Consider the following 90,690-nt stretch of genomic DNA (forward strand, 5'->3'; position numbering starts at 1 on the left):
CGGAGCAATCCCGGAGCAATCCCGGAGCAATCCCGGAGCAATCCCGGAGCAATCCCGGAGCAATCCCGGAGCAATCCCGGAGCAATCCTGGAGAAGACCTGGAGTAATTCTGGATTTGATATGAATCTTTTCACCGATTTTTATTTTATTATTTTATGTTGGCTTTATTTAATTTTGTATATTACTCATTTTACTATAAAATAAATTTGAAATCTCTTGACTTTTTAAATGGACTATGATAATATTATTAATTGTCGATAACTTTATATATATATCGTATAATATTGAATAATTATAATTTTTGAATGTGATGATAAGGATGATATATCAACTCTTTATAATTACATTCTTTTTGTTATCTAAAATATATTTTCAAATATCTTGGTAATTAGACTTTAATTTAATCCGGGGGTGCGAAAATGGCGTTACCGAGAAACAAACATAGTTTTTCGAAGATAGGCAATGCGAAAGAATTGCCAAATTTAATTTACACGCAGTTGAACTCTTACCAGTGGTTTTTAGAGGAAGGATTGGAGCAGGTTTTTTCTGAAATCTCTCCAATTGAAGATTTTTCAGAGAACCTTGTATTGGAGTTTGTTGATTATCGCTTAGAAGATCCAAAGTATACTGTTCAGGAGTGCAGGGATAGGGATGATACTTATTCTGCGCCTTTACAGGTGAAAGTTCGTTTGATTAATAAGGAAACAGGTGAGGTTAAGGAACAGGAAGTGTTTATGGGAGACTTCCCATTGATGACAGATAAAGCTACTTTTATTATTAATGGGGCAGAAAGAGTTGTGGTTAATCAGCTGGTAAGGTCTTCTGGAGTTTATTTTGATGATGAGAGAGTAAAAGATGGTAGAAGACTGATCAATGGTAGTATTATACCTAATAGAGGGGCCTGGATAGAGTTTGAATATGATAAAAAGAGAATAATTTCTGTCAGGGTTGATCGAGCAAGAAAGATGCCATCTACTGTATTATTTAGAGCCCTCGGTTATTCTACTGATTCAGAATTGATTGATTTATTAGGAGATCATAAAGTTATTCATGATACTCTAGAAAGAGATAGTACTGAAAGTAAAGAAGAGGCTTTGATTGAATTATATAAGAAATTACGTCCAGGAGAGCCTCCTACAGTTGAAAGTGCCAGTAATTTGATTAATTCAATGTTTTTTGATCCGAAAAGATATGACCTGGCTTATGTAGGTAGATATAAGATAAATAAGAAATTAGAGCTTGATATTGATCCGAAAATGCGGCAGCTTGATGAGAAAGATATCATTGAAACTGCCAGATATATTGTTAAATTAATAGATAATGATCCTGATGCTTATATTGATGATATCGATCATTTAGGGAATAGACGTTTAAAGACTGTTGGGGAATTACTCCAAAATCAGTTTAGAATTGGTCTTTCTAGAATGGAACGTGTTGTTAGAGAGCGGATGACCATTCAAGATATTGATGTAGTTACTCCCCAGGCTCTGATTAATACCAGGCCTGTTGTTGCTTCTGTTCAGGAGTTTTTTGGTAGCAGTCAGTTATCACAGTTTATGGATCAAACTAATCCATTATCTGAATTAACTCATAAGAGAAGAATTAGTGCACTTGGCCCTGGTGGTTTAAGTAGAGAAAGGGCTGGTTTTGATGTACGTGATGTTCATCACTCTCATTATGGAAGAATTTGTCCTATAGAAACACCGGAGGGCCCTAATATCGGTCTTATAGGTTCTATGGGGACATATTCAAAGACTAATGAGTTTGGATTTTTAATGACACCTTATCGGAAAGTTGAAGATGGTAAGGTTACGGATCAGATTGATTACCTGACTGCTGATGAAGAGGATAAGGTTACTGTTGCTCAGGCTAATGCACCTTTAAAAGATAATGGTGAATTTAAAAATGATTTAGTTGTATCAAGGAGAAGGGGAGATATAGTTGAAATTTCTCCTGAAAAAGTGGATTATATGGATGTTTCTCCTAAACAGCTTGTTGGTGTATCTGCCGCTTTAATTCCTTTCTTAGAAAATGATGATGCTAACCGTGCATTAATGGGAGCAAATATGCAGAGGCAGGCTGTTCCTTTAATGAATACTGATGCTCCTGTAGTTGCTACAGGAATTGAGGAAAAGGCTGCTAAAGATTGTGGTGCTGTCCAGTTAGCTGAAAAATCAGGTGAAGTTACAAGGGTAACTGGAAGTAAGGTTATAATTAAAAATGATGATGGGTCTACTAGCTCTTATAAATTAATGAAATTCGAAAGGTCCAATCAGGGTAGTTGTATGAATCAGAAGCCTATCGTTTCTAGAGGAGATAGGGTTGAAAAAGGAGATATCATTGCAGATGGACCCTCTATTGATCAGGGTGAATTAGCATTAGGCAGGAATTCTTTAATTGCTTTTATGCCCTGGGAAGGATATAATTATGAGGATGCTATCTTAATTAGTGAAAAACTTGTAAAGGAAGATGCTTTTACTTCTATTCATATTGAAGAACATGAAGCTGAATCTAGAGATACAAAGCTTGGACCTGAGGAAATCACAAGAGATATTCCTAATGTTGGCGATGATGCTCTTAAAGACCTCGATGAAAGAGGAATTATAAGAGTTGGCGCTGAAGTAAAAGAAGGGGATATTCTAGTTGGTAAAGTCACTCCAAAGGGTGAGACTGAGCTATCAGCTGAAGAAAGACTATTAAGAGCTATTTTTGGCGAAAAAGCTAGAGAGGTTAGAGATACTTCTTTAAAAGTGCCACATGGTGAAAAGGGTATTGTGGTTGATGTTAAGGTCTTTTCTAGAGAAGCTGGAGATGAACTTAAACCAGGTGTTAATAAATTAGTTAGAGTTTATGTAGCTGCTAAACGTAAGATTGATGTTGGCGATAAGATGGCCGGACGTCATGGTAACAAGGGTGTTATTTCCAGGATTTTACCTGAAGAAGATATGCCATTTTTACCTTCTGGTGAACCTGTAGAAATAGTATTAAATCCACTTGGGGTTCCATCCAGAATGAATATAGGACAGGTTCTAGAGACTCACTTAGGTATGGCTGCTAAGGCTTTAGGGCTTCATACAGAAACTCCTGTTTTTGATGGTGCTACTGAATCCGAAGTTGAAGACATGCTTGAAAAAGCCGGGTTTAATAGAGATGGTAAAACGGTTCTTTATGATGGTAGAACAGGAGAACCATTTGATAATAGAGTTACAGTTGGATATATGTATATTTTAAAACTTCATCATTTAGTTGATGATAAGATTCATGCCAGATCAACAGGACCATACTCATTGGTTACACAGCAGCCTCTCGGTGGAAAAGCGCAATTTGGAGGTCAGAGATTTGGTGAGATGGAGGTCTGGGCTCTTGAAGCTTATGGTGCAGCATATACCTTGCAGGAAATGCTGACAGTCAAATCTGATGATGTTGTTGGCCGTGTTAAGACTTATGAATCTATTGTTAAGGGAGATAATATACCTGAACCAGGGATTCCAGAGTCATTTAAGGTATTAATAAAAGAGATGCAGAGTTTAGGACTTGATGCAAAAATATTTACAGAAAATGAAGAGGAATTAAAGATTGCTGAAGATAAAGAATTAAGTGAAACAAGTAAACACTTAGGACTTGATGATGGACTTGCAGATAAAGAGGAAAGAGAAAATCATGACGATGAGTAATAATTCTGGTCAAGAAAGGGGAGAGGCCCTTGCTTAACGTCAATAATTTTGATTCGATGAAAATTGGGATTGCTTCTACAAAGGAAATTAGGGACTGGTCTCGAGGTGAGGTAACAAAACCTGAGACTATTAATTATAGGACTTTAAAGCCTGAGAAAGACGGGCTTTTCTGTGAGAAGATTTTTGGTCCTACAAAGGATTTTGAATGTCACTGTGGCAAATACAAACGAGCTCGTTATAAAGGAGTCGTTTGTGATAGATGTGGGGTCGAAGTAACTAGAGCTAAGGTTAGAAGAGAGAGAATGGGGCACATTGAGCTTGCAGCCCCTTGCACACATATATGGTTCTTCAAAGGGATTCCGAGCCGTTTAGGGCTAATAACTGATATGTCACCAAGAGCTCTAGAGAAGGTTATCTATTTTGTTTCATATATAGTAACCGATCCTAAAGATACTAATTTAAGTTATAAACAGCTGTTATCTGAGTCAGAATATAGAGAAGCCAGGAATAAGTTTGGTAAAGGCTTTGATGCTGGCATGGGTGCTCAGGCTGTTAGAGAGATATTAACTAAAATAGATGTTGACAAAGAAGTTCAGGAACTCAAAAAAGAGGTTCAAGATAACTCAGGACAAAGAAGGAAAAGGGCTGTAAGAAGACTCGAAGTTATGAGTGGTTTGCAGGATTCTGGAATGGATCCTGGTTGGCTTGTGATGGAAGCTATACCTGTTATACCACCTGACCTAAGACCAATGGTTCAGCTCGATGGTGGTAGATTTGCAACATCAGACTTAAATGATCTATATAGAAGAGTTATTAATAGAAATAATAGGTTGAAAAGGCTTCTTGAATTAGGTGCTCCTGAAATTATAATAAGAAATGAGAAAAGAATGCTTCAGGAAGCAGTTGATGCATTAATTGATAATGGTAGAAGGGGAAGACCTGTTACAGGTGCTGGTAATCGCCCACTTAAATCTTTAAGTGATATGCTTAAAGGTAAGCAGGGCCGTTTCAGGCAGAATCTGCTTGGGAAAAGGGTTGATTATTCTGGTAGATCTGTAATTGTAGTTGGACCTGAATTAAAGATGCATCAATGTGGATTGCCTAAAAAGATGGCTTTAGAATTGTTTAAGCCATTTGTTATGAAGGAATTAGTAGAACATGGATTAGCCCATAATATTAAAAATGCCAAAAAGATGGTTGAAGATGTACATGATGAAGTCTGGGGAGTTTTAGAGGATGTCATAGAAGATCATCCTGTATTACTAAATAGAGCTCCGACTTTACACAGACTTGGTATTCAGGCATTTGAGCCAGTACTTGTAGAGGGTAAAGCGATAAAACTTCATCCCCTTGTCTGTCCGGCATATAATGCTGACTTTGATGGAGATCAGATGGCTGTACACTTACCACTTTCTGCTGAAGCTCAAGCTGAGGCAAGGTTGTTAATGCTATCTACTACAAATATTTTAACACCTTCAGATGGTAGTCCTATAACTATTCCAACGCAAGATATGGTATTAGGTATTTTCTATTTAACAACTATGAAAGAAGGACTGAAAGGCGAAGGCAAAGCCTTTGCAACAACAAATGAAGCTATTCGTGCTCATGAAAATGATAAAATTAAGTTACAGTCAAAAATAAAAGTTCGTTTTAATGGCGAGATAGTTACAACTACAGTTGGTAGAATTATCTTTAATGAAGCTTTACCAGATGAAATGCCTTTTGTAAATGAGAGACTAGGTAAAAGTGAAGTTGAAGAAGTAATAGCTGACATGCATGAAGATTATGGGAATGATATAACTGCTACTGTTCTTGATAAGATTAAAGAATTAGGTTTTTATTATTCCACTATATCAGGCATTTCAATAGCTGTACATGATGCTGCTGTTCCAGAAGCTAAAACTAAAATAATTGAAGATGCTGAAGATAAAGTTTATCAGATTGAAGACCATTATCGTCGTGGTGCTATTACTGAAGATGAAAGGTATCAGAAGGTCGTTAATATCTGGGAGAATGCAAAGGACGATGTTACAGGAGCATTACTTGAACATCTAACAGAAGAGAATAATATTTATATAATGGCTATCTCAGGTGCGAGAGGTAGTACATCTCAGATATCTCAGCTTGCAGGTATGAGAGGTCTGATGGCTGATCCTTCTGGTAGAATTATTGATATACCTATAAGATCTTCCTTTAGAGAAGGTCTTGATGTACTTGAATATTTCTTATCTTCTCATGGTGCAAGAAAAGGTCTTGCAGATACTGCATTAAGAACTGCAGATTCAGGATACCTAACAAGAAGGCTAGTTGATGTTTCCCAGGATGTAATAGTTCGGGAAGAAGATTGTGGCACTGACAAAGGAATAGAAGTTAGCGCAATTGGCGGAAATGATGAGACAGCTATTGAAACATTAGCTGAGAGATGTATTGGCAGAATTGCAGCTGAAAATGTCAAGGATCCAGATACTGATGAAATTATTGTTGATAAAAATCAGTATATTGATAAAAAATTAATGAAGAAAATTACTGAAGCTGGAATTGAAAAAGTTAGGATTAGAACTGTCTTGACCTGCGAAACCAAACATGGGGTTTGCCAGAAATGTTATGGCCGCAACCTAACAGATGGTAACATTGTTGAAGTTGGTGAAGCAATAGGAATAATAGCTGCTCAGTCAATTGGTGAACCTGGCACTCAGCTGACTATGAGGACTTTTCACACTGGTGGAGTTGCTGGTGATGATATAACACAGGGTCTTCCAAGAGTTGAAGAGTTGTTTGAAGGTCGTTCACCTAAAGGCCAGGCAATAATTACAGAAAAAACTGGTGAAACAAAGGTAATAGAAAAGAAAAATTCAACTAAGGTAGTAGTTCAAAATAAGGATACTAAGAAGACTTATCAAATACCTTATGGATCTAAATTAAAAATTAATGAGGGAGACCATGTGACTGCTGGTGATAAATTGACTGATGGACCTGTTGACCCTAATATTATTTTAAAAATAAAAGGAGAGAGAAGGGCACAACAGTATCTATTAGAGGAAGTTCAGAATGTTTATCGTTCACAGGGTGTAGAGATTAATGATAAGCATATTGAGGTTATCATTAGACAGATGCTTAAAAAGGTTAAGGTAGTTTCATCTGGCGACACAGATCTATTGCCTGGAAGTATGATCAATAGATTTGAGTTTAAAGAAGCTAATGACAAAGTGATAGAGAAAGGGTTGGAGCCTGCAGAGGCTAAGCCTACTCTGTTAGGTATTACCAAGGCTTCTTTAGCTACAGATAGCTTTTTATCTGCTGCTTCATTTCAGGAAACGACCAGGGTATTAACTGAGGCCTCTTTAGAAGGAAAGGTTGATCCTCTAATTGGTCTTAAGGAAAATGTGATTATTGGACAGCTGATTCCAGCAGGTACAGGTATGAAGTATTATAGAGATATAGAGATATTAGATGATAATGATCAACCATTAACTGGTTTTACTGAAGATAGTTCAGATTATGAAAATTAATCTTGATAACAGTTGACAACTACTCGCTAAGATGTTATTATATTTTAGTGTATGCGAATTATCCTTGTTGTTAAGGTTAAGATAGATTTATTGTAAAAATTAATTACAGTAGGGTAGGCGGCAAGAAAAGCCGCTGCTTCTGCTGTATTATTAAACCTGGGAAGGAGGTGGAGCTGAATGCCAACAATTAACCAGCTTATACGTAAAGGAAGAGATAGTGTCAGCAAGAAAAAATCAGCCCCTGCATTAGAAGGTTGCCCACAGAAGAGGGGTGTTTGTACAAGAGTATATACTGCAACACCAAAGAAGCCTAACTCTGCTTTACGTAAGATTGCCCGGGTTAGATTGACCAATGGTAAAGAAGTTACAGCTTATATTCCTGGAATCGGTCATAATTTACAGGAGCACTCCGTAGTTTTAGTTAGGGGTGGTAGAGTTAAAGACTTACCGGGTGTTAGATATCATATTGTTAGAGGAACTTTAGATACTGCAGGTGTAGAAGATAGAAAACAGGGAAGATCAAAATATGGTGTAAAAAAACCTAATTAATATATAATATATGAGTTGAAAGTTTTAAATTATTATGTAAAGGGGGGTTGAAGATGAGAAAAAATCGTGCTGAAAGAAGAACTGTTAAACCAGATCCAGTATATAATGATGTAATTATAAATAGAATCATAAATAAAATTATGCTAGATGGAAAGAAGAGTTTAGCTGAAAAAGTTGTTTATGAAGCTTTAGATATAGTTTCTGAAGAAACTGGTGAGGAGCCATTAGAGGTTGTAAAAGAAGCATTAGATAATATTATGCCTGTTCTTGAGGTTAGATCAAGAAGAGTAGGTGGTTCTAATTATCAGGTTCCAGTGGAAGTTGATGAAAATCGTAAGTTGAGTTTAGGTTTGCGCTGGTTTGTTCAGTCAACAAGAAAACGTGGAGAGCGGACAATTGTAGAAAGAGTAGCAGGAGAATTAATGGATGCATATAATAATACAGGTGGAGCAGTAAGAAAGAAAGAAGAAGTACACCGCATGGCAGAAGCTAACCGGGCTTTTGCTCACTACAGGTGGTAAACAAAGTTGCGCCTGAAAGTTTTTGTAAGGAGGGAGTATAATGGCCCGACAATTCCCGTTGAAAAAAACGAGAAACATTGGGATAATGGCACATATAGATGCTGGTAAAACAACAACAACAGAGAGAATGTTATATTATACAGGTAGAGTTCATAAGATGGGTGAAACCCATGATGGTGCTTCAGTTATGGATTGGATGGAGCAAGAGCAGGAGAGAGGAATTACTATAACCTCTGCTGCAACAACTTGTCAATGGCAAAATCATAGAATAAACATTATAGATACGCCCGGACATGTTGACTTTACTGTTGAGGTTGAGAGATCTCTTAGAGTTTTAGATGGAGCTATTGCTTTATTTTGTTCAGTTGGCGGTGTTGAGCCCCAATCTGAAACAGTCTGGAGACAGGCAGATAAATATAAGGTTCCAAGAATTGCTTTTGTAAATAAAATGGATAGAATGGGTGCTGATTTCTTTAGAGTCGTTGAAATGATGCGAGAGAGATTAGGCGCTAATGCAATTCCTATTCAGATTCCTATGGGCTCCGAAGATGAATTTGAAGGAGTTATAGATTTAATTACAATGGAAAGTATTGTCTATGAAGACGAATTAGGGATTGAGTATAATCGTCAGGAAATACCTGATGAATATAAAGAAATTGCTGAGGAAAAAAGAGAGCAATTATTAGAAGCATTATCAGATGAAAATGATGAGTTAATGATGATGTATTTAGAGGGTGAAAAGATTCCGGAAGAAGAAATTAATGAGACTTTAAGAAAAGCCGTTTTGAATGTTTCAGTTATTCCGGTCTTGTGTGGTTCAGCCTTTAAAAATAAAGGTGTGCAGCTTTTGTTAGATGCAGTAATTGATTTTATGCCTTCTCCAGTGGATGTTCCTCCGGTACAGGGTATTAACCCTGAGACGGAAGAGGAAGACACAAGAATGGCAGACGATGATGCTCCTTTTTCAGCTCTTGCATTCAAGATCATGTCAGACCCCTATGTAGGTAAACTAGCCTTCTTTAGGGCTTATTCAGGCAAGCTTGAAGCAGGATCTTATATATATAACTCGTCTACAGGCAAAAAGGAAAGAATAGGTAGGATACTTCAGATGCATGCTAATCGCCGTGAAGAAAGAGACATGGTTTATGCAGGTGATTTAGCCGCTGCTGTAGGATTGAAAAATACCAGCACAGGAGATACACTTTGTGATGAAGATAATCCTATAGTATTGGAATCAATGGAGTTTCCAGAACCAGTTATTTCAGTTGCAATAGAACCTAAAAGTCAAGCAGACCAGGATAAATTAGGAGAAGCTCTTCAAAAGCTTGCAGAAGAGGATCCTACTTTTCAGGTTAAGACTGACGAAGAGACTGGCCAGACCTTGATAAAAGGAATGGGAGAACTTCATTTAGAGGTTATAATAGACAGGTTATTAAGAGAGTTTAAAGTTGATGCCAACATTGGTAAACCAAGAGTTTCTTATAGAGAGACTATTTCCAAAAAGGTTGAAGATGTTCATGGTAAGTTCATTCGCCAGAGTGGTGGACGTGGTCAATATGGTCATGTTGTTATTGATCTTGAACCTATGCCTGAAGGTGGAGGCTTTGAATTTGAAGATAAGATAGTAGGAGGAGCAATTCCAAAAGATTATATATCATCTGTTGAAGATGGTATAAAAGAAGCTATGGAAAATGGTATAATTGCTGGTTATCCAGTTGTAGATGTTAAAGTCACTTTAAAAGATGGTAGTTATCATGATGTTGATTCATCTGAAATGGCATTTAAAATTGCAGGTTCAATTGGTTTTAGAGAAGCAAGCCAAAAAGCTTCACCAATTATTTTAGAGCCCGTCATGGAAGTTGAAGTTGTAACTCCTGAAGAGTATATGGGTGATGTTATGGGAGACCTTAATGGTCGTAGAGGCCAAATTGAAGGTATGGAGCCAAGAAATACTGCGCAAGTAATAAAGGCAATGGTTCCTTTAGCCGAAATGTTTGGTTATGCTACAGATCTTCGCTCTAAGACTCAGGGAAGAGCAACTTATACAATGCAATTCTCACATTATGAGAAGACGCCGAAAAATATTGCTAAAGAAATTATTGGAGACTAATCAAAGGGAGGATGAGAAAGAATGGCAAAGGAAAAGTTTGAGAGAACGAAGCCCCATATTAACATAGGAACAATAGGGCATGTTGATCATGGGAAGACAACATTAACAGCAGCAATCACATCTGTACTGGCAAATTATGGTGGTGCAGAGGTTAGAGCATTTGATACAATAGATAATGCTCCAGAGGAAAAAGAACGTGGGATAACAATAGCGACATCCCATGTTGAGTATGAGACAGAGGAAAGACATTATGCCCATGTTGATTGTCCAGGACATGCTGACTATGTAAAGAATATGATTACAGGTGCAGCACAGATGGATGGAGCTATTTTGGTAGTATCAGCAGCAGACGGTCCAATGCCTCAGACAAGAGAGCATATTTTATTAGCCCGTCAGGTAGGTGTGCCAAGTATAGTAGTATTTTTAAACAAAGCAGACATGGTAGAAGATGAAGAGTTAATAGAGTTAGTTGAGATGGAAGTAAGAGATTTATTAAATGAGTATGACTTCCCAGGAGACGATATACCTGTGGTAGTAGGATCAGCTTTAAAAGCAATGGAGAGTAGCGATCCTGATGGTGAATGGGGTAAGAAGATTATAGAATTGATGGAGCATGTTGATTCTTATATACCAGAGCCAAAAAGAGATAAAGACAAAGCATTTATAATGCCTATAGAAGATGTCTTTAGTATAACTGGTAGAGGAACAGTAGCTACCGGTCGTGTAGAGAGAGGAACACTGCATCCAGGAGATGAAGTGGAGATTATAGGTATAAAAGAGACAACAGAGACAGTAGTAACAGGGGTAGAGATGTTCCGTAAGCTACTTGATGAGGCAGTAGCAGGAGACAATATAGGAGCATTATTAAGAGGTGTAAAAAGAGATGAGATTGAAAGAGGCCAGGTATTAGCTGAGCCAGGAAGTATAACACCTCACACAAGATTTAAGGCTGAAGTTTATGTATTATCAAAAGATGAGGGTGGAAGACATACACCATTTTTTGATGGATATAGACCACAGTTTTTCTTCCGGACAACAGATGTGACAGGAAATATTAGGTTACCAGAAGGAGTAGAGATGGTAATGCCAGGAGATAACATTGAGATGGAAGGCGAACTGATTACTCCGATAGCGATGGAAGAAGGACTAAGATTTGCTATCCGTGAGGGTGGCCATACTGTTGGTGCTGGTGTTGTAACAGATATTGTTGAGTAAGTTATTTTTAAAATAGAAAAAGTGGGAGGTTAGCTCCTCTGCTTTTTCTATCTTTATTTAATTTTCATCAGCCTCTATAGGAATAAAGGAGGGAAGAGAATGCCCAAACATGAAAAAATTAGAATTAAATTAAAAGCATATGAGCATGAACTTTTAGATAAATCTGCAGAAAAGATTGTATCGACTGCGGAAAGAACTGGAGCAAATATTTCAGGTCCAGTTCCTTTACCGACAGAAAGAGAGATATTTACAGTTTTGAGATCACCTCATGTTCATAAGGATGCTAGAGAACAGTTTGAAATGAGAACACATAAAAGGCTAATAGATATATTAAAGCCAAACTCTAAGACTGTTGATGCATTAATGAGGTTAGATCTACCTGCAGGGGTTAATATAGAAATTAAATTATAAGATTTTTTGTATGATTGGAGGTGTATTATAAATGTCCAAAAGTTTAATAGGGAAAAAATTAGGGATGACTCAAGTTTTTAGTGAAAGTGGAGAGTCGGTTCCTGTTACTGTTATAGAAGCTGGTCCATGTGTTGTAACACAGGTTAAAACTGAAGAAAAAGATGGTTACTCAGCTGTACAGCTTGCTTATGGTGAAGTTAAGCCTAATAAAATCAATAAACCTCAGAAAGGTATATTTGAAAAATTAGGTGTTAAACCAAAAAAGCATATTAAAGAATTTAGGAATCTTAATTTTGAAAATGTTGAGCCTGGAGATAAATTAACAGTTGATCAATTTGAAGCTGGAGATCTAGTAAATGTATCTGGTGTTTCTAAAGGTAAGGGCTTTGCTGGTAATGTCAAAAGACATAATCATGCAACTGGTCCTAAAACCCATGGTTCAAGAGCTTATAGGATTCCAGGATCTATCGGAGCTACTGATGCTTCAAGGGTCTTTAAAGGTCAAAAATTACCAGGAAGAATGGGCCATGACCAAGTTCAAATGGAAAATCTTCAGATTGTAAAAGTAATGAAAGAAGATAATGTTTTACTTGTTAAGGGTTCTATTCCTGGCCCTAAAAAAGGCATTATAACTATTGAAAGCATAGACTAATACTCTGGCTAGGAAGGAGGAGATTTTGAATGCCCGAATTAAGTATATATAATAGTAGCGGCAATGAAGTTGAAAAAGTAAGTTTAAATAAAGAGATTTTTGAAGAAAATGTTAATGAGCATGTTGTTCATGAAGCAGTAACTGCTCAATTAGCTGCAAAAAGACAAGGTAATGCTTCCACTAAAGGTCGTAGTGAAGTTCGTGGCGGTGGAAGAAAGCCCTGGAGACAGAAGGGGACTGGGCGAGCAAGACATGGTAGTATTCGATCACCATTATGGGTTGGTGGTGGAATAACTTTTGGCCCTAAACCAAGAAGTTATAAGAAAAAGATTAATAGGAAAACTAAAAAGCTTGCTATAAGATCAGTTTTAACTGCAAAAGCAAATGCAGAAGAACTATTAATTATAGATGAGTTATCATTTGATAGACCAAGAACTAAAGATGCTACAGAAATTTTAAGTAATTTAAATCTAAGTGATAAAAAGGTCTTATTTGTATTACCTGAGAAAGATAAAAATGCTTATTTATCAATTAGAAATATAGCTAATGCAAAGACTATGGTATTAGATGGATTAAATGTTTATGATCTATTAAATAATGATATGGTTGTAATTCCTCAAGCGGCTTTAGATAAATTAGAGGAGGTGCTCTTAAATGGATAATGCACGTGATATTATAATTTCACCTCTGATTTCAGAAAAGACCATGAAATTAATGGAAGAAAATAATGCATATACTTTTAAAGTGGCCAAAAAAGCAAACAAGATTCAAATTAGACAGGCCATAGAAGAGATCTTTAATGTGAAAGTAGTTAAAGTGAATACTATGAACATGAAGGGTAAAAGAAAGAGATTAGGTTTTACTGAAGGAAAAAGACCTGATTGGAAGAAAGCAATTATCAGACTTGATGATGGAGATAGTATTGAAATATTTGAAGGTGTTTAATAAATAATAAAGGAGGGTGAAGTTATGGCTATCAAAAAATTTAAGCCGACCACTCCTTCCCGGAGATATATGACTGTTTCTGATTTTAAAGAGCTGACTACTAAAGAACCTGAAAAGAGCTTGTTGGCTCCACTAAAAAAATCAGGAGGTAGAAACTCAAACGGTAGAATTACATCTCGTAGACGGGGTGGAGGACACAAGAGAAAATATAGAATTATTGATTTTAAAAGAGACAAAGATGGCATTCCTGCAAAGGTTAAGACCATAGAATATGATCCTAATAGATCTGCCAGAATTGCATTATTAACTTATCATGATGGCGAAAAGAGATATATTTTGGCTCCTAATAAAGTTGAAGTTGGTGATACATTAGAAACTGGATCTGGTGCTGATATTAAGCCAGGTAATGCACTTCAACTTCAAGATATGCCTGTTGGTACAATTGTTCATAATATCGAGATGCAGCCAGGTAAAGGTGGACAAATTGCAAGATCTGCTGGAGCTATGGCACAGATACTCGCCAAAGAAGGAAATTACTGTCATATTAAAATGCCATCAGGAGAAGTTCGCTTAATAAGAAAAGAATGTAAAGCAACTGTTGGTCAGGTAGGAAATATTGAGCATGAAAATATTGTTATTGGTAAAGCAGGACGTTCACGCTGGTTAGGAAGAAGGCCAAAGGTAAGAGGTGTAGTTATGAATCCTCACGATCATCCACATGGTGGTGGTGAAGGTAAATCACCTGCTGGTAGACATCCGGTAACTCCTTGGGGACAGAAAACCATGGGTAAGAAAACAAGAAAAACTAAAAAATCTGATGAATATATTATTAAATCCCGCAAGGCTAAAAAACGCTAAAGCGGAAAGGGGGATTTAAACTTGGGTAGATCACTTAAAAAAGGACCATTTGTAGAAGAAAAATTAATGGCAAAGATTGATGAAATGAATGAAAGCGGTCAGAAGAAAGTTGTTAAAACCTGGTCGAGGAGTTCAACAATCTTTCCAGAAATGGTCGGTCATACAATTGCTGTTCATGATGGTAGAAAACATGTACCAATTTATATTACAGAAGAAATGGTTGGTCATAAACTAGGAGAATTTGCTCCTACTAGAATTTTTAGATCACACAGTAGACACTCAGAGAGATCAACAGCTCTTAAATAAATAATTATAGTTTTGTTTTAAATAAGGGGTGATAAAATGGAAGCTAAAGCAATTGCAAAGCATGTTAGAATGTCCCCACGCAAAGCCAGGCAGGTTATTGATCTGGTTAGAGGAAAAGATGTGGGAGACGCTATCGCAATTTTAAAGAATACTCCAAAGAGAGCATCAAAAACAATAGAAAAAGTTGTTAATTCAGCAATTGCAAATGCTGAAAACAATCATGATATGATTGTTGAAGATTTGTATGTATCAGAAGCATATGTTGATGAAGGTCCAACAATGAAAAGATTTAGACCAAGAGCTATGGGCCAGGCATCAATGATTAGGAAAAGAACAAGTCATATTACTATTAAATTAAAAGAGAAAAAGGAGGGATAATTTTGGGTCAGAAAGTAAATCCCCACGGACTTCGTGTTGGTGTAATAAAAGATTGGGATGCTAAATGGTATGCAGATAAAAATGATTATTCAGAGTTACTTCATGAAGATATTGAAGTAAGAAAACATATTAAAGAGAAAATGTTTGACTCTGGAATATCAAGAATTGTTATTGAAAGAGCTGCAAAAAGACTTAAAATAGATATTCATACTGCTAGACCAGGAATGGTAATTGGTCGTGGTGGTTCTGAAGTAGATGCTTTAAGACAGGATATTGAAAGCATGACTGGGAAAAATGTTCAAATCAATGTGGTTGAAGTGGATAACCCTGATATGGATGCTCAGTTAGTTGCTGAGAATATTGCTTCACAGTTATTAAAGCGTGTTTCATTTAGAAGAGCTATGAAACAGGCTATGAATAGAGCCATGAGATTAGGTGCTGAAGGATTTAGAGTGCAAAGTAGCGGTAGATTAGGCGGTGCCGAAATGGCAAGAAGAGAAGGATATAGTGAAGGAAGTGTTCCTCTTCATACTTTAAGAGCGGATATAGATTATGGTTTTGCAGAATCTAAAACAACCTATGGTACAATAGGTGTTAAAGTATGGATTAACAAAGGTGAAATACTTCCAGAAGTTGAAGAAGACTAAAAGTATTAATCATAGGAAGGAGGCAACAGTATGCTTGTCCCAAAGAGAGTAAAACATCGTAAGCAACACAGAGGGCGGATGAAGGGAAAAGCCCAAAGAGGTACAAAAGTAACTTTTGGAGAATATGGACTTCAGGCTTTAGAACCAGCCTGGATAACTAATAGACAAATTGAGGCTGCCCGGATTGCCTTAACAAGATATATAAAAAGAGGCGGAAAAGTATGGGTGAAGATTTTTCCAGATAAGCCTATAACAGCTAAGCCTGCTGAAACAAGAATGGGTAGTGGTAAAGGTGCAGTTGAAAAATGGGTTGCAGTCGTAAAACCTGGTAGAATAATGTTTGAATTAGCTGGTATTGATGAAGAGATTGCACGTGAAGCTATGAGGTTAGCAGCACATAAACTACCAATCAAAACTAAATTTGTTGCCAGAGATGGTGGTGAATCCAATGAGAGTTAATGAATTAAGAGATTTAACTGATATGGAATTAGAGCAGAAATTAGATGAATTTAAAGAAGAACTTTTTAATCTTCGTTTTCAGCATGCAACTGCTCAATTGGATAATCCGATGAGAATCAGAGAGGTCAAAAGGATTATTGCAAGAATTAAAACAATTTTAAGAGAAAGAGAACTAGGTATACGACAGGAAGCTTAGTTTAAGCTGGAAGGAGGTTTATTATGGAAGCTCAAAGAAATGAGAGAAAAGAAAGAATCGGTTTTGTTGTTAGCAACAAAATGGATAAAACTGTTACCGTTGCTATTGAACGGAGAAAACAGCATCCAATGTATAAAAGAGTTATTAAACGTTCTAAAAAATATAAAGCCCATGATGAAAATAATGAATGTAATGAAGGCGATAAAGTAAGAATTGTTGAAACACGGCCTTTAAGCAAAACAAAAAGATGGCGTGTTACTGAAATATTAGAAAAAGCCAAGTAAATAAACGGAATAGAGGGGTGATTTAAATGATTCAAGCAGAATCTCGCCTAAAAGTTGCAGATAACTCTGGCGCCCGTGAGTTGCTTTGCATTAAAGTTCCAGGTGGTAGCAAGAAGAAATATGCTGGTGTAGGCGAAAAGATTATATGTAGTGTAAAAGAAGCAATTCCTGAAGGGATGGTAAAAAAAGGTGAAGTAGTAACAGCACTGGTTGTGAGGACAAAAAAAGCAACTAAAAGGCCTGATGGCTCATATATTAAATTTGATGAAAATGCTGCTGTTATTATCGATGATCTAGATAACCCTAAAGGAACAAGAATTTTCGGTCCAGTTACTAGGGAATTAAGAGATCAGAACCATATGAAGATTGTATCCCTAGCACCGGAAGTATTATAGTTAAAGGAGGGGTACTAGGTGAAAATCAAAAAAGGTGACCAGGTTGAAGTTATTACTGGCAAAGATAAAGGAAAACGTGGCGAAGTTTTAACTGTTGATAGAAAGAAAAATCGGGTTGTTGTAGAAGGCGTTAATATAGTGCATAGACACATGCGCCCAAGCCAAGATAATCCACAGGGTGGAATAATTGAAAACGAAGCCCCTATACATGCATCAAATGTAATGGTTGTTTGTGCGGCCTGTGATGAGAAAAGCCGTTTAGGTTATAAAAATTTAGATAGTGGTGAAAAAGTTCGTTATTGCAAAAAATGTGATGAAACGATAGAATAACTGCTGGATGAAAGGAGGTCAGTGATATGACAGTTTTAGCAAATCAATATCGTGAAGAAATAAGGCCAGCTTTAAAAGAAGCTTTTGGTTATGATAATATAATGGAAGTTCCAGAATTAAAGAAGATTACTGTAAATGTTGGTTTAGGAGATGCTAAAGAAGATCCTAAACTCTTAGATACAGTTGTTGATGAGATTGCAAGGATTACTGGTCAACAGCCAACTGTTACTAGAGCTAAGAAAGCTATAGCTAACTTTAAAATTCGTGAAGGCATGCCTGTTGGTTTAAAAGTTACTTTAAGGGATAAGTTGATGTATGAATTTCTATATAAATTAATTAATGTAACTATGCCCCGTATTCGAGATTTTAGAGGTGTATCTGCGAATTCGTTTGATGGAAGAGGCAATTACAGCCTTGGAATAGATAATCATACAGTCTTTCCTGAAATTAAAGTTGATGATGTAGATGTAGTTCATGGTTTACAGATTACAATTGTTACATCAGCTGAAACAGATGAAGAGGCATTTGAATTATTAAGTAGAATGGGGATGCCTTTTAAGAAGTAAATTTTATGAGTTAATATTTAAAAGGAGGGATATTTAGTGGCCCGTAAAGCTTTAATTGAAAAAGCAAACAAAGAACCGAAGTATTCTACAAGGAAAAATAATAGATGTAGCCGATGTGGTAGATCTAGAGCTTATATGAGAAAGTTTGATTTATGCAGAATATGTTTTAGAGAATTAGCACATAAGGGAGAAATACCAGGAGTTAAAAAAGCTAGCTGGTAAATGAAAGGAGGTTTTCTTTATGAACACAGATCCTATTGCTGATATGTTAACCAGAGTTAGAAATGCAAATAATGCAGGTAAGAGTACTGTTAATATTCCTGCTTCTAATATAAAATTAGGTTTAGCTGAAATCTTAAAAGAAGAAGGCTTTGTTAATGATGTGAAAATGATTGAACGTTATCCTCAGAATGATATTAGAGTTTACTTGAAATATGGTGAGGATGACGAAAAAGTAATTACTGGTATCAAAAGAATTAGTAAGCCAGGATTAAGAGTTTATGTTAAAAAAGATGAAATTCCACAGGTCCTTGGTGGATTAGGATTAGCAATTTTGTCTACTTCTCATGGAGTTCTTTCAGATAAAGAAGCTCGTGAAAAGGGAGTAGGCGGAGAAGTTCTCTGTTACGTTTGGTAATATAATGCTAGGAGGTGAATAATATGTCCCGTATAGGTAAATTACCTGTTGAAATACCTGAAAAAGTTAAAGTTGATTTTGATGGTACAACCTTGAAAATTAATGGCCCTAAAGGTGAGTTGAGTAGGGATATTCATGAATTAATAGATTTGGAAATTAATGATGAAGAAATTATCATAAAAAGAAATGGAGAGTCAAAAGATGATCGTTCTCTTCATGGAATGACTAGAAGCCTTATTGAAGGAATGGTAACTGGAGTTGTTGAAGGGTACTCAAAGCAACTAGAGATGGTTGGAGTAGGTTATAATGCTTCAATGCAGGGTAAATCATTGAAAATTGAAGCTGGTTATTCCCATCCAGTAGTCATTGAGCCTTCAGAAAATATAGAGTTTGAAGTTGAAAAGAATAAAATTACAGTTAAAGGTATTGACAAGCAACAAGTAGGTAATGTTGCTGCTCAAGTAAGAGCTGTAAGAGAGCCAGAACCGTATAAGGGTAAGGGCATTAAATATATTGACGAAAGAATCAGAAGAAAAGAAGGAAAAACTGGTTAATATTATTAACTGGCTATGCTCAAAGTTGTTGAAGAAAGGAGTGAAATGTTATGAGTAAGTTGGATAAAAGATCTGCTAGGAAAAGAAGGCATAAAAGAATTAGAAATAAAATTACTGGGACACCTTCTAAACCAAGATTAGCAGTTAAACGCAGTCTTAAAAATATGCATGTTCAATTAATAGATGACTTAAGAGAGATCACTCTTGTTTCAGCGTCGAGTTTAGAACCAGCTATAAAAGATGAGGTTGCTTATGGTGGTAATAAAGAAGCAGCTAAACTGGTTGGGGAACTAGTTGCTGAAAGAGCACTTGAAGAAGGAATTGAGGAAGTTGTATTTGATAGAGCAGGATATAAATATCATGGTAGGGTGAAAGCCCTTGCAGATGCTGCAAGAGAAAATGGATTAAAGTTTTAAGGTGAAGGAGGCGAATTAATGAATAATATTGATCCAAATAAACTAAACCTGGAAGAAAGAGTTGTTGATATTAATAGAGTTTCTAAAGTTGTAAAGGGTGGACGGAGATTTAGCTTTACTGCTTTAGTTGTTGTAGGGAATCAGGATGGTTATGTTGGCGTTGGTTATGGAAAAGCTAATGAAGTTCCTGAAGCAATTAGAAAAGGAATTGACGATGCCAAAAAGAACCTTATTGAAGTTCCTTTAGTTGATAGGACAATACCGCATCAAATTAATGGTATTTTTGGTGCTGGAAATGTCTTATTAAAACCTGCAGCTCCTGGTACAGGAGTAATAGCTGGTGGACCAGTTAGAGCTGTTGTTGAACTAGCTGGAATTAATGATATTTTAACAAAATCACTTGGGACATCTAATCCAATCAATATGGTTAAAGCAGCAATTAATGGATTAGATAGACTAAAGAAGGTTGAAGATGTTGCAAAACTTAGAGGTAAAACTCCAGAAGAAATTACTGGCTAAATATACAGATATGTTAATAAGGAGGTGCTGGTAAATGAAATTGCATAATATTAAGCCGAAAGAAGGTTCAAAAAAGAAGAGACAGAGATGCGGTAGAGGTATTGGCTCTGGTAGAGGTTATACCAGTGGACGAGGAGCTAATGGCCAAAACAGTAGATCTGGAGGAGGAGTTAGGCTTACTTTTGAAGGTGGACAGACTCCTTTATTTAGAAAACTTCCTAAAAGAGGTTTTAATAATAAAAATAAAAAAGATTATACTATTTTAAATGTCTATCAATTAAATGCTTTTAAAGAAGGTACAGAGATTACTCCTGAATTATTAAAAGAAAGTGGATTTGTTAATAATATTGCTTCCAATGGTGTAAAGATTTTAGGAGATGGTGAATTAGATGTAAGTCTTACTGTTAAGGCCAATGCATTTACAGATTCAGCTATCGATAAAATTGAAGCCGCTGGTGGGAAGGCTGAGGTGATATAATTTGCTGAAGGCTCTCAGTAATGTCTTTAAAGTTGAAGAATTGAGAAATAAAGTTTTATTTGTTTTAGGTGTAATGGTTGTATATAGAATTGGTGCTCATATTCCAGTTCCTGGTGTAGATATTGCCAGAGTTCAAGAAATGTTATTTGGTGGAGGAGCTGGAGGTGCCGGGGGAGTTTTTGATTTCCTTGACTTATTTGCTGGTGGTGCTTTAAGTAACTTTTCAATATTTGCTATGAGTATAACACCATACATTACAGCATCAATTATATTACAATTATTGCAGGTTGTAATTCCGCGTTTAGAAGAATTAGCCCGTGAGGGTAGAGAAGGCAAGAAAAAGATTGCTCAATATACTAGATACTTGACTGTTGCACTTGCTTTGGTTCAAGGTTTTGGTATTACCACATATATAAGACAGTTTGGGGCAATTCCTAATCCTTCTATTTTTGATATAATAGTTATTGTTATAAGTCTTACTGCAGGTACTACGTTCTTAATGTGGTTAGGAGAGCAGGTAAATGAATATGGTATCGGTAACGGTATTTCAATATTAATTTTCACTTCCATTATTGCAAGATTCCCATCAGATATAATGGAAACCTGGTCATTGTTTAGAGCTGGTACAGTAACTGCATTCAATTTATTGATATTCCTTATTTTAGCTATAATTATTGTAGCTGGAATAATTTTTGTACAACAGGGCGAGAGAAGAATTCCTGTTCAATATTCAAAAAGAATAGTTGGTAGAAAAGTATATGGTGGGAGAAGCACTCATATTCCAATGAAAGTAAATCAGGCTGGAGTTATGCCAGTAATTTTCGCTTCTTCAGTGCTTTTATTTCCAGGAGTTATAGCTCAAATTCTTCCTTTCGGCTGGGCCGAAGGAATGGCTAATGTTATAAGACCTGGCTCTACATTATATATTGTTTTATATGGTTTACTAACTATGTTTTTCACTTATTTTTATACTGCTATTACATTTAATCCAGAAGAAGTGGCGGATAATATGAAAAAACATGGTGGTTTCATACCAGGTATAAGACCAGGAAGGTCGACTATTAAGTATTTAGATAAAATTTTAGTTAGAGTTACTTTAGTAGGAGCGCTTTTCCTGACTGCTGTTGCACTATTACCATTTGCCATGGAACCATTAACTGGAGTAAATATTGCTTTTGGAGGAACATCATTGCTGATTATGATTGGTGTAGCCTTACAGACTATGCAGCAAATAGAATCACATCTACTAATGCGTCATTATGATGGTTTTATGGAATAGGAGGTAAGCATAAATGAATTTAGTTTTTTTAGGGCTTCCAGGTGCAGGAAAAGGAACCCAGGCCAAAATACTAGCTAATAAATATGACATACCTCATATATCAACTGGAGATATATTTCGTAATGCGATAAAAAATGAGACTCCTTTAGGAGTAAAAGCTAAGGAATATATTGACTCTGGTGAACTGGTTCCAGATGAAGTTACTAATGGTATTGTAAAGGAAAGATTGCAAGATAAAGATTGTAATAAGGGTTTTATATTAGATGGTTATCCAAGAACCCTTGATCAAGTTGAAGCGTTAGATAGTAATCTGGATGACTTTAATAAAAAAATTGATCTAGTTATATATACCAAAGTTAGTGAGAGTGAACTAATTAAAAGACTGACTGGCAGAAGAATTTGTGAAGATTGTGGAGCAACTTATCATGTTGATTTCAAACCTCCTAAAGAAGAATCTATATGTGATGAATGTGGTGGTAAATTAATTCAACGAGATGATGATAAAGAAGAAACAGTTAAGAAAAGAATTAATGTAAATAAAAATAAGACTGAAAAGCTAATTAAATATTATGATGAAAAAAATATATTAATTGAGATTGATGCTGAAAAAGATATCGATGAAGTAACTAATGATATAGTTGACGTTATCGAGGAGAAAATTAGATGATAATAAGGAAATCTAAAAGAGAAATCGATATAATGTCAAAAGCTAATTCTATTGTTGCAGAAACCCATGAGTTTTTATCGGAAAAAATTGAGCCTGGTATCAGCACTTATGATTTAGATAAATTGGCGGAAGAGTTTATAGAAAATAAAGGTGGGAAACCTTCATTTAAAGGTTATAGAGGATATCCGGCGTCTGTTTGCTTATCCATTAACGATGAAGTTGTTCATGGAATACCATCTAAAACTAGAGTTTTAGAAAAAGGTATGATTTTAAGTGTTGATATAGGTGTATATTATAAAGGATTTCATGGAGATGCAGCTCGAACTTTTCCTGTTGGTAAGATTTCTCAGGAAGCTAAGTCTTTAATTGAAGTAACAAGAAAGGCTTTAGATAAGGGAATTGAAAATGCGATAATTGGCAATAGGCTTACAGATATATCTAATGCAGTTCAAATTCACGTAGAGAATGCAGGCTGTTCAGTTGTTAGAGATTACGTTGGGCACGGAATTGGGACTGATATGCATGAAGATCCGCAGATTCCTAATTTCGGACCTGCAGGCAGAGGCCCCCGATTAAAAGAAGGTATGACATTAGCAATTGAACCAATGGTTAATATAGGTCATTACAATGTTAAAACTAAAGATGATGGTTGGACAGTTGTTACTGAGGATGGAAGTCTGTCGGCTCACTGGGAAGATAGTATTGCTATAACTAAAGAAGGCCCGAAAATACTAAGTAGGCTATAAATTTGCTTTTACTTGCATTGATAATATGGTATAATATAGGGTAGCTTAAAAATGGAGAAATAATAAATTGAACTAGTTTAGTGATATTGTTGTGATCAATTAGGAATGATAGATATAGACTTATATGCTAATGGAATTTAATTGAAGATGAATTTAAATACCTTTAATTATAAAGGGGGGTAAAATATATATGTCTAAAGAAGATCCTATTGAAGTTGAAGGTACAGTAGTGGAACCTTTGCCAAATGCGATGTTTAGAGTTGAACTTGATAATGGGCATAAAGTTTTGGCACATGTTTCAGGTAAAATGAGAATGAATTATATTAGAATTTTACCTGGAGACAAAGTGACAGTAGAATTATCACCGTATGATCTATCACGTGGAAGAATAACTTATAGACATAAAGCATAATTCTATGTAATAAATGTTTTATGGAGGTGTTTTATAAATGAAAGTTAGACCATCTGTTAAACCGATTTGTGATAAATGTAAAGTTATTAGAAGAAACAAAAAAGTAATGGTAATTTGTGAAAATCCAAAGCACAAGCAGCGCCAGGGTTAATTCTTTAAATGGAGGTGTAAAAAAATGGCTAGAATAGAAGGTGTAGATTTACCTAAAAATAAAAGAGTAGAAATTGGCTTGACATATATTTTTGGTATAGGCCGCTCTAGATCTAATGATATTCTTGAAGCAGCAGGTGTTGATCCTGATACAAGGGTAAAAGACCTTACTGAAGCTGAAATAGCTAAATTAAGAAGCGAAATAGATGAATATGCTGTTGAAGGTGAGCTTAGAAGAGAAAGAAGAGCTGATATTAAAAGATTAAAAGATATAGGTTCTTATAGAGGCTTAAGGCATAGAAGAGGGCTTCCAGTTAGAGGTCAAAGAACAAGAACTAATGCTAGAACAAGGAAAGGTCCTGTAAAACCTATTAGAAAATAATTAAATTTTAGTACGAGGAGGGAATTATTTTAGATGGCTAAAGGTAAGAAAAAAACCAAAAGAAGAAAAAAGAAAAATAAAAAGTTTATAGAAAAAGGTCAGGCTTATATAAGATCGACATTTAATAATACTATTGTAAGTATAACTGACATGGACGGTAATGTTGTAGCCTGGTCCAGTGCCGGGAAAGCAGGATATAAAGGATCAAGGAAGAGTACTCCTTTTGCTGCACAAATAGCAGCAGAAAATGTTGCTGAAGAAGCTCAAGAAATGGGTTTAAAAGAATTACAGATTTTTGTTAAAGGACCTGGCTCAGGCAGAGAGTCTGCAATAAGAGCTATACAGTCTGCTGGAATAGAAGTAACTTTAATTAAAGATATTACACCTATTCCTCATAATGGCTGCAGGCCGCCGAAAAGAAGAAGAGTTTAATAATTCAATAAATAGGAGGTGCTAATATAAATGGCAAAATATACTGAAGCAAAATGTAAACATTGTCGTCGTGAAGGAGAAAAGCTATATTTAAAAGGAGAAAGGTGTTACTCTGAAAAATGTGCTTTTGAAAGAAGACCATATGCTCCTGGAGAACAGGGACAGGGTCGCAGAAAGCAATCAGAATATGGTAATCAGCTCAGAGAAAAACAAAAAGTTAGAAGAATGTATGGAATGATGGAAGATCAATTTAGAAGTACATTCTCAACAGCTGCCAGGCAAAAAGGTGTAACTGGCGAAAATTTCTTGCAGCTCTTAGAAACAAGGCTGGATAACACTGTATTTAGAATGGGTTTTGCTACATCCAGATCCCAGGCCAGACAATTAGTTCTACATGGTCATATATATGTGAATGGTAGTAGAGTTAATATAGCTTCATATCAGGTTGAAGAGGGAGATACTATTAGTGTAAAAGATGCTAGTAGAAAGAAAAATTTCATCAAAGATGTTTTAGAAACTAATGATGAATACAATGCTCCTGAATGGCTAAGTGTTAACATGGAAAAAGCAGAAGGTACTGTTGTTAGAATGCCTGAACGCGAGGATATTGAACATCCAATTAATGAGCAACTTATAGTTGAGTATTATTCACTTTAAGCTGAAGCTACCCTCAGCTGACAAGAATTGAGAGGAGGGTGTGATAATTAAATGATAGAGATTGAGAAACCTAAAATAAATAAATTAGAGGCAGATAGAAATTTCGGGAGCTTTGAAATCAGTCCTCTAGAAAGAGGATATGGAACAACATTAGGAAATTCTATTAGAAGAATATTGTTATCATCGCTTCCAGGAGCAGCGATCACCTCAGTGAAGATTGAGGGGGCCAAGCATGAATACACTGCTATACCTGGAGTAGTTGAAGATGTCACTGATATTATATTGAATTTAAAAGGTGTCGTTTTAAAATATAATGGTGAAGAGCAAGCTAGCATAAGATTGGATGTCAGTGATAAAACAGATGTTGTTGCAGGTGATTTTCAGGTTTCTGGAGATATTGAGATAGTTAATAAAGACCATAAAATTGCTACTTTAGCTCCAGAAGGCAGCATGCAACTTGAAGCAACAGTTGAAAAAGGTCGAGGATATGTTACTGCTGAAGAAAACAAAGAAAAATTTGATAATGTTATAGGTTTAATACCTATAGATTCTTCATTTAGTCCAATCGAGCGAGCAAATTTTAAAGTAGAAGATATTAGAGTTGGTCAGGTCACTGATTATGATAGACTCTTACTGGATGTTCATACTAATGGAAGTATTAGTCCTGAAGAAGCTATTAGTTTATCTGCTAGAATAATGATAGAACATTTAGAACTTTTTCTTGACTTAGATTCTGACCTGGAAAATGTTGAGATTATGGTTGAAAAAGAAGAGGAAGAGAAAAATCAGATCTATGATACGACAGTAGAAGAATTAGAACTATCAGTTAGATCTTCTAATTGTTTAAAAAGAGCAGGTATTAATACTGTTGGAGAATTAGTAAGTAAAACTGAAGATGACTTAATGAAAGTAAGGAATTTAGGTAAAAAATCATTACAGGAAATTAAAGATAAATTACATGATATTGATTTATCATTAAAACAACCTAATGAGTAAAGGTGGTGTTTACTAATGCCTAGAAGAAAACTTGGAAAGACAAGTTCACATAGGAAAGCAATGTTTCGTAATATGTTAACTGACTTTTTTAGAAATGAAAGGATTGAAACAAGTCTTGCAAAAGCCAAAGAACTACGTCCTTTAGCTGAAAAGTTAATTACAATTTCAAAAGATAATAGTGTTCAGTCAAGAAGAAAAGTTGCTAAAAAAATTAATGATAAAGAAGTTATAACTAAATTATTTGATGAGATTGGCCCTCGATTTGCTGATAGACCAGGAGGATATACCAGAATTATAAAAATGTATCCTCGTAGAGGAGATGCATCTGATAGAGCCCTAATAGAATTAGTTGAATAAATTTAGTGGCATAATGAAGTGGGTGTAAAAATGAGCCTGATCGAAATTAAAGATGTAGATTTTTTATATAGAGAGCAGGAAGATAAAGCTCTATCAGGTGTGAACTTATCAATTGAAAAAGGTGAATTTATCTCAATTATTGGTTCCAATGGTTCTGGGAAATCAACATTAGCTAAATTGCTTAATGTCTTATTAGTTCCAACTGAAGGTCAGGTGTTCGTAGATGGATTTAATTCATCTGATCCAGAAAATGTCTGGAAGATAAGACAAAAAGTTGGTATGGTTTTTCAAAATCCAGATAATCAGTTGGTTGCAACAACTGTTGAAGATGATGTTGCTTTTGGGCCAGAAAACCTGGCTTTACCCTCAGACCAGATAAGGGAACGAGTGGATAAATCCCTTGAAATGGTTGGTATGGGTGGTTATCAAAGCCATCCTCCCCATGAACTTTCAGGTGGACAAAAGCAACGAATAGCAATTGCTGGAATAATAGCAATGCTACCTGATTGTATAGTTCTTGATGAGCCAACAGCTATGCTTGATCCCATGGGACGCAAAGAGGTTTTAAAAACAATTAAATATCTTAATGAAGAAGAAGGTATTACAGTAATATTGATCACTCATTTTATGGAAGAAACAATATTCTCTGATAGAATAGTTGTTATGAATGGTGGAGAAATCAAAGATATTGATAAACCTTCGAAAATATTTCAGAATATAGATCTTATTAAGAGTGCTGGTTTAGATGTTCCTGTGGCAGTTCAGCTGGCTAATGAATTGAGAAGCTCAGGATTGCAAATACCTGAAGTAATGGATATAGAGGAATTGGTGACTGCATTATGTTAGTTGAATTAAAAGACATTACCCATGTGTATAACCAATATAATCCGACAGTAGCACTTAAAGATATAAATTTATCTATTTCGGAGCAGGAATTCATTGGTCTGATAGGTCATACTGGCTCAGGAAAATCAACATTAGTTCAACTATTAAATGGTTTAATAGAACCCACTTCAGGAACTGTTTTATATAACAATGAAGATATCTTTTCTGATAAGAAGAGGCTTAAATTTATCAGGCAAAAAGTTGGTTTAGTTTTTCAATATCCAGAACATCAACTATTTGAGGAAAGTATATATGAGGATGTTGCTTTTGGTCCTAAAAATTTAGGGTTAAAAAAAGAAGAAATAAAAAACAGGGTTAAAGAATCTCTAGAATTGGTTGGACTTGATTATGAAAAATTCAAGGATAGATCTCCATTTAATCTCAGTGGTGGTCAGCAAAGAAGAGTTGCAATAGCAGGTGTTCTGGCTTTGAAACCAGAAATTTTAATTCTGGATGAACCATCTGCAGGCTTAGATCCTAATGGGAGAAATAATTTATTAGAACTACTTAAATATCTGCACCAGGATATTAATATTACAATTATTTTAATTTCTCACAGGATGGAAGAAATTGCAAAGCTTGCCACCAGGGTAATCGTTATGGATGAAGGTAGAATTGTTTTAGATGGAAGTCCAGCGGAAGTATTCAGTGAAGAAAAAAGATTGCGGGAATTAGATTTAGATTTACCTGCTGTTACCTCTATACTTCATAAGCTAAATTCTAAGGGAGTATCAGTCAGGACAGATATATTTGATGTAATCGAAGCTAAAGATGAAATAATCAGTAAATTGCAGGAGAAGAATATCCCTGAGGAGAAAAGATCATGTTAAAAGATATTACTATAGGTCAATATATTCCTGGTGATTCTTTTATTCATAAACTGGATGCAAGAATTAAGATAATAATAACCATAATTATGATAACAGTACTCTTTTTAATTGATTCATTTATTGGATTTGGTTTGTTTCTTCTTTTTGTAATAGCTATCATGATGATTTCTAAACTGCCAGTTAAAAGGGTATTAAATGGTTTAAAGCCTGTCTTCTTTTTAATTATAATTACGTTATTTCTTCATATGTTTTTAACAAGAGGTGGAGAAGTTTTATGGGAATGGGGATTTTTAAGGATTGAAGAAGAAGGATTATTTACCGGTTTATTTATGGTCGGTAGAATTCTTTTATTAATAATGTTCACCTCATTGCTTACTTTAACAACATCCCCTTTACAATTAACAGATGGAATAGAATATCTTTTAAAACCCCTGGCAAGATTTGGGGTACCAGCTGGTGAATTAGCCATGATGATGACAATTGCTTTAAGGTTTATTCCAACTTTAATGGAAGAAGCTGAAAAGATAATGAAAGCCCAGAAAGCAAGGGGAGCAGATTTTGAAAGTGGAAATATTATTGAAAGAGCTAAAAGTTTAGTCCCTTTATTAGTTCCATTGTTTATAAGTGCCTTTAGAAGAGCTGATGAACTTGCATTAGCAATGGAATCAAGGTGTTATCAGGGGGGAACAAATAGAACTCGCTTAAATGAGTTAGAGTTAAGAAGATCAGATATCTATGCATTAATTGGTGTTTTAATCATTGCTGTTTTATTAAGTTTTAGATGATTTTTTGGAGGATCCTTAATGAGGAATGTTAAAATTATAGTTTCTTATGATGGCTCAAATTACAGTGGCTGGCAGAGACAAAAAAATACTAGAGAAACTATTCAGGAAAAATTAGAAGATGTATTAAGTAAATTTCATAAAGAACCAGGTAAAATTTATGGTGCTAGCAGAACAGATGCTGGAGTCCATGCGAAGGGTCAGGTTTTTAATTTTGATTTAAAGGTTGATATCCCACTAAATAGATTGCCCCAGGCCTTTAATAGTGAATTGCCTAATGATATAGTATGTTTGGATGCAGAATATATAAGTGATGAATTTCATTCTCGCTATGATGCTGAAGCTAAAAAGTATATTTACCGGATAGACAATAATTTATATAGAGATGTCTTTATGCGTAAATATGCTTATCATATATATATGGATTTAGATCTTACAGCTATGTCTAGATCGATAGAATGTTTAATAGGGAAACATGATTTTTCTGCTTTTCGAGCAAAGGGTTGTAGGAGCAAAGAACCGGTTAAAAATATTTATAAGGCAGAGTTTTATGAAGAATCTCATAATATTTATGCTTTAGAAATTATTGGTTCAGGATTTTTATATAATATGATGCGGATAATTGCTGGAACTGTTATAGAAATTGGAAAAAAGAAGAGACGTTATGACGATATGAAGAAAGTTCTTAAATCAAAATGCAGGAATAACGCTGGGTTTACTGCTCCAGCCAAAGGTTTAACTTTAAAAGAAATTTATTATCCAATTAACGGGTAATAATGATACAAGGAGGGAAATTATATAATGAAAACTTATAGTGCTAAAGAATCTGAGATAAATAGAAACTGGTATATAGTTGACGCTACTGATCAAACATTAGGCCGATTGGCCTCAGAAGTTGCTCAGTTATTAAGGGGAAAACATAAACCAGAATTTACTCCCCATATTGATACTGGTGATTATGTAATTGTAGTTAATGCTGAAAATATTAATTTGACTGGTGATAAATGGGATCAGAAAATTCATTACAGTCACTCTAATTACCCAGGTGGAATTAAAGAGGTAACCTATAGAGAATTAAAAAAGAAAGATCCTGAATTCATAATAGAGAAAGCTGTTAAAGGTATGCTCCCAAGTAATAAGCTTGGAAAAAGAATTGGCAAGAAGTTAAAGGTTTATAAAGGAACTGAGCATCCACATAAAGCTCAAAATCCAGAAAAATTAGATTTAAGTGAAAGGAGGTAGTTATTAGATGGCTGATGTACAATATCGTGGTACAGGTAGAAGAAAGACAGCAACAGCTAGAGTAAGATTAATGCCAGGTAATGGCGATATGATTGTTAATGGAACTGATATAGAAGATTACTTTCATAGAAAGTCTTTGATTCAAGATATTCAATCACCTCTTGAAGTTACAAAGCAGCTTGGAAGTTTAGATTTAGTTGCTAGTGTAAATGGAGGTGGTCTTTCTGGACAGGCAGGGGCTGTTAGACATGGGATTGCAAGAGCATTGCTTGAAGTTGATCAAGAGTTTAGAAAGCCTTTAAAGAAAGCTGGTTATTTAACAAGAGATTCAAGAATGAAGGAGAGAAAGAAGCCTGGACTCAAAAAGGCAAGAAAAGCTCCTCAGTTCTCAAAAAGATAAAATTTTCGTCAATTTATTTATTTACCCTTCTCAATACGAGGAGGGTTTTTTGTTTATAAAAAAAATGCCTGGATAAATGATATCATTTAGATATCAAATACCCAGACATTTTATTTTATGGATTTAGATTTTTTATTATCTAGTCAGTTTTGGATCAAGGGCATCACGGAGACCATCACCCATAAAGTTGATTGAAAGCACTGTAATTATTATCATGAAACCAGGTGGCATCCAGAACCATGGCCTGGATTCTAATATAACCAGGTTACGGGCTTCATTAAGCATATTACCCCAGCTAGGCATAGGAGGCTGAATTCCCAGTCCTAAATAGCTCAATCCAGCTTCTGATAAGATTGCTGCAGCAACTGCTAGAGTAGCATTAACAATGATTGGAGCAAAAGTATTTGGTAAGAGGTGTTTAAACATTATTCTAGAATCATCTGCTCCTGAAGCTCTGGAAGCATGAATAAACTCTCTTTCCCTTAGAGCCAGGACTTCACCTCGAACAAGTCGAGCAACTCCTGTCCAGCTTAAAATACCGATAATAGCCATTAATCTATATAGACCTGGACCCCAGATTGAAGCTATAACGATTGCCAGGATTAAGAATGGCACACTTCTGACAATATCAATTAATCTTGAAATTAAAGTATCAACTAAACCTCCAAAATATCCTGCCATTAAACCTAAAGTTGTTCCAATAAAAACAGAAATACTCATAGAAACAAGACCAACAGTAATACTTACCCTGGCACCATATAACATTCTAGACATAATACAGCGGCCAACACGGTCAGTTCCTAAAGGAAAGTCGCCGCCAGGTGCCTGATTTGCCTGAAGTATATTTGTTGAATATGGGCTATTTGGGGCTAATTGAGGTGCAAAGATAGCGACTAAAGCAATAATAATTAATATAAATAAGCCCATCATTCCTAATTTATTTTTTTTGAACTGCCTCCAGGCAACCTGCCAGGGAGACTCAATCTTTTTATCTATAACCTTATGTTTTTCTTTGTTTTTAGTTTTTGCCAATTAGATAACCTCCTTTTAGTCATATTTAATTCTTGGGTCAACTATTACATAAAACATATCAGCTATTAAATTTCCAAAGAATACAAGGATGGCGAAAATAACTGTTGTAGCCATCATGACAGTATAATTTCTCTGCCAGACAGCTCGAATAGATAATCGCCCAATTCCTGGCCATGAAAATACTTCTTCAATGATTACAGCTCCTGAGAATAGCAATGGAACCTGTAAACCTAAAATAGTAATAACTGGAATAAGTGCATTTCTAAGGGCATGCTTATAAACAACGACTCTCTCTTTTACACCTTTTGCTCTGGCTGTTCTTACATAGTCCTCTTTGATAACCTCTAACATACTGGAACGCATATAACGGGTCAAACTAGCTGCTCTGGCATAACCAAGTGCTATGACAGGTAGAATTGCATGATGCAAATGGGTCCAGACAGTTGTTGTGGCAGCTGTTGGGTCCTGAAAACCTCCGGTTGGCATTAAATCTAATTGTAATGCAAAAACATATAGGAGTATTAAACCAAAAAAGAAACTTGGTATTGAAACTCCGAAAAATGCAAATAAGGTGGCTGCGTAGTCGAAAACTGAATACTGTTTTGTAGCTGACAGTATCCCAATTGGTATAGATATTATAAAACTAAGAATCATTGCACCTAAGGTTAAGTAAATTGTAGGCATTATTCTAACTCTAATTAAGTTTGCGACTGGTTGTCGAGATGAGTCCATTGAATAACCAAAATCACCTCTAACAAAATCACCTAACCAGCTGGCATATCTAACCATTAATGGATCGTCTAATCCCATTGCTGCGTAACGTTGTTCTAAATCTTCCCTTGAAATTGAAGGATCTTCAAGTCTGGCAATTGGGTCACCAGGAGCCATATTGATTATTATAAATACTACCAGGGACACAATTAAAATAACTGGCACCCCCTGGAGTAATCTTCGAAATAAATATTGGTGCATGGTCTTCCTCCTTTAAAGTATTATTGAGATAAACTGTTCTTTAACATTAGAGTAGATGGGGCATATGCCCCATCTACTATTTGAATTTGCATTTATTCAATTTTAATAGTTAATTACTGGATTATCTATAATGTTTAGGAATCCAGATATTTTGAATCTCACTATGGCCTCTACCAAATGGACTGACAACACCAGGATCTGGTAAATAGCCACGGACTCTATCATTCATTGTATGGAGATAGATATCTGCATACATTGGGATATAAGGCATATCTTCATTCCAGATCTGCTGGAATTCAATATAATATTCACGGCGCTCTACCTGGTCTAGAGTTTGACGTGCGTTTTCAATTAACTCGTCTGCTCTTTCGTTTGACCAGTTAGTTCTATTCCAATCGCCTTCACTGTGCCATACTGAGTAAGGATCAGGATCAGCACCGAAACTCCAACCCATGAACCAGGTACTTAATTCACCATCATCAATCTGATCAGTCATAGTATTGAATTCTAATCTTTCAATACTGACATCAAAACCGATTTCATTTAAATTGTCCTGGGCAAGGGCCATTAACTGGTCGATAAATTCTGAACCAGATGAAGCTGTCATAGTAAACTCTAATAATTCTCCATCTCTTTCATAAACACCATCGTTGTTCATTTCCCAGCCATCTTCTTCTAGAATTTCTTGAGCTCTATCAGGATCATATTCATATGGGTTTAGATCGTCTGTGTAGGCCCAGCTAGCCTGAGATATAGGTGAGTTAGAGACAATACCTAATCCATTCATAACGACATCAATAAAGCCCTGTCTATTAATACCATGGGCCATAGCCTGACGGACTGCCTGATCAGCAACTGGAGTGTCAGCTTCAACATTAATACCGATATAACCAAAACCATCTCTTGTTGACTGGTGAATAGTTATATTATCCATCTCAGTAAATCTGTCAAAGTTTTCTCCTGGAGGGTTGGCATAGTCAACTTCGCCACGTTCGATCATCATAACTAGAGCTTGATCGTCAACATAGCGGATAACTATTTCATCAAGGTATGGACGGCCAGTTCTGAAATCTTCAAAATAGCTCATTCTAGTGAACTCATCATCACTATATTCATCAAACTTGAATGGACCAGAACCGATAGGATTCTGATTAAATTCTGCACCTCTTAATTCAGAAACTTCATACTCTCCTAAAATATGCTCAGGAACGATTCCGAAAATAGTAGTCTGAACTAAGAAAGGAGCATAAAGACTGCGGAGCTCGATTTCAATGGTATGGTCATCGATTACACGGATACCTGGGACTTCATCGGTTTCGCCAGCGCGGAACTCTTCAGCGCCGTCGATTTCCATGAAGTTAGATGCTCTTACACCATCATAATCTGGATGCATAAAGGTTTTGAAAGTAAATTCTACATCATGGGCAGTTACAGGTTCTCCATCATGGAATTTAGCTCTTTCATCTAGATAAAATGTATAAGTCAGGTCGTCTCTTTCCCAGTCCATTGCAAGAGCTGGAATTGGATTACCCTGGGGATCGATTTTGTTTAATGGTTCAAAAACCATATCGTTAACCTGGGCATCATAGGTTGTTTCAGAAAATAGTGGGTTGAACATACCTTCTGGTGACTGGGTTTCAGCCATTACTAAAGTTCCGCCATAAGTGTATTCATGGATTATCTCTTCTGGAGTTCTTTCCTCTGCAGCTGCTGTAAATGAAAATGCTAGGACTAATGCTAATGTTATAACTAAAATTTTTCTCATCTAAATTTTCTCCTCCTCATTTAGTTAAGTTAATATTATTGCTTTTTGTGCCTGTGACCAATAAATCACTGCTTAACCAATAAAACAGAAGTTTTTTCACCTCCTTATTATAATAATGAAAATTGTGCGACAATAAAAGTGCTGAGAAAATTACACCCAGCTCCTGTATAATATATTCTATTTTAAAAAGCAAAATCCTTTAAAATAGCTAAAATTATTTTGTGTAAGTAAAAAAAATCACTATATTATTAAAATATTAACTGAAAGTATGCAGGAAGTGTTGCACTTTCATAGAATTAAATAAATAGCAAGATGGTTTACTGTTAATACTATTATACCTTATATTTGTTCCGCTGGCAAATATTATTAGAGAAATATTAATAATAATTAATTAAAAAGGAGGGTTTTAAATGCCTGAAGGTTTATTATTGCCCCATCCGCCAATTATAGTTCCTGAAGTTGGTGGTAAAAGGAGAGAAGAGGCTGCAAAAACAATTTCAGCTTTTGAAGAGGCCGTTGAAGAATTATTAAAAGAGGAGATTGATTTAATAATTTCTGTTGGACCCCATGGCGAAATTGATTGGAATCAGGTAACAGTAGATCAGGCAGAGACTTTAAAGGGAGATTTAAGCAGATTTAATGCCAGAGATGTTAGTTTAGAGCTAGAATCTGCTAATGAATTTGCAGAAAAACTTATTAAAGCTTTTGAAGTCAGGGCTGAATATGATGTAAAGGGGATTAAAAGTGGAAATATTGATCATGGTATAATGGTTCCAGCATATTTTCTAAATAAGGCTGGACTGGCAAAGGATATTCCCTGGTTGAAAATAAATATTGCATTCTGGCAGGCTGATAAGTTATATGAGTTCGGTAAAATTGTTATGGAAGAGGCCAGCAAGAATTATGAAAATCCTAAAGTGATTATTAGTGGAGATCTGTCCCATAAAATCAATCATGATTCTCCAGCCGGGTATTCACCGGCAGGAAGTAAGTTTGATCAAAGGTTAGTGAATGATTTAAAGACAGCCAATTTAAGCAGCTTATTAAATTATGACGAGAGTTTTTTAGAGGAAGCAGGAGAATGTGGATACAGGCCATTAATGGTTGGACTTGGCTTGCTGGATGGACGCTGGAATAAGATAGAAGTTAAATCATATGAAGCTCCTTATGGAGTTGGGTATGCAGTCGCTGGATTTTATAGGTAAAGTCTGACATAATAATATAGTAGAGGTGATGGTCAGGTTATGGCTGAAGATAAGATGAAAACTAAAGATAAATTGAAATTAGGGTTTGATCCTGTTAAGTTGGCCAGGGAAAGTTTAAGAAACTCTCTATCAGGCGATGAGATATCTATTGAAAAGCCTGAGGATTTGGAGTTAAGAGCAGGATGTTTTGTTTCACTAAAAACTAAAGCAGGTAATTCATTGAGAGGCTGTATTGGCACTATAGAACCTACCAGAGAGGATATCTATGAAGAGATAATCTGTAATGCATATAATGCTGCTTTCTGTGATCCCCGTTTTCCTGAGTTGAAAGAAGAGGAATTAAATAATATAATTATTTCTGTTGATATTATGATGCCAGCAGAGATTGTTGATGGTATGGAAGAGCTTGATCATGAAAAATTTGGTGTGATTCTTGAGCGAGGCAATAAAAGAGGCCTGTTATTACCGGATCTGGAAGGTGTTGATACAGTCAAAGATCAGATTTCAATAGCGGCCAGAAAAGCAGGGATAAGTTATAATAAAATATTTGCTGATGGGACAAATATATATCGATTTGAAGTAATCCGTTATAAGGAGTAAAAAATATGGATAAAAAAGTTCAGTGTAATATCTGTCCTCATAATTGCAATTTGAGAGAAGGTCAGAAAGGTATCTGTATGGCCAGGGAGAATAGAGATGGCGAGATTGAACCTTTAAATTATGGTGAGGTTGCCTCTATGTCAGTTGATCCGATCGAAAAGAAACCATTATTTCATTTTAAGCCTGGAACTAAAATACTTTCGATTGGCACCTGGGGCTGTAATATGAAATGTGGGTTCTGTCAGAACTGGCAGTTAAGCCAGCAGAAAGTTCCGACCAGATATTATGAACCTGAGGAGATTCTTGATGAGATTGCTAAAAGAGGCTTATCAAGCCTGGCTTTTACCTATTCAGAACCGATAATCTGGTATGAATATGTATATGATACGGCTCGCTTAATGAAAGATAATAAGATTGATACGGTAATGGTCAGTAATGGCTTTATTAATCAAGGGCCTTTACTGGAACTGCTGCCCTATATTGATGGTTTTAATATTGACCTTAAGGCAATTGATGATGATTTTTATAGAGATGAATGTAATGGCCGGCTGGAGCCGGTAAAAAATACAATCATAAAGATTGCTGAATCAGATGCCCATCTTGAAATAACCAATTTAGTAATCAGGGATAAGAATGATAGTATTGATGCCCTGGAAGATTTAATAGATTTTATCAGTTCAGTTGATAGAGAGATTCCATTACATCTTTCAAGATATTACCCGGCCTATAAATATGAAATAGAGGCAACAGATATCAAGTTATTAAAGACTGCCTATGATTTAGCCAGTAAGAAGTTAGATTATGTTTATTTAGGCAATATCAGAGAGATGGATTACCGGAAGACGATCTGTCCAGGTTGTGGCAGGGTAATTATTGATAGAGATTACAGGATTAAATCAAATATTGAAAATGGTAAATGTGGATACTGTGATCATAAAATTAAAGGATACTTTTAAGTTATAGAAGTATAGATAATCAAAGTATAAATAATAAATATATATAAATCATAAGATATAAGATATAAGATATAAGATATAAGATATAAGATATAAGATAAATGATAATGATTGGAATATTTAAATACAAGAACAGGAGTTGATTATTTTTGGGAAAGTTATTTGGAACTGATGGAGTTAGAGGAGTTGCTAATCTGGAGTTGACACCTGAGCTGGCCTTTAAGATTGGTGAGGCGGCTGCAGATATTTTATTAGAGGAGTATGATAATAGCGAAAATAAAATTATATTAGGCAGGGATACAAGGGTCTCTGGGGATATGCTGGCTGCAGCAGTAATTGCCGGTGTGAATTCAGCAGGTGTGGATATAATTGATCTGGATATTGTCCCGACCCCGGCTGTATCTTATTTGACCGGCAAAAATGAAGTGATTGGAGGAATAATGATTTCAGCCTCCCATAATCCTATTGAAGATAATGGAATTAAAGTTTTTGGTGGAGATGGCTGTAAAATTTCTGAAGATGTAGAAATAAAGATTGAGGAGTCAATGGCAGCCCCAACAGAACCAGATAGCAGGCCAACCCACGATAAAGTTGGCCAGGTTATTGATGACAGGGAGTTGGTCAATGATTATATTAATAATGTAATTTCTTCAGTTAGAGATGATTTATCTGGATTGGAAGTGGTTTTAGATTGTGGTCATGGAGCTGGGTATAAGATTGGGCCGGAAATTTTAAACAAGCTAGGAGTAACTGATTTAATAGCTATTAATGACAGTGGGAAAGGGAGTATGATCAATGTTAACTGTGGTTCAACAGATACCTCAGGTCTTATTGAAAAGGTAAAGGAGACTGGCGCTGATCTTGGGATTGCTTTAGATGGCGATGCTGATCGAGCTATTTTAGTCGATGAAAAGGGGAATATAGCTGATGGAGATAAAATTATGTATCTTTCAGCTCTATCGATGCAGGAGAATGGCAGTCTAAAGAAGAATAAGATTGTGACGACTAAATATAGTAATTTAGGTCTTGATGAATCATTATCAAAATATGGAATTGAGGTTTTAAAGGTTAAGAATGGAGATAAATATGTTCTAGAGGGCTTAAAAGCCAATAACCTTAATTTGGGAGGTGAGAAATCTGGGCATATAATTTATTTAGATTATAATACAAGTGGAGATGGAATATTGACAGCAGTGCAGATCATGGATTTTGTCAGTCAGAAAGGTAAGAACTTAGATGAATTGTTAGAAGGATATCAGGAATGGCCTCAATTACTGGAAAATGTAAGGGTTCAAAATAAGGACTGGGAAGATAACCAGGCTATAAATGAGGTGATAGCAGAAGCTGATAAAGATGTTGATCCAGGCAGGATTTTTGTTAGGGCATCAGGAACAGAACCTGTAATTAGGGTTATGCTAGAAGGAAAAGAACTTGAGTTGTTGGAAAAATGGAGAGACAAACTGGCGGCTGTAATTGGAGAAGAATTGAATTAAAGCGCCTGATCCTGTTATTTATTAGGACGACGAGGTTGGGGATTATCGAATTATTCGGCGGATGTCCCCAGGTCAACCTGTCTGGCCTTAAGTCTGGCAATAAAAACTAAAGGTAACTTTAGGTACAAATTGTTAGACAGACACTTGAAAAAATACTGATAATGAGTGGAGGATATAGATATATATGTGTGGAATTGTTGGTTATACAGGTAATAATAATGCAGCAGAGATTTTAGTTAATGGACTTAAGAATCTGGAATATAGAGGTTATGATTCAGCAGGAATTGCAGTGTTAAATGAGCATAAATTAGATCTATACAAAAGCAAAGGTTCTTTAAATAAACTTGAAGAAAAGCTAGATAATAATGGCAAGATACTTGCTGGTACCGGGATAGGTCATACCCGCTGGGCTACTCACGGGGTGCCTTCTGATTATAATTCTCACCCCCATTCAGATTGTAATGGGAAGATAACTATTGTTCATAATGGGATAATAGAGAATTATCAGGATTTAAAAGAAGATTTATTTGCTAAAGGCCATAAATTTGATTCAAGAACTGACAGTGAAGTTGTTGCCCATCTGTTAGAAGATTTTTATGACGGTGATATGGTCCAGGCACTGATAGAAGTTGATAAATTACTTGAAGGTTCTTATGCGATTGTAGCTATCTCAGATGATGAGCCAGAAACAATTTATGGACTAAAAAAAGATAGTCCACTGGTGGCTGGAATTGGCAATCAGGAGAATTATCTGGCTTCAGATATTCCAGCACTTTTATCGAAGACTAAAGATTTTTATATCTTTGAAGATGATGAGATTGCAAAGGTAAATAGAGATAGAATAGAGTTCTATAATCTTCAAGGCGAACTTCTTGAAAAAGATTTATTTGAAGCTGACTGGGATGCTGATATGGTGGATAAACAGGGTTACGATCATTTTATGCTTAAAGAGATAAATGAACAGCCTGATGTTGCTCGAAGAATAATGGCTGATAGGTTTACTGAATCTGATATAGATCTCGGTGATATTGAAGAGATTCTTGCTGGTGATTATAAGAAGGTAATGATTACAGCCTGTGGTACAGCCTATCATTCAGGTTTAATCGGGAGATTTTTAATAGAGGAATTTGCTGATATTCCTGTTGAAGTCGAGGTCGCCAGTGAGCTTAGATATAAGAAAAATTTTATCGATAAGAATACTTTGATGATAGTGGTTAGTCAATCTGGTGAGACAGCTGATACGCTGGCAGCTTTAAGGCTTGCTAAAGAAAAGGGAGCCAGGGTTGTGGCTCTAACTAATTCGATTGGAAGTAGTGTTGACAGGGAGTCTGATGCAAGTTTTCAGCTGATGGCCGGACCGGAGATATCTGTGGCTTCGACTAAGGCTTATGTTGCAATGGTTTTAGTATTTTATCTCTTATCATTAAAACTTGGCAAATTAAATGATAATATTTCAGAGGCCAGGTTAAAAGAGTTGATAGATGATTTAAAGAGGCTGCCCTATAGAATTCAGGAGACAATTTCAGAATTTGCTGAGATTTCAAAAGAAATTGCAGAAGCAATTAAAGAGTACAGGAGTGTATTCTTTATTGGAAGGAATATCGATTATGCCCTGGCCCTTGAAGGTGCATTAAAATTAAAGGAGATCTCTTATATACATGCTGAAGCCCATCCGGCAGGAGAGCTCAAACATGGATCTCTGGCATTGATTGAAGATGGAGTGCCAGTATTTGCCATTACAACCAGGGAGAAAGTTGCAAAGAAAACTCTGTCTAATATTGAAGAGGTGATGGCCAGAGGAGGACAGGTAAATCTGATTACAGCTAAAAATATTGAGTATGATAAAATAGAAGTAGACAATAAGCTGGTTTTACCTGAAATAGATAATATCTGGTCTTCTGTGCTGGCAGCTATTCCTCTCCAGCTTATCTCTTATTATACTGCTTTAGAATTAGGCAGGAATATTGATAAACCAAGGAATTTAGCTAAAAGCGTTACTGTAGAGTAGGGGGCTCTTTAATGATTAAGGGACATGGTGTCGATATCATTAAGGTAAATAGAGTTGAAAGAATGTTAAATAGATTTGGCCAGCGTTTTAAAGTCAGAATCTATACAGAAGAAGAGATTAATTATTGTATGACTGCCTCAAATAAAATTGAATCCTTTGCAGCCAGACTGGCTGCAAAGGAGGCAGTCTATAAAGTTTTAAGCAGTGAACTTGAAACTTTATGCTGGCAGGAAATTTCAGTCATGATGGAGAACAGGATTCCGACTGTCTTTTTGAAGGGGTATGCTAAAGAGGCGGCTGAAGAGATTGGAATTGAAACCTGGTATTTAAGTTTGAGCCACGAGAGGGATTATGCAGTGGCTTCAGTTATAGCTGAGGGAGGTTGATAAGTTGTTAGTATTAAGGTCAACTGAGATGGCTGCTGTAGATAAAGAAGCGATAGAATTAGGATATCCAGAAATTATTTTGATGGAAACAGCTGGCAGGTCTGTTGCCAGAGAGATTGATACTTTAGATGAGCTTGATAATCAGTCAGATATATATTTTTTAATAGGTGGCGGAAATAATGGAGGAGATGGCCTTGTTGCTGCCCGTTATTTAAAGGAATGGGGTTACAAAAATTTAAAAGTTTTTTTATTAAAGCCTGGAGAAAACCTGTCAGGGATTAATAGGGATAACTATAATATCTGCAGGTTGCAGGATGTTGAGATGGAAGTTATTGACTCGGAGAAGTTAAATGAGTTTAGAAAAATTTTAAATAATGCTGATATTATAATAGATGGACTCCTGGGTACTGGAATTACCGGAGATGCTAGAGGATTAGCAGCTGATTTGATAGGGATAGTTAATGATATTTCTGTAAATGTACTGGCGATAGATATACCCTCTGGTTTATCTCTTGATTTTAAGAGCGAGACAGTAATTAGAGCTGATCTGACTGTCACACTGGCCGATTTAAAAATTGCCCAGGCAGTTTATCCAGGCAGGTATTACTGTGGAGAGATTATCATAGCAGATATTGGTATGCCGGCAAAGGCATATCGTAAGATCAGGCCAGATTACTTTATGCTTTCCAACCAGGAAGCAGCAAGGTTTTTGCCCTATAGAACTGAGACCGGTCATAAAGGAACCTTTGGCAAAGTCTTGATAATTGGGGGATCTGCTGGGATGGCAGGTTCTGTTAGCCTGGCTGGAGAGGCTGCCCTGAAGATGGGTGCGGGAATGGTAACAATAGCTCTTCCTGCTGCGATTGAGCATGATGTTAATAGCCATTCCAGAGAAATAATTACAGAAGCACTGCCAGATGAAAATGGTAAAATATCTCTTAAAGCACTGGATAAAATTATTAATATTAGCAATAAAATGGATTTAGTGATCTTAGGTCCTGGTTTAGGACAGGGAAAAGAAATAGCTGAATTAGTTGAAAATTTATTGAAAAAGCTTAAACCACCAATTATACTAGATGCAGATGGAATTAATACAGTCAGGGATTTAGAACAGTTAGATAAGAGTCAGAAGAAAATTTTATTAACTCCCCATCCTGGTGAAATGGCCAGATTATATGATACGACTATTCCGGAGATTCTGGAAAATAGATTTGATTATATTAAAGATTTTGTTGAAAAAACCGGTCAGGCTATAATCTTAAAGGGGGCAGATAGTTTGATTGGTCTGTCTGAAGGAGAGATTTTTATTAATCCAACAGGTAATGATGGTATGGCTACAGCAGGAAGTGGAGATGTGCTGGCTGGAATTGCTGGTGGTTTGGTTGCCCAGGGTTTAGATCTTGAAAAGGCCGGGATTGTAGCTTCTTTTATTCATGGCCGTGCAGGTGATTTAGCTGCTGAAGATAAGAATAGATATTCACTAGTTGCTGGAGATTTAATTGTGTATCTGGCCGAGGCTATTAATTCTATTATAAAATGAATGGAGTGATATTAATGAAAACTGCTAAAGATATTATGACTGAGGAAGTTATAACTATTGAACCAGAAACCAGTGTGGAAGAGGCAGCAGAATTGATGAGTCAGTATAATGTAAGTGGTCTGCCTGTATTAGAAAATGGTAAATTAACCGGGATAGTTACAGAAAAAGATCTGATTGTTAAAGATAAAAAGCTCCATTTTCCTGAATATATTAATCTGATCGGTGGAATTATTTATCTTGAGAGTTATAAGAAATTTCAGGAAGAGTTCAAGAAATATATCGCCGTTAAAGTTAAAGATTTAATGACTAAACAGGTCGAGACTATTAGTCCAGATACCCCTGTTAGTGAAATAGCTGATTTAATGAGCAAGGAAGAGGTTAATAGATTACCGGTACTAGATGGTGATGAATTAGTTGGAATTGTAACCAGGGGAGATTTAATCAAAAATATGTCGAAGAAGTAATTTGGAGGTATTGTTATGATCAAAATAGTTATAACAGGATTTGATAATAAAATCGGACCTGGTGATATAGTAGGTGCTTTTATCAATGAATGTGGAGTTGATAGCAACGATATTGGCAAAATTGATATAAATTCAAAACAGGCTGAGGTTGAGTTAGAAGAAAAGATAGCTGCAAAAGTTGTTAAAGTAATGAATGATAATAAAATAGGTGGTAATAGAGTTAAAGTCAGGGCTAAAAATACTGAAAATTTATTGCCAGAAGACCTATATAGATACATGGAGAATTCAAAGAGAAAAATTGAAATGGAAAAGAGTCATTTTGAAAAAGAGTATAATTATTTAAATAAAGAAATTGATACAATTAAAAGATTAAGATCTGGAGTGGCAATAAATGGATTGAAGGCTCAGGTGGAGAACTGGCTTGATTATGAAAATCTTATTTTGACTTTATATCATCAGATGCCTGGTCAGCTTTTACCGGCAGGTCGGTTTAAACCTGGTGATTATATTGAGATTTCATCAGCTACTGTTGATAAAACTGTTCCAGGGCAGATTTTTGAAATAAATAAGGGCTCTATTCTGGTGGTTATAAATGAAATCTTTCCTGAAGTCTTGGAGGATAAAAATTTAATCTTAAATAAATCTTATAATAAGAAATATTATAATAGACTACTGGATTCTGTAGAAAATATTGAGGAGATCTCTGGTGTTTCTAAGAGTTTGAGAGATGCTTTTTTATTAGATAGAAGTCAGGTTTCAAGCTCAGATAAAGAAAAAATTAGTAGAGAATTTGAAATTGATATTTTATCAGATGAACAGAAAGATGCTGTGCTTGGGGCAGAGGCAGCAGAGGAATTTTATTTAATTGGCGGCCCTGCCGGTAGTGGCAAGACGACTGTTATTTCTGAGATTCTCTTAAATTCTTTAAAATCCAGAAAGAGGGTCCTGGTATTATCTAAATTAAATTCAACCCTGGATAGGCTATATAATTTTATTAATAGGCAGTTGTCAGATATAAAGATTGGGCGAACTGGTCTCTATAATAAAGAGAGCTGGTTTGCTTATGATAATGAGAGTTTAGATATATTGCTGGCCAATCCTTTAGATCTGGATGAGGTTAAAGATTATGGAAGCTTTGATTTGGTTATTTTTGAAGATAGTTATCTCTATTCAGAGGCTGAATTTATCGATCCTATTTCGATTAGTGAAAAGGCTATAATAGCCGGTGACCTTTACGGGGTTAAGGCAGAATCCCTGGCTATAGATAATTATAAAGGTGGCGGTGGTCAGTTAAGCTTTTTTGCAAAGAAATTTAAAAGTACTCCAGACAGTTTGAAATCCTGGCTTTCTGAAGAATATCGCTATTCTTCAGAAATTAGAGATTTTGTTAGTAACTATATTTATTCAGATAAAAATATTGAAATAAAAAAGACTGAAACTAACGGGAAGTTTGATCTTAATAAGTATAGTTTTACTGAAGCCCATCCCCTGATTAACCTCTTTGATTCAGAGATGGACTGCATCTTTCTTGATACCAGTAATTATCAGTATGAGGAGAGAAAGGTAGAGGGGTTAAAGGATTATTATAATAGATTTGAAGCCGATATTATTGAAGAAGCCGTTGAGCTCCTTATTAATGCAGGCTATCAAGCTGATGAGATAGGGGTTATTTCTCCCTTTAATTATCAGGTAATAGAGATTAAAAAGCGGCTTGTTAATTATGATCTTAAAGTTGACAGTTCTTATAATTTTCAGGGGGAAGAAAGAGATGTTATTCTAATTTCTACTGTCAGGAGTAATCAGCATGAATATCTTGGCAGATTAGAGGATTTAGAGGAGCTTTATATAGGTTTAACCCGTTCCAGAGAAAGAACAATTATAGTTGGCAATGCCCCTACTTTAAAAAGCAATCGAATTTACAGGAGATTATTGGATAATATTGATGTAAAGCAGGTCTAAGCTATTGACAGGTTGCCATTGCTGTTATATACTTGAAGTGTGTATGTAATAGCTTTGAGATGGGGGTGAGGGTCGTTGGTCAATAATAACCAGAAGAGATTTAATATGTCGAGGAATATGATTAGAACGCTGAATAATAAGATCCTTCAAAATAAGACTAATAATCATAGCGATTTCTTCCAAAAATCTGTTAGATTGTATATCTGTCAAAAGAAAAGGGAAGAGATTAAAGAAAAATTAAAGAGTGGTTATCAGGAGATGGGTAAATTAAATCGTGAAATGGCCGACGAAGGTCTGATAAATTTGTGTGAAACTTTCAATTGCTATGAGGATAGTCTGGCGGAGTGTGATTGAGATGGATGTTTTTAGAGGAGATGTATTTTATGCTAAGCTGGATCCGGCCATTGGTTCCGAGCAAAAGGGTACCAGGCCGGTCGTTATTATCCAGAATGACATCGGTAACAGGTATAGCCCGACAGTAATTGTTTCTGCAATTACATCAAAAATCAGGAAGGCTAAATTACCGACCCATGTTGAGATTGAGGCAGGAGACAGTGAACTTGATAAGGATTCAGTAATATTGCTGGAACAGATTAGGACGCTGGATAAGAGGAGGCTGGAGAGGAAGATTACCAGGTTGGCCCCGGAGATTATTGAAGAGGTAAATAAAGCTATAGAAATTAGCCTGGGTCTGGTAGATCTTTAGATTTACATATTACATAATTTGCCCTTGTAAAAAAGGGCTTTTTTCTTGTTGAAAATGTTTTGAAAAATAAAATAGCTTATAGGAGGAGAAAATTTTGTACTCAGAACTGGTTAATGTTTTTCGTGGAAAGCTGGTTGAATCTGTTCATAATGGAGCTATAGCAGTTGTTGCTCCAGATGGTGGAGTTATTGCTTCGGTCGGGCAGCCGGAGCAGAAGACTTACTGGAGATCGGCAGCCAAGCCGATTCAGGTTATTCCAATTGTTGCTGATGGAGTTGCTGAGTATTATGGTTTTACTGCTCAGGAGATTGCAGTAATGTCGGCATCCCATAGTGGCGAGGAGTTACATATTGAGCTGGTTAGAAGTATTCTGGATAAGATCGGGCTGGATGAGTCTGCTTTAAAATGTGGTACCCATTATCCATACAATAAGCAGGCTAAAGAGAAGCTGGTCTCTGCTGGCAGGGAGCCGACTGAGATCTATAATAATTGTTCTGGTAAGCATTCAGGCCTACTGGCATTATGTCAGTATAACGGCTGGGATATTGATAATTATTTTGCTCTGGAGCATCCTCTGCAGCAGACATTATTAAAGTATATTGCTTTATTAACTGGTGTCAAAAAGGAAGAGATTATAACTGGTGAAGATGGCTGCGGGGTAGTAGTTTATGGTCTGCCGATTACTAGAATGGCCAGGGCTTATGCCAGGCTGGCCAACCCTGCGTATCTGCCAGCTGATTTAGAACCGGCTGTTGCCAGAATCAGGGATGCAATGATTGAGAACCCTGAGGCTGTTGGAGGTACCGGTCGCTTTAATACTGATTTGATGAAGGAAGCCGGTAAATATTTGGTGGCAAAGGGCGGTGCTGAAGGTGTCTTTTCTCTAGGGATTAAAGGTGGTCCAGGTATTACTGTTAAAATAGGTGATGGTAATTCAAGGGCTATTTCGCCAGTTGTTATGGAATTACTGGATGAGTTTATTGATTTAGATGAAAGGAAGAGAGAGGCTTTAAGTGAATATTTTGAGCCTGAAGTTACCAATCATAGAAAACATAAAGTTGGAAAGATTGTGCCGACTTTTGAATTAAATAATAAATCAATAGGAGGAGAAGTTATTGCTAGCAATTAAAGCAGGAAAGATTGAAACGATGACTGAGGCAGGAACTTTAAAAGATGCTGTAATACTGATTGAGGATGGCAGGATTAAAGCCATTGGTGAAGATGTTGAAATTCCAGAGGGTGCTGAAGTTTTTGATTATGGTGATAAGACGATTTTACCAGGTTTAATTGATGCCCATACCCATTTAGGTATTGGCGAGGAAGGGATTGGCTGGGAAGGTAGAGATTATAATGAAACAACAAATCCGGTCACTCCTGAACTCAGGGCGATTGATGCTATTAATCCAGCTGATTTAGGTTTAGAGGATGCCAGAAAGAGCGGGATAACATCTGTGATGGTTGCCCCAGGTAGCGCCAATGTAATTGGTGGAGAATGCCTGGCTATGAAGACTAATGGTGATTATGTAGATGATATGATCCTGAAAAATCCTGTTGGAATAAAGGCTGCCTTTGGTGAGAATCCAAAACGGGTATACGGTGAGCAGAAGAAATCGCCAAGTACCAGGATGGCTGTTGCAGCTGAGATGCGCAGGGTTTTTATGGAGACTGAGGATTATATTAAGAATAAAGATAATGATGAGAATGATTCCTTTAAAAGGGATATAAAATTTGAAAGTTTAGCAAGGGTTATTAATGGTGAGATGCCACTGAAGACCCATGCCCATAGAGCTGATGATATTATGACTGCGTTGAGGATTGCTGATGAGTTTTCAATTGATCTGACAATTGAGCACTGTACAGAGGGCCATAAAATTGCTGAAAGGCTGGCTGAAGCCGGCGTGCCGGCTATTGTTGGGCCAAGTCTGACAACTAGATCCAAGGTAGAGGTTAAAGATAGAGATTTTAAGACTGCTGCTGTCCTTGCCGAGGCAGGCGTTAAGGTTGCTCTGATGAGTGACCATCCAGTTATTCCAGTCGATAATCTGATGGTTTATGCTGCCCTGGCTGTTAAAGCTGGCCTGGAGAGAAATGAGGCTTATAAATCTGTCACTATTAATCCAGCAGAGATTTTAGGTATTGATGACAGGGTTGGCAGCCTTGATTCAGGGAAAGATGCTGATCTGGTTGTTTATTCTGGAGATCCACTGGATATCGCTGCAAATGTTGAGGCTGTTTATATATCAGGTGAGAAGATATAATATTTATTGGTGGGAGGTTGATTCCTCCCACTTTTTTAAAATTAATTTTAAAAAAATTCTTCGATGCACCAGCCGGTTATTTACTTTCAGCTGGCAGAGCTGATATAATAAAGGTAGCTCAGATTATTTCTATGATTAATTTTTATTCTGGATGAAAATTGGGGCAAACCCGGAGCAGACCTGGAGCAATCCTAGAAGAAAGCTGGAGCATTTCTGGAATTGAATTTAAATTGTGGATACAGCGAATGAATAGCGAATTAATACCGAATCTAAAGCGAATTAATACCGTATCTATACCGAATCAATAGCGAGGCTGAACCGAAGCCAGACCGAAGAATCAGCGTATTTATCTTAGCTTCGAGTTTGGACAGGTTTATAATAAATAACTATCTCGACTTGATAATGAAACCAGTCGGGATTTTTTAATTTTATGGTATAATAAGATTTGAATAAAGTTAAAAAACTATTTGTTTTTTTAGCCGGTTATGTTATAATAAGAACAAGGAATTTTGTTATTAATTTCTCAATATTAGCACATTAAGGGGGTAAAGGGGATGTTGATTGATGAAATAAAAGAGATTCTGGCTGCTGAGCATTTATATCAGCCTGAATTTAACTATAATGATAGAGATATTACGACTGCCTGTGGGGCTGATTTGATGAGTGATGTACTGGCCTTTTCTCAGGAGAAGACTCTTTTATTAACAGGGCTTGTAAACCCGCAGGTTGTGAGAACTGCTGAAATGACTGATATTGACCTGATTGTTTTTGTAAGGGGCAAACAGCCACCTGAGGAGACAATTAAGCTTGCTAAAGAGAAAGAGATTATGCTTTTAAAATGCAATTACTCTTTATTTCATAGTTGTGGTCTTTTATATCAGCAGGGGATTAAACCTGAGAATATTATAGGGACAGGATAGCCATGCAGCAGGAAATGTTGATTAACTCAAAGGTTAGAGAAGGTGACTTTAAGCGAGGAGGAGAGGTTTCCAGTAAATTAAAGGAGACTCTAAAGCAGCTTGATTTAGATTCAAAGACAATTAGAAAAGCTTCAATAGTTGCCTATGAGCTGGAGATGAATATTATTATCCATTCCCAGGGCGGCAGGTTAAAGGTTAAAATATCACCAGAGGAAGTCCTGATTATTGCTGAGGATTCGGGCCCAGGTATTGAAGATATCGAAAAGGCTTTAACTCCAGGCTTTTCTACTGCTGGCAATGAGATTAGAGAACTGGGATTTGGAGCTGGAATGGGGCTCTGTAATGTTAATAAATTTTCTGATAAAATGGATATTGAGAGTGATTCTGAGGGTACAGTAGTTAGAGCAGGGATTAATTTCTAAGGAGGCAATTATGGATAAGACCCATTCTGTATTTTTAATAGAGGAGGAATGTGAGGGCTGTACTAATTGTGTAAAAAACTGCCCGACTAAGGCTATCAGGGTTCATCAGGGCCAGGCATCGATTAAAGAGGAGTACTGTATTGACTGTGCTGCCTGTATCAGAAACTGTGAGTATCATGCGAAGGAGGCCCTGACAACTGATTTAGCTGAGGCTCTTTCAGGGGAGAATAATATTGCTTTAATACCACCGAGCTTTTATGCCCAACTCCCTCCTGAATATAATTTGAAGAAGATCAAGCAGAAATTATTGAGTTTAGGTTTTGCCGGGGCTGTTAATGTTTCGATGGGGGCAACGATTTATTCGGCCTGGCTGAAGAATATTTTAAGTAAGAAGGAGTCTGCTGAGCCGCTAATATCTTCTGCCTGTCCGGTAGTTGTTAGATATATCAGGTTGTTGTATCCTGAATTATTGGATTTAGTGGTTAATTATGATAGCCCCCTTGAGATAACGGTTAAAATGATTAATAATGAATTAAAGAATAAATTCACTGATGAAGATTTTGATTTTTATTTTATCACTCCCTGCCCGGCCAAACATACTGCTGTTTATTATCCGCCAGGCAAGAAAGCTAGTTTGCTTTCTGGAGCAATCGGTGTCGATGATATCTATAATCCGATTTTGAAAGCCGATTTAGACAGGGATAGTACTGAGATTCAGGAATATTTAAATAATCTTGAGCAGGGTTTTCCCTTTGTGTCAGCGCTGGCCTGGGGGAAATCTGGAGGAGAAGAGGAGAATTTAAATAGGAGTAATGGCAGCAGGATTATTAAGGTAGATGGATTAGAGAGAATTAAGATGGTTTTAGAGGATTTGGAAAATGATAATCTTAAAGGGGTTGATTATCTTGAGATGACGGCCTGTCCAGGGGGCTGTCTCGGCGGAGTATTAAATATAATCAATCCATATCAGGGGATTATTAATTTAGAGAATGCTATCAGCAAGGAGTATGAGGAAGCTGGAGATAATGATGCTGACAGGCAGGCTACTGCTGCTAATATTATCGAGACCTTTGAGCAGCCAGAGATTATGCCTGATGAAAATAAGGCTGGCAGTTTTGAGACTGCTCTGGCCAGATGGCAGGCATTAGAAGCCGAGAAGGAGAAGCTGCCAGGGCTTGATTGTGCAGCCTGTGGAGCACCTGACTGTGGGACTCTGGCTGAGGATATAGTTGATGGTTTTGCAGAGAGGGTTGACTGTATTTTTATGTTAAGACAGGAAGTTGAGATGTTAGCCAATCGGATGTCAGAATTAGTTGGGACCCTGCCGCCGGCTATGGGCCGGGATAAAAAGGAGGATGCTGATGGTGAAAAATAGTTCATTTACAGAGATAGATTTAAATAGGGCTGTTGAAGAGTTGGATCTGGAGCTTGTTACCGGAGATATTAATAAAAAGATAGAGGGTATTTATATCTGCGATCTTTTAAGTAATGTGATTGCATCTGCCAGCAGCGGCGATATCTGGCTGACTGTTCAGGGCCATTTAAATATCCTGGCTGTGGCTGATTTAACTGATGTGGCTGCAGTTGTTGTTGTGGAAGGCATTAAGCCTGATCAGGATACAGTTGAGAGGGCAAAGGATAGAGGAATAACTCTACTGACTTCAAATAAACCTGCCTTTGAGCTGGCGATTGATTTGAATTATCTTGGCCGGTATTGAGGTTGATTGAAATTGGGCTTAGTTGAGATTTCTCTCCATAATCATACTGTTTTATCTCCCTGTGCTGAGCTTAAGATGACCCCTGCAAAAATTATGGCCAGGGCTGCTGCTGAAGGTATTGAGATCGTCGGGGTTACTGATCATAATTCTGCTGCTAATTTGAGGGCTGCTGAGTATCAGGCAGAACGTTTTGGAATAAAATTACTGCCTGGGATTGAGATTACTTCCACTGAAGATATTCATCTGCTGGCATTTTTTGAGGAAGTTGAAATTGCAGAAAAGCTGGCCGATATGCTTGAGGAGAAATTATTTAAAAGGGAATATAATCCTGAAAGAATTGGTTATCAAATTGTTGTTAATCAGGATGATGAGTTTTCTGAAGTGATCGATTATTTTCTGCCGGCTGCTGTAAGTCTTGGTATTAATGAGATTGGCAGCCTGGTTGCTAAAGCTGGCGGGATTTTAATTCCTGCCCATGTCTTTAGGAGCCAGGGTTTAATTAAAACTCTAGGGTTTATTCCTGAGAAGCCAGGTTTTAAGGTTTTAGAGTATACTTTAGATGAGGAGTTAGGGCAGTTAAAGGCTAAATATAATTTTAAGAATAGAGCAAGTTTTATTAAGAGTACTGATAGTCATTTTATAGATAGTATTAAAAAAGTTGCCAGAATTGAATTACCAGCAAAATATTCTAGAAAGGATATTCTGGGGGCTTTATTATGATAATAGTTCTGTTTGATTTTGAAAAAATAAGTTTAATTACATTAATATGAGGAGGATTTTATTATGACCTGTGCATGTCAGCAAGCTGAAAAGATTAATAAGTATCTGGAGCCACTCTATGAGATTATGAAAGATTATGAGGCCAGTGAAAAGAACCTGATTCCTGTCTTACAGCAGGCTCAGGAAGAATATGGCTATCTACCGGAGGAGGTTTTAAAGGAGATTGCAGTCAATCTTGACCTCTCTTTAAGTCAGGTTTATGGTGTTGTAACTTTTTACACCCAGTTTCATTTAGAGCCTAGAGGAGAAAATATCATCAGGGTCTGCACTGGAACTGCCTGTCATGTAAGAGGTGCCGGTGAGGTACTTGATGTATTGAAGGATGAGCTTGGTGTTGATAATGGTGGAACTACTGAAGACTTGAAATTTACATTAGAAACTGTTGCCTGTATTGGGGCCTGTGGCCTGGCGCCTGTTATTATGGTTAATGATAATACCCATGGCCGTTTAAATGCTGAAAGTACTAAAGACGTACTCGATAAGTATAGATAATCATGAAGGATTTATCGCTCCATATTCTGGACCTGGCTGAAAATTCTTTTCTGGCCGGAGCAGATAAGTTGATCTTAAGAATAAAAGAGGATATACCTAAAAATCAGCTGATATTGATAATGGCTGATAATGGCCAGGGTATGGAAGAGACAGAGTTAGCATCTGTTACTGATCCTTTCTACACTGGGAGAAATAAAAAAGTTGGTTTAGGTATTCCTTTGATTAAATATAATGCAGAATTAGCTGGAGGATTTTTAGAGATTTTTTCCTGGTCAGGGATTGGAACTTATTTGACGGCGGTCTTTGAATATGATCATATTGACAGGCCTCCTTTAGGAGATATTCCTGAATCAATACTTAGTTTGATAACTTTAAATTCTGATCAGGATATATATTTTTACCACTGGTATAATGGTGATAATTATGAATTTAAGACCAGGGATTATAGAGAGGAATTAGGATCGATACCCCTTGATCATCATGAGGTTTTGGAGTTTATTGCTGATGACCTTAAAACAAATTTTAGAAAATTAAGAGGTGAATTTTAAATGAAATCATTGCAGGAATTAAGAGATATGCGTAAGAGGCTGGAAAAGGATATGACTGCCAGAGACGATAAGGACCTGGCCAAAGTTATTATCGGTATGGGAACCTGCGGAATTGCTGCAGGAGCTAGAGATATTTTGCAGGCTGTTTCAGATGAGATCAATAAAAGAGATCTTAATGTCAAGATAGTACAGACTGGATGTATTGGTATGTGTGAGGAAGAACCAATTTTTGATATTGTTAAACCAGGTGATGAGAGAATAACCTATGGTAATCTCACACCGGATATTGCCAGACAGATAATAGTGGAACATCTAATCAATAATAGAATAGACAAAGAACACGTCATTGCCAGACATAATAATTAATAGGAGGTTATTTCGATGAGCAAGGAGAATATATACCGTTCACATGTATTGGTCTGTACAGGTACAGGCTGTGTTTCATCTGGAGCCAGGGCAATTAAAGATATTTTTATAGATGAATTACATGAGAAAGAGATTGAAAATGAGGTCAGGGTTGTTGAGACTGGCTGTCATGGTTTCTGTGAAAGGGGACCGATTGCAATTGTTTATCCTGAAGGTGTCTTTTATTCTGAATTAAGAGAGGCCGATGTTGCTGAAATTGTTGAAGAACATTTATTAAAGGGGCGAATTGTTGACCGTCTCCTTTATGTGGATGACGATAAAGAGAAGGTTCCAGGCTATAGTGATATTGATTTTTACAAGAAACAGAAGAGAATTGCTCTTAAAAACTGTGGCCGGATTGACCCGGAGAATATCGATGAATATATTGCCAGTGGTGGCTATGAGGCCATGGGTATTGCCTTTACTGAGCTTGAACAGGATAAAGTTATTGATATGGTTAAGGATTCAGGCCTCCGTGGACGTGGAGGTGGCGGTTTCCCAACTGGTTTAAAATGGTCCTTTGCCGCTAAATCTCCTGGCGATAAGAAATATGTTATCTGTAATGCTGATGAGGGTGATCCAGGAGCATTTATGGATAGAAGTATCCTTGAGGGTGATCCTCATAAGATCATTGAGGGTATGGCAATTGCAGGTTATGCAATCGGTGCCGATGAAGGCTATGTGTATGTAAGGGCTGAATATCCTTTAGCTATTAAACGACTCAGAAAAGCTATTAAAGATGCTGAAGAATACGGGCTTTTAGGTGATGATATCTTTGGTTCAGGCTTTAATTTTAAGTTGAATATTAAAGAGGGGGCTGGCGCCTTTGTCTGCGGTGAAGAGACAGCTCTAATGGCTTCAATTGAAGGTAAAAGGGGAATGCCAACACCGAGGCCTCCGTATCCAGCAGTTAAAGGTCTCTGGGGCAAACCGACCAACATAAATAATGTGGAGACATTTGCTAATATTCCATTTATTATTCAGGAGGGACCAGAAGCCTTTGCCAGCTATGGAACTGAAGGAAGTCCTGGAACAAAAGTATTTGCTCTGACCGGTAAGATAAATAATACTGGCCTGGTTGAGGTTCCAATGGGGACAACTTTAAGAGAGGTTATCTTTGATATTGGCGGTGGACTTCAGGAGAATAGAAAGTTTAAAGCTGTGCAGACCGGAGGTCCTTCAGGCGGCTGTATACCTGAAGATTATTTAGATTTACCGATAGATTATGATTCTCTGCTGGAAGTTGGAGCCATGATGGGTTCTGGAGGAATGGTTGTTATGGATGATAATACCTGTATGGTAGATGTATCAAGATTCTTCTTGAATTTCACCCAGAGTGAATCCTGTGGAAAATGCACCCCCTGTCGTGAAGGTACAAAAAGGATGTTAGAGATATTAAATAGAATTACTGAAGGTGAAGGAAAATCAGGTGATATTAAGTTATTGAGAGAGCTGGCTGAACATATTAGAGATACTTCTCTCTGTGGACTTGGACAGTCTGCCCCTAATCCTGTTTTAAGTACGCTGCAATATTTTGAGAATGAATATATTGCCCATATAGAGGATGAGAAATGTCCTGCTGGTGTTTGCCCGGATTTAAAGGGGGCTTATTATGTATTAGAAGATGATTGTATTGGCTGCGGTATCTGTATGAAGGCCTGCCCTGTTGATGCAATTAGCGGTAAACCAAAAGAGGTTTATACTATAGATAGTGAAGCCTGTATTTCCTGTGGGGTCTGTGCTGATAAATGTCCAAAAGACGCGATTGCTGTTGGTTAAAGTGAATCTAGCAATTAATGATAAAATGGAGGCGAAAAAGTATGAGTAAAGTTAAACTAAAAATAGATGGCAGTCCTGTTGAAGTAGATTCGGATATGACAATACTTGATGCAGCTAAAGAGGTGGGGATTGATGTTCCTAAACTCTGCTATCATCCAGATTTGACACTGCATGGGGCCTGCCGGGTCTGTGTTGTTGAAAATGAAGATAATGGTCAGTTGCTGGCATCCTGTGTGGCACCGGTTGAGGATGGCATGGAAATCAGTACCAGGAGTATGAAAGCCAGACAGGCCAGGAGAAGAAATGTTAAGTTATTGCTGGCAAATCATCCTAATGACTGTCTTGGCTGTGATAGAAATGGTAGCTGTGAGTTACAGGATCTTGTTTACAGTATGGGAATTGGCAGTCATGATGTTGATGAACTTGAAGGTGAACGGAGAGACCTGCCAATTGATGATGTTGGGCCATCTTTAAGAAGGGATCCTAATAAATGTATTCTCTGTGGCCGCTGTGTTCGTGAATGTGAGGAAGTTCAGGGAGTTTCTGCACTCCAGTTTAGTGAGCGGGGATTTGATTCGATTGTAACAACTGCCTTTGATCTGCCTCAGAGTGAGATTAACTGTGCTAACTGTGGCCAGTGTGCAACTGTCTGTCCAGTTGGTGCTATAACTGAAAAGATAGAAATTAAGGATGTCTGGGAAGCTATTGAAAATGATGATATTCATGTTGTTGTGCAGACTGCTCCTTCAATTCAGGCAACGATTGGTGAGGAGTTTGGAATGGAGCCTGGTTCTGTGGTGACCGGGAAATTAGTCTCTGCATTGAGGCATATTGGTTTTGATGGGGTTTATTCGACTGAATTTACTGCTGATCTGACAATTTTAGAGGAGGGCAATGAGTTTTTACGGAGACTTGAAGGTGATAAGAATCTGCCCCATATAACTTCATGTTGTCCAGGCTGGGTTAAGTTTGCCGAGCATAATTATCCAGAATTGTTGCCCCATTTATCGACTGCTAAATCACCTCAGCAGATGTTTTCAACTCTGGCCAAGACTTATTATGCAAATGAAAAGGGTTTAGACCCTGCTAAGATATATACAGTGGCTATTATGCCCTGTACCGCCAAGAAGTTTGAAAAAGAGCGGGATGAGATGAGATCCAGTGGTTATAAAGATACAGATGCTGTTTTAACGACTAGAGAGCTGGCCAGAATGATTAGAGAATTAGGTTTAAGGTTTGATTTATTAGATGATCAGGATTACGATGAGTTAATGGGGGATGTCTCTGGTGCCGGTACAATCTTTGGAACGACTGGTGGAGTTACTGAAGCTGCAATTAGAACGGTTAAAGAAGAGTTGACCGGGGAAGAGCTTGAGAGATTGGATCTTGATTTTAGAGGTACCAATGAAGCCACAGTAGAAATCGGTGATAAGAAGATTAATGTTGCTATTGCCAATGGTCTGGCTAAAGCATCAGAAATATTAAAGGCTGTTAAAAATGGCGAAAAAGATTACCATTTTATTGAAATAATGGCATGCCCACATGGCTGTGTAGGTGGCGGTGGCCAGCCTTTACCTGTAGATGAGCAAAAGAAGGATGCCAGGGCCAGGGGGCTTGGCAGTATTGATGAGACAAGTAGTATTAGAAAGTCTCATAAAAATCCGAAAATAATTAAATTATATAATGAGTTTTTAGGTGAACCATTGAGTGGCGAAGCTCATCATCTCTTGCATACAAATTATAAAGAAAGACCTAAGAATTAAATAGGTTAAGTATTCAGGCAAAAAAGCTAAGTATAAGATATAAACCTGGCTGATTATGAGAAATCAGCCAGGTATTTTAATTTTTTAGCTTTATAATAAGGGTATAATCTGTTATAATAATATATCGATACTTTTATTAGGAGTGATATGATGAATGATTTATTGATTATGACTCCAGGGCCGACTGAGATTGCTGAATCGGTAAGAAAAGCCATGGCTCAGCCGATTACCAATCCAGATCTTGATCCTGAGTTTTTTGATTTTTATGCTGAAATGGTTTCAAAATTACAAAATATATTACATACTGAAAATGATGTTATTGTTATGAGCGGCGAGGGGATTTTAGGACTGGAATCGGCCTGTGCCTCTTTAATTGAGCCTGGAGATAGGGTTTTAGTTATTAATAATGGCATTTTTGGAAAAGGTTTTGCTGACTTTGTTCGGCTATATGGCGGAGAAGTTGAGTTAGTTGATTTTCCAGATGATCGGCCTGTCGATGCTGATAAACTTGAAAATCTTTTAAAAGAGGATTCTGATTATAAATTTTCTACCCTGGTACACTGTGAGACTCCAACTGGAATTTTGAATCCAGTTGAAGAAATAACAGAAGTTTTAAATCGATATGATATTTTATCAGTCGTTGATTCTGTTTCTGCTGTTGGTGGGGTGCCTGTAGATGTCGATAGCTGGGGGGTTGATATATTACTTGGGGGCTCTCAGAAATGTTTTTCTGCTCCTCCAGGAACTACTTTTATGAGTATTTCTGAAGCTGCCTGGGAAATGATTAATAACCGGGAGACTGAGGTTCATGGCTATTACCTTAATTTAATACCCTGGCAGAACTGGTATCAGAAAAAGAGCTTTCCCTATACCCAGGCTATTAGCGATATTTATGCTTTTGATCAGGCTTTAGATAACTGGTTAGGGGATGAAGATGTATTATTAAGACATGAAAAGAACGGCAGGGCAGTTAGAAATACACTGCAGAGGGCTGGACTTGAGCTCTTTGCCAGGGCAGGATTTTCAGATACAGTTACTGCTTTTAAGAAGCCAGCTGGTGTTGATTATGATGAGTTGAATCAGATTATGGCTGATAAGTATAATGTTATGATTGCCAGTTCTGTGGGCAAGTATGCAAAGGATATTTTAAGAATTGGTCATATGGGTGAAAACTGTTATGAAGAGAAGATTTATAGAACTTTAAAAGCTCTGGACAAGACTTTAAGGGAATTAGGTGTGGAACTTGAAGATGAGCTTCAGTTAATTTTTGCTGAAGAGACTGTATAGGTTCAGGAGGATTTTATGGAGATAGATTTAGTTGATGACGAATTGAATATATTATCGGTCTCGGCTGAAGAGACTGCTGATTTAGGGAAGATAATTGCAGATGCTATTGCTGACAGCAGGCCAGACCTTCCAGTTGTGATTTTATTGAATGGAGAGCTCGGCACTGGCAAAACCTGTTTAAGCCAGGGGTTAATTGATAAACTGGCCGGGGAGAATGCCAGTAGTCCCAGCTATTCTCTGATAAATCAGTATCAGGGCAATGAATTTGATATCTATCATATTGATCTCTATAGGCTTGATAATGAATATGAGCTGGATGAGATCGGGATTTATGAGATTCTTTTAGAAGAAAATCTTATTTTGATTGAATGGCCTGAGCTGATCAGACCATATCTTGAAGATTATATCGAGATAAGCATTGAGGGGCAGGCTGATCAGCAGCGTCAACTAAGGTTAAAGGCCAATTATGAATCAGGTCAAAAATTACTGGAGAGAGTGAAAGAATATGCTGAGTCTAGGAATTAATACAGCTACAAATTATCTAGGTATCGGGCTGGCAGAAGATGGCCAGATTATTTCTGATCTTAATATCACTGTTGATCAGAGTCATAATAAACGACTACTTCCCGGGATAAAGTATAGTCTTGATCAGCAGGGTATTAAATTGGAGGATATTGATATTATCGGTGCTGTAGTTGGACCAGGCTCTTTTACTGGTTTGAGAATTGCCCTGGCGACTGTTAAGGCCTTTGGGTTAATTAATAAATTTGAGTTTGTTCCTATATCCAGTCTTGATACGCTGGTGCCAAATATTGAGAGACAGGGGTATTATCTGCCAATGCTTGATGCCAGGCGAAAACGGGTTTATACTGCAATTTATCAGGGTGGATTTTCTTTGCCTGATACTGGCAGAATAAGTTATGATAGCGCCATAAAGGTTGCAAGGTTGCCAGCTTATCTGGCTGAATATACAACTGATAGCAGTCAGGAGATTATTTTTAGTGGACCCGGGGCTATTTATTATCAGGATAAATTAAAGGAGATTTTTGCTGATTCAAAGTTTGACTATAGTATTACTGATGGTTATGAGAATACTGGTCAGGGTGGCAGAATTGCCAGGCTGGCTTATTATTATTACGATAAGGGGCTTATTGCAAATATAAGAGATATTACTCCAGAATATTTGAAAAAGCCTCAGGCAGAGATTAACTGGCAGCGACAACAGAAGGAGGAAAATCAGGATGGATGATAAATTAATACTTGCAGTTGAGACTTCCTGTGATGAAACTTCTGCTGCTGTTATCGGTGCTGGTCCCAGGATTCTATCAAATATTGTGGCATCACAGGTTGACTGGCATAAGAAGTTTGGCGGGGTAGTTCCTGAAATAGCCTCTAGAAAACACCTTGAATTAATAGAACCTGTTATTGATGAGGCTATCTCAGAAGCAGGCATTGAATATAAAGATTTAGATGCAGTTGCAGCTACCAGAGGTCCTGGCCTTGTTGGAGCATTATTAGTTGGCTTTGCTGCTGCCAAGGGGTTGGCCTATAGTCTTGGACTGCCATTTATTGGCGTTAACCATGTTGCTGGCCATATTTATGCTAACTTTTTGATTAATAATGAAATTGCTTCTCCTTTTATCTGTTTAACTGTTTCTGGTGGTCATACAGACTTACTTTATTTTGATAGGCCAGGGAGTTACAGGTTTTTAGGAAGGACAAGGGATGATGCTGCCGGTGAAGCCTTTGATAAGATTGCCAGGTTTTTGGAGCTGGGCTATCCTGGTGGGCCTGAGATAGAGAAGATGGCTAAAACAGGAGATGCTAATGCTATTGAGCTGCCAAGGGCTTTAGTTGGCGAAGAAGGCTATGACTTTAGTTTTAGTGGCTTAAAGACGGCAGTAATTAATTATGTCCACAATGCCAGCCAGAGAGGCGAGGATGTTAATAAAAATGACCTGGCTGCATCATTTCAGCAGGCTGTGGTTGATAGTTTAACAGCCAGGCTGGAAAAAGCGGTTATGGATTTTAAGGCCGAGTCTATTTTATTGGCCGGTGGTGTTGCCGCTAATCAGGTCTTAAGAAATAAAGTAGAGCTGATTGCTAAAAGTGCAGATCTGGAATATTATGTTCCTCCTCTTAATTTATGTACAGATAATGCAGCTATGATTGGTGCAGCAGCGTATTATCGTTATGCTGATGCTGATTTTGACAATCTGGATATCGGTGTAAAAGCTGATCTTTCCATGTAACTTAAGGATTGATTATAATGGAAAATGGTTATTATTTAAAATTAATATATCAAACAGTGCAGGAATATAATATTATACCGCTGACATCGGTCTGTCAGCAGTCCTGTCTATTTTGCAGCCATCACTTTAACCCTGAGGATATTGAGGTATATTCTGGAGGGCATTTAGATAAAGGGATGGTTTTTTCTTTGTTTGATTATATTAATAAAGATAGGCCTGTATATATTGGAGAATCTGCTACTAGAATTATAGAAGGAGAACCCTTTAATCATCCTGACTGGCAGGAGATATTAAGAGAATTCAGATTGAGATTTCCTGAAACGCCACTAAGGATAACAACTTCTGCGGCTGGCTTAAATAAAGATGATATAGGGACTCTGGTTGATTTAGATAGTAATGGTAGTGGCGGGTTAAGATTAACTGTTTCAGTTAATCTCCTTGATTTAGAAAAAAGAGAAGAGGTTTTAGGAGCTGGCTCAAATAAACAGATACTGGAGATACTTAAAGAGTTAAATAGAAATGAAATTTTTGTAGAGACAAGTTTTGTTGCTATACCAGGAGTTACTGGCTGGGATGAGTTAGAAAACTCTTTATATAGAGTAAGTCAATTCGAAAATATTAAATTAGCCAGGATTATGATGGCTGGATATAGTAAATTTGCTGATGCTGATATTAAGAATAAGTTTCTGGTTGATCGCTTAAAATTGCAGAAGCAAGTTGAGGATTTAAATGATGAAATTTCTATACCATTGATATTTGAACCTGCAGTTATTAATGATTTGCAGGCTGAAATTTTAGGGATTATTATTAATACTCCAGCCTGGAGTGCTGGCCTTAAAAAAGGGGATATAATAAAAGAGATCTCTGGTGAAAAAGTTTTTTCAAGGGTTGATGCTTTTAATAAGTTCAAGGAGAGTTTAGAGAATAGAAATAAATTCAATCTTTTAATTAATAGAAAAGGGAGATCAAAAGAGCTTACTGTTAACAGTTCAGGCTGGGGAAGAAATGACTATACTGGTTTAGTTATGGCTAATGATTTTTCTTTTAAAGAATTTAGTAAGTTTAAAAACAAGTTTGAATCATCACATTATGCAAGGGTTTTGATATTAACTTCTAAGCTGGCTGAAGATAGACTTAATTTGATCGCAGAGATATTAGAAGATGAAGTTGGAATTGAGATTGATGTTATGGTAGTTGCTTCAAATTATTTTGGGGGCAATATTGGTTCAGCGGGATTACTTGTTGTTGATGATTATAAATTAATAGCAAATAGAGTAAATCAGCTTAATTATGATTTAATTATTACCAGTTCAGCTTTATTTGATATTGATGGTAGAGACTTAAAAGGTGCTTTAAGATCTGATTTGCTGGACTTATTTTCAACAGAGCTTTTTATTATTTAATAATAATTCGTTAGATGAAGAATTATGGAGCTTTAAGCAGCTAATCTTCATAAAGAGAAACTCATGTCTTTATTGGTGCTCTTAGAGGACTTGATTTCTGCTTGTTCCTTTATTATTATAATAACTGTGGTTATTAGCACTCGGCAAAAGTGAGTGCTAACAATATAGATAAATTTTGTTTAATAAAATTTGAAGGGGGTATATTCAGTGAATCTTAGACCACTTAATGACAGAATTGTAGTTGAGTTTGTTGAAGAAGAGGAAAAGAAGACTGAAAGTGGTATCGTTCTTCCAGATACTGCCAAGAAAGAAAAGCCTCAACAGGGTAAAGTAGTAGCAGTTGGAAAAGGCTGTGAAGATGGAGAATTAGAAAGTGTTAAGGAAGGCGAGCTTGTTGTTTTTGATAAGTTTGCTGGTACAAAAGTAAATCTAGATGGTGAAGAATTTGTAATACTCAGCCTGGAAGATGTCCTGGCTGTAATTGAATCATAAATAAGGAGGGTAATATATAATGGCTAAAGATTTAAAGTTCGGCGAAGATGCAAGAAGAGCTTTAGAGCGTGGCGTTGATTTATTAGCCCGTTCAGTTAAAATTACATTAGGTCCAAAGGGTAGAAATGTTGTTTTAGAAAAGAGTTTCGGTTCTCCAACAATTACTAATGATGGTGTTAGTATTGCTAGAGAAGTTGAAGTTAAAAACCGTTATGAAAATATGGGAGTTCAGGCTGTTAAAGAAGTAGCTACTAAAACTAATGATGTTGCTGGTGACGGTACAACAACAGCCACTGTTTTAGCAGAAGCTATCTTTAAAGAAGGCCTTAAAAATGTTGCTGCTGGCGCAAACCCAATGCTTCTTAAGAGAGGTATTGAAAAGGCAGTTTCCCGTTTAACCGATGAAATTGCTAACATAAGCAGACCGGTTGAAGGTAAAGAGGCTGTTTCTCAGATTGCTGCTATTTCAGCTGCCGATGAAGAAATTGGTGAGTTAATAGCTGAAGCCATGGAAAAAGTTGGTCAGGATGGAGTAATCTCTGTTGAAGAATCAAAGAGTATGGGAACATCTTTAGATGTTGTTGAAGGTATGCAGTTTGATCGCGGCTACCTATCACCATATATGGTAACTGATACTGAAACTATGGAAGCTTCTTTAGAAGATCCATATATTTTAATTACTGATAAGAAGATTTCTAATATCCAGGATATCCTACCTTTATTAGAAAAAGTTGCTCAGTCAGGCAAAGCATTATTAATAATTGCTGAAGAGGTTGAAGGTGAAGCACTTGCAACTCTAGTTGTTAATAAGATTAGAGGAACATTTAACTGTGTTGCTGTTAAAGCACCTGGATTTGGCGATAGAAGAAAGCAGCAGCTTGAAGACCTTGCTGTCTTGACTGGCGGTCAGGTTATTACTGAAGATCTTGGCCTTAAGCTTGAAAACGCTGACATTAGCATGCTTGGTCAGGCTAATAAAGTTACAATTACTAAAGATGATACAACAATTGTCGAAGGTAATGGCAATAAAGAAGATATTCAGAGCAGAATTGCCCGTCTAAGAAAGCAGATTGAAAATAGTTCTTCAGACTTTGATAGAGAAAAGTTAGAAGAGCGCCTTGCTAAATTAGCCGGCGGTGTTGCTGTAATTAAAGTCGGTGCTGCTACTGAAACAGAGCTCAAGGAGAAGAAACATCGTATTGAAGATGCTCTATCTGCAACTAGAGCAGCTGTTGAAGAAGGTCTTGTCCCTGGCGGTGGCGCAACCTTTATTGAAGCCATTAAAGCTCTCGATGATGTAAAGCTTGAAGGCGATGAAGCTACTGGTGTAGATATTGTAAGAAAAGCACTGGAAGCTCCTGTTAAAATGATTGCAAGCAATGCAGGTTATGAAGGTTCAGTAATTGTTGAAAAACTTAAAGATGCTCAGGCCGGTAAAGGCTTTAACGCTATGACTGGAGAGTTTGTTAATATGATTGAAGCTGGTATTATTGATCCAGCCAAAGTTACCCGTTCAGCTCTTCAGAATGCAGCAAGTGCAGCAGCTATGTTATTAACAACTGAATGCTTGATTGCTGATAGAAGTGATGATGACGATGATGGCTCATCCGGAGGCGGAATGCCTGGCGGAATGGGCGGAATGCCCGGTGGAATGGGCGGAATGGGTGGCATGGGCGGTATGATGTAAGCCCAAACCCATGAGTAATATCATTAAATTATAAATATAGAGGCGGTATGTCGGAAGGCATACCGCCTTTTTTGCTTGTGCTATATTTTTATGGTAAAATCTTAAATGAAAGAGCTAATAAATTAGTGGATTAAATTTAATGATCGAGAGGAGCTGTCATGAAAGGTAATAAAATTTTAGTTGTTGATTTTGGCGGTCAATATGCCAGAATGATTGCCAGAAGAATCAGGGATTTGGGGGTTTATGCAGAAGTTGTAACTAATGATTTTGAGATTTCAAAATTTGCTAAAGAAGATGTCATTGGGATTATTTTTTCTGGAGGACCAGCCAGCACAATTGCAGAAGATGCTCCAATGATAGATCCAGAAATTTTTAAGATTGAAAAGCCGATTTTAGGAATCTGTTATGGAATGCAGTTGATTGCAAAGTTTTTGCCTGGTGGTGGAGTAAAACCAAGTGATAAAAAGGAGTTTGGGAGAGCTCAACTTGAACTATTAGATAAAGATGATAAGCTATTTTCAGTTCTAGATTATTTTACTGTTGATAACAAATTATCTGTCTGGATGTCCCATGGCGATAGTGTAGTTGAGTTGCCAACTGGTTTTAAAAAGTTAGCCAGTACTGAAAATACTCCAATTGCAGCATTTGGTTCATCAGAATTAAGTATTTATGGAGTTCAGTTTCATCCAGAAGTTGAGCACACCACTGGAGGCAAAGAGCTGTTAAAGAGATTTGTCTTTGCTATCTGTGATGCTGAAAAAAATTGGACTTTAGAAGAGATTGTAGATGAGAAAGTTGCTGAGATCAGAAATTTAGTTCAAGAAGATTCAAATGTTGTTTTAGGTTTATCTGGAGGAGTTGATTCTTCAGTAGCCGCTGCCCTGATTGATAAGGCAATTGGATCGAGACTACATTGTATTTTTGTTGATCATGGTTTATTAAGATATAAAGAGAGTGAGCAGGTACAGAAATATTTTTCAGAAAATTTTTCAATAAATCTTCATGCTGTTGATGCTGTTGATAGATTTTTAGAAGAATTAAAAGGTGTTACTGATCCTGAAGAGAAGAGAAAGATAATTGGTCATGAATTTATTAAAGTTTTTGAAGACAAGGCAATTGAAATTGATGGGGTTACCCATCTTGCTCAGGGAACAATTTACTCAGATGTTATTGAGAGTGGAGATAGCAAGAATTCTGTAACTATTAAATCTCATCATAATGTTGGTGGCCTGCCTGATGAGATGGAGTTAAAGTTGTTAGAGCCATTGAGGGACCTTTTTAAAGATGAAGTAAGAGAGATTGGATCTCTGCTTGGTTTGCCTGATGAATTGGTCTGGAGACAACCTTTTCCAGGTCCTGGGCTTGGGATAAGAATTATTGGAGATATAACTGCTGAAAAACTGGATATTTTAAGAAAGGCAGATTATATTTTTAGAGAAGAGTTATCAAAATCTGATGTTGCTGATAAAGTCTGGCAATCCTTTGCAGTACTGCCAGATATCAAGAGTGTTGGTGTAATGGGAGATGAAAGAACCTATGGTTATCCGATTATATTAAGGGCTGTTTCAAGCATTGATGCTATGACAGCTGACTGGGTAAGAATTCCTGGAGAAACTCTTGATTTGATTTCAAGAAGAATTGTCAATGAGGTGGAAAAGGTGAATAGAGTTGCTTATGATATAACCTCTAAACCACCTGCAACAATAGAATGGGAATAATTATTAAATTTAGGAGGAATTAAAAAATGGCTAAAGATATTAAAAATGAATTTACTGAGCAGTTTTTTGAAGCAATTTTAAAACTGGAAAATATTGAGGAATGCTATGACTTCTTTCAGGATGTAGCAACAGTTGGTGAAATTCAGGCTATGGCACAGCGGCTTGAAGTTGCAAGAATGCTAAAAGATGGTGTAACTTATGAGGATATTGTGGCTGAAACCGGGGTAAGTACTGCTACAATTAGTAGGGTCAAGCGAGCCTTAGAATATGGCGAAGACGGATATGAAATGGTTTTAAAGAGATTAGGCAAGTAAAAAAAATGGTGAGTTAATGCTAAGAATACTAAAAAAAGTTCAGCAGTATTTAGTTAAAGTGCTAAATGGTATGGCTCTGGGTTTATTTTCTTCATTGATTATAGGTTTAATTATAAGTCAGGTTGGAGAATTATTGAACATCGATATGCTGATCCAATTTGGAGAGATTGCTCAGTTGTTAATGGGACCAGCAATCGGTGTTGGAATAGCTTATAGTCTGGAATTAAAAGGTCTAGGTTTATATTCTTCTTTAGTAACAGGTGCTTTAGGTGCAGGGACAATTGTTCTTGTTAATAACTCAGCAGCTATTCAAATTGGGGAACCTGTTGGAGCATTATTAGCAGCAGTTATCGGAGCAGAAATAGCTAAAAGGGTAACTGGTAAGACGCCGGTTGATATTGTATTGGTTCCAGCCACTACAATAATTGCCGGTGGTATTGCCAGTTCTATTTTTGGACCATGGTTGATAAGTTTTTCCTATTGGCTTGGACAGACTGTGAATCTGGCAACTACCCTCCAGCCTCTACCAATGGGTATTGCTGTATCAGTAATAATGGGGGTATTTTTAACTCTACCAGTTTCAAGTGCTGCTCTGGCAATTTCATTAGGCCTTGAAGGATTGGCAGCTGGAGCTGCCACAGTCGGTTGTTCTGCTCAGATGATAGGTTTTGCTGTTATAAGTTTTAAAGATAATGGTATTGGGGGGTTAATAGCTCAGGGACTGGGGACTTCTATGCTGCAAATACCGAATATATTGAAGAAACCATTAATCTGGATACCCCCAATAATTACATCAGCTATTTTAGGGCCAATAGCTACAGTTATATTTAAAATGGAAAATAGCAGAATAGGAGCAGGTATGGGGACTAGCGGCCTTGTTGGTCAGGTAGCTACTCTTGAAACTATGGGTAGTAATGCTCTAATTCCTATTTTATTGCTCCATTTTTTTCTGCCTGCAATTATTTCGTTTTTAATTTATAAAGTGATGGCTAGGAATGGTTTGATTAAATCTGGAGATCTTAAATTGACTAAGGAGGCCAATTAATTAATGGTTGAAGAATATGATGTTGTAATAGTTGGAACTGGACCTACTGGAATTTTTACTGCAATGAAAATTGTGGAAGAAAAACCGGCTTTAAATATTTTAATGATTGAAAAGGGTTCAGATATTGATAATAGAGTCTGTCCTATGAAATCTTATCCTGGTAGTGGAAAGGGATGTCAGGAATGTGTCTCCTGTGCGATTGTTTCTGGCTGGGGTGGAGCAGGTGCATTTAGTGATGGCAAATTATCTCTATCTGCAGATATCGGCGGAAATTTAGAAGAGTATATTGGCAGAGAAGAACTTGAACGGATGATTAAGATAGCTGATGATATTTATTTAGAATTTGATGCCCCTGAAAGGATTTTTGGTCCTGAAGATAATGAAATCCAGAAATTCAAGGATGAGGCTATTAGAGCAGGTCTTAAGTTTATACCTGCTAGATTGCGTCATTTAGGAACTGGACATACAAAAAAGGTTTTAAGTAAGATGAAAGATTACCTGGTTGAAAAGGGAGTTGAAATCAGGTTTAAGACAAAAGCGACTTCAATTTTAGTTGACGAAAATGAAAAAGTAAAGGGCATTGAGTTAAAAGATGGCACTAAAATATCAACTAATTATGTTAGTGTGGCTCCAGGAAGAGAGAATGCCAGCTGGCTTACAGAAGAAGTTAAGAGGCTTAATATTAGCACCAGTTTAAATCCTGTTGATATTGGTGTTAGAGTAGAAACTCCAGCTGCAATAGCTGAACCTCTCACTGATAAATTATATGAATCGAAATTGATTTATCAGACTCCGAGTTTTGATGATAAGGTCAGGACATTCTGCATGTCGCCTTATGGTGAAGTTGTTAGTGAGAATAATCAGGGTTTAATAACTGTAAATGGTCACAGTCATGCTGATATAAAGACTGAAAATACTAATTTTGCTTTATTGGTTAGCAAGACATTTACCGAGCCTTTTAAAGAACCGATTACTTATGGAAGAGCTATTGCCAAATTAGCTAATTTATTAGGTGGAGGAGTACTGGTTCAGCGTTTAGGAGACCTGTTAAATGGTAGAAGATCTACACCGACAAGAATGAGTAGAGGTCTGGTTGACCCGACCTTAAAAGATGCGACTCCTGGAGACTTAAGCCTGGTCTTGCCTCATAGACATTTAACTGGTATTATTGAAATGTTAGAGGCTCTAGATGAACTGGCACCTGGCATGTATTCAAGAGATACATTATTATATGGTGTTGAAGTTAAGTTTTATTCTTCAAGATTAGAAGTAACTCCAAACCTTGAAACAAAAATTAAGAATCTGTTTACTGGTGGCGATGGTGCAGGTATTACAAGAGGGCTTATGCAGGCTTCAGTAGCAGGATTGATAATAGGACGGGAGATTATTTCCAGACAAGGTTGAGCAAATGATTGGATACATGAGTTATAGTTCTATAAAGCGGGATAAATCGACATAATAATGCACTGATTTGGTTGACATTTGTTAAGTTCAGTGGTATAATTCAATTGGATTTTATTAGTATTAAAATATTGATAAGGAGGGCGTTAAAGAGTATGAAGTCAATGTTGAGAAATGGATTGGTGATTGTATTAGCATTAGCATTTGTTTTTGCTGGTACAACAATGGCAATGGCAGAAGAAGAGGACAGAATAGTTATAGGATCTGGTGCTGAGGCTCCTGGTTTAGATACCAGAGCAGAGGTTGATATCCCAGCCTTTGAAAGAATTAATTTAATTAATGAACCTTTAATAGTAATTGAGAATGACTTAAGCCTGGGACCTGCACTCGCTGAAGATTGGGAGTATAGTGAAGATGCAACTGAATTAACATTTTATCTTAGAGAAGGTGTTGAATTCCACCATGGTCGTGAATTTGTAGCTGACGATGTTAAGTATACCATCGAGTGGATTTTAGACGAAGACAATGATGCAGCTAATAGAGATCTATATGCTGCCATTGAAGAAGTAGAGATAGTTAATGATTATGAAGTTACACTTCATCTAAGTGAAGTAAATACTTTCTTAATCAACAATATTGCTCGTTTCGGTATTGTTCCAAGGGATATAGGAGAAGAACTTGGAGACGATTATGGTAATGAGCCAGTAGGTACTGGTCCATATGTATTTGAATCATGGGATAGAGATGATCGTATGATTCTAGAGGCTCATGAAAATTATTGGGGCGGTACTCCTAATTTTGATGTAGTTGAATTTAGAGCTATTCCTGAAGATTCAGCCCGTCTATTAGCATTTGAAGCTGGCGAAATTGATATGTATCAGGGTGGAGTTGTACCTGATGAATTGGCCAGATTAGAAGATGATCCTGATGTTGATGTTTTCAGAACAGCAGGTACTGGTTATAGTTATGTTGGTTTCGATAATGAAGAAGGACCAATGACAGATGAGAACTTAAGAAAAGCAGTATCTTACATGGTTAACCGTGAAGCTATTGTTGAGCATATTCTTCAGGGAATCGGCGAAGTTGGTCAAAGTCAGATTGTTCCAACTATGCCATGGTTCCACAGTGATTTAGACTTTATTAGTTATGATCCTGAAAAGGCTCATGAGTATTATCAGCAGTCAATTGCAGCTGAAGAGGATGTTGAATTAAGGATCTTCACAAATGAAAATCCAGTAAGAATGCAGATTGCTGAAATCATGGAGTATGAATTAAGTGAACTTGGTCTTGATGTTGAAGTAGTAATTGAAGAGTGGGGTGCCTTCCTCGATAGAATATATGATACCAATGATTATGAAATGTTCATTCTAGGTTGGGGTGGCCAGATGGACCCTGATAGAGCTTCATATCGTCAGTTCCATAGTGAAGGTTCAGCTAACCATGTAAATTATTCTAATCCTGAAATGGATGAATTATTAGAAGAGGGTAGAAGAACTGATCCTGAATCTGATGAGTCAATTGAAATTTATCATAGAGTCCAGGAAATCTTAAATGAAGATGCTCCTAAAGTATTCTTGAACTATACTGAAGAGGTAGCATTAGTACAGCCTGAATTTGAAGGATTTGAAGTTCATCCATATGCAGCTAATGCATGGTTGTCAGTTCCTTTCCTAGAAAGAGCTGAGTAATTAGTTGTAAAATATTAGTTTGAGAGAATAAAAGCTAAAACACCGGCTTATGCCGGTGTTTTAAGCTTAATTTTACAACTTTTACCCTTTAAATTAGAAGAAAATTTATATTAGGATTATTTAAGTAGAAGGGAGATTCGCTTTTAAAAATGTCTAAATATATTATCAGACGTTTATTATATTTAATATTAATTTTAATTGGTGTTTCATTGATTGTTTTTATGTTAGTGCATTTAGCTCCTGGTGATCCTGTAAGAATAATGTTAGGTGAAGATGCTTCACCTGCAGAAGTTGAGAGATTGAGGGAAAATTATGGTCTGGATCAACCCTTACATATCCAGTATTTCCGCTGGGCTGGCAATGTATTACAGGGTGATTTAGGAACATCTATAAGACAAAGGAGACCAGTAACAGAATTAATTTTTGCTCGAATGCCGGCAACATTTGAACTGGCTTTAATGGGAATGCTATTTTCTATTATTGTTGCTATACCCTTAGGAATAATAGCAGCTATAAAACAATCGACATGGGTTGATTTTTCAACAATGATACTGGCTTTAATTGGAGTTTCTATGCCCAGTTTCTGGATTGGTTTAATGCTTTTAACCCATCTGGCTCTACGAGTTGACATTTTACCGTTATTTGGTAGGGGGCCATCACTATTTGTTGGAATTGGTAGCATTTTTACAACTGGTAGTTTTATGACACTTATAAATTCTCTTAGATTTTTGATATTACCAGCGATCTCATTAGGGATTATTCAGACTGCTCTTTTAACCCGTTTAACCAGGTCCAGTATGTTAGATGTTTTAAGAGCTGATTATATAAGAACTGCTCGTTCTAAAGGATTAGGAGAAAGAGTTGTAGTAACTAGACATGCTTTAAGAAATGCTCTCCTCCCTGTAGTTACAGTACTTGGTATTAGATTAGGTGCTATGCTTGGTGGCTCAATTATTATTGAAACTGTTTTTGCCTGGCCTGGAGTAGGTAGATTAATTTATAATGCTATCTCGCAGCGAGATTTTCCAATAGTTCAGGCAGGTACTTTATTACTGGCTGTAGCATTTTCACTGGCTAATTTATTAGTTGATATTAGCTATGCTTATCTCAATCCAAGGATACGTTATGATTGATTTTAGTAAAGGGAGGATATTCAAATAATGAAAACATTACTAAAAAATAAACAGGCTTTAGTTGGAATTATTTTAATTGGTTTAATGATATTAATAGCAATTTTAGCACCAAGATTGGTACCTCAGGATCCTTATGCACAGAATCTCTTTAATAGATATCAGGCTCCTGAAGGTATTGGAGGAGAACATATTTTAGGCACAGATAATTTAGGTCGAGATGTTTTTAGCAGACTGATAATGGGTTCTAGAGTTTCATTACTTGTAGGTTTTATTGCAGTTGGAATTTCACTATTTATTGGTCTGGTTTTAGGAGCTATAGCAGGTTATGTTGGTGGTTGGTTAGATGAGGTTATTATGAGATCGATGGATGTGATTCTTGCTTTCCCCGCTATTTTGCTTGCAATTTTTATTGTAGCAGCTTTAGGACCTGGTATGGTGAATGCCATGTTTGCTATTGCAGTAGTTAGAATACCGTCAATGGCCAGAATCACTAGAGGTCAGGTCTTAGGCTTAAAAGAAGAGGAGTTTGTAGAAGCTGCTAGAGCTATGGGAGCGACAAACTTTTCAATATTATTTAAGCATATACTGGTAAATGGTTTTGCTCCTATGATGGTCATGGCAACACTTGGTATGGGAACAGCTATTGTTACTGAGGCTGGCTTGAGTTTCCTAGGTTTAGGTGCTCAGCCACCTATGATCAGTTGGGGGAGAATGTTAGCTTCTGGTAGGGAAGCTTTGAGATCTGCTCCTCATGTTACGACCTGGTCTGGTATTGCAATAGTTTTATCTGTATTAGGTTTTAACCTATTAGGTGATGGTTTAAGAGATATATTTGATCCTAAATTGAATAGATAATTTTTAGATGTTAATAATAAATTATAGGTACTGGCTTTTAATAAGCTGGTGCCTTTTTTTATTTTGATAAATATTTTCTTGACAGTGAGAGTTGGATATGTTATATTCTTTAGTGTGATAAAGAATTAAAGCAAATATATTGTTGCACTGGAGGATTAATTATGGAACTTAAATTTAATGGTTTACCTGAAGGTATGGCTTTTTATATGCCTGAGAAAGCAAGGTCTTTAGATTTATTAAAAAATACTGGCCAGAATATACTTGAAAGTTTTGGTTATGAGCCTTTGTATGTACCGGCTTTATTGCCTTATTCCCTTGTCTGTTCAGGTGTTGAAAAAGAAAAAGTTAAGAATTATTATAAATTAATCGATTATCAGGGAGATATTTTAGTATTAAGGCCAGAGATGACCTCTGCGATTGCCAGTTTAGTAGCTAGAGAGCAGGATAATATTACATTTCCAGCTAGATTTTATTATTATTCCTCTGTATATCGTCATGAGACTACCCAGAGTGGTAAGGATAGAGAGATTTATCAGCTAGGTGCAGAGAGATTTGGTGGTAGCGAAGATGCTGATATAGAAATACTATTACTTATTCAGAAAATAATTGAAGCTGCTGGTTTAGATGATTTTCAGGTGGAAGTAGGAAATATAAGTTTTTTAGAAGAAGTATTTGTAAGTTTAGATTTAGAGCAAAATTTAGTTAAAAAATTAAAAGTTAAGTTAGCCAGTAGAGATTTAGTAGGTTATAGAAATATATGCCTTGAACTTGAAAAAGATAAGAAGGATAAACTATTGAAATTGCTGGAATTAAGAGGTGGTCCAGAAATATTTGCTAAAGCAGAGAAAATTATAGGTAGCAATAATAAGTCATTAGAACATTTAAAGAAAATTTATAGCAGCTTAAAATTAATAAATATGGCTGAAAGAATAAATTTTGATTTAACTTTAATGAGAAATCTGGATTATTATACAGGGATTGTTTTTGAAGTAATGTCTCCGAATTTAGGTTACAATATCTGTGGCGGAGGGCGTTATGATAAGTTATTATCCAGATTTGGTGTAGAGAGCATTCCTGCAGTAGGTTTTGCTATCGGAATGGAAAGGTTAAGGCTTGCTGTAAATGGTGGGCAGAGTTTAGATAGAAGCAGTAAGATAAAAATTTATCTTGAAGATGTAAATGATTTAGATAAGTCCTTTGAGCTTATTGATGAACTCCAGGATAAAGGTTTTGAAACATTGATAGAATATGAAAACCTTAAAGTTGATAATATCGATGCAGATGAAATAATAATTAAAATTGATGATATCTTTGCTGTATTTATTGAAAAAGAGGAAAGAAATTTTGAGAGGATTGCTGAGGTGTTAGAATATGTCAGAACTGAACTTGAAAATAGCAATGCCTAAAGGGAGATTATTTTCTCAGGTACTTGAAGTCTGCAGTAATACTCCTTTAATAGGCCAGGATAATAATTTATCTACACTTTCGAGAAAGTTAGTTCAAAGGGTTGATGAGACAGGCAATGAGTTTATGTTAACAAAACCAGTTGATGTTCCCGCTTATGTTGAGCATGGAGCGGCAGACCTTGGTTTTACAGGTAAAGATGTAATTGCAGAAAAAGAAAGAAATATATATGAAGTTTTTGATCTAGAAATAGGAAAATGCAGTCTGGTGGTTGCGATTCCAGATAAATTGAAGTATGAAAATCCAGAAGAATTACCTGATAATTTGAGGGTTGCAACTTCTTATCCAAATTTAACAGCCAATTATTTTAATGATTTAGGAATTAAGGTTGAAGTGATTCAGTTAGGTGGTTCAGTTGAACTGGCTCCATTAGTTGATCTGGCAGATATTATTGTTGATATTACATCTACTGGAACTACTTTAAGAAAGAATAATTTAAAAGCTATTGGCACTATTTTAGATTCATCAGTACGAATGATTGTTAATAGAATGAGTTATAGAACTAATTCTAATCTGATTGATGAAATAATAAGTGGAATTAAATCAAATGTTGGGAGTAATTAATATGGAGAAGATAAATTTACCAGGTGACAGAAAAAGATTAGAGGATTTTTTGCAAAACAAGAAGGTTGATTATGCTGGAGAATTAATGGAAAATGTAAATAGTATAATAGAGGATGTTGTTAATGAGGGCGATAAGGCGTTATTTGATTTCACAGAAAAGTATGATGGCGTTAAACTAGAAAGATTGAGTGTTGATAAAAGTTTTCTAAAAACTTCTGAAATAGATGAGGAATTATTGGACTCTCTCAAAGTGGCTAAAAGAAGATTGATTGATTACTCAAAAAGTCAGCTAGATAAGAGCTGGTATAAGAGAAATGAAAATGGTGGCTTTGTTGGTGAACAGATTACTCCAATTGAAAGGGTAGGGCTATATATTCCAGGGGGAAGGGCAGCTTATCCCAGTTCTGTCCTGATGACTGCTGTACCAGCTCTGGTAGCTGGTGTTAATGAGATTGTTGCTGTATCTCCACCAGGTAAAGATGGCAAGATAAATCCAACTGTTGCTAGAACTTTAGATTTATGTGGGATTGATGAAGTTTATTCTATTGGTGGAGCCCAGGCCATCGCAGCTTTAGCTTATGGTACAGAGACCATAAAAAGAGTTGATAAAATAGTTGGTCCAGGCAATAAGTATGTCACTATGGCTAAAAAGTTAGTCTTTGGCCAGGTTGATATAGATATGCTTGCTGGTCCCAGTGAGGTGCTGGTGATTGCTGATGAAACAGCTGCTCCAGATGCAATTGCTTCTGATTTGTTGGCCCAGGCCGAGCACGATCCAGAAGCAAGAGTTGTTTTAATTACGGCTGAAGATGATATTATTATGGAAGTTGAGGATGAGCTGGAAAAACAGCTTGAAATGTTAAAGACAAAAGAAACTGCAAGGAGTTCTCTTGAGAATTATGGTTTAATAATAAAAGTTGGGAATTTAGATGAAGCTATAAAAGCAAGTAATGAAATTGCTCCAGAACATTTAGAGCTGATTGTAAATGATTCTTTGAAATATATTGAAAGAATAAAACATGCGGGATCTATTTTTATTGGAAAGTGGACACCAGAGGTCGCCGGAGATTATTTAGCAGGCCCCAATCATGTCTTGCCTACTTCAGGGACTGCCAGGTTTTCTTCTCCTCTTTCCGTAAATGATTTTGTAAAGAGTTCCAGTCTGATCTATTTTACTGAAGAAGAGTTAAGGAATACGTTTACAGATATTGAAAGGATTGCAGAGTCAGAAGGTTTGCCTGCTCATGCCAGTGCTGCTAGAATCAGGCTGGAAAGTACTGGTGATAAAAATGATTAAATTATCATCTAATGAGAATCCATACCCATTAACTGATGAGGTGGCAAAAGAAGTAAATAGACTTGCCGTTGAAGTTGCTTATAACAGGTATCCTGATAAGACTTATATTGAATTACGAAAGGCATTAGCTGGATATACTGGTTTTCCAGCAGATCAAATTATTGCCGGTAATGGTTCTGATGAATTGATTTTATTAAGTTTATTAGAGTATGGCGGAAGAGATAGTGTTATGATATCCCCGGCTCCTACCTTTGGAATGTATAGCCATTATGCCAGTGTTACTGAAACGGAGATTATGGAAGTGCCTTATAAGCTTGAAGCTGAATTTTTGTTTCCAGAGGATAAAATTATGGAGCTTGCCAGCAAGTATGATGATGGAATTATATTTTTATGTTATCCGAATAACCCGACCGGTGAAAGATTTTCTCTGAGCTGGCTGGCTAAACTTTTAGCCGAGACTGAATTAATGGTAGTAGTTGATGAAGCCTATTATGAGTTTTCTGGAAAGACTGCAATAGACTTAATAAATAATAATCAAAATCTAATAGTTTTAAGAACCCTCTCTAAAGCATTTGGGCTGGCAGGCCTTAGAGTTGGTTATTTAATGGCCAATAAACCTGTAATAGATGGGTTGAATGAGATTAGATCTCCTTATAATATAAGCAATTATAGTGCTAAAATAGCAGTTGCTTTATTAGGTTTTGAAGATGAATATAGAAAACAGTGGATAGAGATGAGAAGTGAAAGAATCAAACTGGAAGAGTTTTTGAAAAAACATGATAGCATTAATGCCTTTCATTCTGAGGGCAACTTCATTTTATTTAAAACTGATAATGATGAGGAAGAGATTAAAGATAAATTATTGGAAAGAAATATTATGATAAGATACTGGGATAACCTTGATACATTAGGAAAAGCTTTAAGGGTGAGTGTTGGGATGCCTGAAGAAAATGAACTGTTTAAAGAGGAGATAACGTCAATTTTAGAGGGGGTTTAAGATGGTTAAGTTAGAAAGGAATACAAATGAAACTTCTATTGTGTTAGAACTGGATTTATTTGGCGAAGGAGATTATGATATAAATACCGGGATTGGATTTTTTGATCATATGCTTGAACTCTGGTGCAAACATGGTTTTATTGATTTAAAGCTTAAGGCAGAAGGTGACCTTGAAGTTGATAAGCACCATACAGTTGAAGATATTGGGATTTTACTTGGTCAGGCGATGAATAAACAGTTAGGCCAGCGAGGAGGTATCACCAGGTTTGGAGATTTTACTCTGCCTATGGATGAAGTTTTAGTTCAGGCAGTTGTTGATCTTGGAGGAAGGTCATATTATAGGAGCAATCTAGAATCAGATAGAACAGAGATAAATGGCTTTCCAATTGAATTGGTTGATGAATTTTTTAGGGCTCTAACCAGCAATGGTTGTTTAAATCTTCATTTAGTGGTGATAAGAAATGGTAATGCCCATCACCTGATTGAGGGAGCTTTTAAAGCATTTGCCAGGTCTATAGATCAGGCTTTAAGACCTGATGATAGATTGGAAGGCAGACCATTATCAACTAAGGGGAGCCTGGGAGAGAGTGGCAGACATTGATCGGAATAATTGATTATGGTGCAGGGAATATAGGTAATGTTGAAAGGGCATTTAGATACCTTAATGAAGAGACATCTATTATAGATAATGGTGATAATATTAGTAGTCAACTTTCTCTTTTAGTATTACCAGGAGTTGGTTCCTTCGCTGCAGGGATGGCAGGTCTTAAAGAGCGGGATTTAGTTAAACCAATTAAAGAATTTATAGAATCAGGTAGACCTTTTTTAGGGATCTGCCTTGGCCTGCAGCTTTTATTTGCAAGGAGCAAAGAGAGTGGTCTGGTATCAGGGTTAGAGTTTTTTGATGAAGAATGCTTGAAATTTGATTCAAAAAAGATTAAAAGAGTTCCACAGATTGGCTGGAATAAAGTTGAAACAGTTGTAGAATCAAAAGTTTTTAATGAGTTACCGGATCAATATTTTTATTTTGTCCATAGTTATTATGTGCCGGTTATTCCTGATCTAACAGTTGCTAAAGCTGATTATGGTGGCCAGGAATTTACAGCCATTCTTAATAGGAAAAATATCTGGGGAATTCAACCCCATCCTGAAAAGAGTGGCAGGACAGGATTAAAGTTTTTAGAGAATCTGATTGGAGTGATTAAATGATAGTAATTCCAGCGATTGATATTATAGATGGTAAAGCAGTCAGATTAACAAAGGGTGATTATGATAGAGAGGAAGTAATGGATTTGGATCCTGCTGCCAGGGCTAAAAGTTTTAAAGAAGATGGAGCTAGTGAAATCCATATAGTTGACCTGGATGGAGCTAAGGCAGGGGAACCGGTTAACCAGGATTTAATAGAAGAGATCTGTTCAATACCTGGCCTGAAAAGCCAGATAGGCGGCGGAATTAGAAATTATCAGTTTGCAGAAGAATATTTAAAATTTGCAGATGCTGTCGTAATTGGGACTGCGGCTATTAAGAATCCTGTGTTGCCTGTGAGTTTAGCTGAGGAGTATGGCAGTGGAAGGGTTATAGTCGGTTTAGATGCTAGAGATGGTAAGATAGCCCTTTCAGGCTGGGAAGAGGATACTGAGATTCAGGTTGAAGAGGTTATTGAAGATTTTATCAGCAAAGGAATTAATAGATTTATTTATACTGATATTGATAAAGATGGGATGCTTGAAGGGCCTAACTTTGAATATATTGAGAGATTGTTGAGTTACGGAGTTGAAATTACAGCATCTGGAGGTATTACTACTTTAGATGATCTAAAAAAGTTAGATTCGATTGGAGTTAAAAGGGCAATAGTTGGTAAAGCAATTTATAAAGGTATAATTGACGTGGAAAAAATCTGGCAGGAGGGATTGTAATATGTTAACTAAAAGATTAATACCCTGCCTGGATGTTAAGGATGGAAGGGTTGTTAAAGGAGAGAAGTTCGTTGATTTAAAAGATCAGGGTGATCCAGTGGAGATGGCTAAAGATTATAATAAATCTGGTGCTGATGAGCTGGTCTTCTTAGATATTACTGCTACTAAAGAAAATAGGGAAACTATTAAGAATTTAGCTATTGAAGTTTCAGAAACCCTTTTTATACCCTTTACAGTTGGTGGGGGTATCAAATCAATTGCTGATTTTAAAGATTTAATTCAGGCCGGGGCTGATAAGGTGGCTATTAATTCAGCTGCTGTCAGAGATCCTGATCTGATTACTAGAGCTGCTAAAGAATTTGGCAGTCAGGCTGTGGTTGTTGCGATTGACGCAAGAAAGAGAGAGTCTGGTGATGGCTGGGAGGTCTTAATCAGTGGAGGCAGCGAAGAGACCGGGCTTGACCTGATAGAATGGGCTAAAGAGGCTGAAAAACTTGGAGCCGGCGAGATTTTATTAACCAGTATTGATGCTGATGGGACTAAAGCTGGCTATGATTTAGAACAGTTAAAGGCTGTTAGTGATGTTATAGGGATTCCTCTGATAGCTTCTGGTGGTGCCGGTTCTCCCGAGGATTTATATGATGCCCTGACGGATGGGGAGGCTGATGCGGTTTTAGCCGCTTCCATCTGGCATCAGGATATATATCCAATCAGAGACTGTAAAAAATATCTTTTAGATAAAGGCCTTCCGATTAGACCAGTCTGGGAGGATGATTAAATTGGGATTAGAAAAATTTAATACTGAGGAGTTTTTGGATAAGGTCGATTTTGATAATAGAGGCCTTGTACCTGCTATTTTACAGGATATATATACTGGCCAGGTATTAATGCTGGCATATATGAATAAAGAATCGATAAATAAAACTGTTGAAACAGGGAGAGCTACTTTTTATAGCAGATCTAGAGAGGACCTCTGGCTTAAAGGTGAGACTTCAGGTAATTATCAGGAAGTTAAAGAGATATCCCTTGATTGTGATGGTGATAGTATTTTGCTTAAAGTTAAACCAGCAGGACCAGCCTGCCATACTGGGAATAAAAGTTGTTTTTATCGGGAATTTTATAGAGATGCTGATGTTTCAGGCTGGGAGATTATTTATAAGTTAGAGGATATCATTAAATCTAGGAAGATTAATCTGCCAGAGAATTCCTATACAACTTCATTATTTAAAGCTGGCAATAAAAAGATAGGGCAAAAAGTTGGCGAGGAAGCTGTTGAGACTGTAATAGCTGCCCTGGCAGAACCGGAAAGGCTGGCAGAGGAGACTGCTGATTTAATTTATCATCTGATTGTTCTTTTAGTAGATTCAGGTTTAAGCATAAAAGATATTCAAAAAGAACTTATAGCTAGATATTAATAAAATTGCACCTGTTAATACAGGTGCTTTTTTGATATGATTTAATATGGAGGAAATAATTTTTTATTGATAATTTTAATTGATTTCTTGGGAGGTTAAATTATGGAGGAGTTTGACTTTGATTCAGGTATTTATATCCTGGAAATATTTAAACATAAACCAGGCAGGATTGAAGTTGGTGCTTTAGGTAAGATTGCATTTCCAGCTGGTTACTATTATTATATAGGTACTGCCCAGAAAAATTTGAATTCCAGAATAAAAAGGTATCTGGAAGGCCCGGAAAGATTGCACTGGCATATCGATTATTTTTTACTGGAAGCTAATGTGCAGAATGTTTATGCCTGGCCCTTAGATAAAGATTATGAATGCGAAATAGCTGATGCTCTTTTAGAACTAGAAGATATTGAAGTTATAGAAGCTGGTTTAGGATCCAGTGATTGTAATTGTAAGACTCATTTATTATTTAAAGAAGAACCATTTAATGATTTAGAAGAATATATATCAGGAGAAGTGATTGTTTAATGAATTCAACAGAAAATCAAATTTTAGCAGGACTTAATCAGCCTCAGAAAGAGGCAGTCATGCATTTTAAAGGGCCTGCACTTGTTTTAGCAGGAGCCGGTAGTGGAAAGACAAGAGTTTTAACCAGAAGGATTGCCTATCTGATTGCAGAATATGGGGTAAATCCAGGAAATATACTGGCGATGACCTTTACCAACAAGGCGGCCTCAGAAATGAAAGAAAGGGTAAATAAATTGATCTCAGAGGAAATGAGGAGCTGGGTCGGCACCTTTCATTCCTTTGGAGCCACTCTTTTAAGAAGAGAGGCAGAAAAACTCGGTTTTAAGAGAAATTTTTCTATTTATGATACCTCAGATCAGAAAAGAATGATTAAAGAGATTATGCAGGATTTAAATATTGATACGAAAAAGACTAAACCGAGTCGAGTTTTAAATGAGATTAGTGATGCTAAAAATCAGTTGATTAGACCAGAGGATTATAAAGTTGAAAAGTTTAACTTTCTATCTGAGCTGGTTTCTAAGATTTATCCTACTTATCAGCAGAGGATGAAAGAGAGCAATGCCTTTGATTTTGATGACCTGATTATGAAGCCCTGTCAGTTATTTACTGAATATCCCAGGATCAAAGAATATTATAATGAAAAATATAAGTATATTCTGGTAGATGAGTACCAGGATGTTAACCATGCCCAGTATAGATTGAGCCAATTATTAACAGGTATTGATAATAATATCTTTGTTGTAGGAGACCCTGATCAGTCTATTTATGGATTTAGAGGGGCAGATATTAATAATATCTTAAATTTTGAGAAGGATTTTGCTGATGCTAAAGTTATTCGCCTGGAACAGAATTACCGGTCCAAGGAGAATATTTTAAAGGCAGCCCAGTCTGTAATTAAGAATAATAGTTCCAGGCTGGATAAAGATCTCTGGTCTGACCGTGGTGAAGGGGATAGTATTGAGTTTTTTGAAGCTGCCACTGATAAAGAAGAGGCCGGCTTTATTATGGAAGAAGCAAAGAAACTGAATAGAGCTGGAGAGTACAACTATGGAGATATGGTCGTATTATACAGGACTAATGCTCAGTCCAGGAGTATTGAGGATGTTTTAAGACGGAATCAGGTTCCCTATCAGATTGTTGGTGGTTTAAAGTTTTATGACAGAAAAGAGATAAAGGATATTGTTGCTTATTTGCGATTAATCAATAATCCTGCTGATACAGCTGCTCTTTTAAGGATAATTAATGAACCTGCCAGGGGCATTGGCGCTAAAACTATTGAGCGGGTCCAGGATTATGCCTATGCTAACAATATTTCTCTTTTTCAATCATGTCTGGAGTCAGATCATAATCCTGAGCTAACTAAGGCTTACTCCAGTAGGGTTATTGAGTTTGCAGAATTAATTGAGGAATTTCAGGAGTTAGAAAATGAAATAACTATTGATAAACTGGTAAGTAAGATACTCTCTAAGACTGGTTATGAATCGGAGATTATTTCTAAGGAAGGCCCTAAAGCCCAGGAAAGACTTGAGAATATTGGGGAATTACAGAGTGCAATGCGGGAATATCTTCAGGAGAATGATGATGGCAGTCTGGCAGGATTTTTAGAGGAGGTTGCTCTGATTGCTGATATCGATACAATGGAGGATAAAAATAATTTTATTACTTTAATGACTTTGCATTCTGCCAAGGGGTTAGAGTTTCCAGTTGTTTTTCTGGCAGGTCTTGATGAGGGGCTTTTCCCCCATGGTAATTCAATGGATGATGCCAGTGAGATTGAAGAGGAGAGAAGGCTCTGTTATGTCGGTATAACCAGGGCCCAGGATAAATTATATATTTTAAGGGCTAAAAATAGGTTTAGATATGGAGAGAGCAAATATTATGCCCCGTCTAGATTTTTAAATGAGATACCAGATAGTCTTATTAATTGTGAAGATGATGAAGATTATGGTACTATAGATATTAAAGATAAAAGTAACAATAGCAGTATTAATGCCAGAAGTAGTAATTATAAAGAGGGTCAAAAGATTATTCACCCTAGCTGGGGAATTGGCGAGATTAAGCAGGTTAAAGAAGATAGAGGAACAAAGTTGACTATCCGCTTTAAAGATGGAAAAGAGAGGGAGCTATTAGCTGAATATGCTCCATTGCAACCTGTCAGGAGGTAGGTTATGGCTGAATTAGATAAAAGAGAGGCTAAATCAGAGATTGATCGGTTAAGGGAAGAATTAAGGTATCATGAATATAAATATTATGTTGAAGATAACCCGGAAATATCTGATAGCGAATATGATGAGTTGATGAATAGGTTAATTGAGCTGGAAGAAGAGTTCCCTGAATTTAAGTCAGAGGATTCACCATCAGCAAGGGTTGGAGGCAGACCGATTGATGCCTTTGAGAAGGTTGAGCATAGCCAGCAGATGTTGAGTCTGGATAATGCCTTTAATGGAGAAGATCTAAAGGATTTTGCCAGTAGGGTTGAAAAAAACCTTGCTGCAGGAACTGAGTATGATTATATAGTTGAGCATAAGATAGACGGGCTGGCCCTAATTATCAGATATGAAAATGGCAGTTTGAAGCTGGCTTTAACCAGAGGTGACGGCCAGGTTGGCGAGAATGTTACTGCCAATGTTAAAACTATAGCCGCTATCCCTCTAAAGCTGAATAGGGAGCTAGATATTGAGCTTAGAGGAGAAGTCTATATACCTGAAGATAGATTTAAAGAATTAAATGAGAAACGGCTTGATGCTGGCCAGGAGCCATTTGCCAATCCTCGGAATGCTGCTGCTGGTTCAATCAGGCAGTTAGATCCAAAGATTGCTGCTGAGAGACCCCTTTCTTTTCTGGCCTATGATATTATAAACTTAGAAGCCGGGGAGCAGGTTAAAACCCATCTTGATGAATTAGAACTGCTGGAAGAGGCTGGATTTAAAGTTGGCTGGTATCAGCAAGAACGTTCAGTTGAGCGGATTATTGAGATCTGTAACAATTGGATTGAGAAAGAAGAGGAATTAAATTATGGTATTGATGGGATGGTTATTAAATTAAACCAGCTTGAACTTAGGGAGGAATTAGGCAGTACCAGTAAAGCGCCAAGATGGGCTATTGCTTATAAATTTCCTGCCCAGCAGAAGACTACTTTTGTTAAAGATATTATCATATCCATTGGTAGAACCGGTGCATTAACACCAACGGCAATCTTAGAACCTGTTGAAGTTGATGGTTCTACAGTTAGCAGGGCAACACTTCATAATGAAGATGAGATTAGACGGAAGGATGTCAGGATTGGCGATAAAGTTTTGATTCAGAAAGCAGGGGATATCATCCCTGAGGTAGTAAAGGTGATTAAAGATGTGAGAACCGGTGATGAGCAGGAATTTATTATGCCAGATAGCTGCCCTGCCTGTGGTTCTGAAGTCTTTAAAGACCCTGATGAGGCAGTTCATAGATGTTTGAATGTAGGCTGTCCGGCTAAGCTGAGGGAGAAGATAATCCATTTTGCCTCAAGAGACGCCATGAACATTGATGGGCTGGGGCCTTCGATAATTGATAAGTTACTGGAGGCAGAGCTAATTTCTGATTTTGGAGATCTATATTATTTAGAGCATGGCGAGCTGGCAGACTTAGAAAGGCTTGGAGATAAATCTGCCCAGAATTTACTTGATGCCCTTAAAAGAAGTAAAGAAAGGCCATTCGACAGGGTGATTTATGCCCTGGGAATCAGGCATGTTGGTTCCAGGACTGCCAGTCTGGTTACTGAAGAATTTTCCAGTATTGATGAGCTAAAGGATGCCAGGATTCAGGACTTATCAGCTATTAATGAGGTCGGCGAGGTAATTGCTGAGAGTATAGTTAATTTCTTTGCCAATGATGAAAATTTGGAAGTGATTAATAAACTGGCTGATGCAGGGATTAAAATGAGGCTTGAAGAAGATAAAGATGAAGTTAAGGAGATTTTCTCCGGGATGAATTTTGTTCTGACTGGAAGTCTGGATAACTATACCAGAAAAGAAGCCAAAGAAATTATTGAAGACCGGGGGGGCAGGGTCACTTCTGCTGTCAGTTCAAAGACAGATATATTACTGGTTGGAGCCAATCCTGGCTCTAAGTTAGGGCAGGCTGAGGAGAATAATGTTAGAATTATAGATGAAACAGAATTTGAAAATATATTGAAGGAGGTATAATCATGTTATCTAAAGAAGAAGTCAGACATCTGGCCAATTTATCAAAGCTGGAGTTGTCTGAGGAAGAATCAGAAGAGTTTACCGAGCAGTTAGGGGATATTTTGAGTTATATTGGTAAAATTATGGATGTAGATACTGAGGATGTTCCGCCTACGTATCATCCTCTGGAAAATACTAATGTTTTAAGGGAAGATAAGGTCACTAATAGCGATGATCGTGATAATTTACTTGATGAGGCTCCGGATAAGATCGATAGTCAGTTTAGAGTACCTGGTAGAAAATAGATAGGACTGGAGGAGATATTGATGGAAATTTATGAAATGAATTTAAGGCAGTTAATTGAAGCTAGAGAAAAAGGCGAGTTAACTTCAGAAGAAATTATAGATGGATTTATAGATAGAATGAATAATGTTGAAGCTGATGTAAAGGGATTTGTTTCAAGACTAGAAAATAGTTCTGGAGCTGAAATTAAAGAGATTGGTGATTTAAGAGGAATTCCAATTGCAGTTAAAGATAATATGGCCACTTTAGATTTTCCAACCAGTTGTTCTTCAAAATTGCTTGAAGGCTATACAACCCCTTATGAAGGTACAGCAGTTAAAAAACTGAAAGAAGCCGGGGCTGTAATTGCAGGTAAGACCAATATGGACGAATTTGCCATGGGTTCTTCAACAGAGAATTCTGGTTTTATGACTAGCAGGAATCCCTGGAATCTGGATCACCTGCCTGGAGGCTCCAGTGGTGGTTCTGCTGCTGTAGTAGCTGCCGGTGAGGTGCCTGCAGCTTTAGGCTCAGATACTGGTGGTTCTATCAGACAGCCAGCTGCATTTTCTGGACTTGTAGGGCTTAAGCCCACCTATGGTTCTGTCTCAAGGTATGGTTTAGTTGCCTTTGCCTCATCTTTAGATCAAATTGGACCATTGACCAGAAATGTTAAAGATGCAGCCTTAATGCTTAACATTTTAGCCGGCAAGGATCAGATGGATTCTACCTCTGCTGATGTCGAGCATCCAGATTATCTAGCAGAAATTGAACAGGATATTTCTGGCTTTAGATTTGGAGTACCTAAAGGATATTTAGAGCTTGAACTTCATCCAGATGTAAAGGCAAGAGTAGAAGAGGCTATTGAGAGGATTAAGGAAAATGGCGGTGAGGTTGTAGAGGTTGAATTGCCACCTGCTGATCAGGCTCTGGCAATCTATTATATTATTGCCCCTGCAGAAGCCAGTTCTAACCTGGCCAGGTTTGACGGGGTAAGATATGGCCAGAGATTAGGCGATGGCGATATCGAAGAGATGTATCAGAAAACTAGAAATGAGGGCTTTGGTTCTGAGGTTAAGCGGAGAATCATGCTAGGAACATATGCTCTGTCTGCAGGTTATCAGGACGAATTATATAAGAAGGCTTTAAAGGTTAGAACTTTAATTAGAGATCAGTATAAAGCTGTCTTTGAAGAGGTTGATTTTATAATAACTCCAACCTGTCCGACTCCGGCCTTTAAAATGGGAGAGGAACGGGATCCATTAGAGACTTATCTAACTGATATCTTTACTGTACCGGCCAATATTACTGGCTCTCCGGCAATTTCCCTGCCAGCAGGCTTTTCAGAAGACGGTCTGCCAGTTGGAGTTCAGTTGATAGGTTCAGCCTTTAGCGAAAAACGTTTGTTGCAAGCTGCTAATAGTCTAGAAAATATACTGGATATAGATAATCCTGTCCAGTTGTAATAAAGGAAAGGTGATATCGAGATGACAACAAATTATGAGATTATAATTGGACTTGAAGTTCATTTACAGTTAAATACTGAGTCTAAATTATTCTGTGGTTGCAGTACAAAATTCGGGGAAGAGCCTAATGCCAATACCTGTCCGGTCTGCCTGGGTATGCCAGGGACTCTGCCTGTGATTAATGAACGGGCTGTCGAATATGCTTTAATGGCCTGTAGAGCTACTGATTGTAAGATTAATCAATATAATAAGTTTGATCGGAAGAATTATTATTATCCTGATCTGCCGAAGGGATACCAGATTTCTCAGTTTGATCTGCCAATCGGGTTTGATGGGGCAGTTACTATCGAGACTGAGGATGGTTATAAAGATATTGGGCTGACCAGAATTCACCTGGAGGAGGATGCAGGTAAGCTGATCCATGCCGGCTCGGTGGCTGATAGTGATCATAGTCTGGTTGATTTTAATCGAGGCGGTGTTCCTCTAATAGAAATAGTTAGTGAGCCAGATTTAAGAACTCCTGCTGAAGCTAAGGCTTATCTGGATGCCCTTAAGCAGATTATGCTCTATCTTGGAATCTCTGACTGCAATATGGAAGAGGGCTCTTTACGCTGTGATGCCAATGTTTCTATCAGGCCTGAGGGTCAGGAGGAATTTGGTGTAAAGGTAGAGGTTAAGAATATGAATAGCTTTAAGGCAGTTGAAAATGCATTGAGTTATGAGGTTGAAAGACAGAAGAAGATGCTGGAGAATGGCGATGTTATTAGTCAGGAGACCAGAAGCTGGGATGATACCAGTAATAAAACTGTTTTAATGCGGGGTAAAGAGGAAGCTGATGATTACAGGTATTTTCCTGAACCGGACCTGATGCCGCTGGAGATTTCTGATCAGTGGATTAAAGAGACTGATGATAATTTACCAGAACTCCCTCTGGCTAAAAAAGAGCGGTTTATTGAAGACTATGAACTTCCAGAGTATGATGCTGAGGTTTTAACTGATGACTTTAAACTGGCCAACCTTTTTGAGGAGACTGTTGGAAACTATTCAAATCCTAAAGAGGTCAGTAACTGGTTGATGGGAGAATTTTTAAAGCTGCTCAATGAGGAAGGTATCTCTCCAGATGAGTCAAATATTACTGGAAATAATCTGGCCAGCCTGCTTAAATTAATAGATGATGGCACTATCTCTTCTAAAATAGCTAAAGATGTTTTTGAGGAGATGTTTAATACCGGTAAAGAGCCTGAAGCTATAGTTGAAGAAAAGGGCTTAACCCAGATAAGTGATGAAGATAAATTAGTTGAAATAATAAATAATATTCTGGATGAGAACCAGGATGTTGTTGAAGAGATTCAAAGCGGTAATGAGCGACCGGTTGGATTCCTGGTCGGCCAGGTTATGAAGGAGACAAGGGGTAAGGCTAACCCTCAGCTTGCTAATAAGCTAATTAGAGAAGAGGTTGCAAAAAGATAAGGGGGATTTTGATGATTAAAACTAAAATCCTGGGCCATCGAGGGGCAATGGGCTCGGCACCTGAGAATACTCTGCCTTCATTTAGAAAGGCGATTGAAGAATCTGCAGATGGAGTTGAATTTGATGTTCAGCTCTCTGCAGATGGTCTGCCTGTTGTGATTCATGATGAGGCTCTTGATCGGACCACTAATGCTGAAGGTCCTGTCAATGCATTAACTGCCAGGGAGTTAAGGGAACTGGATGCAGGCAGTTTTTTCTCCAGTGAATTTAATGGTGCTAATTTGCCTTTGCTAAAAGAGGTGCTTGAAGTTATTCAGGATATGGATATAATTAATTTAGAGCTTAAAAATGGTAATATTAGATATGAAGGCATGGAGGAAAAGGTTATTGGATTGACCAGGGAATATGGTGTCTTTGATAAGACTATCTTTTCCAGCTTTAATCATTATAGTATTAAGAAAATCAAGGAGATTGAGCCAGCTGCAAGGACCGGGGTATTATATATGGCAGGAATATATCGGCCCTGGGAATATGCAAAAAAACTTGGTGCTGAAGCCATACATCCCTTTTATGCTGCAACAGTTCCTGAAATAGTTGAAGAATGTCATAAGCACGATATGGCAGTTAATGCCTTTGGGGCAAATGATGATAGTGTAATTCGGCAATTACTAATGATGAATGTTGATGCAATTATTACCGATTATCCTGCCAGAGCAAGAGAGATACTGGATGAAATTAATAATTAAATTATAGAGGTGAAACGGAGGTGGTAACCGTCGAAGTAGGAAGAGAGTACTTATTAAATATTGAAAAGATTGTCTATGGAGGAGAAGGGCTGGCCAGACCAGAAGATGGGCCAGTTGTATTTATGGAGAATGTTTTGCCTGGTGAGTCTGTAAAGGCCCGGATCATTGAACGGAAGGATAGTATGGCCAGGGCAGAGCTAATAGAGGTGGTTACTGAGGCTGATTGCCGGATTATACCGGATTGCCCTGTCTTTTTTGAATGTGGCGGTTGTCAGCTCCAGCATGCCAGTTATCAGGCGCAATTAGAGTTTAAAAAGGCCATTATTGAAGAGTCACTTGAACGGATTGGTAAATTAGAACAGTGGCCTGATTTTGAGGTTGCAGGGATGGATTTTCCCTGGTATTACAGGAATAAAGGGCAGTTTCCTGTTGGGGAAAGAGATGGTGAATTGATAACAGGGTTCTATAAAGCCGGGAGTCATGATATAATAGAATTTCCTGAATGCAAGATTCAGCATCAGCCAGTTAACCGACTGCTGGATAAGGTGCTGGATTTTTTTAAAGAACATAATATAAAAGCCTATGATGAGAGGACTGATCAGGGTACTTTAAGGCATTTCTTGATCAGATCTGGTTATTGTACCGGCCAGCTGCAGTTGACGGTGGTTGTTAGAGATTCTCTTTCAGCTGATGTCTTAAATGAGCTGAAGGGTTTTATTGATAAAGAGCAGGCTTTAGTCAGTATTTATCAGAATATCAACACTGAAAAGACGAATAAGATCTTAGGTGAGACTTCTGAGTTGATTGCCGGTCAGGCATATATTGTTGATTATATTGGCAGAAATAAGTATTCAATTTATCCAGAGTCATTTTTTCAGGTCAATACTGTTCAGACCGAAAAGCTATATGACATAATAGTGGATTATGTTGAAAAGCTTAATCCTGGGAAAATTTATGATGCTTTCTGTGGTTCCGGGGCAATAGCTATTTATCTAGCTGATAGGTTTGAAAATATTACAGGGATTGATATTTCCCTTGAATCAATTCAGGCTGCCAGGGTTAATGCTGAATTAAACGGGATTGATGGTTCTACGGTGGATTTTCAGTTAGGTTCTGTTGAAGATCTTCTGCCGGAAGTGCTGGCCGCTGATGACCTGGTAATATTTGATCCTCCAAGGAAAGGTTTGCCAGATGAAACTGTAAAGTTGATAAAGGCTAATAGGGTTGAAAGTTTAATTTATGTTTCCTGTAATCCGACTACTCTGGCCAGGGATTTAAAAAAGTTATCTGACTCTTATAGGATTGAGAAAATGACTGCAGTCGATATGTTCCCCCAGACTTATCATGTTGAGACTGTCTGTTTATTAGAGAGAAAAATTGAGACTGAGAATACAGGAGGTTAATTGAATTATGGATTTATTTCTGGCAGTTGTCTTTGGAATAATAGGAATTGCAGGACTTATCTTTGGCAATGATATCGGGGTATTTATTGGTCTAGGATTATTGCCCTGGCAGTTAATTAAAGTTAAATTTTCTAATATTATTGTACTTGGAGTTATAATTATTAATTTTTCTGCCGGTATTATATATTTTTTTATAAATAATAATTGGGGATTTTTAATTGGATATTTCCTTGTAATGGCTTATAATTACTGGGGTTATAGGAGTAATATTGTTGAATCTAATAGCAATAACTCTTGACAAATAGGTGATTTTGTATTATAAATTATAAATAGGGATAACTATATAGATTGGGAGTGAAGTGATATGCCAACTTATTTATACGAATGTGAAAAGTGCGGAAGATTTGAGAAGCTTCAAGGTATCAAAGATGAGGCTTTAAAAGAATGCCCTGATTGTTCTGGAGAGGTAAAAAGGATTATTGGAGCTCCAGGGATTCGCTTTAAAGGTTCTGGTTTTTATTGTACTGACCATAAAACTGATAAATCGAGTAAATCAAGTAGTGACGAGAAAGCATCATAAAATATTTATGACCCGGATTAAGCAATTTTGCTCGTCCGGGTCTTATTTCTTCAAATAGTTGAGACTAACTATATAGAGTCAAGTGATTTTTAAAAAATATTTTTAGAGATATATTGGCATGACAAATATAGCAATT

General features: G+C 36.9%; 102 protein-coding genes. 99 read left to right on the forward strand and 3 right to left on the reverse strand.

From position 1 onward, the window contains the following. From I0Q91_RS13085 to rpsI, 43 genes are all read left to right on the forward strand, one after another. Positions 1–204, forward strand: a 204-nt coding sequence (locus I0Q91_RS13085) for a hypothetical protein (RefSeq protein WP_270455079.1), incomplete at its 5' end; no start/stop codon positions are given. Positions 205–419: 215 nt separating this feature from the next. Then, a complete protein-coding gene (gene rpoB / locus I0Q91_RS13090; protein WP_270455081.1) occupies positions 420–3,674 on the forward strand; it encodes a DNA-directed RNA polymerase subunit beta in 3,255 nt (1,084 codons plus the stop codon). 29 nt (positions 3,675–3,703) lie between these two features. Beyond that, positions 3,704–7,183 (forward strand): DNA-directed RNA polymerase subunit beta', encoded by a 3,480-nt coding sequence (gene rpoC / locus I0Q91_RS13095; RefSeq protein WP_270455083.1) that lies wholly within the window; start codon positions 3,704–3,706, stop codon positions 7,181–7,183. A gap of 177 nt (positions 7,184–7,360) precedes the next feature. Further along, on the forward strand, positions 7,361–7,732 hold the full coding sequence (gene rpsL, locus I0Q91_RS13100; RefSeq protein ID WP_270455084.1) for a 30S ribosomal protein S12: 372 nt from the start codon (positions 7,361–7,363) through the stop codon (positions 7,730–7,732). 53 nt (positions 7,733–7,785) lie between these two features. Beyond that, the gene (rpsG, locus tag I0Q91_RS13105; RefSeq protein ID WP_270455085.1) at positions 7,786–8,253 is read left to right on the forward strand and encodes a 30S ribosomal protein S7; all 468 of its coding nucleotides are present in this window, start codon (positions 7,786–7,788) and stop codon (positions 8,251–8,253) included. A gap of 40 nt (positions 8,254–8,293) precedes the next feature. Continuing rightward, on the forward strand, positions 8,294–10,363 hold the full coding sequence (gene fusA / locus I0Q91_RS13110; protein ID WP_270455086.1) for an elongation factor G: 2,070 nt from the start codon (positions 8,294–8,296) through the stop codon (positions 10,361–10,363). A gap of 21 nt (positions 10,364–10,384) precedes the next feature. After that, positions 10,385–11,578: an elongation factor Tu gene (gene tuf, locus I0Q91_RS13115; protein ID WP_270455088.1), complete on the forward strand. Its 1,194-nt coding sequence runs from the start codon at positions 10,385–10,387 to the stop codon at positions 11,576–11,578. A 99-nt stretch (positions 11,579–11,677) separates the two neighbouring features. Next, positions 11,678–11,989 carry a 30S ribosomal protein S10 gene (gene rpsJ / locus I0Q91_RS13120; RefSeq protein WP_270455089.1) on the forward strand — a complete coding sequence of 104 codons (312 nt, stop codon included), beginning with the start codon at positions 11,678–11,680 and terminating at the stop codon, positions 11,987–11,989. 31 nt (positions 11,990–12,020) lie between these two features. Beyond that, positions 12,021–12,641, forward strand: coding sequence for a 50S ribosomal protein L3 (rplC, locus tag I0Q91_RS13125; RefSeq protein WP_270455090.1), 621 nt, complete (start codon positions 12,021–12,023; stop codon positions 12,639–12,641). A 29-nt stretch (positions 12,642–12,670) separates the two neighbouring features. Beyond that, on the forward strand, positions 12,671–13,303 hold the full coding sequence (gene rplD / locus I0Q91_RS13130; RefSeq protein ID WP_270455092.1) for a 50S ribosomal protein L4: 633 nt from the start codon (positions 12,671–12,673) through the stop codon (positions 13,301–13,303). After that, positions 13,296–13,586, forward strand: coding sequence for a 50S ribosomal protein L23 (gene rplW, locus I0Q91_RS13135; RefSeq protein ID WP_270455093.1), 291 nt, complete (start codon positions 13,296–13,298; stop codon positions 13,584–13,586). Before rplD ends, rplW begins: the two co-directional genes overlap by 8 nt. A 24-nt stretch (positions 13,587–13,610) precedes the next feature. Beyond that, positions 13,611–14,444 (forward strand): 50S ribosomal protein L2, encoded by an 834-nt coding sequence (gene rplB / locus I0Q91_RS13140; RefSeq protein ID WP_270455095.1) that lies wholly within the window; start codon positions 13,611–13,613, stop codon positions 14,442–14,444. Between the two features lie 21 nt (positions 14,445–14,465). Continuing rightward, positions 14,466–14,750, forward strand: coding sequence for a 30S ribosomal protein S19 (gene rpsS, locus I0Q91_RS13145; protein ID WP_270455098.1), 285 nt, complete (start codon positions 14,466–14,468; stop codon positions 14,748–14,750). Between the two features lie 36 nt (positions 14,751–14,786). Next, positions 14,787–15,128 carry a 50S ribosomal protein L22 gene (gene rplV, locus I0Q91_RS13150; protein WP_270455099.1) on the forward strand — a complete coding sequence of 114 codons (342 nt, stop codon included), beginning with the start codon at positions 14,787–14,789 and terminating at the stop codon, positions 15,126–15,128. Positions 15,129–15,130: 2 nt separating this feature from the next. Next, positions 15,131–15,775 (forward strand): 30S ribosomal protein S3, encoded by a 645-nt coding sequence (rpsC, locus tag I0Q91_RS13155; RefSeq protein WP_270455101.1) that lies wholly within the window; start codon positions 15,131–15,133, stop codon positions 15,773–15,775. Between the two features lie 30 nt (positions 15,776–15,805). Next, complete coding sequence (gene rplP, locus I0Q91_RS13160; RefSeq protein WP_270455103.1) at positions 15,806–16,234, forward strand: 50S ribosomal protein L16; 429 nt, start codon at positions 15,806–15,808, stop codon at positions 16,232–16,234. Then, complete coding sequence (gene rpmC, locus I0Q91_RS13165; protein ID WP_270455105.1) at positions 16,224–16,430, forward strand: 50S ribosomal protein L29; 207 nt, start codon at positions 16,224–16,226, stop codon at positions 16,428–16,430. The genes rplP and rpmC overlap by 11 nt, the downstream gene beginning before the upstream one ends. 23 nt (positions 16,431–16,453) lie before the next feature. Continuing rightward, a complete protein-coding gene (rpsQ, locus tag I0Q91_RS13170) occupies positions 16,454–16,714 on the forward strand; it encodes a 30S ribosomal protein S17 (protein ID WP_270455107.1) in 261 nt (86 codons plus the stop codon). A 26-nt stretch (positions 16,715–16,740) separates the two neighbouring features. Further along, on the forward strand, positions 16,741–17,109 hold the full coding sequence (gene rplN / locus I0Q91_RS13175; protein ID WP_270455109.1) for a 50S ribosomal protein L14: 369 nt from the start codon (positions 16,741–16,743) through the stop codon (positions 17,107–17,109). Between the two features lie 18 nt (positions 17,110–17,127). Continuing rightward, the gene (rplX, locus tag I0Q91_RS13180; protein ID WP_270455111.1) at positions 17,128–17,439 is read left to right on the forward strand and encodes a 50S ribosomal protein L24; all 312 of its coding nucleotides are present in this window, start codon (positions 17,128–17,130) and stop codon (positions 17,437–17,439) included. A 26-nt stretch (positions 17,440–17,465) separates the two neighbouring features. Then, entirely contained in the window at positions 17,466–18,005 is a 540-nt protein-coding gene (rplE, locus tag I0Q91_RS13185) for a 50S ribosomal protein L5 (protein ID WP_270455112.1), read from the forward strand. Positions 18,006–18,041: 36 nt separating this feature from the next. Next, the gene (locus I0Q91_RS13190; protein ID WP_270455113.1) at positions 18,042–18,227 is read left to right on the forward strand and encodes a type Z 30S ribosomal protein S14; all 186 of its coding nucleotides are present in this window, start codon (positions 18,042–18,044) and stop codon (positions 18,225–18,227) included. Between the two features lie 19 nt (positions 18,228–18,246). Beyond that, a complete protein-coding gene (gene rpsH / locus I0Q91_RS13195) occupies positions 18,247–18,642 on the forward strand; it encodes a 30S ribosomal protein S8 (protein ID WP_270455114.1) in 396 nt (131 codons plus the stop codon). Between the two features lie 23 nt (positions 18,643–18,665). Continuing rightward, positions 18,666–19,196 carry a 50S ribosomal protein L6 gene (gene rplF, locus I0Q91_RS13200; protein ID WP_270455117.1) on the forward strand — a complete coding sequence of 177 codons (531 nt, stop codon included), beginning with the start codon at positions 18,666–18,668 and terminating at the stop codon, positions 19,194–19,196. Between the two features lie 50 nt (positions 19,197–19,246). Continuing rightward, the gene (gene rplR / locus I0Q91_RS13205; RefSeq protein WP_270455119.1) at positions 19,247–19,612 is read left to right on the forward strand and encodes a 50S ribosomal protein L18; all 366 of its coding nucleotides are present in this window, start codon (positions 19,247–19,249) and stop codon (positions 19,610–19,612) included. Between the two features lie 18 nt (positions 19,613–19,630). Continuing rightward, on the forward strand, positions 19,631–20,131 hold the full coding sequence (gene rpsE, locus I0Q91_RS13210) for a 30S ribosomal protein S5 (RefSeq protein WP_270455121.1): 501 nt from the start codon (positions 19,631–19,633) through the stop codon (positions 20,129–20,131). A 34-nt stretch (positions 20,132–20,165) separates the two neighbouring features. Then, a complete protein-coding gene (rplO, locus tag I0Q91_RS13215) occupies positions 20,166–20,609 on the forward strand; it encodes a 50S ribosomal protein L15 (RefSeq protein WP_270455123.1) in 444 nt (147 codons plus the stop codon). A 1-nt stretch (position 20,610) separates the two neighbouring features. Next, positions 20,611–21,888: a preprotein translocase subunit SecY gene (gene secY / locus I0Q91_RS13220; RefSeq protein ID WP_270455125.1), complete on the forward strand. Its 1,278-nt coding sequence runs from the start codon at positions 20,611–20,613 to the stop codon at positions 21,886–21,888. A 13-nt stretch (positions 21,889–21,901) separates the two neighbouring features. After that, positions 21,902–22,555, forward strand: a complete 654-nt coding sequence (locus I0Q91_RS13225; RefSeq protein WP_270455128.1) for an adenylate kinase — start codon at positions 21,902–21,904, stop codon at positions 22,553–22,555. Continuing rightward, positions 22,552–23,301 carry a type I methionyl aminopeptidase gene (map, locus tag I0Q91_RS13230; RefSeq protein WP_270455129.1) on the forward strand — a complete coding sequence of 250 codons (750 nt, stop codon included), beginning with the start codon at positions 22,552–22,554 and terminating at the stop codon, positions 23,299–23,301. Before I0Q91_RS13225 ends, map begins: the two co-directional genes overlap by 4 nt. A 190-nt stretch (positions 23,302–23,491) precedes the next feature. Next, positions 23,492–23,713 carry a translation initiation factor IF-1 gene (gene infA / locus I0Q91_RS13235; protein WP_270455130.1) on the forward strand — a complete coding sequence of 74 codons (222 nt, stop codon included), beginning with the start codon at positions 23,492–23,494 and terminating at the stop codon, positions 23,711–23,713. Positions 23,714–23,750: 37 nt separating this feature from the next. Continuing rightward, a complete protein-coding gene (rpmJ, locus tag I0Q91_RS13240) occupies positions 23,751–23,864 on the forward strand; it encodes a 50S ribosomal protein L36 (RefSeq protein ID WP_270455131.1) in 114 nt (37 codons plus the stop codon). A gap of 24 nt (positions 23,865–23,888) precedes the next feature. Further along, the gene (rpsM, locus tag I0Q91_RS13245; RefSeq protein WP_270455132.1) at positions 23,889–24,245 is read left to right on the forward strand and encodes a 30S ribosomal protein S13; all 357 of its coding nucleotides are present in this window, start codon (positions 23,889–23,891) and stop codon (positions 24,243–24,245) included. Between the two features lie 33 nt (positions 24,246–24,278). Next, positions 24,279–24,677 carry a 30S ribosomal protein S11 gene (rpsK, locus tag I0Q91_RS13250; RefSeq protein ID WP_270455133.1) on the forward strand — a complete coding sequence of 133 codons (399 nt, stop codon included), beginning with the start codon at positions 24,279–24,281 and terminating at the stop codon, positions 24,675–24,677. Between the two features lie 30 nt (positions 24,678–24,707). Continuing rightward, entirely contained in the window at positions 24,708–25,334 is a 627-nt protein-coding gene (gene rpsD / locus I0Q91_RS13255; protein ID WP_270455134.1) for a 30S ribosomal protein S4, read from the forward strand. A gap of 51 nt (positions 25,335–25,385) precedes the next feature. Then, on the forward strand, positions 25,386–26,330 hold the full coding sequence (locus I0Q91_RS13260; protein ID WP_270455135.1) for a DNA-directed RNA polymerase subunit alpha: 945 nt from the start codon (positions 25,386–25,388) through the stop codon (positions 26,328–26,330). Positions 26,331–26,345: 15 nt separating this feature from the next. Continuing rightward, a complete protein-coding gene (gene rplQ, locus I0Q91_RS13265) occupies positions 26,346–26,687 on the forward strand; it encodes a 50S ribosomal protein L17 (protein ID WP_270455136.1) in 342 nt (113 codons plus the stop codon). Positions 26,688–26,717: 30 nt separating this feature from the next. Then, positions 26,718–27,533, forward strand: a complete 816-nt coding sequence (locus I0Q91_RS13270; protein ID WP_270455137.1) for an energy-coupling factor transporter ATPase — start codon at positions 26,718–26,720, stop codon at positions 27,531–27,533. Next, on the forward strand, positions 27,527–28,402 hold the full coding sequence (locus I0Q91_RS13275; RefSeq protein ID WP_270455138.1) for an energy-coupling factor transporter ATPase: 876 nt from the start codon (positions 27,527–27,529) through the stop codon (positions 28,400–28,402). The genes I0Q91_RS13270 and I0Q91_RS13275 overlap by 7 nt, the downstream gene beginning before the upstream one ends. After that, a complete protein-coding gene (locus tag I0Q91_RS13280; RefSeq protein ID WP_270455139.1) occupies positions 28,396–29,187 on the forward strand; it encodes an energy-coupling factor transporter transmembrane component T family protein in 792 nt (263 codons plus the stop codon). Before I0Q91_RS13275 ends, I0Q91_RS13280 begins: the two co-directional genes overlap by 7 nt. An 18-nt stretch (positions 29,188–29,205) precedes the next feature. Next, on the forward strand, positions 29,206–29,958 hold the full coding sequence (gene truA, locus I0Q91_RS13285; protein WP_270455140.1) for a tRNA pseudouridine(38-40) synthase TruA: 753 nt from the start codon (positions 29,206–29,208) through the stop codon (positions 29,956–29,958). Between the two features lie 27 nt (positions 29,959–29,985). After that, a complete protein-coding gene (rplM, locus tag I0Q91_RS13290) occupies positions 29,986–30,426 on the forward strand; it encodes a 50S ribosomal protein L13 (protein WP_282550628.1) in 441 nt (146 codons plus the stop codon). Between the two features lie 7 nt (positions 30,427–30,433). After that, positions 30,434–30,826, forward strand: coding sequence for a 30S ribosomal protein S9 (gene rpsI / locus I0Q91_RS13295; protein ID WP_270455141.1), 393 nt, complete (start codon positions 30,434–30,436; stop codon positions 30,824–30,826). A gap of 135 nt (positions 30,827–30,961) precedes the next feature. Here the strand turns inward: rpsI and opp4C are convergent, their stop codons facing one another. From opp4C to I0Q91_RS13310, 3 genes are all read right to left on the reverse strand, one after another. Next, on the reverse strand, positions 30,962–31,858 hold the full coding sequence (gene opp4C, locus I0Q91_RS13300) for an oligopeptide ABC transporter permease (protein ID WP_270455142.1): 897 nt from the start codon (positions 31,856–31,858) through the stop codon (positions 30,962–30,964). 15 nt (positions 31,859–31,873) lie between these two features. Then, a complete protein-coding gene (locus I0Q91_RS13305; protein ID WP_270455144.1) occupies positions 31,874–32,830 on the reverse strand; it encodes an ABC transporter permease in 957 nt (318 codons plus the stop codon). 121 nt (positions 32,831–32,951) lie between these two features. Continuing rightward, the gene (locus tag I0Q91_RS13310) at positions 32,952–34,595 is read right to left on the reverse strand and encodes a peptide-binding protein (protein WP_270455145.1); all 1,644 of its coding nucleotides are present in this window, start codon (positions 34,593–34,595) and stop codon (positions 32,952–32,954) included. Between the two features lie 410 nt (positions 34,596–35,005). Here I0Q91_RS13310 and I0Q91_RS13315 point away from each other — a divergent pair, with 410 nt between their 5' ends. The 56 genes from I0Q91_RS13315 (at position 35,006) to I0Q91_RS13590 (ending at position 90,554) form a co-directional block, all read left to right on the forward strand. Beyond that, entirely contained in the window at positions 35,006–35,800 is a 795-nt protein-coding gene (locus I0Q91_RS13315; protein WP_270455146.1) for a class III extradiol dioxygenase subunit B-like domain-containing protein, read from the forward strand. Between the two features lie 39 nt (positions 35,801–35,839). Beyond that, on the forward strand, positions 35,840–36,400 hold the full coding sequence (amrA, locus tag I0Q91_RS13320) for an AmmeMemoRadiSam system protein A (protein ID WP_270455147.1): 561 nt from the start codon (positions 35,840–35,842) through the stop codon (positions 36,398–36,400). A 5-nt stretch (positions 36,401–36,405) separates the two neighbouring features. Next, positions 36,406–37,356: an AmmeMemoRadiSam system radical SAM enzyme gene (gene amrS / locus I0Q91_RS13325; protein WP_270455148.1), complete on the forward strand. Its 951-nt coding sequence runs from the start codon at positions 36,406–36,408 to the stop codon at positions 37,354–37,356. A gap of 149 nt (positions 37,357–37,505) precedes the next feature. Continuing rightward, complete coding sequence (glmM, locus tag I0Q91_RS13330) at positions 37,506–38,849, forward strand: phosphoglucosamine mutase (protein ID WP_270455150.1); 1,344 nt, start codon at positions 37,506–37,508, stop codon at positions 38,847–38,849. Between the two features lie 184 nt (positions 38,850–39,033). Further along, on the forward strand, positions 39,034–40,857 hold the full coding sequence (gene glmS, locus I0Q91_RS13335; protein ID WP_270455151.1) for a glutamine--fructose-6-phosphate transaminase (isomerizing): 1,824 nt from the start codon (positions 39,034–39,036) through the stop codon (positions 40,855–40,857). An 11-nt stretch (positions 40,858–40,868) separates the two neighbouring features. Continuing rightward, positions 40,869–41,243 (forward strand): holo-ACP synthase, encoded by a 375-nt coding sequence (acpS, locus tag I0Q91_RS13340; protein WP_270455152.1) that lies wholly within the window; start codon positions 40,869–40,871, stop codon positions 41,241–41,243. 4 nt (positions 41,244–41,247) lie between these two features. Next, positions 41,248–42,783, forward strand: coding sequence for an NAD(P)H-hydrate dehydratase (locus I0Q91_RS13345; protein WP_270455153.1), 1,536 nt, complete (start codon positions 41,248–41,250; stop codon positions 42,781–42,783). Between the two features lie 14 nt (positions 42,784–42,797). After that, positions 42,798–43,247 carry a CBS domain-containing protein gene (locus tag I0Q91_RS13350; RefSeq protein WP_270455155.1) on the forward strand — a complete coding sequence of 150 codons (450 nt, stop codon included), beginning with the start codon at positions 42,798–42,800 and terminating at the stop codon, positions 43,245–43,247. 15 nt (positions 43,248–43,262) lie between these two features. After that, entirely contained in the window at positions 43,263–45,206 is a 1,944-nt protein-coding gene (locus I0Q91_RS13355) for an AAA domain-containing protein (protein ID WP_270455156.1), read from the forward strand. A gap of 75 nt (positions 45,207–45,281) precedes the next feature. Further along, on the forward strand, positions 45,282–45,560 hold the full coding sequence (locus I0Q91_RS13360) for a CopG family transcriptional regulator (RefSeq protein WP_270455157.1): 279 nt from the start codon (positions 45,282–45,284) through the stop codon (positions 45,558–45,560). A 1-nt stretch (position 45,561) separates the two neighbouring features. Further along, complete coding sequence (locus I0Q91_RS13365; protein ID WP_270455158.1) at positions 45,562–45,912, forward strand: type II toxin-antitoxin system PemK/MazF family toxin; 351 nt, start codon at positions 45,562–45,564, stop codon at positions 45,910–45,912. 94 nt (positions 45,913–46,006) lie between these two features. Beyond that, entirely contained in the window at positions 46,007–47,041 is a 1,035-nt protein-coding gene (locus I0Q91_RS13370; protein WP_270455159.1) for an asparaginase, read from the forward strand. Next, positions 47,028–48,170, forward strand: a complete 1,143-nt coding sequence (locus tag I0Q91_RS13375; RefSeq protein WP_270455160.1) for an amidohydrolase — start codon at positions 47,028–47,030, stop codon at positions 48,168–48,170. Before I0Q91_RS13370 ends, I0Q91_RS13375 begins: the two co-directional genes overlap by 14 nt. A 554-nt stretch (positions 48,171–48,724) precedes the next feature. Further along, positions 48,725–49,090: a hypothetical protein gene (locus I0Q91_RS13380; RefSeq protein ID WP_270455161.1), complete on the forward strand. Its 366-nt coding sequence runs from the start codon at positions 48,725–48,727 to the stop codon at positions 49,088–49,090. A 2-nt stretch (positions 49,091–49,092) separates the two neighbouring features. Then, the gene (locus I0Q91_RS13385; RefSeq protein ID WP_270455162.1) at positions 49,093–49,512 is read left to right on the forward strand and encodes an ATP-binding protein; all 420 of its coding nucleotides are present in this window, start codon (positions 49,093–49,095) and stop codon (positions 49,510–49,512) included. Positions 49,513–49,522: 10 nt separating this feature from the next. Further along, positions 49,523–50,887 carry a [Fe-Fe] hydrogenase large subunit C-terminal domain-containing protein gene (locus I0Q91_RS13390; protein WP_270455163.1) on the forward strand — a complete coding sequence of 455 codons (1,365 nt, stop codon included), beginning with the start codon at positions 49,523–49,525 and terminating at the stop codon, positions 50,885–50,887. Beyond that, complete coding sequence (locus I0Q91_RS13395) at positions 50,874–51,230, forward strand: serine kinase (RefSeq protein WP_270455164.1); 357 nt, start codon at positions 50,874–50,876, stop codon at positions 51,228–51,230. Before I0Q91_RS13390 ends, I0Q91_RS13395 begins: the two co-directional genes overlap by 14 nt. 12 nt (positions 51,231–51,242) lie before the next feature. Further along, the gene (locus tag I0Q91_RS13400; protein ID WP_270455165.1) at positions 51,243–51,950 is read left to right on the forward strand and encodes a PHP domain-containing protein; all 708 of its coding nucleotides are present in this window, start codon (positions 51,243–51,245) and stop codon (positions 51,948–51,950) included. 63 nt (positions 51,951–52,013) lie between these two features. After that, the gene (gene nuoE, locus I0Q91_RS13405) at positions 52,014–52,502 is read left to right on the forward strand and encodes an NADH-quinone oxidoreductase subunit NuoE (RefSeq protein WP_270455166.1); all 489 of its coding nucleotides are present in this window, start codon (positions 52,014–52,016) and stop codon (positions 52,500–52,502) included. 2 nt (positions 52,503–52,504) lie between these two features. Next, positions 52,505–53,050 (forward strand): ATP-binding protein, encoded by a 546-nt coding sequence (locus tag I0Q91_RS13410; RefSeq protein ID WP_270455167.1) that lies wholly within the window; start codon positions 52,505–52,507, stop codon positions 53,048–53,050. Further along, a complete protein-coding gene (locus I0Q91_RS13415; protein ID WP_270455168.1) occupies positions 53,051–53,416 on the forward strand; it encodes a (2Fe-2S) ferredoxin domain-containing protein in 366 nt (121 codons plus the stop codon). 15 nt (positions 53,417–53,431) lie between these two features. Beyond that, positions 53,432–55,234, forward strand: a complete 1,803-nt coding sequence (nuoF, locus tag I0Q91_RS13420; RefSeq protein ID WP_270455169.1) for an NADH-quinone oxidoreductase subunit NuoF — start codon at positions 53,432–53,434, stop codon at positions 55,232–55,234. Between the two features lie 41 nt (positions 55,235–55,275). Beyond that, entirely contained in the window at positions 55,276–56,997 is a 1,722-nt protein-coding gene (locus tag I0Q91_RS13425; RefSeq protein ID WP_270455170.1) for an NADH-dependent [FeFe] hydrogenase, group A6, read from the forward strand. Between the two features lie 150 nt (positions 56,998–57,147). Continuing rightward, positions 57,148–58,284: a pyridoxal-phosphate-dependent aminotransferase family protein gene (locus tag I0Q91_RS13430; protein WP_270455171.1), complete on the forward strand. Its 1,137-nt coding sequence runs from the start codon at positions 57,148–57,150 to the stop codon at positions 58,282–58,284. Positions 58,285–58,299: 15 nt separating this feature from the next. Beyond that, positions 58,300–58,809: a tRNA (adenosine(37)-N6)-threonylcarbamoyltransferase complex ATPase subunit type 1 TsaE gene (gene tsaE, locus I0Q91_RS13435; RefSeq protein ID WP_270455172.1), complete on the forward strand. Its 510-nt coding sequence runs from the start codon at positions 58,300–58,302 to the stop codon at positions 58,807–58,809. Further along, positions 58,790–59,533 carry a tRNA (adenosine(37)-N6)-threonylcarbamoyltransferase complex dimerization subunit type 1 TsaB gene (gene tsaB / locus I0Q91_RS13440; protein WP_270455173.1) on the forward strand — a complete coding sequence of 248 codons (744 nt, stop codon included), beginning with the start codon at positions 58,790–58,792 and terminating at the stop codon, positions 59,531–59,533. The genes tsaE and tsaB overlap by 20 nt, the downstream gene beginning before the upstream one ends. Next, the gene (tsaD, locus tag I0Q91_RS13445; RefSeq protein ID WP_270455174.1) at positions 59,526–60,536 is read left to right on the forward strand and encodes a tRNA (adenosine(37)-N6)-threonylcarbamoyltransferase complex transferase subunit TsaD; all 1,011 of its coding nucleotides are present in this window, start codon (positions 59,526–59,528) and stop codon (positions 60,534–60,536) included. Before tsaB ends, tsaD begins: the two co-directional genes overlap by 8 nt. 17 nt (positions 60,537–60,553) lie before the next feature. Next, entirely contained in the window at positions 60,554–61,939 is a 1,386-nt protein-coding gene (locus I0Q91_RS13450; protein ID WP_270455175.1) for a DUF512 domain-containing protein, read from the forward strand. Positions 61,940–62,146: 207 nt separating this feature from the next. Then, on the forward strand, positions 62,147–62,431 hold the full coding sequence (locus I0Q91_RS13455) for a co-chaperone GroES (protein ID WP_270455176.1): 285 nt from the start codon (positions 62,147–62,149) through the stop codon (positions 62,429–62,431). 19 nt (positions 62,432–62,450) lie between these two features. Further along, positions 62,451–64,118 carry a chaperonin GroEL gene (gene groL / locus I0Q91_RS13460; RefSeq protein WP_282550629.1) on the forward strand — a complete coding sequence of 556 codons (1,668 nt, stop codon included), beginning with the start codon at positions 62,451–62,453 and terminating at the stop codon, positions 64,116–64,118. A gap of 158 nt (positions 64,119–64,276) precedes the next feature. Then, positions 64,277–65,836 (forward strand): glutamine-hydrolyzing GMP synthase, encoded by a 1,560-nt coding sequence (guaA, locus tag I0Q91_RS13465; protein ID WP_270455177.1) that lies wholly within the window; start codon positions 64,277–64,279, stop codon positions 65,834–65,836. Between the two features lie 26 nt (positions 65,837–65,862). Beyond that, positions 65,863–66,150, forward strand: a complete 288-nt coding sequence (locus I0Q91_RS13470) for a YerC/YecD family TrpR-related protein (RefSeq protein WP_270455178.1) — start codon at positions 65,863–65,865, stop codon at positions 66,148–66,150. A gap of 16 nt (positions 66,151–66,166) precedes the next feature. Further along, positions 66,167–67,195: a PTS sugar transporter subunit IIC gene (locus I0Q91_RS13475; protein WP_270455179.1), complete on the forward strand. Its 1,029-nt coding sequence runs from the start codon at positions 66,167–66,169 to the stop codon at positions 67,193–67,195. 3 nt (positions 67,196–67,198) lie between these two features. Further along, a complete protein-coding gene (locus I0Q91_RS13480; protein ID WP_270455180.1) occupies positions 67,199–68,599 on the forward strand; it encodes an NAD(P)/FAD-dependent oxidoreductase in 1,401 nt (466 codons plus the stop codon). Positions 68,600–68,751: 152 nt separating this feature from the next. Next, entirely contained in the window at positions 68,752–70,284 is a 1,533-nt protein-coding gene (locus I0Q91_RS13485) for an ABC transporter substrate-binding protein (protein WP_270455181.1), read from the forward strand. 149 nt (positions 70,285–70,433) lie between these two features. After that, positions 70,434–71,417, forward strand: coding sequence for an ABC transporter permease (locus I0Q91_RS13490; RefSeq protein ID WP_270455182.1), 984 nt, complete (start codon positions 70,434–70,436; stop codon positions 71,415–71,417). A 27-nt stretch (positions 71,418–71,444) separates the two neighbouring features. Beyond that, positions 71,445–72,272, forward strand: coding sequence for an ABC transporter permease (locus I0Q91_RS13495; RefSeq protein WP_270455183.1), 828 nt, complete (start codon positions 71,445–71,447; stop codon positions 72,270–72,272). 161 nt (positions 72,273–72,433) lie between these two features. Then, positions 72,434–73,678 carry an ATP phosphoribosyltransferase regulatory subunit gene (locus I0Q91_RS13500; RefSeq protein ID WP_270455184.1) on the forward strand — a complete coding sequence of 415 codons (1,245 nt, stop codon included), beginning with the start codon at positions 72,434–72,436 and terminating at the stop codon, positions 73,676–73,678. Continuing rightward, positions 73,644–74,300, forward strand: coding sequence for an ATP phosphoribosyltransferase (hisG, locus tag I0Q91_RS13505; RefSeq protein ID WP_270455185.1), 657 nt, complete (start codon positions 73,644–73,646; stop codon positions 74,298–74,300). The genes I0Q91_RS13500 and hisG overlap by 35 nt, the downstream gene beginning before the upstream one ends. A gap of 1 nt (position 74,301) precedes the next feature. After that, complete coding sequence (hisD, locus tag I0Q91_RS13510) at positions 74,302–75,597, forward strand: histidinol dehydrogenase (protein WP_270455186.1); 1,296 nt, start codon at positions 74,302–74,304, stop codon at positions 75,595–75,597. After that, positions 75,590–76,594, forward strand: a complete 1,005-nt coding sequence (gene hisC / locus I0Q91_RS13515; RefSeq protein WP_270455187.1) for a histidinol-phosphate transaminase — start codon at positions 75,590–75,592, stop codon at positions 76,592–76,594. Before hisD ends, hisC begins: the two co-directional genes overlap by 8 nt. Position 76,595: 1 nt before the next feature. Beyond that, positions 76,596–77,195, forward strand: a complete 600-nt coding sequence (hisB, locus tag I0Q91_RS13520) for an imidazoleglycerol-phosphate dehydratase HisB (protein ID WP_270455188.1) — start codon at positions 76,596–76,598, stop codon at positions 77,193–77,195. Next, positions 77,192–77,803: an imidazole glycerol phosphate synthase subunit HisH gene (hisH, locus tag I0Q91_RS13525; protein WP_270455189.1), complete on the forward strand. Its 612-nt coding sequence runs from the start codon at positions 77,192–77,194 to the stop codon at positions 77,801–77,803. The genes hisB and hisH overlap by 4 nt, the downstream gene beginning before the upstream one ends. Beyond that, entirely contained in the window at positions 77,800–78,510 is a 711-nt protein-coding gene (hisA, locus tag I0Q91_RS13530) for a 1-(5-phosphoribosyl)-5-[(5-phosphoribosylamino)methylideneamino]imidazole-4-carboxamide isomerase (protein ID WP_270455190.1), read from the forward strand. The genes hisH and hisA overlap by 4 nt, the downstream gene beginning before the upstream one ends. Position 78,511: 1 nt before the next feature. After that, positions 78,512–79,288 (forward strand): imidazole glycerol phosphate synthase subunit HisF, encoded by a 777-nt coding sequence (gene hisF / locus I0Q91_RS13535; protein ID WP_270455191.1) that lies wholly within the window; start codon positions 78,512–78,514, stop codon positions 79,286–79,288. 1 nt (position 79,289) lies between these two features. After that, positions 79,290–79,925 carry a bifunctional phosphoribosyl-AMP cyclohydrolase/phosphoribosyl-ATP diphosphatase HisIE gene (hisIE, locus tag I0Q91_RS13540; protein ID WP_270455192.1) on the forward strand — a complete coding sequence of 212 codons (636 nt, stop codon included), beginning with the start codon at positions 79,290–79,292 and terminating at the stop codon, positions 79,923–79,925. 102 nt (positions 79,926–80,027) lie between these two features. Beyond that, entirely contained in the window at positions 80,028–80,447 is a 420-nt protein-coding gene (locus tag I0Q91_RS13545) for a GIY-YIG nuclease family protein (protein ID WP_270455193.1), read from the forward strand. Further along, a complete protein-coding gene (locus I0Q91_RS13550; RefSeq protein ID WP_270455194.1) occupies positions 80,447–82,612 on the forward strand; it encodes an ATP-dependent helicase in 2,166 nt (721 codons plus the stop codon). The genes I0Q91_RS13545 and I0Q91_RS13550 overlap by 1 nt, the downstream gene beginning before the upstream one ends. Positions 82,613–82,615: 3 nt before the next feature. Next, entirely contained in the window at positions 82,616–84,628 is a 2,013-nt protein-coding gene (ligA, locus tag I0Q91_RS13555) for an NAD-dependent DNA ligase LigA (protein WP_270455195.1), read from the forward strand. Between the two features lie 2 nt (positions 84,629–84,630). Further along, entirely contained in the window at positions 84,631–84,912 is a 282-nt protein-coding gene (gatC, locus tag I0Q91_RS13560; protein WP_270455196.1) for an Asp-tRNA(Asn)/Glu-tRNA(Gln) amidotransferase subunit GatC, read from the forward strand. A 21-nt stretch (positions 84,913–84,933) separates the two neighbouring features. Next, positions 84,934–86,355, forward strand: coding sequence for an Asp-tRNA(Asn)/Glu-tRNA(Gln) amidotransferase subunit GatA (gene gatA / locus I0Q91_RS13565; protein WP_270455198.1), 1,422 nt, complete (start codon positions 84,934–84,936; stop codon positions 86,353–86,355). Positions 86,356–86,376: 21 nt separating this feature from the next. Continuing rightward, positions 86,377–87,825, forward strand: a complete 1,449-nt coding sequence (gene gatB, locus I0Q91_RS13570; protein WP_270455199.1) for an Asp-tRNA(Asn)/Glu-tRNA(Gln) amidotransferase subunit GatB — start codon at positions 86,377–86,379, stop codon at positions 87,823–87,825. Positions 87,826–87,836: 11 nt separating this feature from the next. Next, the gene (locus I0Q91_RS13575) at positions 87,837–88,571 is read left to right on the forward strand and encodes a glycerophosphodiester phosphodiesterase (RefSeq protein WP_270455200.1); all 735 of its coding nucleotides are present in this window, start codon (positions 87,837–87,839) and stop codon (positions 88,569–88,571) included. 20 nt (positions 88,572–88,591) lie between these two features. After that, positions 88,592–89,974: a 23S rRNA (uracil(1939)-C(5))-methyltransferase RlmD gene (rlmD, locus tag I0Q91_RS13580; RefSeq protein WP_270455201.1), complete on the forward strand. Its 1,383-nt coding sequence runs from the start codon at positions 88,592–88,594 to the stop codon at positions 89,972–89,974. Between the two features lie 7 nt (positions 89,975–89,981). Further along, positions 89,982–90,272 (forward strand): hypothetical protein, encoded by a 291-nt coding sequence (locus I0Q91_RS13585; RefSeq protein ID WP_270455202.1) that lies wholly within the window; start codon positions 89,982–89,984, stop codon positions 90,270–90,272. Between the two features lie 66 nt (positions 90,273–90,338). Further along, positions 90,339–90,554 carry an FmdB family zinc ribbon protein gene (locus I0Q91_RS13590; protein WP_270455203.1) on the forward strand — a complete coding sequence of 72 codons (216 nt, stop codon included), beginning with the start codon at positions 90,339–90,341 and terminating at the stop codon, positions 90,552–90,554. Positions 90,555–90,690 lie beyond the last annotated feature (136 nt).

It is taken from the genome of Halonatronomonas betaini (genome assembly GCF_015666175.1).
Taxonomy (GTDB): Bacteria; Bacillota; Halanaerobiia; order Halanaerobiales; family Halarsenatibacteraceae; genus Halonatronomonas; species Halonatronomonas betaini.

Bases quoted from the DNA above. Each gene is read 5' to 3' on its own strand.
- rpsJ (WP_270455089.1), top strand. From the start codon at position 11,678: ATGCCCAAACATGAAAAAATTAGAATTAAATTAAAAGCATATGAGCAT.
- I0Q91_RS13270 (WP_270455137.1), top strand. From the start codon at position 26,718: ATGAGCCTGATCGAAATTAAAGATGTAGATTTTTTATATAGAGAGCAG.
- I0Q91_RS13350 (WP_270455155.1), top strand. From the start codon at position 42,798: ATGAAAACTGCTAAAGATATTATGACTGAGGAAGTTATAACTATTGAA.
- I0Q91_RS13470 (WP_270455178.1), top strand. From the start codon at position 65,863: ATGGCTAAAGATATTAAAAATGAATTTACTGAGCAGTTTTTTGAAGCA.
- I0Q91_RS13305 (WP_270455144.1), bottom strand. From the start codon at position 32,830: ATGCACCAATATTTATTTCGAAGATTACTCCAGGGGGTGCCAGTTATT.
- tsaD (WP_270455174.1), top strand. From the start codon at position 59,526: ATGGATGATAAATTAATACTTGCAGTTGAGACTTCCTGTGATGAAACT.
- hisB (WP_270455188.1), top strand. From the start codon at position 76,596: ATGGTTAAGTTAGAAAGGAATACAAATGAAACTTCTATTGTGTTAGAA.
- I0Q91_RS13280 (WP_270455139.1), top strand. From the start codon at position 28,396: ATGTTAAAAGATATTACTATAGGTCAATATATTCCTGGTGATTCTTTT.
- rplV (WP_270455099.1), top strand. From the start codon at position 14,787: ATGGAAGCTAAAGCAATTGCAAAGCATGTTAGAATGTCCCCACGCAAA.
- hisA (WP_270455190.1), top strand. From the start codon at position 77,800: ATGATAGTAATTCCAGCGATTGATATTATAGATGGTAAAGCAGTCAGA.
- rplD (WP_270455092.1), top strand. From the start codon at position 12,671: ATGCCCGAATTAAGTATATATAATAGTAGCGGCAATGAAGTTGAAAAA.
- tuf (WP_270455088.1), top strand. From the start codon at position 10,385: ATGGCAAAGGAAAAGTTTGAGAGAACGAAGCCCCATATTAACATAGGA.
- hisC (WP_270455187.1), top strand. From the start codon at position 75,590: ATGATTAAATTATCATCTAATGAGAATCCATACCCATTAACTGATGAG.
- rpoB (WP_270455081.1), top strand. From the start codon at position 420: ATGGCGTTACCGAGAAACAAACATAGTTTTTCGAAGATAGGCAATGCG.
- acpS (WP_270455152.1), top strand. From the start codon at position 40,869: ATGATTAAGGGACATGGTGTCGATATCATTAAGGTAAATAGAGTTGAA.
- rpsI (WP_270455141.1), top strand. From the start codon at position 30,434: ATGGCTGATGTACAATATCGTGGTACAGGTAGAAGAAAGACAGCAACA.
- truA (WP_270455140.1), top strand. From the start codon at position 29,206: ATGAGGAATGTTAAAATTATAGTTTCTTATGATGGCTCAAATTACAGT.
- rplR (WP_270455119.1), top strand. From the start codon at position 19,247: ATGAGTAAGTTGGATAAAAGATCTGCTAGGAAAAGAAGGCATAAAAGA.
- I0Q91_RS13390 (WP_270455163.1), top strand. From the start codon at position 49,523: ATGGATAAGACCCATTCTGTATTTTTAATAGAGGAGGAATGTGAGGGC.
- rpsM (WP_270455132.1), top strand. From the start codon at position 23,889: ATGGCTAGAATAGAAGGTGTAGATTTACCTAAAAATAAAAGAGTAGAA.
- I0Q91_RS13275 (WP_270455138.1), top strand. From the start codon at position 27,527: ATGTTAGTTGAATTAAAAGACATTACCCATGTGTATAACCAATATAAT.
- amrA (WP_270455147.1), top strand. From the start codon at position 35,840: ATGGCTGAAGATAAGATGAAAACTAAAGATAAATTGAAATTAGGGTTT.
- I0Q91_RS13430 (WP_270455171.1), top strand. From the start codon at position 57,148: ATGAATGATTTATTGATTATGACTCCAGGGCCGACTGAGATTGCTGAA.
- guaA (WP_270455177.1), top strand. From the start codon at position 64,277: ATGAAAGGTAATAAAATTTTAGTTGTTGATTTTGGCGGTCAATATGCC.
- I0Q91_RS13575 (WP_270455200.1), top strand. From the start codon at position 87,837: ATGATTAAAACTAAAATCCTGGGCCATCGAGGGGCAATGGGCTCGGCA.
- glmS (WP_270455151.1), top strand. From the start codon at position 39,034: ATGTGTGGAATTGTTGGTTATACAGGTAATAATAATGCAGCAGAGATT.
- amrS (WP_270455148.1), top strand. From the start codon at position 36,406: ATGGATAAAAAAGTTCAGTGTAATATCTGTCCTCATAATTGCAATTTG.
- gatA (WP_270455198.1), top strand. From the start codon at position 84,934: ATGGAAATTTATGAAATGAATTTAAGGCAGTTAATTGAAGCTAGAGAA.
- rplN (WP_270455109.1), top strand. From the start codon at position 16,741: ATGATTCAAGCAGAATCTCGCCTAAAAGTTGCAGATAACTCTGGCGCC.
- I0Q91_RS13590 (WP_270455203.1), top strand. From the start codon at position 90,339: ATGCCAACTTATTTATACGAATGTGAAAAGTGCGGAAGATTTGAGAAG.
- rplP (WP_270455103.1), top strand. From the start codon at position 15,806: ATGCTTGTCCCAAAGAGAGTAAAACATCGTAAGCAACACAGAGGGCGG.
- ligA (WP_270455195.1), top strand. From the start codon at position 82,616: ATGGCTGAATTAGATAAAAGAGAGGCTAAATCAGAGATTGATCGGTTA.
- rpmC (WP_270455105.1), top strand. From the start codon at position 16,224: ATGAGAGTTAATGAATTAAGAGATTTAACTGATATGGAATTAGAGCAG.
- I0Q91_RS13500 (WP_270455184.1), top strand. From the start codon at position 72,434: ATGGAACTTAAATTTAATGGTTTACCTGAAGGTATGGCTTTTTATATG.
- gatC (WP_270455196.1), top strand. From the start codon at position 84,631: ATGTTATCTAAAGAAGAAGTCAGACATCTGGCCAATTTATCAAAGCTG.
- I0Q91_RS13495 (WP_270455183.1), top strand. From the start codon at position 71,445: ATGAAAACATTACTAAAAAATAAACAGGCTTTAGTTGGAATTATTTTA.
- rpsE (WP_270455121.1), top strand. From the start codon at position 19,631: ATGAATAATATTGATCCAAATAAACTAAACCTGGAAGAAAGAGTTGTT.
- I0Q91_RS13425 (WP_270455170.1), top strand. From the start codon at position 55,276: ATGAGTAAAGTTAAACTAAAAATAGATGGCAGTCCTGTTGAAGTAGAT.
- rpsH (WP_270455114.1), top strand. From the start codon at position 18,247: ATGAACACAGATCCTATTGCTGATATGTTAACCAGAGTTAGAAATGCA.
- I0Q91_RS13315 (WP_270455146.1), top strand. From the start codon at position 35,006: ATGCCTGAAGGTTTATTATTGCCCCATCCGCCAATTATAGTTCCTGAA.
- tsaE (WP_270455172.1), top strand. From the start codon at position 58,300: ATGGAGATAGATTTAGTTGATGACGAATTGAATATATTATCGGTCTCG.
- I0Q91_RS13545 (WP_270455193.1), top strand. From the start codon at position 80,028: ATGGAGGAGTTTGACTTTGATTCAGGTATTTATATCCTGGAAATATTT.
- rpsK (WP_270455133.1), top strand. From the start codon at position 24,279: ATGGCTAAAGGTAAGAAAAAAACCAAAAGAAGAAAAAAGAAAAATAAA.
- I0Q91_RS13480 (WP_270455180.1), top strand. From the start codon at position 67,199: ATGGTTGAAGAATATGATGTTGTAATAGTTGGAACTGGACCTACTGGA.
- I0Q91_RS13365 (WP_270455158.1), top strand. From the start codon at position 45,562: ATGGATGTTTTTAGAGGAGATGTATTTTATGCTAAGCTGGATCCGGCC.
- I0Q91_RS13395 (WP_270455164.1), top strand. From the start codon at position 50,874: ATGGTGAAAAATAGTTCATTTACAGAGATAGATTTAAATAGGGCTGTT.
- infA (WP_270455130.1), top strand. From the start codon at position 23,492: ATGTCTAAAGAAGATCCTATTGAAGTTGAAGGTACAGTAGTGGAACCT.
- fusA (WP_270455086.1), top strand. From the start codon at position 8,294: ATGGCCCGACAATTCCCGTTGAAAAAAACGAGAAACATTGGGATAATG.
- rpsL (WP_270455084.1), top strand. From the start codon at position 7,361: ATGCCAACAATTAACCAGCTTATACGTAAAGGAAGAGATAGTGTCAGC.
- rplQ (WP_270455136.1), top strand. From the start codon at position 26,346: ATGCCTAGAAGAAAACTTGGAAAGACAAGTTCACATAGGAAAGCAATG.
- rplM (WP_282550628.1), top strand. From the start codon at position 29,986: ATGAAAACTTATAGTGCTAAAGAATCTGAGATAAATAGAAACTGGTAT.
- I0Q91_RS13310 (WP_270455145.1), bottom strand. From the start codon at position 34,595: ATGAGAAAAATTTTAGTTATAACATTAGCATTAGTCCTAGCATTTTCA.
- nuoE (WP_270455166.1), top strand. From the start codon at position 52,014: ATGACCTGTGCATGTCAGCAAGCTGAAAAGATTAATAAGTATCTGGAG.
- rplW (WP_270455093.1), top strand. From the start codon at position 13,296: ATGGATAATGCACGTGATATTATAATTTCACCTCTGATTTCAGAAAAG.
- rpsD (WP_270455134.1), top strand. From the start codon at position 24,708: ATGGCAAAATATACTGAAGCAAAATGTAAACATTGTCGTCGTGAAGGA.
- I0Q91_RS13380 (WP_270455161.1), top strand. From the start codon at position 48,725: ATGTTGATTGATGAAATAAAAGAGATTCTGGCTGCTGAGCATTTATAT.
- I0Q91_RS13585 (WP_270455202.1), top strand. From the start codon at position 89,982: ATGGATTTATTTCTGGCAGTTGTCTTTGGAATAATAGGAATTGCAGGA.
- rplE (WP_270455112.1), top strand. From the start codon at position 17,466: ATGACAGTTTTAGCAAATCAATATCGTGAAGAAATAAGGCCAGCTTTA.
- I0Q91_RS13225 (WP_270455128.1), top strand. From the start codon at position 21,902: ATGAATTTAGTTTTTTTAGGGCTTCCAGGTGCAGGAAAAGGAACCCAG.
- rpsG (WP_270455085.1), top strand. From the start codon at position 7,786: ATGAGAAAAAATCGTGCTGAAAGAAGAACTGTTAAACCAGATCCAGTA.
- hisD (WP_270455186.1), top strand. From the start codon at position 74,302: ATGGAGAAGATAAATTTACCAGGTGACAGAAAAAGATTAGAGGATTTT.
- I0Q91_RS13475 (WP_270455179.1), top strand. From the start codon at position 66,167: ATGCTAAGAATACTAAAAAAAGTTCAGCAGTATTTAGTTAAAGTGCTA.
- I0Q91_RS13450 (WP_270455175.1), top strand. From the start codon at position 60,554: ATGGAAAATGGTTATTATTTAAAATTAATATATCAAACAGTGCAGGAA.
- groL (WP_282550629.1), top strand. From the start codon at position 62,451: ATGGCTAAAGATTTAAAGTTCGGCGAAGATGCAAGAAGAGCTTTAGAG.
- rpsQ (WP_270455107.1), top strand. From the start codon at position 16,454: ATGGAAGCTCAAAGAAATGAGAGAAAAGAAAGAATCGGTTTTGTTGTT.
- map (WP_270455129.1), top strand. From the start codon at position 22,552: ATGATAATAAGGAAATCTAAAAGAGAAATCGATATAATGTCAAAAGCT.
- rpmJ (WP_270455131.1), top strand. From the start codon at position 23,751: ATGAAAGTTAGACCATCTGTTAAACCGATTTGTGATAAATGTAAAGTT.
- I0Q91_RS13410 (WP_270455167.1), top strand. From the start codon at position 52,505: ATGAAGGATTTATCGCTCCATATTCTGGACCTGGCTGAAAATTCTTTT.
- rplF (WP_270455117.1), top strand. From the start codon at position 18,666: ATGTCCCGTATAGGTAAATTACCTGTTGAAATACCTGAAAAAGTTAAA.
- hisG (WP_270455185.1), top strand. From the start codon at position 73,644: ATGTCAGAACTGAACTTGAAAATAGCAATGCCTAAAGGGAGATTATTT.
- tsaB (WP_270455173.1), top strand. From the start codon at position 58,790: ATGCTGAGTCTAGGAATTAATACAGCTACAAATTATCTAGGTATCGGG.
- I0Q91_RS13490 (WP_270455182.1), top strand. From the start codon at position 70,434: ATGTCTAAATATATTATCAGACGTTTATTATATTTAATATTAATTTTA.
- rplO (WP_270455123.1), top strand. From the start codon at position 20,166: ATGAAATTGCATAATATTAAGCCGAAAGAAGGTTCAAAAAAGAAGAGA.
- gatB (WP_270455199.1), top strand. From the start codon at position 86,377: ATGACAACAAATTATGAGATTATAATTGGACTTGAAGTTCATTTACAG.
- I0Q91_RS13415 (WP_270455168.1), top strand. From the start codon at position 53,051: ATGAAATCATTGCAGGAATTAAGAGATATGCGTAAGAGGCTGGAAAAG.
- I0Q91_RS13550 (WP_270455194.1), top strand. From the start codon at position 80,447: ATGAATTCAACAGAAAATCAAATTTTAGCAGGACTTAATCAGCCTCAG.
- I0Q91_RS13260 (WP_270455135.1), top strand. From the start codon at position 25,386: ATGATAGAGATTGAGAAACCTAAAATAAATAAATTAGAGGCAGATAGA.
- I0Q91_RS13355 (WP_270455156.1), top strand. From the start codon at position 43,263: ATGATCAAAATAGTTATAACAGGATTTGATAATAAAATCGGACCTGGT.
- I0Q91_RS13485 (WP_270455181.1), top strand. From the start codon at position 68,752: ATGAAGTCAATGTTGAGAAATGGATTGGTGATTGTATTAGCATTAGCA.
- rplB (WP_270455095.1), top strand. From the start codon at position 13,611: ATGGCTATCAAAAAATTTAAGCCGACCACTCCTTCCCGGAGATATATG.
- nuoF (WP_270455169.1), top strand. From the start codon at position 53,432: ATGAGCAAGGAGAATATATACCGTTCACATGTATTGGTCTGTACAGGT.
- I0Q91_RS13385 (WP_270455162.1), top strand. From the start codon at position 49,093: ATGCAGCAGGAAATGTTGATTAACTCAAAGGTTAGAGAAGGTGACTTT.
- rplC (WP_270455090.1), top strand. From the start codon at position 12,021: ATGTCCAAAAGTTTAATAGGGAAAAAATTAGGGATGACTCAAGTTTTT.
- hisF (WP_270455191.1), top strand. From the start codon at position 78,512: ATGTTAACTAAAAGATTAATACCCTGCCTGGATGTTAAGGATGGAAGG.